The sequence below is a fragment of the Curvivirga sp. genome (assembly GCF_965219885.1).
In the GTDB taxonomy this organism is placed as follows: Bacteria; Pseudomonadota; Alphaproteobacteria; order UBA8366; family Aestuariispiraceae; genus Curvivirga.
On record NZ_CBDCOT010000009.1, the window covers coordinates 2,388,014 to 2,503,356 of the forward strand.

Here is a 115,343-nt window from a genome sequence, read left to right on the forward strand (position 1 = left end):
ACAGATGGTACAATTAAATTTAAATATGAGTGATCAGATTCTCTCTATTGCAGAGAAAATTGATAATGAACGTATGGCTGCTTGAAAAGAGTAAGTCGTATTATCGCAATTAGAACAGCAGTTTGATTAACAAACTGCTGTTCTTAATTGTAATAAAAATATTATTTTAATTTTTCGTCTATTTCGATAAACATTGAATTAAATTTCGTTTGTAAGGAATAAAACAATGTTTTATCAGCCAAAAGATGGGCATAATTTACCTCATAATCCGTTTAATGCGTTAGTAACACCAAGGCCTATTGGTTGGATTTCTTCGGTTAGTCAGGCTGGTAAGGTAAATTTAGCGCCATATTCTTTTTTTAACGCTGTTGCGTATTTTCCACCTCAGGTCATGTTTTCCTCAACTGGACATCATCAGCAAGGTGGCTTGAAGGATAGCGTGAGTAATATTCGAGAAACGGGTGAGTTTGTTGTAAATATTGCTACATATGATTTGCGCGAAGCGCTTAATAAAACTTCAGCACCTGCTCCACATGATGTCGATGAATTTGATTATGCTGAGCTTGAAAAAGCTGAGTCGCACATCGTTTCGGTTCCACGTGTCGCTGAAAGCCCTGCGCATTTAGAATGTAAATTAACTCAGATTGTCGATCTGCCGTATGAAGATCAACACGGACCAAATTTAGCTGTTTTTGGAGAGGTCGTTGGGATTCATATCGATGAATCGATTCTAGTTGATGGTCTTGTGGATGCAAAAAAAATGGCACCAATTTCTAGAATGGGCTATCAAGATTTCTCTGCATTAGGAGATTTATTCACAATGAAGCGACCGACATGGAAGTGAATATCTCTTTAAGTAAATATAAATCTTTAAAACTGCTCTCATTTATTTGCGTGATCTGTTGTGTGTTGATGGTCGGTTTTTTTATAGGGCTTGGATATTACATTGAATATCAGTCACAAGCTAAAGCAAATCAGATCTTTGATGAACTGAATGAAAAAGCCAAATATCAAAGCCTGAGTGAGAAAGAGAAGCTGATAACACTTGCAAAAGATGTGTTTGAGAGATTCGAAATAGATGGTTCGCAAAGCAATATTTTATTACGGCTTCGTCCTTATCTGACGGCACCTTTTTTACCCGATTTTATAAGGGTTAGGGATGGGGCAATTGATTTGTATGTGCAAGAAGGAATTTGCGACAATTCTGCGCGTATATTGGAATATTTATTGGCGCAGGAAGGTTACGAAAGCCGCCAATGGGATATGGTAACAAGCCGATCTGCACATTCTGCCTTGGCTATTTCATTAAAAGATGGGCGTGAAATCCTGATGGACACTTTCTTCGGTGTCTATCCGGAAATTAATGGAGAACTTGTATCTGCACATAAAGCAAAAATCGCATTGGATAGAGGGGGCAATATTGACGATATATTTATACCTTTGAATGAAAATGGGGATAGCGATTTTTATACTCATCTTTCCGCAACTAGCATGGCAGGTGATGGAGACGCATTTAAGATCGTTTCAACCATACCAGAAATCAAGGGACAGAAACTATCATTAGGGCAGGTTGATGGTTCTTATCAGGATGTAGCTAATGAGAGCCTGTTGTTAGATATGACCCCGTATTGGCACTATATGGGCAGCCGATACAATCGCAACTGGGTAAGGGTGTTACATGCCTCTGAGGATGTTCGAGTTACGATTGAAATGGTTGATGACATTGATATGGGAGTCGTTACAGCAAAGCCAGCCCCGCAAATATTGGAAAAGAAACTTATTTGGAACTTAAAACAGGGGGACCAAATCATTTTTGTTGATGGTGATGCTGAGCGTTCCTGGACAAGAATGAATAGTTACCAATCCGTTGATAGATTTTTGTTTGAAAAAATCAATTAAAATAAAGATTTAATATCATTAAAGCTTTTGCAAATATAAGTTGGATGAATTTTATCTAGATCTCCATGCGTATAGCCATAAGTCAATAGTATGGTTTGTATATTTGCCGCTTGACCAGCCTCTATGTCGTAAATGCTATCGCCGACCATTATGCAATTTTCAAGAGATATATTTGTTTGCTCAATTGTTTTTAGCAATGGTAATGGGGATGGTTTGCGTTGATCATAACTGTCTCCACCTGTAACGATTTGAAAAAACTGTGCTAGATTTAATTCATCTAAGATCGCTAAGGTTGGTTTTAGTGGTTTGTTTGTGCAAAGAGACAATACATGACCCTTTAGTGAGAGGTAATCCAGAACCTCAATGACATATGGATAAATCTTTGTATTTGTAGTCAGATTATCCATATAGTGCGCGACAAAACGTTCAGAAAGCATCTCTAATTCGCTATCCGAATCTGGCTTTTTGTTAAAATGGTCAAAAGCCCTCTCAACCAGCTTTTTGGATCCATTTCCAACAAAACTGGTTGTTTGGTTTAAGGTAAGAGAAGGTAAGCCTTCTTCTTGCAGCAGAATATTAATATTGTGATGTATATCTGGGACGCTATCAATCAAAGTACCGTCTAAATCAAAAATAAAATGCATCTTTAACCATTTGAAAAAAATAAGATTATATACGAATAGGTCACAAAGATAGAATGGTTAATGTGATTCTTCTAGCTTGAAAAATTATATTAGGGTAAAATTTCCGCTAAGGCAGGACATTTCTAGTAATTTTGATGGGGAAGGAATGATGGCTGGTTTTGAAGAAACATGTCTTCCACAAGTGAAGGACGGTTTGACAGAAGTTTTTGGTGCTGATTTAGCGGAAAGCCTTGTTTCTGCAGCGCTTGGTACTGGTGATACTGCTGTTAATAGGCAATTGCTAATTAACGACGGGTTGAATTCAATTACGCCTGAACAACGTGCCAAGGCTTTGGAATTGCTTGATATTTATTCATCTACAATGTCTTGAGCATTCTAATTATTACAATTTGTAATTTTCTGAAAAAAACTGTAATAGCTTTTGATTGGTTTTTTCTGTGAGAATCCCTTAGCTTCCAGACGAAACTAAGGCAAATTCTATTGATTTTTCAGGTTACATGATGACATCTGCTGCTAAACAATTCCCTGCTGCTGCGATAATCCTTGGGGCAGGCAAGGGAACTCGTATGAAGTCCAAGCATCCAAAGGTGATGCATAAAGTGGCTTCCCTATCCATGATTGGCCATGTGATAAAAGCCGTGACACAAATCAACGCAGATAAAGCTGTTGTGGTTGTCGGCCCCAATATGGAAATGGTCGAATCAGAAGTTTCGCCTCATCAAACAGTCATTCAACATAATCAAGCAGGAACTGGAGATGCTGTTAAAGCAGCGTTACCATTGATGAAAGATTTTAAACAGGGAACTGTTTTAATTTTGTTTGGTGATACGCCCTTTATCCAACCTGAAACGCTTCAATCAATGATTTCCTTACGTGAAGAAGGTAACGCCGTTGTTGTGCTTGGTTTTGAAGCTGATAACCCAACAGGTTATGGGCGTTTGATCTCAAATGCGGAAGGTAAGTTAACCGCAATTGTTGAACAGAAAGACGCATCACCTGAAGAATTGAAAGTGAATGTCTGTAATTCAGGTGTGATGGCTATCGATGCGGAACATCTTGAAGAGTTATTACTGGCAATTGATAACAATAATGCTTCTGGTGAATATTATTTGACTGACGTTGTGAAGTTGGCACGTGATCGCGGTTTGGATTGCGCAGTTATTACCACAGACGAAGATCAAGTAATGGGGGTTAATTCACGTGCTAACTTGGCGCATGCAGAGAAAGTATGGCAAGAAAAACGCCGTCGTTTAGCGATGGATGAAGGTGTAACTTTGATTGATCCAAATACTGTTTTCTTTGCCCATGATACTGTGATTGGTCGTGATGTTGTTATTGGTCCCAATGTGTTTTTCGGACCTAAGGTGATTGTGGCAGATGATGTTGAAATTAAAGCTTTCAGTCATTTGGAAGGTGCAACTGTTGGAATGGCTGCACAGATAGGGCCTTATGCACGTTTACGCCCGGGGGCAGAGCTTCAGGAAGCTGCATTTGTGGGTAACTTTGTCGAAGTGAAAAATACTGTGATGGGTAAGGGGGCTAAAGCGAGCCATTTAACCTATCTTGGTGATTCAGAAATTGGCGCAGGCAGTAACATTGGTGCTGGTACAATCACTTGTAACTATGACGGGTTTAATAAAGCAAAGACCATATTGGGTGAAAATGTATTTATTGGATCAAACAGTGCGCTTGTGGCGCCTGTAACAATTGAAAAAGATGCGATGGTAAGTGCGGGATCCGTGATTACCAAAGATGTTTCGGCGGAATCTATGGCCTTCGCACGTAGTCCTCAGAAGGAAAAAGAGGGTATGGCAACGAAATTCCGTGAATTGGCGAAAAAGAAAAAAGAAGCTGCCAAAGCAGCCCAGAAGAAGGACTAAACTTATGTGTGGTATTATTGGTATCCTAGGTAAACAAGACGCTGTTCCTCATTTGGTAGACGGTTTACGTCGTTTGGAATATCGCGGTTATGATTCAGCGGGTATTGCTGTATTAAATGATCATGCGATTGAACGTCGCCGTGCAAAAGGGAAGCTGGATAATCTGGCAGCTGAAGTTGATCAACGTCCGATTTCAGGTCATGTCGGGATCGGCCATACACGTTGGGCGACCCATGGTGTGCCATCTGAAAATAACGCGCATCCGCATATGACGGATAAGGTTGCTATCGTTCACAATGGGATTATTGAAAACTATTTGGATTTACGTGAAGAGCTTTCCGAAAAGACAAATGGTTCCGTGGAATTTACCAGCGACACTGACACAGAAGTTGTGGCTCATATGGTTGGCTATTACCTTGATCAAGGTATGTGCCCGAAAGAAGCTGTGACTGAAGTTCTTCCGCGCCTTGAAGGGGCGTTTGGTTTTGTTATGATCTTCCATGGTCATGAAAATTTGATGGTTGGTGCACGTCAGGGAAGTCCATTGGCTATTGGGTACGGTGAAGGCGAGATGTTCTTTGGATCAGATGCATTGGCATTGGCTCCTTTAACCCGTCGTATCTGTTATTTGAAAGAAGGTGACTGGGCCGTAATCACACCAGAAGGTGCTGATATTATGGATCTTCAAGGCAATCCGGTTGAACGTGAAATTGTACAAACAGCTGTATCTGGTGCGACCATCGGTAAAGGCAATTATCGCCATTTCATGTTAAAAGAAATTTACGAACAACCAACTGTGATTGGAGATACGTTAACAACTGTTTTAAACCCGGCCAGTCAAACGATTACGATGCCGCCATTACCCGTGAATGCGAAAAACATCACCAAAGTGACAGCGACAGCCTGTGGTACAGCTTATTATGCTTGCATGGTTGCGAAATACTGGGTTGAGCAATTGGCGCGTATCCCGATGGAGACAGACATCGGGTCTGAACTTCGTTACCGTGGGACACCATTACCGGAAGATGGGTTGGCTCTGTTCGTTTCCCAATCTGGTGAAACTATGGATACTTTAGAATCTTTACGTTATGCACGCCAGGAGAAACAAAATATTCTCTCCGTTGTAAACGTACCTGAAAGCACTGTTGCGCGTGAATCAGATGCGGTCCTTCTGACACAAGCGGGTCCGGAAATCGGGGTTGCTTCAACCAAAGCCTTCACAACGCAGTTAACTATTCTGGCATGTATGGCGATTGGTTTAGCGAAAGAACGTGGCACATTGGATGCGAAGCGTGAAGCGGAACTTGCATCGGCTTTGGCAGAAGTACCAGGTCGTGCCGCAGAAGTTCTTAATCATGATGAACATATTGCTGAAATCGCCAAAACAATTTCCGAAGCACGCGATATTTTCTATATGGGGCGTGGGACTGCCTTCCCGATTGCGCTGGAAGGGGCGTTGAAGCTTAAAGAAATCTCCTACATTCATGCAGAAGGTTATGCGGCAGGTGAAATGAAGCATGGCCCATTGGCCTTGATCGAAGATGATGTGCCAATCATCATGATTGCCCCAAGCGATGATCTATTTGATAAAACAGCTTCTAACGTACAGGAAATGGTGGCTCGTGGTGGTCGTGTGATCTTTATCTCAGATAAGAAGGGGATCGCAAAAATGAAACGTATGGCGGAACCAGCAGCCTGCATTGAAATGCCGGATGTGGATCCATTCGTTGCACCAATCTTATATTCCATTCCAATTCAGTTACTTGCCTATCATGTGGCTGTCCTGAAAGGCACAGATGTGGACCAGCCAAGAAACTTGGCGAAGTCTGTTACGGTGGAATAGGTCATTTTACGGTATTTCATACCTAATAATAAATATGTAATTATAAGAGATTACGTCACATTTTATATGTTGTAATGTATGGTTATTTTGCCAAAACTGTATATCTCAGACTGTACTTGGAGGTCCATAAAGCAATCTGACTTTTATTGAGCATTTATATTTTGGTCCACCATATTGTTGATACACCATTTTGACCATCGACCGTTAGAGGTTTCTCTGCATACAGATTTGCTACATCTATTAACTCATCCACAGCTTTTATGACGCCAGGATGGCAATGCAAAAAATTGGGATAAATAGAATCGATATGATCTTGATCTTTGTATCGGTTTATCAAATTTTGTGTTTCAAAAGTGACTCTACCTTCACAATCATGGCCAGCTAGAATACCTCCGGGTTTCAAAAGAGAAATAGTTGACCTAATATCTGATACAGTTGCTTCATAACGATGATCTCCATCTATAAATATGAAGTCATACTTATTTTTCTCAAGAAGAGGGCAAACATCTTGAGAAGTGCCTCGGATTGGTTTGATTTTATCTCCGAAATGTGAAGTATTGTGTAGGAAGCGGTTAAACACGTCTATTGTTTTTACAATTTCTCGGTGCTCGTCGTTTTCATTTCCTTGCCAATGATCAACACATACCAATTCTTTACAAAAATTTCCTATGATCTGAGTTGAGCCTGCTCCAAACCAGGACCCTATCTCTAAGCAGGTCAAATTATCTCGATTAAATGATTGCAACAATTCTTTTAAGGCAAACATGTCGAAGGGTGACATTCGATTTTCTTGATAAGAGTTAGGTTGTGTATCAGCGGTATTTTGGGACATGTGAAACCTTAAAATTATATCTAACCCATTTTGAATTATCTAATATCTCATAGCGAAGATCATTGGAAAACTCAATATCTTTCAAGTACTAAGAGTTTTTTGAATGCCTAAAAAAACAATGGTCGCGCATGTTCCTATGGGCTTCAAGATTTTTCGAAAAATTGGCCTGCAAGGCGTTTCTATGAGAATTTAGGTTTTAACTCTGTTGAGTTTACAGACGGATCACGAAATGAAGAAAAGCTATCAGATATGCGATACAAATGGGCGAAGTGAGTTTTTTGTGAAGATAGTTCAAACATTTAAATTTATCCCCTAAAGGTATTATTTAAATAGTTTTGCCGCCTCAGGTAGCAGGGGTAGAATATCTTCAGAGATTGTTCTTGATAGAGTATTTAGCTCAATTGCAATTTCCCAAATTTTAGTTTTTGTCTCTTTATCTAAGTCTAGATTTTCAACGTTACATTCAAACAACGCAACGGCGAGATCACCTTTATAATATTCCGTTTCAATTAGAATATCTTGTTCTAGAATTTCTACCGCAATTGGAATTAGGTATTTCAGACCAATTTTTTGAGAAATAAGAAGACGAATTTCACTTGCAGATAAATCTTTGATTTTCTTTCTCTTAGCGTCATCACATTTTCTTGCTAGGTCGGAAGAGAAAACAACTTTTTCAGTATCAAGACCGAGTATATGGTTTAATGAAAGTTCTGTAATATTCATTGATTTGGATAAGAAATTACTTGTTGAAATACTCAAAAGACCAATGGTCGCGCATGCCGCCGCGGGTTTCCAGATTTTCTGTAAAAGATCCCGTACAGGTGAAGCCTACTTTTTCAAGCACACGGCGTGAAGCAGGGTTTGTTTGAAAAGTGGCAGCTGTGATTTTTGTGATTTCAGGGCGAGACAAGGCTTCGTCCAATAGAAGTTTTGCAGTCATTGTTGCGATCCCACGCCCTGCAAAATCGGGATGAATAAAATAGCCTAGATTGCAGGTAGGGGCACCATTCCATAGACCACCAAAACCGACAAGTTCACCTGTTTTTTCCAAGATTACAAGACGTGTATCTTCGCGACGATTATCGGAATCTAACCATTCATTGATATTCGTTTCGTCAGGTTTGGTCGGCAAAGAACCTGTTTGCATAACACCATCGTCATAAAAAACAGGAAGTATCAATTCTGCCGCGTCAGGGCCTGCAGGGACCAAAGTAATCATCGCTATTTATCCGCAAATATGTTTGTTATTTAGATGCGATTAAATAGATTAAGTAATAAAATTACAAATATTATCTGAGTTATTTTGGCCCTGCTGAGATTGTTTACAGATATTATCTGTTTTGGGCTTCTGCTTCTAAACGCTGTCTTAAGTCTTCTGGTAAAAGTAAGGCGTCAGCAAGGCGATCAAGATATCTGCGTTCTTCATCTGAATCCACATCAACGGCTAAGGCAGATGCCATGAAAATCTCTGCGGCTTGTTCTGGGCCTGTTGAAAGGCGAGCAATGGAAATAGGATCGCTGGTTGCATTTAATTGTTCCACAAGAAATTGTTGTTCTTCTTGTCCAATTTGCATCGCGGTAATTTGCTCTTCGATACGGGCACGTTCTTCTGTATCGATATGACCATCTGCTTTGGCTGCGCTGATCATGGCGCGGATCAGGATTAAACGGATATCGGTATCGGGAGAAGTTGTTTGTTGTTCAGCAAGATCAAAAATACTGCCAGCTGGCGGCGGAGAAATTTGAGCGCTTGTAGGTGCTGGACTAGGTGCTTGCGCAGATGCTGTTTGAGGTTGGGATTGTGCGGATTTATGATCACTCCAAGCTTTATAGGCTAAGCCACCGACAGCGGCTAAGCCGCCATAAGTAAGGGCTTTTTTACCCATTTTACGGGCTTTTTTGTTACTCAATAATAAGGCTGCCAAACCGCCAACTGCGGCGCCACTAACCAGGCCAGTCCCCATGCCACCGGATTTTGTGCTTTCAACAGCTTTATTGATGCCGCTACCCGCAGTTCCCATAACGTTACTTAGAATTGAGTTCACATCCATCTTTGACCATCCTTATATCTTTTAACAATCTCAGTAATTGATATAGGGGCAAAAATTTCGTTTTCCAGAGGTAACGTTACAGGTTGTATTGCAGGTTCGTTTTAATCGTATCTGAGTTCCGTCGCTTTACCATGGAAGATATAATAGGAAAGGGCCGTATACCCTAACAGGATTGGTAAAACGATTAGGGCGCCAAATAACATGATCATCAAAGAATCTGGTGCTGCTGCTGCTTCTACAATGGTCATCTTTTCAGGGACAATATAAGGGAAGAAGCTGTAAGCTAAACCGATGAAGCTTAAGGTAAAGATACCCACTGTAAATAGGATTGGTACCCAACAATAACGGTCATTTGCTAATGGCAATATTCTCAAGAATAAGAACAAGCATAGAATTAAGATACCTGTTGCAATGGGGATTGGGGCCAAAGCAAATAATGTTGGGAAATCAAACCATTTCTCATAAATACGATTGCTGACCAACGGTGTGGTAATAGATACAGTTGTAAGACCTATGATCGAGGCAATGAGATGAAGTTTTGCCCATCTTATAGCTTTTAACTGCAAATCCCCTTCGGTTTTCATGATTAACCAACAGGCCCCAATCAAACAATAGGCAGAGGTGACTGCGAGTGCGATTAAGCAAGAGAATAAAATACCACCCAAACCTTGATCAAAACCAATAATGTAAGATCCCAGCATATAGCCTTGGGCAAGGGCAGTCAGAAGGGAGCCATAAAAGAAGTTCCTATTCCAACGGCCTTTTTGTTTTTGTGGTACTTTGGCGCGGAAGTCGAACGCAACGCCCCGGAAAATAAGACCGAAGATCATGACCGCAACAGGGATGTATAATTCAGTTAAGATAATTCCATGTGCTGCCGGGAAGGCGACAAGCAATAATCCTACACCAAGAATAAGCCATGTTTCATTGGCATCCCAGAACGGACCAATCGACGCAATCATTCGATCTTTTTCTTCTTGAGTTGCTGAATGAATGAGTATGCCGACACCTAAATCATATCCATCTAAAATGGCATAAATCAGCATGGATAAGCCCATCAGAAAGGCGAAGGTTAATGGAAGCCAACTGCCATCTTGAATTACATTTTCTAGCATAACGTTCTCCTTTCTTTATTCTGCGGGTGTCATAGCCGTGTGGCGTTCACTAGCGGACATGGTTTGTTTTTCAGGATCGCGATTTGATCCATCTCCGGCCTTTCGGGCCAGATAGAAGAGGGTCGTGACATAAGCCACAGTTAGAAAGGCATATACAGCCAGGTACATAATCAACGTTGAAAGAACCATCCCACCGCTGACGGAACCAAGAGCATCTTTGGTGCTAAGTACACCTTGCACCAACCATGGTTGACGACCAATCTCTGTGACATACCATCCAGCGATTGTGGCCACGGTGCCGGAAAAAGTCATTCCAACCAAGCCGTATAGGTAATGTTTTGGCATGTTCTTTTTACGCGCTAGAAAATAGGAACCAGCCCAAGCAAATAGAAGCATCAACATGCCGACACCGATCATAATCCTAAAACCAAAGAAAAGTGGTTTAACAGGCGGATGTTGTTCAAATTCTTTTAATCCTTTGATTTCGCCATCCAGACTATGAGTTACGATTAAGCTTGCCAAATAAGGAATTTCGATAGAAAAGTCATTTCGCTGTTCGTCCTCATTCGGCAGGCCAAATAGAACAAGCGGTGCGCCTTGATGTGTTTCCCACGCGCCTTCAATAGCAGCTAATTTTGCAGGTTGATATTCTTTAGTATTGATACCATGTTCATGCCCGGCAAAGATTTGAAGAGGAATTAGAATAGTAGCTGCAATGATCGCTGTTTTTAACGACTTGCGAACGGAAGCAGCCTGATCACCTTTTAATAAACGGTAGGCTGATAAACCGGCGATTAAAAAGGAAGCGGTTAGACCAGATGCTAATAACATATGACTTAAACGATATGGCATTGATGGGTTAAAGATAACCTCCCACCAGCTTGTCACATGGGCTTGTAGTAGTCCTGCTTCATTTGGAATCATCTCAAATCCCGTGGGTGTATGCATCCAGCTGTTTAAAACAAGAATCCAGAAAGCAGATATGGTTGTCCCACCTGCCACCAACACTGTTGCTGTCGTATGTAACCATGAGGGGACTTTTCGGAAGCCAAACAACATGATCCCAAGGAAGGTAGCTTCCAGAAAAAAGGCTGTTAGAACTTCATAGGCTAGTAGAGGGCCAGCAATATTGCCGACAGTTTCCATAAAGCCCGGCCAGTTGGTGCCGAACTGGAATGACATAGTTACACCACTTACCACACCAATAGCAAAGCTTAGGGCAAATACCTTGGTGAAGAAGAAGTAGGATTGCATCCAAGCTTCATTTTTCGTGGCGTTATAACGCAGTTTAAAGAATAGCAGGAACCAACCAAGCGCAATTGTTATGGATGGAAACATTATATGAAAGGTTATATTTGCCGCGAATTGAATGCGCGACAGCATAAAGGGGTCAAGTTCTACCATTTCGATCTCTCACACGTCAGAGGGGTTATGAGATTATTTTTAATTTGTCCTTAAATTGGTAGAGGTTATAAATTTTTGCTCCCATTTTCAGGAGGTTAACAAGGCGTTCGGTATCGATCTTGTTCATTTCCTCATACCAATCAGTTAGCATTTCGATCAGGTCATGCATTTCCTGCATTTTTTCCTGAGCATGCTTTTCTTCTTCGGATGAAGGCTTCTCCATAATCACGGATCGTAACATGGTGAGTGTAGGCTCAATCTCTCTACGTCTGCGTTCCTCAACCAGATTACGTACGATATCCCAAATATCATCATGGGTACCGTAGTAATCTTTGCGGTCTGCTGGAATATGCTTGAGCATTACCAGATTCATACTTGCCAGTTCTTTTAAACCCATCGCAACATTTGAACGCGAAAAACCAAGTGCATCTACAATTTGATCGGCATTCAAAGGTTGTTCAGACAAATAGAGAAGTGCATAGATTTGACCTACGGTGCGGTTAATACCCCACCGTGATCCCATCTCACCGAAGTGAAGCACAAATGTCTGTATGACAGGTGGTAAGTTCATAATCTGTCCTTAAATCCATTTTAGAATTATTTTATTTTTCGTATTTTCAGTATATACTGAAAATTCAGAATTAAGGAAAGTGTTTTCTGCCTCCAAGTTAAAAAAAATTTATAAATAAAAGAAAACCCCGCCGTTTAAGGCAGGGTTTTCAAAGAGAAAAATATAAAGTTTTTTATTTTTCCAACAGACCAGGCCAGTTTTTGTTGGCTGTTTCAATGAAGCCTGGGATGTCTTTGTTCCAACGTTCTTGAACGCTGTCGTTGTTGTTCAGGTATAATTTGCCATCCACAATCTTCCAGATTTTTGGATCGCCTTCATAGCCTTCATTTACTTCAGCCACAGCCCATGCACAATAACCACCATATTGTGGCGCATATTTTGCCGGGTCAGCTTCGAATAGGGCTTTGTTTTCCGCAGAGGAAAATAACCAGGTCGCACCATTCCAGGTGACTTTGTGATCTTTGGACCCTTTAACAGGTTCGCCGTTGGTGAAATAGGATACAGTATCGTATCCACCAACAGCTTGATCACTTAACCAGCCGGTGTAAATTGGTTCAATCGCAAATGCTTTGCCAATCATAAATGTAGAAAAAGCAAGTGCAGCTAGTAGGATTTTAACAGGGGTTTTCATCGTTTGACTCCTTAATAAATCAAATCATCATTCAGTATGTGGATAATCTGCAACGAGGCGTTTTTCTTCCTGCCAAGCTTTGGTTAAGCCCCAAAGAGAAGCAGGTTTAAAGCCGCGTTTCCTGTTTTTTGCCCCAATGCGATACAGGGTCGCATATTGTTCAAACAAGGTTTTGTATGCTTCACGAAGGGTGATTTTACGATCCCAAATATGGGTCGCTTCACCACCAGCACCGTTAACTTCTACAATCTTGAAATTCTTACCTTGTTGTAAGTCTTCGACATTCGTAAAACGTACATCGAAACGGCCGAAATAAAATTCCGGAATATCTTTTGCAATTTTATCAAACGCTTCGGTCATTGCTTCGGTGACATAGGGGCGTCCATCTCTGAAAATGGTGCCACGACTATGAGAACCTGCAAAAGCAAGACGATAAGGTTGCCCGGCAGGAATGATTTCATCAAGGCGGCTTTCGTGACGTTTCAAATAAACATGTGCAATTTGACCCGCACGTTCGTCTTCTTCAATGAGTTGGCGCAAATTGCGTGTACCATCCCCAATTACATATGGGAAATACTTCAACGTAACTGAGAAAATACGGCCCTTTTCCTGATCCGGTTCACGAATATAAAATACACCAGCCTCAGCTTCATAAGGGACAAGTTCCTGTAGCAAGATACTTGCGTCATCCGGGAAGCTATCAATATAGGTTTTCAACTCCTCGCTAGAACGAGCAATTTGCACACCTACACCGCGGCAACCCATATCTGGTTTTGCAACCAAGGGGAAGGTAAGGCCTGCTTCTGACATGCGTTTTTCTGCTAATGAAATGATATCATCGCTTTCACCTTTGGTGATTTGAGTGAAAGGAGAGATATATTCTTTTGCAGTTTCACCAGCGAGGGAGAGGACAATCTTTTTAGACTCACCAACTAACCCCCCCATTGGGAAATGCGGATTTGCAGAAGTTGGTAAAGTTGGACCCATATGACGTAGACTTAGCCAAATGGTTTGTAAGACGATTGGGATGTAAAAGACACGAGGCGACCAAAACTCAAAATGAGATAGGGCAGGACCATCCATTTCCAGCGGTGGCATGCCTTGATGCATTAGTTTGCCGGCGCTGGTAGGGTTGATCGCATTTTCGATACTCAGGTCACTCATGCTTTTTTCCATTAGTTATTTGTCATGGCTTTTTGCTTTGTCACAAAGGCCATATTTTTTGTTAATTTTTTTAAAAGGCGCGGTAGGAAGATCGTTGCCACAACCAATCCAATACCAATTGCCCAACGCCATTCACCGAGTTGCATCACAACAAATTCACCAGCTAAATAGCTTACCGCGAAGAGCGCACTGGTCCAGAAAAAGACAGCAATACCTGTTGTTAGTGCAAACTTGGTGAAAGAAAGTCGGAACAGGCCACAGGCTGTATAAGTCGGAAGACGCATGCCTGGGGCAAATCTAGCACCAATGATGGCTTGAACCATCCATCCGTCTAACCAATTGCTTGTGGCCACCATACCTTTACGTTTTAGAAAATCTCTAACCCGCCAATATTTACTGGAAAGACGGCCTAAACCATATAAACCAAGGTCACCCACGAAAATACCAATATAAAGTGCAATGAGGGCGAGATAGGGATCAATTAAACCTTCAACGGCAACCAAGGCGGCTCCCACAGTGGCAGGGTCTTCCAAAATGAATGTCGCGATAATGATCAATCCCATGATGATAAAAGGATTGCCAGCTTGCGCTTGCAGAAGGTTTATAAAATTTCCTAAATCCCACTCCATATTATTGTCTCGCTTCAGTATGGGATTTCATCATTGCGATAGCCTCATGTAATTCTTCCAGTGAGTTCCACGGTAGGAAGTGATTCTGATCTTGGATTAGTGTCACATGAATGAGGCTATTTTGTGGGAACATCTTTTCCATGTAATCCACATTTGCAACAGGTACTAAGTCATCCTTGGTACCATGAACAATGATTGTAGGGATTTTTAATTCTTTTAAACGCGGGGCTAAAACTTCTAGATCTGCTTTTAAGCTAAACAATTCTTCATTGGCGTTTTTGATTGCACGTGGCAATAACGATGATATAGGCCAAGTATCCCCCACATATTGCATGAAATGTGTTTCTTCAAGTGTAGGATCTAACGCACCTGCAGCCACGATAATACCAGCAAATGCATCTGGATAGTCCAGAGCTGCTTGGACTACAACAGGACCACCATAGGAATGACCGACCAGAATCGGCTTCTTACCTGATGGATGATTAAATAATGGCATTAGGGCACTAGCGTGAAGTGAGATATCTGTTACAGATCCCTTAGGTCCACTTTGACCAAATCCTGGACGGTCAATCGCAATATACTCATATCCCGGTTGCACATCACTTATCATATCTGCCCATACTGTTGTGCTGCCTGGGGTTCCATGAACCAAAATAACAGGTTGTCCATTTGGGTCGCCTGCTTTGATATAATTGATGTGATTTGCGGGGTGATTGGGAAGAAGGGCAGTATGGTTTTCCATCGCGGCAATTTCAGCTTCACTGGTCGCGGACTTAGGAGGGCCAAAACAAGCAGTCAGAGCAAAACTTATGCATAACAAGCCAGCATAGCGAAAAGAAGAAATTTCGCTCAGATCTTTTCTGCGTCTAAGTTGATGTACTGTTTGTCTCATTCCTAAGGCTCTTATTCCTGAAAAATCTTATATTCCAGAAATACGATTATTTGCCTTCACTGACAAATGTCATTCGGTCACATTTTCGCGAGGAACAGGTTATTTATCCTGTTGTGATATAGTCTCGCATGGCATTGGCTTCAAATTCAAGTTCGTTGATGCGGTTCTTAACAACATCACCAATAGAAATAATACCTACCATATTCCCGTTATCCATCACGGGTAAATGACGAAAACGTCCTTCGGTCATTTGAGCCATGATTTTGGCAACAGCGTCAGAAGGACTGCAGGTTTGCACATCTTTTGTCATGATATCGCCAATTGATTTGTTAAGAACGGATGCCCCTTGGTTTCCAATTTCACGTACAATATCACGTTCCGATAAGATGCCGACCAGCTTGCCTGCATTATCAAGGACGACAGTCGCCCCGATTTTTTTCTCAGCCAAAATAGTCACGGCACTTTCGATTGTGTCGTTCTCATTTAGACCAAGTACATTACTTCCTTTTCCTTTAAGTATTCCTTCCACGTTCATTTTCATCTCTCCATGAAATAATTTGATATCCAATTATTCCGCAGAAAGATGAAAACTCAAAGTAAATAATGACTTGCTAATGAAATAAGATGTGGTTTTTGAATAGATGAATGTAAAAAATCTTGTTCCTAAAAATTCATTTACATTTCTTTAAAGCAAAGTCACTTTGTTCAAAATATATTGGTTTAAAGGCTAAAACTATGCTCGGTATCGAAGACGGATATCTCTTTATTTTAACAGCTTGCGGGATATTCCTACTAGCTGGCTCTATAAAAGGGGCGATTGGTATTGGTTTACCAACAACTGCAATGTCGTTGATGTTGCTTGTTTTCGAACCAGCGATTGCATTGGGATTAGTGATCTTACCAATTGTGATTACCAATGGTCAGCAATATTTCACGACACCTAATAAACGAGAAACCGCGAAGAAATATTTACCTTTTGCGGCTTGGTCGATGCTTTCCATCTTTTTGGTGTCATTTTTCGCGCTGGAATATAGCGTGGATTATTTACGTTTGATTATTGCGATCACGATTTTACTTTTCTGTCTTAGCCAGTTTTTTAAAATTCGCCTACATTTTGTCGAGACCCATGATCGCCTGTCTCAGGCAATCTTTGGGATTATTGCAGGTATCTGCGGTGGATTGACATCTATTTGGGCACCTCCAATTATGATTTACACTTTGTCTAAAGGTGTCACAAAGGAAGAGTTTATAGCGGCTGCAGGTTTCCTTATTTTTGTAACCAGTTGGCCTTTGCTTGGTGGGTTAACATCGGCTGGTATTATGAATGGTGGCGTATTCTGGATTTCTCTGATCTGTGTTGGTGCTTGTACGATCGGGTTTATGTTAGGGGCGAGGATCCGAAAATACATTAATGAGAAGACATTTAGATATATTCTGTTAACCTTCTTCACTATTGCAGGTTTGCGACTATTCATTACTGAAATTATGCGATTAACAGCATAACAAAATATATAAATTGATCAGGGAGAGACGAGTATGGGCGAGGGTAAGGTTCCAAACTTTAAACCAATTTCCGGAAGCGATTTACCACGTTTTGCAGGCATTCCAACTTTTATGCGATTACCGCATGTGGAGCCGCAATCTGATTTGGCTAAATCACATGTAGATGTGGGGATTATTGGTATTCCTTGGGATGGAGGCACAACAAACCGTGCTGGCGCGCGTCATGGGCCACGCCAGATGCGCGATATGTCCACCTTGATGCGCAATGTCCATCATGTTTCAGGTATTCAACCTTTTGAACTCATCAAATGTGCTGATATGGGCGATAGTCCCGTTAATCCAATTCAAATTGAAGATACTTTAGATCGCGTTGAAACATTTGTCAGAAGCTTGGTTGAGGACGGCATCACACCAGTAACTGCTGGTGGTGATCATCTGGTGTCATTACCAATTATGCGCGCAATTAAAGACAAGCTTTGTGGCGGTAAACCTATGGGGATGGTACATTTTGATGCACATACAGATACATGGGATCGCTACTTTGGTGGCTCAATGTATACCCATGGAACACCATTTCGTCGTGCTATCGAAGAAGGCTTGCTTGATCCAAAACGTACAGTGCAAATTGGTATCCGTGGTTCTCTTTATACACCAGAGGACAAAGACTGGGGCCTAGAACAAGGTATTCGTGTTATTGAAATCGAAGAATATTTTGATCTTGGCGTCGAAGGTGTGATTAAAGAAGCACGTCGCGTGATTGGAGATGATCCAACCTATGTAAGTTTTGATGTGGATTGTTTGGATCCAGTATATGCACCGGGAACAGGCACACCAGAAATCGGTGGTATGACTACCCATGAAGCACAACAAATTGTAAGGGGCTTACGCGGGGCTGATATCATTTCTGCGGATGTAGTGGAAGTTTCCCCTCCCTTTGATCAATCTGGTGCAACAGCCTTGGTTGGTGTTACCATTATGTGGGAAATCTTATGTTTGCTTGCTGAAAATATGCAGAAAAAAGGCTTGGTGAAATAATATTTTAAAAATAAGGGAGGCAGACAAGCCTCCCTTTTGAGTTTTGCATAAAGTAGGCGTGGGTAGGTATGGCCTACTTTGTTTGCAAGGAGCTCTTTTGCTTTCCGTCTGCATCAAAATTGTCAGAAGAAAGCCAAGCTTCAAAACCAGATTTTGCCTTGTCCCATTCACTATCAAGAATAGAAAACCAAGCTGTGTCCCGATTGTGTCCTTTGACTACGCTCATCTGGCGAAAAACACCTTCGAAACTGAAACCTAATCTTTCAGCAGCTTTCTTGGATGGTTCATTCAAATTATTACATTTCCATTCATAACGACGGTGCCCTAGATCTTCGAAAGCATGTTTCATCATCATATACATGCATTCTGTAGATGCAGGTGTACGTTGCATCAAAGGGGAAAAATGAATATGCCCGACTTCAATTGATCCCATCGTCGGGTCAATTCTAAGGTAACTTGCCATTCCAAGGATTAGATCATCTGATTTACGGCGGATAACATAGAAAAATGGATCTGGGTTAACACAGCCAATCTCTAGCCATCCTCTAAAATCAGCTTCTGTTTCAAAAGGCCCTACAGGTAAATAGGTCCAGTTGGAACCATTTTCATTTTTACTGAAGGCTTCAAACAAACCATTACAATGTGCATCAACATCCAATTTTTCCATATAGCAATATTGACCATGAAGAGGGCGGCCATCCGGTGCTAATGCACCTTTCCAGTTGGGAACTGGTACGCCAAGAATTTGACCTATCTCATTATAGTTAACGTTAGACATATTATTCACCTTTAACTTTGTTGTTAAAGATTGAATAAATAAAATGGCCCTATTCATCTAGGGCCATTCTTAACTAAATGACAGTGCCATTTATTAGGAAACTTCTTTCACTTCTTCATCGGTCAGCGGGCGACTAATCACCCAACAATAACCATCAGGATCAATCAGATAGCATTCGCGTAGTCCATGTGGTTTGTTCAGGCTACCCGCAAAAACGATATGATCATGCTGACGCGCTCGATTTTCGGCTTCATCTGGATCTAGATCGTAAAGATGGAATTCTGCACCTGCACCACGCCCTTCCTGGGATTGGGCGATGCCGAGATAAGCATTGTCGCTATAACTGTGGTCCGCATGCAACATCCATTCGGCATTTCCTTGGCGAATAATCGCGATATCCTCATTCCAATAGACAACATGAGCTAGCAAAATGTCTTCGGCAAATTTCTTGGATGTTTCGACATCAGCTACCAGCAAATTAATACCGAATCCTTTTAAGCTTCGTCCATAATCTGTTGGAGATACTGACCATGGTTTTTTTGTGCTTTTAGATGACATATCCTTGATCCTTTTATGTTTTCATATTGTTAGATCAAAATATAAGAGGGCTGAATAGAGCCATTTTTAGTCAAAAATTTTGAAAGATGGCTCAGGCGGTTGCTGGCGGCTGTTGTAATGCGAAGAACTTGATTTCTCTTTGACGTCCTTTAACAGCAACACTATGGGATTTACTTTCAGGTAAAGTAATACCTGCGGTTTTTGCAGCACGTTCACTAATGATAAACGGCGATTGATATTCTTTACACAAACTCTCCAGTCGTGCAGCGATATTCACATTATCACCAATCGCTGTTATCAATTGATTATTTGGCGGCCCCATAGCGCCAACAATTGCTTCGCCATAATGGATGCCGATACCGATTTGCATAGGTTCTTTAAGTTCACTTTCTAACTGTACATTCAGTTCATCTAGTCTTCGGAACATCTCGGTTGCACCTTTAACGGCTTGTTCAGCATGATTTTTAGCATTTCCGCCATTGAGGCCATAGATCGCCATTAAACCATCACCGTTGAACTGCGCATAATGACCTTTTGTTGCATTAAGGGATGACGTCATTTCTGCAAAAAACTGATTTAAAATGAATAAGACATCGTAAGGGAGCTTTTCTTCGCCTAATTTTGTTGATCCGCGTAAGTCTACAAACATAACGGCGACTTGCATTTCCATCCCGTCAAGGCCACCCGGCCGACGCCCATCTTTTGCGTTGGCATCTGCCGGCATCAGCGGCATAACAGTAATGTCGGATGTTGGACGGATTTGACATGCTAAGCGCACAGAAGGGATTGCTTCAATTCTTTCTAAAGCTTCTTCTTCCACTTTTTTCGGTTCATGTAGGTTTTCTATACCTTCTGTTACGCGTACACGGCATGTCGTACATCTGCCGCGTCCTCCACAAACAGAAGCCAGCGGTATCTTGTTTGATCGCATAGTTTCTAAGGCTGTTGCGCCATCTAAGATACGATAAGATTTCCCGTTGGGAAATTTTAGGCGGGGCTGTTTTTTAAGCTTCTGTAATGCGAAACGTAAAGATCGCGCAATAAAGGGCGTAAGGGAGACAACACCAAAGAAGATAAGTGTATTCATTGTCGCTACTTGAAGCCAGTTATAGCTTTCAGGGGTAACATTGCTTGCCATTCTGACGCCAGACATGAACATTCTGTCTGATTCCAACATCATAACTTGATAACCAGCGGAGATATACCCTGCTAACGCAAGTGTCGGAATAACGACTGCAAACTGTGCCATAAGCCATCGGATACGGGCATAAAATGCTTTCGTTTTCAACCAGTAATGAATACCGATACATCCATGTATCCAGACAATTATTACCGCAAATCCATGTATGATGCCGGATTCAAAATTCGATAGCCAATAATTTACTAAGACTTGCGGATAATAGATCTGGGTATCATAGAATTCTTCAACGATGCCTGTGGCAATGACGTGGTTTGCCACTAAGAAAGGAATGGATAAACCAAAGAATAACTGGATCAGTTCCCATTTTTTAAGTTTTAGGCTACGTCTTTGGTAGATAACCCATAATGCCATAGCAATATGGGTGATCGCGGCAAGGGTCAGAACAACTGTGCCAATTTCAGTTTTCCAGACAGCAAGAAAATAAGGGCGTGCTTCTTCCATGATGAGGATGGAAGTTAAGCCGAGTGCATGGTTGAGGTAATGCGTTAAAACAAATACAAATAAAATCAAACCACTGATTAGGCGAAGGCGTTGACCCATTGAGTATACGATCCGTTTATAAGTTATAGCTGATATCTAACTTAAAGGGATTTGCCAGAGATAAAAATTAAAAATTGCTAAAATAGCTGTGATTTAGCTTTATAAGTAAAGAAGTAGAAAATGAAAAACGCTCAAAGATTTCTCTCTGAGCGTTAATTCATTAGGTTGTTCAAAGAAGCGAAATCGCTTGTCTGAACGAAAGTGCTCGACCCTCGAACACTGAAAGTTTTAATTTAAAATTAGAAACCTTCGCGTTCGATACGCTTGCGCAGAAGTTTGCGGTGGCGACGGACTGCTTCAGCCTTTTCACGAGCCTTCTTTTGGGATGGCTTTTCGAAATGGCGACGCAACTTCATTTCACGGAAGATGCCCTCGCGTTGCATTTTCTTCTTCAGCGCACGCAGTGCTTGATCAACGTTATTATCACGAACGATAACTTGCACTTTGCTCACCGTCCTTTCGGATAAAGAGTATATATCTCTAAGAGCTCTTCCCTTAGAGTTGGCGGCTTATAACATATGTATATTTGAATGTGAAGCCCTATGGGTTGGAAAGTTAACAGTTTTCCGGCTTTATAGGCTTTTTTCTTCTGCTTTCAGCTTTTATTATATTCATTCATAAAGTTTTTTGAACAGGATTGCAAAATGGCTATTCAACCAGTTACCAAGATGGGACACCCTGCCTTACGACAAAAATCAATGGCTATCCGTTTTGATGATCTGACTGATGATGACCGAGTTGCATTGGAAGAATTGGTAACAGACCTTGTTGACACCATGCATGATGCAGGTGGTACAGGTATTGCTGCGCCCCAGATTGGTGTAGTGCGTCAGACGGTGATTTATTTTGTGACGAAGGGCCGTGGTTTTGAGCCTGTGGAAGAAGATGTTCCTCTAACCGTGATGTTTAATCCGAAAATAGAGCCGATCGATGAAGAGCAGTTTTATGATTGGGAGGGGTGTCTCTCTGTACCAGCTTTAACTGGACTGGTACCACGATATAAGAATATCTTACTTACTTATCAGGATATCACTGGGAAAATACATGAAGAAACCCTATCTGGATATCATGCACGTGTTGTTCAACATGAGGTAGATCATTTATTGGGTATTTTATATCCGCAAAGGATGGATGATATCTCTTTGCTTATGTATAGTGACCAACTGGAACATGGTTTGCCGCAAAAGGCGCGTGAGATATTGATCGCCCAAGGTAATATGTGAAGAATTATTGAGTGAGTTTGAAAATGACTGATGCACAACTGGCGCTGGAAGAAAAACGTGATCAATTAATTGAGGCGATGTTGCCGCATGTTCCTTTTGATGGTTGGACGCGTGCTGCTCTTTATATGGGCGCAGAAGATATTAATCTAACCCGTAAAGACGCTGATCGTATCTTACCCGGTGGACCTGTTGATTTGATCTTGCAATTCTATCATTTGAATACAGTGAAAATGAATCAGGAACTGGCAACACTGGATTTACCATCCATGAAAATTCGCGAACGTATCGCAACTGCCGTTAAAACGCGTATCCTGTTAAATAAAGACCAAAAAGATGCTGTGCGTAAAGCTATGTCTGTTATGGCGATGCCACAAAATGCGATCCATTCGACCAAGGCAATGTTTAATGCAGTTGATGCCATGTGGTATGCCGCAGGTGACAATGCAACTGATTGGAATTATTACTCAAAACGTGGCTTGTTAAGCGGTGTATATTCATCAACCTTACTTTACTGGTTGGATGATAAATCCGACGATAATCAGGCAACATGGGAATTTTTAGATCGTCGTATCGGTGATGTGATGAAAATCCCTCAACTCAAGGCCAAAGCGACAGGCTTTCTTAATAAACTTTCCGGATTGCCAAAATTACGCAGAAGCGCAATCAACCGCATGAAAGTGAAAGCGTAATCGCTTTTAACTAAAATATGTCAGGGATTTTTCGAAATTTTCTGGAACTAGAGCTTCATGAAATAGAGGCAGCGGACCCTCGTATGAAAAAGCGAGGACAATCTCGACTCGTTTTAATATTTTCTGCAATTCCGATTGTGCCATTTAGTGTGTTACTGCTGATAGTTACATTGCTGAGTTGGGATGCGGCGGCCCAGTTTGACAAAGATATTTGGACTATTGTCTTGTTGCATCCATTCTTGGCTTGCTTATGCTTAATGATCGCTATGGCCATGCATAAGCAAGCGCAATATATGTTAGCCATCATTCTGGGCGCTGGACCTCAAATAGGCTCATTTTTATACTTTTGGTATATATATTTAAGTTGGGCAGTAAGTTAGGTCGCTTGCTTAGTCTTTAAACAAGCGATTCACATGTCCCATCTTACGTCCCGGTTTTGCTTCGGCTTTGCCATATAGATGTAAATGAGCACCCGGTTCTGCCAAAATTGTAGGCCAGTTATTGATATCATTTCCCAGTAAATTTTTCATTTCTGCACGTCCCAAACGTTCCACTGAACCAAGTGGTAAACCACAGACAGCGCGAACAAGTTGTTCAAACTGGGAAGTTACACAGGCATCTTGCGTCCAATGACCAGAGTTATGCGGACGTGGTGCAACTTCATTTACAAGAATTTTTCCATCAGTTGTTACAAACATTTCAACTGCCAGAAGGCCGATTAGTTCTAATCCTTCAACAGCTTTGATGGCATAATCCATAGCCGTTTTTGCTTGTTCATCTGTGATGGATGCTGGCACAGTTGTTGTGTCCAGAATATGGTTCTTATGGCTGTTCTCAACAGGCTCATAAGTTTTTGTTTCACCTGTTGCGCTTCGCGCAACAATCACAGAGATTTCTTTGGTGAAGCTGACAAAGCCTTCAAGTACACAGCGAACCTTGTTCAAATCTTTCCAGGCCGCAATCACGTCCATGCCTTCGGTGATCTTAATCTGACCTTTACCATCATAACCAAAGCGGGCAGTTTTCAAAACGGATGGTCGGCCAAGTTTTTCTACAGCCATTTCCATTTCTTCTGCTGTTTCGACTTTGGCCCAAGGCGCGGTTGGGATGCCACAGTTATTCAAGAAAGATTTTTCGACAATGCGATCTTGTGAAAGTTCTAATGCTTTTGGCCCAGGGCGCATTGGCTTATAGGATTCAAGGATTTGTAATGTTTTTACAGGAACATTTTCAAATTCCAATGTGATAACATCTACTTTTGAGACAAAACGAAGTAAATCTGCTTCGTTGTCATAGCTACCTGCAATATGACCATTAGAAACCTGAGAGGCAGGACATCCTCTTTGTGGTTCAAAGATTTCACATTTATAACCAAGATTAGCAGCAGCTAAGGCGGTCATACGGCCTAATTGTCCACCGCCCAAAATACCAATTGTGGAACCGGGTGCAATAACACGTGGGGAAGGGGATGTTGGGCGCATTCTCTAGCTTTCCTTAGGGGAAGAGTTAAAACTGTATCAAGTTTATATATTGATTAATCTACTGGTTCTTCTGCTACAGCGTCTGTTTGTGCTGCGCGGAAGTCATCAAGCGCCTTAGCTACATTTTCATCATGTAAGGCGATGACAGAAGCAGCTAGTAAACCTGCATTAATTGCGCCAGCTTTACCAATAGCAAGTGTGCCAACAGGTACACCGCCTGGCATCTGTACGATAGACAGAAGGCTATCTTGACCACTTAATGCTTTTGATTGAATAGGAACACCAAAAACAGGTAACGGCGTCATTGAAGCTGCCATGCCTGGTAAATGTGCAGCCCCACCAGCCCCACCAATAATTACGTGTAAGCCGCGTTCCTTTGCCGTTTTGGCATATTCAACAAGACGGTCAGGGGTGCGATGTGCAGAGACGATTTTTACTTCATGAGGCACGCCTAGCTTTTCTAAAATTTCAGCTGCATGTGTCATTGTAGGCCAGTCGGATTGGCTACCCATAATGATACCAACTTTTGCTGCTTCACTCATTTTTATCGATCCGTCTTAGTAGGTTGAATTTGGTGGGGAGTATAGGCGGATTGCCTTTGAATTCAAGTCCCCAAAGTACAGGCAATATTAACAATCTGAAAAATTATAACTTTACTAAGCAATAATATCTGGGATGAGTTGATTTTCTAAATTAATCAATTCATCTTTGATCGCGAGTTTTCTTTTTTTAAGACGTTGGACCTGTAATTGGTCAAAAGGAATCGCCTCAGAAATACGGTCGATAACATCATCTAGATCCCTATGCTCTGTGCGTAATTCTTCAACACGATGGCGTAGGGCCGCAACTTCAAGTTCGTCCATGACTATATCTTTACCAATATCTATTTATATTCGTTAAAAATTCAGATATGAAATCTTAGCGCTATTTTAACATGAGATTTTATTCAGAACCATCCGTAAAAGGGCTGTTATGCAAAATAAAGACGAAAAACAAGGAAATCCGTTATGGGAATTTTCACTGAAGGCATATAGCAAGGATAAACTGGCTCAAAATTGCTTACTTTTACAAGATGATTATCATTTGGATGTGAACCTGATTCTCTTATTTGTCTGGACTGGACTATCTGGTGCTAAGTTAACAGATGAATCTACCGAAACATTAATCCGTCACGCGAAAGCTTGGCGTGAAACTGCAGTTGAACCATTACGAAATATTCGCCGTGGTTTGAAAAGTGATGTGGGCGCAGTCACCAAGACAATGAGCAATCATCTGCGAGAAGATGTTAAGGCACTAGAATTAGCGGCTGAAAAGATACAGCAAGATATGTTGATGGATGTCGTCGTTAAATTACCAGCAGTGAATGCACGCGAAGGGGATCGTAAATCAGTGGCCCGTCGAAATCTTCTGACTTATATTCAGCAACAAAACATTAGAGTTGATGCACGGATCAAGGAAAGTTTTGAAGATATCTTATCTATCTCTGAGCAAACTTTCTTGTCATTACAGTTAGGTGAAAATGAGAATGAGGAAGCTTAAAACTTCCTCATGATATTCTTTAATCTTTGATCAGATTAAAACCTTCATCAATCCATCCTGTAATTCCACCTGGCATGGTTTTGACGGCACGTCCCAGTTTTGCAAGACGGATAGCGGCACGCATGGCACCGTTGCAATGAGGGCCTGCACAGTAAACGATAAATAAAGTATCATCAGGCCATTCTTTCATTTTACGCTCTATGATTTTACCATGTGGTAAGTTTAAAGCACCATTAATATGTCCTTGCTCATAAAGGGCGGGGCCACGTACATCTAATAAAATGAAATCTTGTTTGTCGTTGTTGAGAGCATCATGGACATCCCAACAATCTGTTTCAAAGGACATCATTTTTTTAAAGTAATTAAGTGCTTGTTCCGATGGCGCAGCTTTAATTTCACTAACGGCTGATTTCATTTTTCTTCTCCTTAAATGATTGTGGTTAGAAAGAATGTAGAAAAACTGTTTTATTTTGTGAATTGGCGTAATTGACAATTATCGTTAAAAAAGTGACAATTTAGATATGAAAGAAACAAATCCACTCGTATGCGTCTTAATTAGTGAGACTGTGCATCTATTTGAATTAGGCATTGCTGCCGAAGTTTTTGGCTTGGCTCGTCCTGAGTTTGATCATTGGTATGATTTTAAAATAATTGCCACGAATGATGATGTTCAAAAAGCGATGGGAAGTTTGGTTCTTAAGGCTGAATATAATTTGGATGCCCTTAAGCAAGCCTCGTTAATACTTATTCCTGGATGGTCTAGTGAAGACCCAACAATTTCAGAAGACCTTAGACAATTACTTATTAAGATTGCAGGTAATGGCTGTCGGTTTGCATCTATCTGTTCTGGCGTATTTTTATTGGCAGAACTAGGGTTTTTAAATGGCAAATCAGCCACAACGCATTGGCGATATACCCATGAGCTTCAATACAAATACCCCTCAATAAATGTGGATCCCAATGTATTATATGTAGATGAAGGGCAGTTTTTGACTTCAGCTGGTTCTGCGGCAGGGATTGATCTTTGCTTACATATAGTCCGACATGACTTTGGGCATGAGAAGGCAAATATTGTTGCAAGGCGTTTGGTTTTACCTGCGCATAGAGATGGAGGGCAGGCTCAGTTTATTCCTCGTCCTATTCCAAAGGAAAGAGCTGGACATATATCACCACTCCTTGATGAAATACGTTTAAAACTTAATCAAGATTGGTCCGTTGAAACAATGGCCAAAAGAGCTGGGCTATCGAAACGTACTTTGCTGCGCCGGTTTAAGGAGACTGTTGGCGAAAAGCCACATAGCTGGTTGATATCTGAACGTATCGAACGTGCCAAAGAATTATTGGAGGTAACAGAGTTATCCATATCAGAAATAGCGGAGGTCTCCGGTTTAGTAACACCAGAAACATTACGCCATCATTTTCGTCGAAAGGTGGGGGTTAGTCCCACCCATTATCGACAAGAATTCCATAGAAAAATTTGAATATTAAAAGAACTTATTCTGCAATAGGATCGTTAAGTTCTTGGAACTGATTAGAATCTCCCCCAGTTTCCACTGGAAGGATTTTTCCTACATCATCAGGACTATAGCTGTCATTTTCCATTCTTTTACGTGTTTGACGATAAGCACTACGCATGGTCGCGTATAAATCCAAAGAGGACTCTTTTAACTGGTCAAAACGCTCAATGTTTGCTGCACGGAAATCAAGAATGAATAAGCCTGTATGGATATATCCCCATTTTTCATGCCCATCCATTTGTTCCCACTGGTTAACTGGGTTTACAGCAAAATATTCAAGAGCATCGCCTGTTGCGTGACGTACATTATAAGAACCAAGCAAAGGAACAACAACATAAGGGCCTTCTGGTACGCCCCATTTCGCAAATGTTTGTCCAAGATCAGCAGAACGATTTGGGATCCCAGCTTCAGTGGCAGCGTCGTTAAAACCAAGCGTAATGGTATTTAACAAGAAGCGCCCTGTTGTATCGCCCGCATATTCAAATTCGCCTTGGAGGATTTGCGCAATGAAAGTCATTGGTAAACGTAAATAATCCAATAAATTGGAAATGCCGTTACGGATGAATTCTGGCACAACAGCAACGTAACCTTTTGCCACAGGGCCTAAGAATACGTCGTCGATGAATAAGTTAAAATCGAAAATAACCCGGTTCATTGGTTCCAATGGGTCGTTGATTTCTTCATAACGAGCACGCTCTTCCGGGTCAGATGGAGGTGTTGCACAACCAACCAGAACCGCTGAGAGAACAACGATACCAAAAAGCTGAAATAGCTTATTTTTCAATTTAATAAGTGCCATTTTTCGATCCATTAGGCTTAGTATTTAGAATCCCCTTTTAACGGTTCTCTCTAAAGGACTCAAGATTCAAATGATTAAATAATTTTAATATTTTAGGAACATTCCAATCATGTTGGCAAATTTTTATTGATTTAATCTCTCTTATAGACAGGGTAATTGATTGTTTCAGCACAATTTTCTGGCTTTTTGAGTGAAAAACTTTCATAATAAGAAAAGTAAGAATAATAACCCAATCACAAATGGTTGAAGTCACATGTCTTCGGAGACACCGACACCAAATCAAGAATCTCCTCAAGAGAATACAGAATCGAAAAAGACAGATAAGTTAGAAAGCACATCTTTCTGGCGAAGGAAAACAATTTTGGATTGGTTGTTTTATCTTCGTGAAGCTTCTCAGCATGAGATGATCATTATCGGTTTTCTTGCGATTTTTGTTGGTTTCCTTGGTGGTGGGGCGGCGATTGCCTTTCGCGAAGCCATTGATTCTATTCAATACCTTTTTTACGGTATTAGAAGTGAAGAGGTGAATGACTGGATGAGGAATTTGCCGTGGTGGCACATCCTGTTAGCGCCAACGATTGGCGGGGCTATTGTTGGTTTATTCGTTAAATATATGATCCCGGAAAGACGTGCATATGGTGTGGCGGATGTTATCGAAGTAACCGCTTTACATGGTGGTCGTATGTCTATTCGCCGTGGCTTAAGTACGTTTTTTGTCAATGCAGTTACATTGGGATGCGGTGGTTCAGCCGGTCGAGAGGGCCCCGTTGTCCATTTTGCGGCAATGCTGGCAGATAATTTCTCTCGACGCTTACATTTAGGGCGACCGTTGGGGCGTACATTACTTGGATGTGGTGTGGCAAGTGGTGTCGCGGCTTCTTTTAATGCGCCATTTGCGGGTATCTTCTTTGCGATGGAAGTGGTGACGGGTAATTATGCATTATCAAGTATTACGCCTGTCGTGATTTCGGCTGTTTCAGGCACATTAATTCATCGTGCGTATTACGGTGATATGACGGCTTTCGTCATTCCTGAACATGCGATCGCTTCTATGTTGGAATTTCCTGCTTTTGCCTTGTTAGGTTTGGTATCTGCTATAATGGCAATCTCCTTGGTTTGGTCGATTGGTGTCGCTCAATCGATTATGACGCGTTTCCCGATTCCCCGTTGGACACGCCCTATGGCAGGGGGATTCGCAATTGGTATTATTGCTTTAGCTTTTCCGCAAATTTTGGGGGTTGGGTATGAGACAACTGACCAGGCATTAAGAGAAGAGCTAACATTATCAATGCTATTGGTTTTGATTGTGGTAAAAACCGCAGCGACATCCATCACTCTTGGATCCGGTTTTGGTGGTGGTATTTTCTCACCGTCATTATTTCTTGGAGCGATGGTTGGTGGGGCTTTTGGATTGATCGCCACAGAGGTCTTTCCCGATCTTTCTTCTGGTCATGGTGCTTATACAATTGTTGGTATGGGGGCTGTCGCCGGCGCCGTATTAGGGGCGCCAATGTCAACAATTCTAATGATTTTTGAACTGACAGGGGATTATGCCTTAACGGTGGCTGTGATGATTTCAACTGTGATTGCATCCCAGATTATGGTGCAAGTCTTTGGTCATAGTTTCTTCTCTTGGCAATTAATGCAACGAGGGATCAATGTATCTGGTGGACGCGAAAGTACATTGTTGCGAAATAAACGTGTTAAAGAAGTCATGAGGGACGATTTTATCACAATTCAACCTGATGCAGGGATGCAGGAAATTCGAGAGAAACTTCAAGCATGCCCATATGGTGAGCTGTTCATGGTGGATGAGAATGGTGTCTTGCGCGGGACTATTATGCTTCAGAATTTGGCAGAGGGTGCTTTTGATAAATGTCATGACAAAGAATGGAATGCACAGGTTGTCGCACGTAAGAAACCACCTGCCATTACCGAAGACCGTGATTTGGAACAAGCAATCAGTTTTATGGAAGGTTGCGGTGAAGAACATGTTGCCGTGGTGGATAGTAAAGAATCAGGCAGGCTGATTGGTGTATTACATGAACGTCATGTGATGGCTGAATATCATCATGCAGTGCTGGATGCGCGTGATACACATAGGAAAGATTACCGATCCTAGGTATCAATTCCTCATCTACATTAAAATATTTCAAAAAGAGTCAATATAGCTGGATTTCATGCTGGAAGTTTTGGGGCAGGCAAGTATATTCAGCCTATGTCTGATCCACTTGATTTCGATGATGAAGACGATCTCGGCTTCCCTTCCGTAGCTGGACGTCCCGCACCACCTCCGCCACCTTCCCGTTTTGCGGTTGAGGCACCACCTCCTGCTTGGCTGGATGGATTAAATGATGCGCAACGCACAGCCGTTGATGCAATGGATGGCCCTGTTTTGGTTCTTGCCGGGGCAGGAACAGGTAAAACACGTGTCTTGACCACACGTTTGGCAAATATCCTCCATACACAACGGGCGCGTCCTTATCAGATGTTAGTCGTAACCTTTACCAATAAGGCTGCGAAAGAGATGAAGGAACGTGTGACACAGCTTGTAGGTCCTTCTGCTGAAGGCATGTGGCTTGGTACCTTCCATGCTCTAGCAACAAAGATGTTACGTCGTCATGCAGAAATGGTGGGACTTGAAAGTAATTTCACTATTTTAGATACAGATGATCAAATTCGTTTGTTGAAACAGATTTTAACCGCGGAACATGTGGATGAAAAACGCTGGCCGGCGCGCATGCTCATTCATGTTATTCAGCGCTGGAAAGATAAAGGGTGGACACCTGACAAAGTTGGACGTGGTGAGGCCGGTGATATTGCAAATGGCAAAGCTGTTGAAATTTATCGACAATACCAAGAGCGTTTGAAAACCCTAAATGCCGCTGACTTTGGTGATCTACTTTTACATTGCCTGACATTGTTTACTGAGAATCCAGAAATTTTGGAACGTTTTCAAAATCTATTCCAATATATTCTGGTGGATGAATATCAAGACACCAACGTAAGTCAGTATTTATGGCTTCGTCTACTTGCGCAGAAAAACAAGAATATTTGCTGTGTGGGGGATGATGATCAATCAATTTATGGATGGCGTGGGGCCGAAGTTGGTAATATCCTGAAATTCGAGAAAGATTTCCCGGGAGCAACAGTTGTTCGACTGGAACGTAACTATCGGTCCACTGATCATATTCTTGGTGCTGCAGCCGGTATCATCCAGCAAAATGAAGGACGTCTAGGCAAAACACTCTATACCGATGAAGAAGGTGGAGAAAAAGTTTCCATTCATGGTGTATGGGATGGCGAAGAAGAAGCACGTAATGTTTGTGATGAAATAGAAAATCAGCAACGTAAAGGCTTTTCTTTAAATGAGATGGCTGTATTGGTACGTGCAGGCTTCCAAACCCGTGAATTTGAGGAACGCTTGATAACTCTGGGCATTCCTTATCGTGTGATCGGTGGTGCACGTTTCTATGAACGTGAAGAAATTCGTGATGCGCTGGCTTATTTACGTGTGGTCCATCAACCGAATGATGACTTGGCGTTAGAACGTATTATTAACAAGCCTGCACGTGGTATTGGTAAGACAACGTTACAAGCCATGCATCAAGTATCGCGTCTGGAAAATATATCCTTATACCGTGCGGGACTTCAGTTATTGGAAACGGATGAGTTGAAACCTGCAGGTCGTCGTGCATTGAGTAAGATACTAGATGATTTTAATCGATGGAGCAGTTTAGCCGCAGGCGTTGATCATATTGAATTGACGGAAACCATTTTAGATGAGTCAGGGTATACGGATTTTTGGAAACAATCAAAGAAACCAGAAGCACCGGGTAAGCTTGAAAACTTGAAAGAGATGGTTGTTGCGCTGGATGACTTTGAAAATCTAGCGGAATATCTCGAACATGTTGCCCTTGTGATGGAAAATGAAGAAAAATCAGGTGAGAATGATGAGAAAGTCAGCCTGATGACCTTGCATGCGGCAAAAGGTCTGGAATTTGATGTTGTATTCTTACCGGGCTGGGAAGAAGGATTGTTCCCAAGTCAACGAACCATGGATGAAAATGGTCTGGCAGGTTTGGAGGAAGAACGTCGACTGGCTTATGTGGGGATTACGCGTGCGCGTAAAATTTTACATATTATGTTTGCAGCTAATCGTCGTATCCATGGCCAATGGCAATCTGCTATTCCATCTAGATTTATTGATGAGTTACCGCAAGAACATTTAAATGTGGATGTGGATCGTGGTTTATATTCCGGTTCCGGTGGCGGCCGTGCGGAAGATCGATCTCAATTCAGTTTTGATGGATATGGTGGTGGATCATCTTTTGATAACTATTCAACACCGCGTCCAGGTGGCCCGGGTTGGCAACGGATGCAAGCGCAACAGGTTTCTCAAGGGCGTCAATTCACGACAGCTGCCTCTAGATATAAGGGACAAGGGAAGAAAAACTCTTCGGCGAAATCTGGACATGGATATAAAGAAGGGGATCGCGTCTTCCATCAAAAATTTGGTATGGGAAATGTCAAAGCTGTTGATGGTGATCATTTATCCATTGAGTTTGATCACGCGGGCGTTAAGAAAGTCGTAGCTGCATTTGTAGAGCAACCGTAGTAATAAAATAAAAAAATAATCTAAGGAGACCGGGCATGACGGCAATTGCCTCTCAGCCGATTTATAAGTTGGAACTTTTTGTTGATACGGAAGATGCAGCCGAAATCTTTGCAACTGCTTTAGAAAACTTCGTATTTGCAGCCGCCGCATTTGAGGTGCTTCCTGATATTGGACCGTGGCGTTATGAGGGGTATATTGATGGATTACCTGATCATGACTCTCTTGTCTCAACGATCGCTTTGGCAAGTATTCAGGCAGGTGTGAAAGAACCTGATTTCACGTGCTTACCATTACCGGATAAAGATTGGGTTGCAGAGAATCAGAAAAGCTTTAATGAAATTGAAGCTGGGCGTTTCTTTATTTATCCTTCTGTTTATGAAGGCATTGTACCATCTGGTAGCTGGCCTCTTAAAATTGATGCTGCAACTGCATTTGGTACAGGTGAACATGCGACCACTAAGGGCTGTTTAATGGCTATTAGTGACTTAAGTAAATATTTTAAACCTGAAAATCCATTGGATTTGGGATGTGGTACTGGAATTTTGGCAATGGGAATGGCCAAAGCATGGCGTATTCCTGTATTTGCCAGTGATATTGATCCAGAAGCAGTGCGTGTGACTAACTATAATGCGCGTCTTAACCAGTTGCAGGATTATGTGACTGCAGTGACATCAGCAGGTTTCCGTCAACGCGCACTTTCTGATAGAGCGCCCTATGATTTGATCGTAGCCAATATCTTGGCAAATCCACTTCGTAAAATGTCTAAGGATTTAGCATCCCGGGTTGAGACGGGTGGATATATTATTCTATCAGGTTTGCTAAACAGTCAGGAAACAGCTGTTTTACGCGCTTATCGTCAACAGAATGTGACACTGGAGAAGCGATATCGCATTGATGGTTGGTCTGCTTTGTTATTGCGGAAATAGTGATAGCAACATTTTGAAATTAAGACAGGTGGAGATTTGAATTTCTACCTGTTTTTCTTAATCAGTATATAAATGCGACCCGTCACTGGGGGGAGGTGCGTAACGGGCCGCTGTCCTATAAGGACAGAGCCGCATGTCTTGGGAGGGCGACTCATAGGGCTATATATGTCCCAAAACATTGAGTAGTTCAATACCCCATCGTTAACGAAAAATTAATTTTTTAAACTGTTCTAAAAACTGAAATGTTGATTAATTTTGATTAAGTCTTTTATTACAGCACACTAAACATTAAATTCTAAAATTAGTATGAATAATTAATATATTAGATTTTTCTTATTTTATATCTGTTGGAGATAAAAATGTCCTTAAATGCCATGGCCGGATTTGATGAATTAGAGTGCAAATTGAACGAATCTGAAGTCTTACAGATATTACGCGGTGTCATCGCTGCACCTGATGGATATGATGAAAGCTGGATGGATATGATCCAAATGGATCGAAGTGATGCTTTATCCAATATGCTAAAAGCTGCAAAAATAGAGCTGGAAGAAAGTAATGATGCTGGTTTCACCGATGGACCTGCACCAGAAATACGTGTGTCACAGTTACGTGAAGCGATGAAAGAAGAGGGTGTTTCAGCATTTCTTGTCCCACGTACAGATGAATATCTAGGTGAATATGTCCCAACAAAAGCTGATCGCCTTTGGTGGTTAACTGGTTTTGCAGGTTCTGCGGGAATGGCAATTATAGGTCTGAAGAAAGCTGCGATCTTCGTGGATGGTCGTTATACTATTCAAGTCACTCAACAGGTGTCAGAAGAAGTGTTTGACTATCTTCACTTAATTTCTGATCCATATACTGATTGGCTCGTTGAAAATTTTGGAGCAGGCGATGTTGTTGCCTTTGATCCATGGATTCATAGCCATAATAGCGCTCAAGCTTTGCGTCGTGCGGCTGAAAGAGGTGGATTTGAGCTGCGAAGCGTTGAGACGAACCTTATCGATAAGATTTGGGAACAACAACCTGCGGCCCCTTTATCTGCTATTCAACAACACCCTGTAGAATTAGCCGGAGAAACAGCAGAAAGTAAAACCGTGCGCCTTGGGGATGATTTGAGTCGCAAAGATATTGATGCGGCGGTAATAGCCGCACCTGATTGTATCGCCTGGCTTTTGAATATTCGTGGACAAGATGTTGCAAATTGCCCTTTACCTTTAAGCTTTTCTATCCTGTTTAAAGACGGCACCGTCGATCTTTTTGTGGATGAACGTAAGATGTTACCCGCAACGCGTCAGCATCTAGGAAATAACGTTTCGATCAAAGATATTGCTGAATTTTCAAAATCGTTACAACAATTAGGTCAATCAGGGCAGGTGGTGCAAGCTGATCCGGCAACTGTGGCATCTGCCATATTCGAGAATTTGAAAAAAGGCGGGGCGAATATAAAACAAGCTGCCGATCCTGTCTTGATTCCACGTGCCGTAAAAAATGAGGTGGAACTAAATGGGACACGTGCATGTCATATTCGCGATGGTGCCGCAATTGCACGTTTCCTGAGCTGGTTACCTGATGCCTCTAATGACGGCACGATGACTGAACTGGACGCAGTTTATAAGCTAGAAGAATTCCGTCGTATGGACCCAACTTTCCGCGATAGTAGTTTTGATACGATTTCTGGCGCTGGACCTAATGGCGCAATTTGCCATTATCGAGTAACAGAGAAAACGAATCTAGTAGCGGAAAAAGGTACTCTCTTACTTGTGGATTCCGGTGCACAATACCCGGATGGTACGACAGATATTACACGTACCATGCCTGTTGGTGAACCAACACAGGAAATGAAAGATCGGTTTACTCTGGTCTTAAAAGGGCATATCGCAATTGCCCAAGCTCAATTTCCAGAGGGTATCACCGGAGCACGTCTTGATACGCTGGCCCGTGCACCTTTGTGGCAGTATGGTTTAGACTTTGATCATGGGACAGGCCATGGCGTTGGGAGTTATCTAAATGTTCATGAAGGCCCTCAACGTATCGCCACATCCGGCTCACAACCTTTACTACCAGGCATGATCCTGAGTAATGAACCTGGATACTACAAAGATAGCGAATATGGTATTCGCATTGAAAACTTGGTGATTGTGGTCGAAAAGGGTATGAGCGAAGACGGCAAGAAGAAGCTTCTAGGTTTTGAAACGATTACCTTTGCGCCAATTAATCTTGATCTTGTGAATAAAGAAATTCTATCCAGTTCAGAAGTTGCATGGTTGAATGAATACCATCAGCAAGTATGGGATAAAGTGAGCTCTCAACTAGATGAAGACAATGTTAAAGCGTGGTTAAAAGAAGCAACGCGCTCAATTTAAAATCTAACAATATTGGTTGGGGAAGCTATTTAGCTACAACTTGGTTTGATACGAACCAAACCCCAGCCATAGGTTATGTCCTTACCAGATTTACCCAAATCCTTACTGTATCGTTGCATGCTTTTGCGAAGCTCTTCGACATTGCCTTTGAAGCCCATTTGGTGATGAAGAGCCACAATGCCTGTGATATAAGGAGTCGCGAAGGAAGTGCCAGTTTGAGATTTCGGTCCCTGTGGTGTTAAAGTTTTGATACCAACACCGGGTGCTGCAAAATCGATGTATTTTCCCTGATTTGCATATTTATAAACACCAAGACGATGGTCAATCGCAGTGATAGCCAGAACGCTTGGATCCGCTGCAGGCCAAACTGGGGCTGCTTTTGAGCCATTATTACCTGCCGCAGCAACAATAATGATCCCTTTCTTTTCGATCTTCTTCAAGGCAAGCTTCATGATTTTGTTGATACCGCCAGCAATAGACATATTCACAACTTTAACTTTGTTTTGTGCAAACCAATCAAGGGAACGAAGCATCGCAGCCAAATTACCTTTAACCATGCCTGCACGTTCTTCAAATATGTTCGCCGCATAAAGTTTAGCCCCGGGCAAGATACCGCCCACGTTATTGTCTACACCTGGTTCACCAACCAACATAATCGCAACTGCCGTCCCATGTTCATATGCTGCCGCCTTTCGATCTTTTTTGATGAAACTTTTATATGAAAGACGTTGATTTTTCAGAGCTGGATGTTTCACATCAACCGCGCCATCGACCATGCCAATTTTTAAGCCAAATCCACATTGTGGGTCTACAAGCCCCCAACCTACAGTCTTTCGGTCATATGGAAGTTCTATATCCTCTGCAGATGCTTTGGCAGATAAATCCATAAGATCATTTGTATCAATGATAGAGTTTGGGAAGGCGGCAATGAGTTCTTTTAGGGCATCGGCGAGATTTTTATCTTCCGGTGTTTTCACCACGATAATTTCCATATCAAGGGTGCTTAGACGATGTTTACCTGATATTTCGTACCCCATTTGACGCAGTTTGGTTTTTGTCCCAAAGGGCGGATCGGCAATCATAATTTCACCAGATTCAGTGATTTTTTGTTGGCGTCTTTTTGTTTGAGATTCCTGTTTTTCGGTTTCAGCTTCAACAGGGTCAACACAGTTTCTACCGCTTTGCGGCGTACCATCGCTATCATATGTAATGATTGTCCAGCAAGATGTACTTTGGGCAAATGCGGGGGAAGGGCTTATATAGGTAAACAGCCCTAACAAAATTGCGGAAATAAAGCCAAGTTTTATACCAAATCTCATCTCAACCATTCATCCACCCCCGGTTAAAATTATTAGCTAAATAAATCCTTCTGACCTTGGTCATCAGAATTTTGACTAGAAGCACTATTGTAATTATTTTCTGTTTCTAGTGTGCTTTCTGGGTCTTCGTTATTTGTTGCTCCGGATATCAAAGCAATCCATTCCTCTTCTGACAAGATATTTAAGCCAAGGTCCCGTGCTTTTTTTTCTTTAGAGCCTGCATCTGCGCCGACAACCACATAATCGGTTTTTTTCGAAACAGAGCCAGATACTTTTGCGCCTAATTCTTCGGCACGTGCTTTCGCTTCACTTCTAGTCATTTCTACTAATGTACCTGTAAAGACAACGGTTTGTCCAGTAACAGGGGATGACGTTTCTTTTACTTCGTATTCTTTGATAACAATTAAAGACGCAAGATCATCTAGCAAAGCTTGGTTATTATCATCGGTAAAGAAGTCTATTAAATCCTGAATCATTGATGGGCCAATTTGATCAATATTCTTCAAATTTGCGAATGCATCACTTTCTTCGTCTTTGGCCATTTCAATATTTTGACGCAGATTTTCGAGGGACAGGTAGTTTTTAGCTAATAGCTTTGCTGTCGCTTGACCAATTTGTCTTATACCCAAGCCATAGATAAATCGATTGAGTTCAACTTCTTGGCGATTGGCAATGGCATCAAAAAGTTTCTTTACAGATTGGGCACCCCAGCCTTCGCGATCACGAAGTTCCTGTTTCTTTTCTTCCAAGCGGAAAATATCCGCTGGGGATTTGATGAGGCCATCTTTCCAGAATGCTTCCACATTTTTGGCACCCAAGCCATCAATATCCAAGGCATCACGGGAAATAAAATGTTTTAAACGCTCTACAATTTGGGCCGGACAGATTAACCCACCTGTACAACGACGAACAGCTTCACCTTCAGGGCGTTCTGCATGGGATCCACATTCCGGACAAGTATGCGGGAATTCATAAGCAACGCTATCTGCCGGACGTTTTTCAAGGTTAACCCGCACAACTTGCGGAATAACATCCCCTGCACGTTGAATGATAACATGATCACCAACACGGATATCTTTTCGGCCTAGTTCATCTTCATTATGCAGTGTCGCACGGCTTACGACCACACCACCAACCGTAATAGGTTCCAATTCTGCTACAGGGGTGAGGGCACCTGTACGTCCGACTTGGATTGTAATTTCGCGTAAGATGGTTTCTGCTTGTTCTGCCGGGAACTTATGGGCAATTGCCCAACGTGGTGCACGGCTCACCATACCAAGACGGTCTTGCCAATCAACGCGATTTACCTTGTAAACCACGCCATCAATATCGAAAGGAAGGTCTGCACGGGTTTCACCAATTAATTTATAATGATCCAGTATCTCTTGCTCATTGCGGCATAACTTTGCTGGCTGGTTTAGCTGGAATCCCCAGCTTTGAAAACGTTCACGCATAGCAGAAACGGATGGTGCGATTTGTTCCGACGTATCCCCAAGCGCATAACCAAAGAAGCGCAGAGGGCGGTTGGCTGTAATTTTACTATCCAATTGGCGCAGACTACCTGCAGCGGCATTACGTGGGTTAGCGAATATTTTTTCGCCTTTTTCTTCTTGGGACTTATTGAGAGAAAAGAAATCTTCACGTGCCATGTAAACTTCGCCACGAATTTCCACCACATCTGGTGCATCATCAGGTAAAGTTTTAGGAATATCGTCCAAAGTCATAAGGTTCTGGGTGATATCTTCGCCAACAGCTCCATCCCCACGGGTAGCTCCTCGAACAAATTTCCGATTTTCATATCTAAGACTTGCAGATAAGCCATCAATTTTGGGTTCTGCCATAACTTCAACAGGTTCACTATCTGTTAAGCCGAGGAAACGACGTACACGGTCTAAAAAGTCAGTAACATCTTCATCTGCAAAAGCATTTCCCAAGGATAGCATTGGACGAGCATGAGTAACTTTTGAAAAGCCGGAAACGGGTGTTGCACCAACGTTTTTCGAAGGGCTGTTTTCCAAAATCAATTCTGGAAAGTGTTCTTCAACGGCTTCGTTGCGTTTACGCAGGGCATCATATTCGCCGTCTGAAATAACAGGTGCGTCATTCCCATGATATAATTTATCATGCAGGGAGATTTCTTGTGCTAAAAATAGCAGTTCCTGTTTGGCCTGTTCAGAAGATAAATCCTCAACAGCCAAAGATGCGAAAGGAGATGCACTCATTTTATTTATTGCTTTCCAGTAATTTTGCCGCGGCTGCCCGCGCTTCGTTGGTTATCTCAGCTCCCGATAGCATCCGGGCAACTTCTTCCAATCGTTGGTCTTCGGTTAATTGTGACACTGCGGTCACCATGGCTTCGCCACGCATGGATTTAGCGACTTGTAAATGTGCTAATCCACGTGCAGCCACTTGTGGCGAGTGGGTCACAACAAGAATTTGGACGCGTTGTGCAAGCTTATGAAGTCTTTCACCGATTGCAGCTGCAGTAGCACCGCCAACACCAGCGTCAACTTCGTCGAAGACAAGAGAAGGTGTTGCACCGGTTTCAGCCAAGCTGACCTTCAACGCTAAAAGAAAACGGCTTAATTCACCACCGGACGCCACCTTATTTAACGGGCCAGCAGGGGCGCCAGGATTCGTTGCGATTTGAAAGGCAATTTTATCCTTACCAAAGGCAGTCCATTCTTTTTCTTCCAGCTCAATAATAGTTGTTTCAAAACGCGCTTTTTCCAATTTTAATGGCGGTAGCTCACTGTTGACAGCGTCGTTTAGTTCCGCGGCTTTCTTAACCCGTGTTTCGGTCAATAAATTTGCAATCTTAAGATAACGCGCTTTTGAAGCTGCAACCTTTTCTTCAAGAGCCTGCATATTATTCGCGGTATCATCAATCAGGGCTAGGCTTTGGCGTAAACGTTCTAATACTGATGGTAACTCATGCGGTTGAACATTATGTTTTCTTGCAAGATCGCGTAATTCGAATAAACGCTCTTCCACATCATTTAGGCGCATGTCATTTGATGTGACATCATGGCCAACCTGATTGAGGATATTAATCGCTTCCATCATCTCTGCATTAGCACGGTCCAATGTTGCGATCGCTTCATCTAATTTACCATCGGCTTTATCAGCAATACGATCTAAAGATTTTTGCGCATCACGAAGTTTGTCATCCGCCCCACCTTTATGATCCAGACTTGCAAGAGCTGAACGGATGGCATCGGTTAACTTTTCGGCATTTTGTAAAAAAGAGCGCTCTTTATCTAATTCTTCTTCTTCCCCATCAACCGGGGCGAAACGTTCCATTTCATCTAGGGTATGACGCAGATATGCCTCGTCTTCGCGCGCTTTTTCTGCATCTTCACGTGCTTGTTTTAAGGCTTTGGACGCTTTTTTCCATTCACTATAGGCGCTCGCGCAATCAAGGCGCTTTTGCAAGGTTGCTGCAAAACTATCCAACACATCAATATGCGTGGTTGAATCCATAAGACCATGTTGATCAAATTGTCCTTGAACTTCGACTAAGGTGTCACCCAGTTGTCTCAAAAGCCCAACGCTAACGGGCTGATCATTGGCATAGGCGCGACTACGACCATCGGCGGATAACATACGACGCAAAATCAGTTGACCGTCACAATCGATACCATGTTCAGCCATAATACTATAAGCAGGATGAAGATCAGGTAGATCAAAGCTCGCGGTTACCACAGCTTGTTCACAACCATGTCTCACAAGACGTGCTTCCGCTCTTGCGCCCAAGGCCAAACCAAGAGAGTCGAGTAAGATAGATTTACCTGCGCCAGTTTCACCTGTTAATACAGACAGGCTTTTATGAAAGCTAAGATCCAGCTTATCAATAAGTACCACATCACGTATTGAAAGGTCGGTTAGCATGGTTCTATGACTTCTCTATCTCTTTCTACAATTTTTCAGATTAAAATACCCAATTCCAAACTTCTTCATACCAAGATTCGTTAATCTCAGGACTTATACCTTGAACCAAAGCATAGCTTTTTTCATACCATTTGCTGGCAGGGAAGTTATGTCCCAATACTGCAGCAGCTTGTTCTGCTTCGTAATTAATGCCTAAGGAAAGGTATGATTCAACAAGACGATGTAACGCTTCTTGAATATGGGTGGTTGTTTGATAATCTTTTACCACGTTTTTAAAACGGTTAATTGCAGCTGCATATTCGCGACGTTCCAGATAATAACGACCAATCGCCATTTCCTTGCCAGCTAAATGATCACGGGTTAGATCGATTTTCAATTTAGTGTCACGGGCATATGCGGTGTCAGGATAACGACGTAATACGTCTTGTAGGGCTTGCATAGCAAGAAGTGTAATACGCTGATCCCGGTCAATGTCCACAATTTGCTCATAATACACGATGGCACGAAGATAATATGCGTAAGGCGTGTCTTTGTTACCTGGATGTAGTTCAATGAAGCGATCAATTGCCAAGATGGATTCATCATAATCATCGCGTAGATAATATACGTAGGCTGTCATCAATTGAGCTTTTGTTGCCCAAATAGAATAAGGATGTTGGCGATCAACTTCGTTAAAAGCAGCAATAGAGAGTTTATACTCACCTTCGGCCAGCAAATTCATCGCATCGTTGTATAGCTCTTCAACTGGACGTTCTACATAAGGTTCTTCTTCAGAACCACCGCAGCCAGCAAGTAAAAGGCTAGTAACCATAGCAACGGCGAGGAATAGTTTACGAGGCAAATCCCACATTGATCTTTTATCTCATCCTTGGATACCAACAGAATTACGTTGGTGTGTATTTTCGAAGTGAAGTTTCTATATAGGCAAATTTAGCAGAGGATACTATCAGATTCTGAAGATTGGGAGTCTCTGCGGGCATATTTTTATGTTTTTAGGTAAAATAAAACCTGATCAATGACATTTGATCAGGTTCATAATAAACTGAAGTCGTTTTAAGACGTTTAATCAGCAGCTTGTAACAATGCAGGGGCAGGAGTGAACTCAGCCGCGTTTACAAGTTCCCAGTTATTTTCATCTGCGAATAGTTCACGCAATAGAGCGTTATTCAAAGCGTGACCACCTTTATAGCCAATGAATTGGCCCATCAATGTCGCACCAGCCAAAGATAGATCACCGATGCAATCTAAAATTTTGTGACGTACAAATTCATCATCAAAACGAAGGCCTTCTTCATTCATTACACGGTCACCATCAAGGCCAACGGCGTTATCTAAACTTGCACCACGTGCCAAACCCATTTGTCGTAGCATTTCAACATCTTGGACAGAGCCAAATGTACGTGCACGGGAAATATCATTCTTAAAGCTTGCTGCAGAAACACTGATATATTTTTCTTGTTTACCAATCGCTTTACTTTCAAAATCGATTGCTAGGCTGATTGTGTAATCATCAGCTGGTTTTAAAGAAGCAACAGAATCACCATTTTGAACAGATACTTCTTTCTTAACAACCACCACTTGACGTGCAGCATGTTGATCTAACAAGCCCGCGCATTCAATTAAGAATACGAAAGGTTCAGAACTACCATCCATTACAGGAACTTCAGGGCCATCTAATTCAATATCAACGTTATCTAAGCCACAACCAGCTACTGCTGCCATTAAATGTTCAACAGTGCCAACCGATACATCATATTCATTGGTAATTTTTGTACAAAGACGTGTGTCAGATACAAGATCGTAACGTGCTTTGATTTCGCCTTTACCTTCTTCAACGTCTGTACGGATGAAGGTAACACCGGAATTCGCAGCAGCAGGTTTCATTGTTAATGTGATGTTAGCACCAGAATGCAGACCAACACCATTGCAATGAATGGTATTCTTCAGCGTCGTTTGGTTTAAGCGCAATGTAGATTTGCGGTTTCCAAACCCAGCTTCAGAATTATTTGTTGTGTTCATTCCGTCGAGCATGTCTGCTGCCTTCCAATATTCTTTTTAATAATGAGACTATGAACGGATTAGGTTCTTTTCTCATTTGGGAAAACATCCCTTTCTTTTGATGGTCCCTTTCTAGCAAGTGTTCTGTCCAGAAACAAATCACTTACTGTTACGAATTGTTGCAGTGCAATTATGGTATTAAGGTATTGAATATAAATAAAAAAGGAAGATGTATGACTACATCTTCCTTTTTAAACTGGCATAACCTCACATGGAGGAGGGGCGATCGCCCAAGCTTAATTTGCTTGGCGTCGCAAGAAGGACGGGATTTCCAATAGCTCTTCTTCTGCTTTGGATAAACCATTTCCTGCTTCCGTTTTAGACTGAACAGGTTGCGATGTCGCCTGTTGAGGTCTGCCCGCGGTCGTCGGATGGCTTAAAATATCAGCCTGCTCTTCTTGTTTGAAGAATAAGCTGCGCAAGCGACCACGTGGTTTTGCTTTCTCGGCTTTTGGAGGTTCCTTACCGGCATTCTCCATCGCAGCTTCAGCGAAAGGGTCTAGATTGTCATCCTCTGCCTCTTGTACGCGTGCAGAAAAGTCATGTGCCTTTGCAGGTTCACCCGGAATGAAACTATCACGAGGTGCCGCTGTCATCGGGTTGCGTCGCAACGGGCGTGTTTCTTTTGCTTCATCTTGTGGGAGAGGGCGTAAGATAGGCGCCATTTCAGCCTGTGTTGGCTGTTTTTCCGCAATATGTGTTTCTTCCGTAAGTGGCGCAGATACAGATGATTGTGTTGGTTCAACTTCTGCGTGGAAGTCAATCTCTTCATCTTCATCCACAATCATGTCTTCACTATCTAGTTGAAAGACATCCTGTGTCGCTAAGTCATCTGCTGTAATCTCATCAGTTACATCTTCAGTAACAGCGCCTAAAGCTTCGGTAATTGCTGCGTCAACTGCAGCTGTTGTTTCTTCTGCTTCTTCAGAAGGTGCTGGTTCGGAAGAAATCTGACCCAATACATCTTCTAAAGGATTTGTTGTTGCCGCTGCAGATACTGCCACTTCTTCTTTGTTAACTTCTGGTTCGGAAGGAAGTTCAGTTGTGGAACGTGCAGAATAAGTCGGCATTGTTGGACGTAATGTGATGTCTGAAGCTTCTGCATCAATACCTGTTGCAACAACAGATACACGCATCTTGCCAGACAAGTTTTCATCGAATGTGGAACCAAAGATGATATTTGCTTCTGGATCAACTTCGTTACGAATACGATTTGCAGCTTCGTCAACTTCGAACAAGGTCATGTCAGACCCGCCAGTGATGTTGATTAGAATGCCGCGTGCGCCTGCCATAGAGACATCTTCCAATAAAGGATTGGAAATCGCAGCTTCGGCAGCTGTAATCGCACGGTTTTCACCCTCTGCTTCGCCTGTGCCCATCATGGCTTTGCCCATCTCGCTCATAACTGTGCGGATGTCAGAGAAGTCGAGGTTAATCAAACCAGGCATTACCATCAAATCGGTTACGCCACGTACACCAGAATATAGCACGTCATCTGCCATGTTAAAGGCATCTGCAAATGTTGTTTTTTCATTTGCAACACGGAATAAATTTTGGTTCGGAATGATAATAAGTGTGTCTACATATTGTTGAAGATCGTCAATACCGTCTTCTGCAAGACGCATGCGACGGGAGCCTTCAAACTGGAATGGTTTTGTTACTACGCCGACAGTTAAAATACCGGAACGGCGTGCGGCCTCAGCAATAACAGGTGCGGCACCTGTACCTGTGCCACCGCCCATGCCTGCGGTAATGAAAACCATGTTCGCGCCTTCAAGGTCGCTCATTAGTTCTTCAATTGCTTCTTCTGCGGCTGCACGGCCTACATGTGGTTGTGCGCCTGCGCCAAGACCTTGGGTTAATTCTGTACCCAATTGAACTTTGCGTTCTGCCAGAGAAAATTCCAATGCCTGAGCATCAGTATTTGCAACGATAAATTCAACACCTTCCAGATTTGACTGGATCATGTTGTTAACGGCGTTTCCGCCTGCGCCCCCAACGCCGACTACCACGATGCGTGGTTTTAGTTCTGTAATCGGCGGCGGTGTGGTCAATTTCAAAGCCATTTTAGCCTCCTAGATGCGTGTGTGTTACTCTTGCCAGTTTTATTTGGATTTATTTCATGAATATTTACGAATACTTCGTTTGATTCACGAATCATCCAGTTCTATGGATAAGGTGCTTCGCGTGAATCGCAAAGGACTTTATTCCATTTTTTACAAAAAAGTTTCTTTTACCCAATGTCCGATTCGGTCAAGGACTCCTCCGGAGTCGCGGGTTTTACTTTTTTCAATGTGGCGGGCATCCCCGCGGTTGTCGACAGCATAAGATAATAATCCCGCTGCGCAGGAAAAAGCAGGACCGGATGTGGCTTCTGCTAATCCTGTAATTCCAATGGGTTTCGCTACACGTACCTGACGATTTAAAATGCGTGCAGCAAGCTCTGGTAAACCGGGTAATTGACAGGCACCACCGGTTATTGCGACTTGCGGGCCCGCATAACCAGCAACACCTGATGCTTCTAATCGGTCACGTACTAATTCAAGTGTTTCTTCAATACGTGGTGAAATAATTGATACAAGATAACTTCTCGGAATTGTATTGGGCACATCATGACTTTCGCCAAGATGAGGGACTTCCAGAATTTCGCGATCGTCATCTGTAGTCGGCATTGCAGATCCATGACGACATTTTAACTTTTCAGCTTCATCCAATGGGGTGGACAATCCACGCGCAATATCATTTGTTACGTGAATACCGCCTACAGGTATGGAATCTGTATGAAGTAAGGCGCCTTCGTAAAATACTGCAAAGGAAGTCGTACCACCGCCAAAATCAATGAGAAGTGTACCTAGGTCGCGTTCTTCCTCTGTTAAGCAAGACAAGCCGGCCGCATAGGCACCGGCCACCAAATCTTTTACACCAAGATGGCATCTATTCACACTATGGGCGATATTACGGACAATGGTATTGCGCACATTTACATGATGCATTTTAACGGCAAGTTTCTCACCATGCATGCCGCGGGGATCTTTTATACTAGCAGTATCATCCACCATAAAACCAACTGGGATAGCGTGGATCATTTCATGATCGCGTGTTTGACCTTGGGTTCTTGCCTCATGAAGCAATCGTTTGACATCCTGATCACGCACGGCGCCACCACCGATTGACATATCTTTCATGGAAAGATGACTTTCAGGACGGGCGCCTGCCAAACTAACCACAACATCAGTAATGGTCATGCCAGCAATTTGTTCAGCGGAATGGACCGCAGACATAATGGAGTTATAGGCGGCTTCCATATCAACAATAGCACCGTTTTTTACACCGGCACTTGCTTGATGGCTCATGCCTGTGACACGTAAACGTCCATTATTTTCAGTCACAGCAATGAAACAGCACATTTTTGAACTGCCGATATCTAATGCTGCGATTGTTTTTTCTGCCGCCAAGGTTCTCTCCACTTTGTTTTTAAACGATTGCGACGTTTGTAATTACATTAATTAGGCGTTTTCTTCACTGCCTAATAATCTCTTTGCGCCAGATCCTGTCATCCGAATGATTGTGCGATCCGGCTGGCGGAGATCAATTAATTCAATATCTCGGCTTAACAAATCATGATCTTGAATCATGATAGCTAACTTACGCCATGCTTGATGCGGATTTTCTGCAGGTAAACGAACTGATACTTTATTATCAAGATGCAATGTCCAACGACGATCCCCAACCCAGGCTGCGCCAACAACGCGTTTTTGCAGGTCAGGTGTCTGGTCAATGATTCTAAGAAGGTCTAATGTATGCTGGGGGGCATCTTCACCTGTTAGAACTTTTAGATGAGTATATCGTCCAACATCGCCAGTACTAATTTCAGCACCAGATTTATCAACTAATACATACCGATCACCGGATTGCCAAATTGCAACGGGAATACGTTCTGTGAGACGAACAACAATATTATTAGGCAGTTTCCGTTGAACGGATGCTTTTTCAACCCAGCCTAAAGATTCCACACGCTCACGCGCTGCCTCAGGATCAAAGTTAATCAAAGGTTGTCCACGTTCGACGGCAAGCGCATCAAGGATGTCGGCACCAGCGGTTTCTTTACGCCCATGAACGAAAACTTCATCAAGCACGAATCCTGCTTGCATGGAAGCATGTAAACTTGCTTTTTCCGCACGTTCAATGTGGTTTTGGATAATGCCTTGAGACCAAAGATAAGCTGTTCCCCCAGCTGGAAGGCCCAATAAAGCAGCCGCCGTCAGGCCTATAAAGACAGGCTTTTTCCAACTTGGCTGTTTTTTACGGCGCGATGCAGCTTTTTTACGTGGTGTCGTTTTTTTAGCTGCTGCTTTCTTTGTGGGTTTTAGGGATCGCATGCGGCTGCCTCCACCATCCAACTAACCAGTGCAGGGAAATCTGTCCCCATTTCATTGGCTTGTTCCGGGACAAGGGAAAGGGCGGTCATGCCCGGTTGGGTATTTGTTTCCATAACGATCAATTGATCTGTTGCTGGATTATAACGGAAATCAGTACGTGTTACGCCACGACAACCCAATACATTATGTGCTTGAACCGCATGTTCTTTCATTCTGTCAGCAAGTGAACTATCAACTTCAGCTGGGCAAATATGTGTGGTTTTGCCGTCTGTATATTTTGCCTCATAAGAATAAAAGCCTTCATGCGGGCATAATTCTGTAACAGTCAGCGCTTTGCCATCCATCACGGCAACGGTTAGTTCTTTACCATCCACAAATTCTTCAATGAGTGCATCACCAAATGTCCATTCGCTTAGATCAGGCGCAGCTTCATTCTCACCAACGATGTAAACGCCAACACTGGACCCTTCACAGGCTGGTTTAACCACAAAAGGGCGTGGAATTTCGTTTTTACTCTGCCAGTCCCCACTCACAATATGAGCCTCGGGAATTACATTGCCTTTGGCAACGGGAATGCCAACAGACTTAAACAATTCTAATGAAGCTGGTTTGTCCATGGCTGTGGAAGATGCTTTTACGCCAGAATGGGTATATGGCACGTTTAGGATGTTCAGAACGCCTTGAATGTTACCGTCCTCACCATAACGTCCATGTAAAGCATTAAAGACCACATCCGGCTTTACGGCTTCGATTAAATTAATCAATGCAGATAGATTGGGTTGGAGGTCATGATAGGTGACTTGATAACCTGCTTGTTCTAATGCCTCACCACAAGCTTCACCTGATGTTAGGGAGACTTCACGTTCCGCAGACCATCCTCCCATAAGGACAAGGACATGTTTTTTATTTTCAGTCATTTACTCATCCTTTCCTGAGGTGAAAGAAGTTATTTCTTGATCGCCAATTCGTTTGATTTCCCACTGGAGCTCGACATTAGAATGATTCTTCACCAATTGGCGAACTTCTTCTCCAAGATTTTCTAAATCTTTTGCTGTGGCTGTTCCGGTGTTGATCATAAAGTTACAATGTTGATTGGACATTTGTGCACCGCCAATGGTTAGGCCACGTCCACCAGCTTCATCAATAAGCTTCCAGCTGCTATGGCCTTCGGGGTTTTTGAAGGTAGAACCGCCTGTACGGCTTTTGATTGGCTGTGTTTCAGCACGTTTTGTTTGGATATCTTCCATGCGGTCGCGAATTTCTTGCTCTTGACCAGGGCGACCCTCAAATTCCGCTTTTACAAAAATCCAGTCAGACGGAATTATAGATTTACGATAACTGAAACCCATATCCGAAACGCTTAGCTCTTTTAAATCACCTTCTGGCGTAACAGCCCAGGCGTGTTTTAGAATGTCCTTGGTTTCGCCACCATAAGCACCTGCATTCATGCGTAAAGCCCCACCAATTGTGCCTGGAATACCACTAAGGAATTCAAGACCTTCTACATGGGCACGTGCTGCAGTCCTTGCCACATTTAAATCAAGTGCTGCCGCGCCTGCTGTTATCGTGGTGTCTTCTGCCGTAACTTCGGCGAATGCCCCACCAAGGCGAATAACAACACCGCGTACACCGCCGTCGCGAACCAAAAGATTTGAGCCAACACCAAGAACGATTACAGGTATATCTTTAGGTTTATTTCTTAAGAAATCTTGTAAATCTTCAAGATCTGCAGGTTTGTATAATACATCCGCCGGGCCGCCAACTTGAAACCATGTAACACGGGATAGAAGCGCATTCTCACTATAGCGACCCCGAACTTTCGGTAATCGATCTAGTAATGAGTTTTGAGTTTCTAGCGCTTCGCTCATTTTTTATCTTACTTTCCGTTTAATCGTTCATTTAACTGATCGGGTAGGGCATGCGCCCATTGCGTAATGGAACCAGCTCCAAGGCAGACAACTAAGTCGCCTTCTTCTGCTTTATCAGCAATAATACCTGCTAAAGAATCCGGACCTTCCATAGGAACTACGTCACGATGTCCGCGGGTTTTAAGACCCTGAACCATATGAGTTTTATCAGCGCCTTCAATCGGTTGCTCTCCCGCTTCAAAAACATCAGCTACGATCACGCTATCTGCATCGTTGAAGCAGGCGCAGAAATCTTCAAACAAGTCTTTGAGCCTAGAGTAGCGGTGAGGCTGTACCACGGCGATAACGTTACGTTTGGTTGCTGAACGTGCCGCTTTTAATACTGCGGTAATTTCAACTGGATGATGGGCGTAATCATCAATAACTGTGATGCCATTTGTTTCACCCGTTTTAGTGAAGCGACGTTTTACACCACTGAAGGCTGCAAGGCCTTCTTTAACTTTCTCATCCGAGATTTCCATTTCCAAACCAACAGCGATCGCAGCAAGTGAATTTTGAACATTATGTTCTCCATGCATTGGAAGGAAAACGTCTTCGATAATGCGCTCGTCTTGGCCACGTAGTTTAACTTTGACATCAAAGTGCACACCGTCGGTACCGGCTTTCATATTGGTTGCTTGGATATCTGCTTGTGGATTGAAGCCATATGTAATCATGCGACGGTCAGAAACTTTACCTACCAAAGCTTGCACTTCGGGATGGTCAATGCAGACAGTTGCAAATCCATAGAACGGGATATTTTCTACATAGGTTTTGAATGCGGCACGCAAGGTGTCAAAGTCACCATAGAAATCCATATGTTCAGGATCAATATTTGTTACGACGGCGATTGTTGCTGGTAATTTGATAAAAGTGCCATCACTTTCATCGGCCTCAACAACCATCCAATCACCATTGCCTAAGCGTGCATTTGTACCATAAGCGTTAATGATGCCACCATTGATGACTGTGGGGTCACGATCAGCACTATCTAAAACTTGTGAGATGAGCGACGTAGTAGTCGTTTTTCCATGTGTGCCGCCAACAGCAACCGACCATTTAAGACGCATGAGTTCTGCTAGCATCTCGGCGCGGCGTACCACAGGAATTAAGCTTTCACGTGCAGCATTCATTTCCGGGTTATCCGGTTTGATCGCAGTCGATACAACGACAACGGCAGCGCCTTCTACATTTTCCGCTTTATGACCGACAAAAACTTCAATGCCAAGATTACGAAGGCGCGCAACATTTGCATTATCGCTCATATCGGAACCGGAGATTTTGTATCCCAAAGTATGTAATACTTCGGCAATGCCGGACATGCCGATGCCGCCGATACCAACAAAATGAATACGTCCGATATTGAGTGGGATCTGCATCATTCTTGCAATTCCTTTACCTTCTTGGCAGGTCGTTGTTCGCCGCCATTTTTGAGTTGTTCTGAATCAGATTTACCTTCAACCAGATTCATGACCACATCGGCAAGCCTGTGATCAGCTTCCGGCTGTCCAACCTTTTTTGCTGCTTTTGCCGCATGGGTTAACATAACTGGATTTGCAATCAGACTTTGGAGGCGATCAGCTAGCATATCCGCATTAAAATCTTGTTGAGGAATCATCCATGCACCACCCGCATCACATATACGCGCACCATTGGCTGTTTGGTGATCATCAATGGCATGCATATAAGGTACAAGAATGGATGGGCGACCAGCTGCTGCTAGTTCAGAGATTGTGGAGGCGCCAGCGCGACAAATAACCAAATGAGCTTTTTCAAGCTGGTTAGGCATATCGCTGATAAATGATTTTAAAGTAGGGGACATACCGATGCTGGCGTATTTGTTATGTACGTCGTTTAGTTGTTCTTCCCGTACCTGTTGAGTGATGTTGATTTTATGGCGTAATTCTTCTGGTAAAGCTGCGATGGCTGCAGGAATTACGTCCCCAAATATTGCAGCACCCTGACTTCCGCCCACAATCAGGATGTTAATCTTTCCATCGTTGATAGCTTGATAGGGTTTTTCATTTAAAGCTGCCATCTCCGGTCGAACAGGATTACCGGTCCAGCTTGCTTTGGGAATATCGGTATCTTTCATCATTGCTGTTGCCTCAAAGGAGGCTGCAATTTTATCTACGGATGAAGCTAAAAGACGATTAGCACGCCCTAAAACAGCATTTTGTTCATGTATTACGGTTTTAAAACCAAGGCGTGTCGCCGCAACCATCGTCGGGATAGAAGGGTAGCCGCCAAAACCAACAACTGCATCAGGTCTTAATTGTTTTAAGATGCAGCGCGCTTGGAAATAGCCTTTTATCAATTTGATGACGGCTTTTATTTTTCCAAGTTTACCTCTACCGGATACCGCGCTGGCACTTACTGTATGAGTTTCTAAATTGCCAAGAGTACCGCTATAGGCATCCCCGCGACGATCAGTGATCAGTACAAGTTTATAGCCATTTGCTTGTAAACGTTCGGACAAAGCTTGTGCAGGAAAGACATGTCCACCTGTACCACCTGTCGCCAAAACGACGAGCTTTTGGGGGGCTTGGCTCATTTAATGAAGCTCCCATTACTGGATTGATAATTTCCCGGACGGTTTCGGGTAAGGGCAAGAACCATTCCCATACCAATGGCCATCGCAATTAGTGAGGATCCGCCATAAGAAACGAAAGGCAAGGTCATGCCTTTTGTTGGGATCAAGGTCAAGGTCGAACTCATGTTGATCATTGCCTGCAGGCCAAATTGCAATAAAAGACCTGTTACAGCCAAGATAACGAACATATTGTTGCGAGAGAAAATCAAACTAAAGCCACGCAATACGACAAAGCCATACATGAATAAAATCACCAAGCAGGCTATCAAACCATATTCTTCACCGGCAACGGCTAAAATAAAATCAGCATGTCCGTCAGGTAATACATTTTTTGCGGTCCCATTACCCGGGCCCATACCTAAAACACCACCATTGCTAAAGGCTTCCATAGCACGATCCACTTGATAGGTATCACCTGATGCAGGATCAAGAAAACGATCAATCCGGCTTTGAACATGTGGGAAAAAGAAATAAGCAGACGCAATGCCAACAACCATCATAATTAAAAGGCTTAAGACGATAACTAATGGGAGACCAGCCAAAAAGAATTGAACACCCCAAATCGCAGAGACAATGACGGTTTGGCCGAAGTCAGGCTGTGCCATTAAGAGCGCGACCATGAATAAATACAGACCTGATGCCATCCAGAAACCAGGTACTTTTTCACCCATGCGCTGGGCACTAAACATAGTCGCAGCAACTACGGCAAAGGCGGGCTTTAAAAATTCACTCGGTTGTAAATTGATACCTGCGACACGGATCCAACGGGTTGCCCCTTTAATTTCTGAGCCAAAAGCAAGTGTGGCAAACATCATAACAATGGAAAAGAGCAGCAGAATACCAGCCAAACGCTTGATGTTTTTAAGGTCTAGTAGGGAGATTGTCAGCATTAACATCACCGCAGGAACAACCATAACGGCTTGCTTGCGGATAAAGAACATACTGTCTGCGCCAATACGTTCTGCAACGCTAGGACTGGCAGAGGCGGTTAGCACCAAACCAAAGCCTGCTAAAACGATAAAGCAGAACAAAGTCCAACGATCAACTTCCCACCACCAGCGGCCTAAAATTGAGGTATCATTGCGTGCGATATTCATTAGGCTGTCTCCTCAATCAGGATCTGGCGTGATGAAGCTGGTAAAGCTTTAACAATGTCGCAAAAAGCTTCGCCTCTGGTTTCGAAATTTGTGAATTGATCAAAGGAGGCGCATGCGGGACTAAGTAACACTACTGCACCTTTTTCTTGATCCGCTTTTGCTTGTGCAAAAGCTGCTTTGACAGCGTTTTCCATATCACCGGAATTTTCACAATTGAATTTATCTGCAAAAGTATTGTTTAAGTTTTTAGCGGCTTCACCGATGAAATAACCTGTTTGGATTTGACCAAGGTAGGGTTCAAGCAAGTCATATCCGCCATCTTTTTCAACACCACCAGCAATCCAGTAAATCTTCGGATAGCAGGCTAATGCTTTGGCTGTTGCTTCGGCATTAGTAGCTTTGCTGTCATTCACAAAGGCCACATTATCCAAAATTGCAGCCATTTGCTGACGATGAGGCAAACCTGGATAGTTACAGATTGCATCGCAAATGCTTTTTGCATCCAAACCTAAACGGCGACAGATTGCATAGGATACGGCTGCGTTCTGATGATTGTGATTACCCGGTAATGTGGTTGCGACAGAGAGGTCCAATACTTTCTGTGGTTCTTCACCAATCGCATCAAAAAGATTATTGTCTTTGACGTAAATTGCGGTGTTTTCATCTGCATGACTACTAACAGGTAATAATGTTGCATCTTGATTGAAAAGTGATGCCGCTAAACCTTGCATTCGATCGTCATCAACGGCAATGATCGCTGTGTGATCTTTATTTTGCCCGTCAAACAAGCCAAGCTTTGCCTGAACATAGCCATCCATACCGCCGTGACGGTCCAGATGATCTGGTGAGATGTTAAGTAAAACAGCAATGTTAAATGGAAGCGATGGCGTAAGTTCGATTTGGTAGGAAGACATTTCCAATACATAAACACCGTCATTGCCCAAAGGTTCCAAATCAAGAACCGGGATGCCCAAATTGCCACCGATTTGTACCTTTGCACCACATGTTTTCAGGATATGGCCAACCAAAGCGGTGGTCGTAGACTTTCCGTTTGTACCTGTAATACCAATGAAGGTAGCTAAAGGGCAGGCATCTTTCAAAAGGCTAATGTCGCTAATTAAAGGAATATTATTAGCCTTTGCCAATTCTGCCACAGGATGCGGTTGCGGCAGAGTATGTGGGATACCGGGACTCCAGACGCAAACCACGATTTCTTGCCAGAGTGGCGCGTCTGTTAATTTTTTACATGTGGCACCTAAATCTTCAGCTTTTTGGCGCAACTCTTGCTTTTCATCCCAGCAGATCACATTGGCACCGCCGCGGCACAAAGCTGCGACGGCGCTTAGGCCTGAGCGACCCAAGCCCATAACGGCAACAGTTTGACCTGTATATTTGGTAACGGTAATTGCCATGATGAAAAGCTTTCTATCCTTAAGTTCTTTTTCTTAACGTAATTTCAAAGTTGCCAAACCGATCAAGGCCAAGATGGCTGCAATGATCCAGAAGCGAATAACAATTGTAGATTCTTCCCAACCCTTTTTCTCAAAGTGATGATGAAGTGGCGCCATGGCAAAGACACGCTTACCTGTCGTTTTGAAGGAGATGACTTGAACGATTACAGAGACTGTTTCCAAAACAAATAAGCCACCAATAATTGCCAAAACAATCTCATGTTTTGTGACAACACTTAATGCACCTAATGCACCGCCAAGGCTAAGAGAGCCCGTGTCACCCATAAACACCATTGCAGGTGGTGCGTTAAACCATAAGAAACCAAGGCCAGCTCCAAAAATTGCACCACAGAATACGGCTAATTCACCACTTCCTGGAACAGAATGCAGCTGTAGATATTCTGAATAACCAGCGTGACCAACAAAATAGGCAATGAGACCAAAGCAAATTGCAGCGATCATAACTGGCACAATTGCCAAGCCGTCTAGGCCATCCGTAAGATTTACGGAATTTGAGGCACCTACCATCACAAACATTGCAAATGGAATAAAGAACCAGCCAAGATCTAATAGGAAATCTTTTACGAATGGGAAGGCCAGGCCTGTGCTAACACTATCTGCGGTAATGGATTGGTACCAATAAGCTGCTGTTCCGGAAATTAGGATTTGGAATAAAAGCTTTAATTTTCCCGGTAATCCTTTGGAATTCTTCTTTGAAACTTTTAGATAGTCATCGGCAAAACCAATGCCACCAAAACCCATTGTTACAAGCAACACGATCCAGACATAGCCATTACGTAAGTCAGCCCAAAGGATTGTGCTGAAGGACAAGGCGAATAGAATCAAGAAACCACCCATGGAAGGTGTGCCCGCTTTTTTCAAATGTCCTTCGGGTGTGTCTTCACGCACGTTGCTTGCGCCATGTTGTTTTACACGAAGCCAATTGATGATCTTTGGGCCAAAGATAAAGCTGAGGATCAAGGCCGTCATGATGGCGCCCCCGGTCCGGAATGTCAGATACCGGAACAAGTTGAAGATCTGATAATCTTCAGCAAGTGGGAAGAGCAGGTTATACAACATGGCTATGAACCTCTTTTGGTTTCAAATTCATCGCGCCGGTTGGCGTTTTTATTGGTGTTTTATCCTGAGATGCAGCATCAGATAAGGCGATAAAGGCGTCGGCCACTGGCACCATTTTACTGCCAAGCGAACCTTTGATGAGTAGGATGTCGCCATCTTCCAAATCTGAGAGAACTGCGTCGAATAATGTTGAACTGTCTTTTGCATGAAGGCGTTGCATGGATGTTGGCAGAGCTTTGTACATTTCGCCCATCAACGGACCGCAACAATAGACCGCATCAATGTGACGTGATTCCAACTCTTTTGCCAATGCAATATGTAGGGAGGAGCCCGTTTCACCTAATTCCAGCATGTCACCTAAAATTGCAATGCGTTTTCCGTGCTTTATGGGCATGTCTGCCAAGACTTTAAAGGCAGCTTTCATTGCTGGTGGGCTGGCATTGTAGCTTTCGTCAACCAAGATAGCTGTACCGTTGTCTTCAAGCGGGATGATATGTCGTTGGCCGCGACCTTTACTTGGCTTCCAATTTTTAAGGCCGTTTAAGGCTTTGGTGACATCTTCGCCCAGAATATCAACCGCCCCTAAGATACATAGACTGTTAGTTGCCCAGTGATCACCCGGCATTTGGATGGAAAAACTCTCACAGTGTTTTTTATAAAGACATGTTACATCGGTGGAGGTTGTCTTGAATTCTGTATCTATTTGTCGATAAGTTGCATCTTCATGCTTTCCAAAACTTAAAACGTTTTCAAATGCCACGCCTGTATCACGTGCACGTGCACGCAGGTGATGGAATAGCGCGTGTTCACGAGGTAACAGGCAAATACCATCTTCACCTAATCCGTCAAAAATTTCTGCTTTGGCATCTGCAATACCTTGAATTCCATGGAAGAATTCAAGGTGCACTGGTGCAACCGTTGTAATGATTGCTAGGTCTGGTTTTGCGAGCTTCGATAAAGGGCGAATTTCTTCGGCATGGTTCATGCCGATTTCTAGTATGGCAAAATCTGTGTCTGCTGGCATACGGCTCATAGTTAGAGGTAAGCCATATTCGTTGTTTAAATTGCCTTCTGTCGCATGAGTTTTTCCAAGTGCGGAAAAGGCGCAACGTAGACCTTCTTTGGTTCCTGTTTTACCGACGGAACCTGTAATTGCGATAACTTTTGCCTTTGTACGGAAACGTGCGCCGGCGGCTAGATCGTAAAGCGCTTGCGTTGTATCTGTTACAATTAGCAAGGGAAGGGTGCAGTCTTTGAAATCACCGATTTTGCTTTCGGCGATTACAGCGGCTGCCGCACCTTTTTCTTGTGCCATTGAGATGTAATCATGGCCATCATTATTTGGGCCTTGGATCGCAATGAATAGTCCATTTTTTTCGACTTTGCGGCTGTCAATTGAGACACTGTGTGCTTCCCACTGGGCGGTATTTTTCCCAGAAGTAAACGTTTCTGCTTCGCTGGATGTCCATAGTGGGATATTCATAGACTTTCCTCCGCCAGTTTGATCGCTTTTCGCACTTCGTCTGCGTCGTCGAATGGCAATGTTTTATCGCCAACAATTTGTCCTTGTTCATGACCTTTTCCTGCGACAATTAGAATGTCGCCTTGTTTGAGTGATTTGACTGCCATTTGAATTGCGGTTGCACGTCCACCGATTTCTACCACGTCAGGGCATTCAGCTGTAACATCAGCACGGATATCCGCTGGATCTTCGCTACGCGGATTATCGTCGGTAAGAATAGCTATATCTGCATTTTCCAAGCATGCTTTACCCATCAAAGGGCGTTTTTTACGATCACGATCCCCACCACAACCAAAAACAACATGGAGATTGTTTTCTGTATGTGGACGGATTGTATTCAATACTGTTTTAAGAGCATCTGGAGTATGGGCAAAATCTACAAAGATATCGGCTCCATTAAAGGATCCAATCTTTTCCAAACGTCCACGAACGCCTTGTAAATTGGCAAGTAGAGGCGCAACCTTTTTAGCTTCTATACCAGTTGCCATGATCATGCCGAGGGCGCAAAGTGCATTTTCAATTTGGAATTTCCCGGGTAATGGGAAAGCAATCTCAAATCGTTCCCCCATAATGTCTAAAATGAGGTCATACCCTGTTCCGGTGGCTTTTACATCCTGACAACGGATTTGCCCATGGTTGATGCCATAAGCTAAGATCTTAAACCCACGTTCCTGTCCGATATTCTGAATGGCGTCATATTCGGTAGCTGCCGTATTAACAACCGCAGTACCACCTTTTTCCAGCAATTCATCGAATAGACGTAATTTGCTAGCGCGATAAATTTCCATGGAACCATGATAATCGAGGTGATCTTGGCTAAGGTTTGTGAAGGCCGCGACTTTAAAGCTCAACCCGTCAAGACGATACATATCTAATCCGTGGCTGGACGCTTCCATCGCCACATGATTTACGCCTTCCTGTTGCAATTCATGCAACGCTTTATGCAAATCGACTGGATCGGGAGTTGTTAGCCCATATCCACCGTCATGTCCGGGTGCAACAACACCCAAGGTCCCAATGCTTGCAGCTGGCTTATCTAACATCATCCATAATTGACGTGTGAAATCAGCAACGGAGCTTTTACCATTCGTTCCAGTAACCGCAACAGCTGTGGAAGGTTGTGGTTGATAGAATTCTGCAGCTAGTTTTGCCAGTCGGCGGCGTGGGTTGGAATCTGTTATGATCGCAATTTCTTCTGGAAGTTGACTGTCATCTAGATCATGAGGGCCTAAAATAGCAGTGGCACCTTTATCTAAGGCGCTTGGAATGAAATCACGACCATCCAATTGTGTACCTGGGATAGCAGCAAATAAATAACCTGGTTTGATCGCACGACTATCGGCGGTCATGCCTGCCAGATTTAACTTTGAGATGTCGTCCATTCGAACCATTTTCATACTTTCTGTATCTTTAATGTCGCGTTTCTTGCTCTTAAATTAATTTCCTAAGTGTGACTATCCTGTGGCAGCTTGAGGGCAAGTTCACGATTTACTTCTTCTGAAGCTGGATCAATCGGTGTAACGCCAAGAATAGGGGCTGCACGTGTCACAATTTGCTTAATGATAGGGGCGGCAACCCAACCACCTGTGGCATAACCAAAAGTTTTCTTATTTCCCTTTGGCTCATCCAACATCACATAGACCACATATTTCGGGTCATGCATTGGGAAAGCGGCCACATATGAGGAGATGCGTGCACGATCTGCATAGCCACCCGTTGCTTTCACTTTATCTGCTGTACCTGTCTTGCCACCGACAAAATAGCCGATCGCATTTGATTTCTTGCCGGAGCCAGCAATGTTATTCGCGCGCATTAACTTGCGGATTGCTTTGGAACTGCGTGCAGAAATCACACGTGTGCCTTTCGGCTTTGTATCCTGCATGATTAAAGATGGTTGATAATGTGTGCCGCCATTAACCATGGAAGCAACGCCTGCTGCCACATGCATTGGACTAACAGCAATACCATGACCGTAAGAGATGGTTACCATGTTAATCGGGCGCCATGTTTTTGGATATTGAGGACGGCCAACTTCTGGCAATTCAACAGGAGAAGGCGAGAGCATACCGATCTTTTGAAGGAAATCTTTTTGGTAACCCGCCCCAAAAGCTTCTGCCATTTTTGCAGATCCAATATTGGAACTGTAAATAAATACTTCTGGTAAAGACAGTACGCGATTTTTTCCGTGATAATCATTAATGGTAAAGCGCGCAATACGTATTGGCTTAGACGCATCGTAACTGCTGCTCATATTTGCAGTTCCGGATTCCAATGCCATGGCGGAATTGAAGATTTTGAATGTGGAGCCTAACTCATAAACACCCAATGTGGTGCGGTTGAAGTGTGATTCCACAGATGCTTTACCCGGTTGGTTAGGATCGAAATCAGGCAAAGATACCATAGATACGACCTGACCATTATTGGCATCAAGGACGATAGCGCTACCACCAATAGCCTGAAATTCAGCCATTGCTTTTTGGACTTCATCGCGCACGATATGTTGTACACGGCCATCAATGCTTAAACGTAGAGCTTCGCCTTGGGATGTCAGCGTTTCTTCAAAGCTTTTCTCAAGACCGGAAATTCCTTTATTATCTACATTTGTATAACCCAAAACATGGGCCATCAAGTTGCCTTGCGGATAAACGCGACTTTCCTGTGTACGGAACTCTAACCCTGGAATGCCCAAAGCATTGATTTTCTGTTGTTGTGTTGGCGTAATACGACGATCAACCCAAACGAATTTAGCTTTACGGCTCAACATCTTATAGAGTTTTGCCACCGGAATATCCGTCAAAATCTGGCCAAGCTTTTCGGCAGAATCTTGAGGGTCCATAATTTTACGTGGATCAGCAGCCAAAGAGACTGTTTTAACGGTGGTTGCAACTAACATACCCGTACGATCAACAATCGGCGCACGATCAAAGGTAAGATTTTGTGATTGAGAGATATTCCGTGTTTTGGGTTCGCTTACATTGCTTAACGCCATCACGTCAATCATGCGAAAACCAATGCCTGTAAACGCAAGCGCCATTAGGGCGCCTGTAATCATCAGGCGTGTGCGGCCTGTTTCTAATGCTTCTGTTTGTTGTCCTTGCAGGGTCGCCTGACGTTTCAGATCACTCAAAGTCATCCGTTTGACAGGTTTGGTAGTATAACCCAGCTTTTTCCAATGTGACAGAATCATTCAGCACCTCCATTATGAGAAATGGTGGTTGCTTGAGTGGTATTTGTAACTGTATCGCTGGATGGTGTTACTTTTTCATCTTCAATACGGAAGGGCAAAGTTTGAAAAGATACAAATTGGCGCGCCTCAACAGGTTGCATTTGAGGCAATAAGTTTTCCGTCAATTTTTGAAGACGATCTGGGCGGTTGAAATAACTCCATTCCGCTTGCAACATATGAATGTTTTCTTGTTCCTTGATAATCTGACGGTTCAGGTTCACCAATTTATCTTCTAATGCCTCTACTTGAAGAGTGACATAGAAAAGACCTGATGCAGCAATGATAAATCCAATAACCCAGCAAACGATAATGGTCATTCTCATTTGATTTCTCCCCATGCGTCAGCGTCGGTACGGATAGCCGCACGTAGCTTGGAAGAACGTGAGCGCGGATTTTCTTTGATTTCGTCATCTTGCGGAGGTAGGGCACGTTTGGTTAAAACATTAAAGCTTGGTTGTTTTAACTTGCTTTCATCAATAGGTAGATAACGGTTGGTGCCACTACCACTTACCTTATTGCGATCACGTAGAAATTGTTTTACACGGCGGTCTTCAAGACTGTGGAAGGACACAACAACCAGACGACCGTTTGGTGCCAATAATGCTTCTGCAGCTAACAGGGCGCGATCCAATTCACCTAATTCGTCATTCACTTCGATGCGAAGGCCTTGGAAAGTACGTGTGGCAGGGTCGATGCCATCATTTGCTTTACGCACAACGGATCGTACGATATCTGCGAGTTGGAGGGTTGTTTCGATAGGGCTGTCTTGGCGTGCCTTTTCAATGGCACGGGCTACGCGACCTGCATGACGCTCTTCACCATAATCGCTGAAAATGCGCGCCATTTCACGCCATTCCCATGTGTTTACAATATCTGCTGCTGTTGGCCCTGTATCACCCATACGCATATCAAGTGGACCATCTTCACGGAAAGAAAAACCGCGCTCCGCTACGTCTAGCTGCGGGGAAGATACTCCTAAATCCAACACGATACCGTCTAGCTGTTTAATTCCTTTTTCCGCAAGCAAGTCTTGCATGTCGCCAAAACAGCCAAGTAACATTTTTAAGCGACCATCAAATTCTTTAACGATCGGCTCTGCACGTTTATGGGCAGTCGGATCACGGTCCACCGCATAAAGTGTGCAATCAGCGGTTTCTAGAATTGCGCGACTGTAACCGCCCGCTCCAAACGTACCATCCAGATATACCTCACCTGCTTTAGGCTCCATATATTGAACCACTTCACGCAACATCACAGGGTAATGAACTTGTTGTACAGACATTAGCGGTCCCCTCTTGGTTTTAGCTTGAGGGTCATGCCTTTTGCACGTTGTTTCTTAATTGGCGCACGTTCGGCGTAATTATCTGGATGCCAGATTTGAAAGCGTTGGAACATACCAACGAATGTCGCGCGCCCTTCAATCTCCGCATAATCGCGAAATTCAGCAGGAAGAACAAAACGACCCGTGCTGTCGAAGGAAACACGACGGGCTTCTGAGGCGATATATGTCAAACCGTCTTCTTCTTCAGAAAACATATCTGCTTGTTCTTCGATGCTTTCTTCCACGCGCTGCATGAAACGATCGTCACAAGCTTCTAGACAGTCAAGATTAGGGGAGGGGAAGACATAAAAGCTGACCTCATCTTGGCGTTTCAGAACGTCACGGAAATCTGCCGGTAAGGAGGCACGCCCCTTATCGTCTACTTTCCCTTCAAATGTCCCTGTAAAACGGGCCATTACACTCTTCCCAGTTCTGTTTAGCCAATTCCTTGTTGGAAGTCATAGGACTTCTACCCATATATCATGGGAATATAATCAATATCATGGGAATCTATGGGATGTCAATGGGAAAGCTAGGATTTCTGCGGGTTTCAGATATATATGTTTTAAGGAAAAATATATCTATATGTTGTGTTTTTGATGGTGATTTTGTCTGTATATAGTGTTTTTGGGGTGGTTGTGTAAGTTTGCCCATAACTTCCCATGAATTTTTCAATGGGAAGGCGTGGGAAGTCGTGATTGAAGGAGGATAGGAATTTAATCAGATGGAAAATGGACATAAAAAAACACCCTCAACTTGTGAGCTGAGGGTGTTTTAAAAATCGAATATTTTAAGATTTAGCCGGGTTCAACATCATATCCGCGTTGCGCCCAACCAAGAATGCCTTCTTCCATATGGACGACATTCTCGTATCCTACCTGAAGGAAAAGGCCGAAATAATCTGTGGTACGTTTCCCGCTGCGACAATGGAATATCGCTGTTTTTCCTTCCGCTGGTGGAAAAGTGCTGTCAGCGAAACGGGTGAGGGGTGCATGTATGGCACCGGGTATTTTCCCTGCTGCCCATTCTTCGTCTTCGCGTACATCAATCAGAAAACCACGGCCTTCATCAATAAGAATTTTGGCTTCTTCTGGATTAATTCCAATCACTTCAACGTCGATACTCATATTCTTAAATCCTGTTCAATTTTTATAAGGCAAATTTATAGCTCTGAAAGAGCGTTACTAATATCTTGAATGAGATCGTCTGCGTTTTCCAGTCCAATGGAAATGCGTACCATACCATCAGTAATACCCATACCTGCGCGTTCCTCATCACTTAGGCGTTGATGTGTTGTCGTAGTTGGATGCGTTGCCAGGCTTTTTGAATCTCCAAGGTTGTTGGAGATCGAGATAATTTGAAGGGCGTTTAGGAATTTAAAAGCTTCCTTTTTGCCGCCTTTCAAATCCAAAGTGACAACACTACCGCCATGCCCCATTTGGGATTGAGCGAGCGCTTTTTGCGGGTGGCTGTCCAACAAAGGATAAAGAACGCGATTTAGTTTCTCATGACCTTCTAGTGTTTCGGATACTTTGAGGGCAGAACCGCTCATCCGTTCAACACGTAATGGCAACGTTTCCAGGCCTTTAAGGAGTAACCATGCGTTAAACGGGCTGATACATGGGCCAGTATGGCGAATAAATGGTGTTACTTTTTCTTTCAAGAACTCTTCGGTGCCTAAAATTGCACCACCTAAGCAACGGCCTTGTCCATCGATATGCTTGGTTGCGGAATAAACAACCACATCCGCACCTAGCTCCAACGGTTTTTGGTTGCCAGGTGTGGCAAAGACATTATCAACAATGACAATTGCGCCTGCCTTATGGGCAAGTTCTGAAACTTTAGGAAGATCGATTACTTCCAGTGTTGGATTGGATGGTGTTTCAAGGAATACGACTTTGGCTGGTTTGCTTAAAGCTTCTTCCCATTGGCTAAGATCCGTACCATCAACAAAATCTGTATGAACACCACCGCGTGGTAAAAGCTCAGATAGAATAAACTGACAAGAACCGAACAAGGCTTTGGAGGCCACAATGCGATCGCCTTGTTGTACGGAGGCAATCAAGGCGTTGTATACGGCAGACATGCCACTTGCTGTGGCGAAGCAACCTTCAGCGCCTTCAAGTTTTGCAAGGCGACTTTGGAAAGTGGCAACAGTTGGATTAGCATATCGGCTGTAAACGAAACGGGTGCCATCGGACTTGAAGGCATGTTCTGCTTCTTCTGCTGATTCATAGACATACCCGGATGTCATAACGATGGATTCAGCTGTCTCCATAAATTGAGAGCGATTAATGCCTTCGTGAATAAGAGCTGTTTCCGGGTGCCATTCGTATGAATCTGCCATTGGTTTAATCCTGAATTATTTTGTATCAAATATGGATCGTACAATATAAAGAACATGCGTTCTGTCAATCGAATTTTATGTTGCGATATGCTTTTTTTTGTGCTTTATATCGAACGTCAAAAAGATAGAGGCATCATATCAGATGCAAAAAATCAGGAAAGTCCCTATGTCTGAAGAAAATGAAATTCCGAAAATTGGCCGTAAAGTCTTACGTTTACGTCAAGCTTATAAAATGAGTTTGGATGATCTTGCTAATAAATCCGGTGTTTCTAAATCTGTTCTCTCCCAAATTGAACGAGATCAAAATAACCCGACACTGTCTACGATTCATCGTATTTGTGTTGCTTTAAATGTCACTGTTGAAGAATTGCTTCGTAAAGAGGCGAGCCCACGTGTTTTTGATGTAGTTGCTGATAATGCAACCCCTGTTATTCACAGTGAGGACGGTAAATGCTCTTTACGCATTTTAGGACCTATTCATACAGTGAACTGGTTGCAATGGTATCACGTAACTGTAGAACCTGGGGGGCGTTTGTTTTCCGAAGCCCATGATCTTGGAACATTGGAAAACGTGACTGTGTTGGATGGATGCCTAAAGATTGAAACAGGCGAAGATTCCCATCTGGTTTATGCTGGTGAAACCATCAGATATCCGGCGGATAAAGATCATGTTGTTATTAATGATAGTGATATTGTTGCGACTGGATTGATGGTTGTTGTATTAGGGCGGCCAATGTAGCCCATTAATTTGTTTTGAAAGAAGCTTTGATACCTTGTTGTTTCGTCGCTTTCTTGCAAATCTTGTCCCAATCACTGTAATATATCCACAATATATATTCAGACGTTATTCCAAATGAGCAGGGGATTCTCATGGAAGTAAAAGAAAAGCTGGCCGATCAAGCCTATCGGAAGCTTGAAGAAATGATTGTGACACTCAAATTACGTCCTGGTAGTATTTTGAGTGAACCGGATTTATGTGACCGATTAGAGATCGGCCGCACGCCTGTGCGTGAAGCTTTGCAAAGATTATCAACTGATCGCTTGATTTCAATTCAACCGCGTAGGGCCATGATCGTAAGTGAGGTAAGTGCGTCTGAGATGTTACGTGTTTTAGAAGTACGTAGGCCGCTTGAATTGTTAATCGGTGAGTTGGCTGCCAATCGGGCCGATGAACAAGAACGTGCTGCCTTGGAGAGAGTCGCGGCTGAAATTGCTAAAGCAGCCGAAGATCATGATGTAGATGAATTTATGCGTGCAGATAAGCGTTTTGATATAATTCTAGGAGAAGCCTCTAGAAACCATTATGCATTTAAATCATGCATGCCACTTCAAAGTATGAGCCGTCGTTTCTGGTATTATTATCAAGGACAATCAGAATTAAATACATCTGCAGAAATGCATCGTGCAATGATGTTGGCGATTGCGTCTGGGCAAGTCGATAAAGTGAGAAATACCATAACCGAGTTTATGGACTATCTTGAAACTGCAGTTCGCAAAGTTCTTTAAAAAAAGCCGCTCATATGAGCGGCTTTTTTCTTAGTTTGATTGTCGAATATTCCCAAGGAAGTTTTCAACATTATCGTTAAGGGCTTGGCTTTCCTCATCAACCTGACCGACACCATCCAATACTTGTTGCATTGAATTACTTACATTGCTCAGGTCTTGCGTAATTTCCTGAACGCGATTGGCGATCTCGGAACAATGTTCTGCGCTTTGTGTTACGGTTCCGTTTATTTCATGTGTGGCAGAGCCTTGCTCTTCAACCGCGGTTGTGATTTCAGCAGAGATTGCATCGATCTGTTTGATAACATGGTCAAAGCCTTCTGCAGTTGCTGCAGCGCCTTTCACCTCAACTTGAATATTAGCAATCAATGTGTTGATTTCTTCTGTAGCGCTTGTGGTTTGGTTCGCAAGAGACTTCACCTCATTTGCAACCACAGCAAAGCCTTTGCCTGCTTCGCCTGCACGTGCGGCCTCAATGGTTGCATTCAATGCCAATAAATTTGTTTGTTCAGCGATAGAGCTGATGAGTTCTGTCACTTCTTCAATCTTCTTGGAAGCTCCTTCCAATCGACCTACATTACCATTCATCTCTTCGGCACGTTTAACAGCTTCCTGAGAAACAGTAGCATTTCGTTCAACTTGGTGGCCGATTGCAGATACCGATGCGGATAATTCTTCTACGGCGCTAGCAACTGATGCAATATCATTTGCCATCACATTGGTCGCTTGGTTGACTTCATTTGCTTCATCTTGAGTGCGTGCAGAAAGTTTTTGCATCTCAACTGCGCGTCCACGCATGTCGCCAACATTGCTGGAAAGAACAGAAATACTTTGTCCCACAGAAGAATCAAAATCATCAGCCATTCTCAAGGCAGCTTGACGTTTTTCTTCTTCATTACGTTGTTTTTCCGTCTCTTGTGCAGATTTCAAATTTTCTGCCTCGCGAGACACATTGCGTAATACAGCTAAGGCATGCCCCATTTTTGCTAACTCATCATTGCCTTCACGATAAATGCTGGCATTTAAATCGCCTTCAGCCAGCTTCTGCATAGACTCTAGAAGCATATGAATACGGTTAATAATGCTGCGACCTACATATAACCAGCCAATAGCAATCGCGATGATCAATGAAATTACTGCAATCACAATAAGGGTAGTTAAGGTTGTCGCGGCGAGTGCATCAGCATTTTTTGCAGCCGTTTCAGTATTAGTTTCTACATCTTCGACAAAGGATTGAACTTTTAGTGACAGGTTTTCTGCAATCATATTATTTGCAGCCAGAATCTCTTGTGCTTCACTCAGGGTCGCGAGTTCTGCTTTTCTAATCGTATATACTTGGGTTGTTTCGTCACCTCTAACACCCATAGTCAATAGTTCTTTAAAAATTTCCTGAAGTTTTGGTGCTTCCTCAATTCCTTCAATTACTGATAACGGGGTTGCCATAACAGATAGATTTTGGGCGAAGACGTTTTCCAATTCAGCAAGTAGTTCTGGATTAGTGGTTTGTGCACTTTCCGCAATCACGCCAATAAGGAACTGGCCTGTTGAACGAAATTCAAATATCGATCTTTGTGTATTTAAGATTTTGAGGCCTGCAGCTTCTTGATCGGAAACAGAAACATCTGCTTCTTCACCGGCTTTAACTTGTTCCGCAACATCGTCTAGGGCTTCTTTCCAATCATCAACCAAATCAAAATATTGAATGCGTAAAGGAAGTAGGAAAGGATTGGTATCTGTGTCGATACTTGTGCGCAATTTAGCAAGTTTCTCTGTAATCGTATCCACATGACCTTGAAGAGTGTGCCTTGTGCCAACAAGTTCAGCTAGTTTTTGGATGTTTGGTTCAAATACCGCTAAATCCTCTGCAATGCTTTGAAGTGTTTCATTGTCTGGATTGTTTTCCAATAGTTGATCTAAAAGATCTTGAGCTTCATCAACTGTTGCTTGGATTTGTGCGAGGCTTGCTTCTTTTTCTTCTAGGTTAGTTGCTGTATTTAATTGTGGTGTTGCGGCCGCTAAAGAAGTAGTCGCATTAGATAAATTCAGCGCCTGTGTGATAGCAGGTACATTTGTCTTGATTAAATCATTTTGTGCGTCAGTTAGATTATTAATACTAACCCAGCTTACAGCGCTAATAACGATAGTTAAGCCAGCTACTAATGAAAATGCAGCAATTAGTCGCTTTCCAATTCCAAATTTGGAGAATGCTGTTTCAACCCCATCGTTGAATTCTTTATTACCCATAACCCGTTCCCTTGAGGAGCCTTGAAGTTAACAAGTGCTCAATAATGTATACTTTATTAGATTCAGGTATAAGTTTTTGACGTCTTATGTCAAGTTGATGACGCAAAAATAATGTTTAAAGTTTACGAATTTTTAATTTCGCCTCGTTTTGCAGCTCTTACATTAATCATATTCCCGCATAAGGTTACAAAAGCACCTATAAATAACCAAACGTCAACGGATTCATTATAAACCAGATAACCAACAGCGGTGACGAGTGGAAGGCGCATGAAATCCATTGGAACGACAACGGTCGCATCAGCATGTCTAAAAGCATGTGCGAGGCAGTAGTGAGCAGAAAGAGCTGTGCTCCCGAGAATGACCAGCCAGAACCACGTGTATAATGAAGGCCAAACCCAGTTATCCAAAGCTGGAAAGAAACTGATGGGAAGCTGAATAGCAATCATGTAAAAAATAATGCAAAGAGGACTATCATATGCGGTCAAATGTTTAGTCATGGAATGGGCGATGGCATAACCAATGGCACTGATCAAAACAGCGAGGGACGCATAATTTATAATCTCCGCACCCGGTTTAATTATGATTAGAATACCTGCGAAACCAAGTGTGATAGCAATGATTTTAGAAGGGGTTAGTTTTTCTCCAAGAAACATAACAGCCATAACAGCAATCCAGATTGGTGTCGTAAATTCAATCGCAAATACTTCTGCCAAGGGAATAACAGCAATACCAAAGAACCAACCATATTGCCCTACATAATGGGCAAGATTACGGAATATATGTAGTTTTAACTTTGTGGTGCGAATTTGCTCCCACCCAAAATAACTGAGAAGAGCAGAGACAATGATAAAACCCACAATGCTTCGAAAAAACAGAATCTGGAAGGTATTTAATTCTGTTGCTGCTTCACGACCACCAACAGCCATTATCATGAAAGAAATCAAGGCTCCGGCTGTCCATAATGCTGCAATATAGACATTTTGATTTTGAGGCATGGGATTTTCTTTCATTTTAACTTTTTTAGGTATCGATTTTTCGCATAGTATAGAACTGAAGTTAATCGATTTTTCGACGAAAGAATTGTGACGAAACTACACAAAAATCTACTTTACCAATACTAATATATCAGTAATATATCAAAATATATTTTAAATAAAGTTAAATGCTGATGAAGGATAGAAAATGGCAAGACATGTTTTCGAATGTATTGACGGCCACACTTGCGGAAATCCTGTTCGTGTAGTGAAAACAGGTGGCCCAGATCTTCAAGGGAATACGATGTCAGAACGTCGTCAGCATTTTCTGGCCGAATATGATTGGATCCGTACAGGATTAATGTTTGAACCGCGCGGTCATGATATGATGTCAGGTTCAATCCTTTATCCACCTTGTCGTGAAGATTGCGATGTCGGCATTCTATTTATTGAAACAAGTGGTTGTTTACCCATGTGTGGTCACGGTACGATTGGTACGGTGACGATTGCGTTAGAGCATGGATTAGTCACACCAAAGGAACCTGGTGTATTACGATTGGATACACCGGCGGGTCTGGTTATTGCCGATTATGACATGAATGAAGACGGATTGGTTGAATGGGTGCGTATTCGAAATGTGGCAAGTTTCCTGCATTCCGAAGGTTTGGACATTGAATGCCCTGAACTAGGCCCTTTGAAAGTTGATGTTTCTTATGGCGGGAATTTTTACGCTATTGTTGGACCTCAAGACAACTTTAGGGATATGGCTGATTACTCAGGCGGAGATTTGATCCGTATGAGTTTGAAATTGCGTAATTTACTTAACGAGAAATATGAGTTTGTTCATCCAGAAAACCCGACAATTAAGGGGCTTTCTCATATGCAATGGACCGGTGCTCCGACCCGGCCGGAATCACATGCTCGAAATGCTGTTTTTTATGGCGATAAAGCAATTGATCGTTCCCCATGTGGGACTGGTACATCGGCGCGAATGGCACAAAGATATGCGCAAGGCATGTTAAATGTTGGTGATGAATTTGTGCATGAAAGCATTATTGGCAGCATGTTTGTTGGTCGCGTGGAAGATACTGCAATGGTTGGTGATTATAAGGCAATCATCCCATCTATTCGAGGTTGGGCGCGTGTGCATGGCTTAAACACAATCTATATAGATGATCGTGACCCTTATGCGCATGGGTTTCAGGTTGTGTAATCTCCAATAAGTTTTCTATTAAAAATTTGATCAAATTTGATATAATATCCATCTGATAAGTATTGATTATCAGGATACCGTGATATAGTTTCCGGGCTTCTGTCGATACCAGAGAATTAAGGATATTTGAGAATGCGCTGCCTTGTAGGCTCCCTTCAGGATTTAGAAAATGAAGGGCATAAAAAATTATACGCCTATTGGGATGAAAAGCGCGGGGAGCGTAAAGCACCCACGCGCAAGGATATTGATCCAATCGAATTGCGTGACCTATTGCCGCATATGTTTATGTTTGACGTTATGCGTAATCCCATAGATTTTAAAATGCGCCTGCATGGCACTCATCTTGTTGATGTGATGGGACGTGATAATACAGGTGATTATTTTAGCAAAATGTATCGTGGAACGGAAGCCGATGAACTCTGGGATATCTATTGCGAAGTTGCCAATGATTTTTCTGTAATTTATTCCAAACAATCTGCGTCTTGGATGTCAAAAGATTTTGTTCATTATGAACGCCTTCTGTTACCTTTATCCGAAGATGGTAATGAAGTGAATATTCTTTTGGGGTTGTCTTATTTTATCGCTGCCTAAAACTTATAAACGCTTCTTGATTTTTGCAGTTGCTTGATGGGACATGGGGTCATCAGGCCAAGGATGTTTTGGGTATTTACCTTTCATTTCAGCTTTTACCGCATGGTAGCTATCAGACCAAAAACTGACTAAATTTTGCGTGACCTGTAGAGGTCGTTGCGCTGGGCTTAACAAATGCAATGTGAGAGGAAGTTTACCATTCCCAACCACAGGTGTTTCAGTGGCGCCAAACATTTCCTGTAACTTCACCGCAAGGATAGGGGCTTCCATATTTTCATAATCAATACGAATGCGTGAACCACTTGGTACTTGCCAATGACTTGGAATGAATTTGTCCAACTCTTGTTGTTGTGACCAATCCAGTAAGCTCACCAGAATCGTCTTTAAATCCAAAGGCGCTAAATCTTCTAGTTTTCTTACAGAATTTAATAAAGGAGACAAATAAGGAGATAACCATTCTTCTAGCGAAGAAAGAAGTGTTTGATCACTTACATCAGGCCAGTTCTGTTGATCAAGGAAATGCGCGCAGCGCATGCGCGCGTGTAAGCTTTTACTTTCTTTATCCCATGGTAAAACTCGTAAGCCCAAATCTCTGATGCCAACATAAATAGCTGCCTCTATTTGATCATTCGGCAGATCATTGCTTGCTTCATCTGACAGAATTAACTTGCCAAGGCGTGTTTGTTTGCGAGCCATGATGGATCGCGTTCTTTTATCCCAGGTGGCAAAAGATCCTTCTTCCAAGCTATCTCCGTAGAACTCTTTTAAGCTTTCAGGGTTAATCGGGGCAGCCATACGGATTTTACTATCGCGCCCGTCGCCAGATAAATCCGCAATGCATAAACAAATACTACCATGCAGCTTATCAGTTTCTTCAAGGCTTGCTCCGCGTCCATTCGCCATCTGGTATCGAGTGCCTTTTGATTTACGCAGTAACGCAATACGGTCAGGATAGGCAAGTGATATCAGCAAGCCAATCTGGCTATCGAAGTCTTCAATTAGAACAGAGGATTTAGTTTTTGTATGCTTTGAAATTCTTGTGAGCCAATATTTGGATAAAGCTTTGATGCGTTTGGATTTTGGGTTATTCGATAAAGCCTTAACCCTATCTATCAAACTCGTGTTTTGACGATCGTTTAAGAAATCTCTTTCACTTAAAATAGCGGCTAGATCACATGCTTCTTTTCCCAATCCATATTGGTTTGCAATTAAGATCATATGACCAAGACGGGGATGCATTGGCATACGGGCAACTTGTTTACCATGTTTCGTAATCCGTAAATCTTGATCTAAAATCCCAAGATTGACCAAAAGGTCTCTAGCTTGTTGAAGTAACGCTTTGTTGGGAATGTCGAGCCATTTCAGTTCCGTTGGCTCTTTTATGCCCCAATTTGCTAGATCAATTGCGAGGTCACTTAAATCCGTTTCGAGAATTTCCGGTGCATCAAAACTTTCCATGCTGCCTTCGGCTCTTTGATCCCAAAGACGATAGCAAACACCAGCTTCTACACGGCCCGCGCGACCTTGACGTTGCGTTGCGGAGGCTATTGAAATTTGTTTGGTTTCAAGGCGTGTTAGACCATTATTGGGATTATATTTGGCGATACGTCTATAACCACTATCAATAACGACACGAATACCGTTAATCGTTAAGCTTGTTTCTGCGATATTGGTAGATAATACAATCTTTCGTTGGTCGGCTGATGTCGGGCGGATTGCTTTATCTTGTTCAGCAAGTGGCATGGCGCCAAATAAAGGGGCAATAAAGCAATTTTGAGGCAATTTTAATTGTTTTAATTCTGCTTCAACTTTTCGAATTTCACCTTCTCCGGGAAGGAAGGTAAGAATACTGCCTGTTTCCTCTTTTAACGCTTGCTTGATTGCATTGACAGTTGCTGAAACGATATCAGTTTGTCCCCATCGATTGGTTTCTGGTTTACCAAGATATTTGGTTTCGACAGGAAAGGCGCGACCTTCACTTGTTATAATCGGGGCATCGTCTAATAAAGTAGAGATGCTTTCGCCATCCAAAGTTGCAGACATAACAATGATTTTTAAATCATCGTGCAAGCCTTCCTGACAGTCGATGGAAAGGGCTAGTCCCAAATCAGCCTGTAAGCTTCTTTCGTGAAATTCATCAAAGATAATTGCAGAAACACCAGTCAATTCAGGGTCACTTTGAAGGCGTCGTGTCAGAATACCCTCTGTCAGAATTTCCAAACGCGTTCCGTCCCCGACGCAATTGTCCATCTGAACACGATAGCCAACAGTTTCTCCAACTTTTTCTCCTAATATGCTCGCCATATGTCGTGCGGCGCTTTTTGCCGCTAACCGACGAGGTTCCAACATCAGGATTTTCCCACCTTTAGCCCATTCTTCTTTTAATAAGGTAAGTGGAATCGTAGTGGTTTTACCTGCACCCGGCGGGGCTTGTACCACTATGCGGTTCGTATCTTTCAGAGATGAAAGGAGTTCTGGTAAAACATCGTTGATTGGAAGGTTTGAGGCAATATCATTCATGGCGCGCAGTTTATAAGTCTCTGTTTAGAAATAAAACCCAAAATATTGTTATTTGAGCGACTTGTCGGAGTGCCGAATCTTGCGCAAATAGATCGTAGTTAATTTATTGATTTCTTATGGAGACTATTTCATGGCAGTACAGCCTCTTACCACACGTTTGGCAAAAGAGTTAGAAGTACGAGAAGCTCAAATTGCTTCTGTGATGGAACTTTTGGACGGTGGGGCGACAGTGCCGTTTATTGCGCGTTATCGTAAAGAGGTAACTGGTGGTTTAGACGATACACAACTTCGTAAACTGGAAGAACGTCTGGGATATATGCGTGAGTTAGATAGTCGTCGCGAGACCATTCTTAAGTCCATTGATGAGCAAGGGAAGCTCACAGATGAATTACGCAAATCTATAGAATTTGCTGACAGTAAGTCTGTGATAGAGGATTTATACTTACCTTATAAACCAAAACGTCGTACCAAAGCTCAAATCGCCCGTGAAGCAGGTTTGGAACCATTGGCAAATGACTTGTTTGATACGCCGACTTTGGATCCTGAAGTCGAGGCTGCAAAATATGTAGATGCCGAAAAAGGTATTGTTGATGTGAAGGCGGCTCTTGATGGTGCACGCCAAATCTTGGTGGAGCGTTTTGCAGAAGATGCCGCGCTTGTTGGTAAATTGCGTGATTACATTTGGACTGAAGGTAAGCTAACCTCCAAATTAGTCGAGGGCAAGGCTAAGGAAGGCGAAAAATTTGCTGATTACTTTGACTATGAAGAACCTGTGAATAAAGTACCTTCGCATCGCGCATTAGCGATCTTCCGTGGTCGTAAAGAGGAAATCCTTCAAGCTTCTATCGTCGTAGGTGACCCAGAAGACCGCACAACACCCCATCCTTGTGAGATGAAAGTTGCCACACATTTTGGGTTAAGTAATGAGGGGCGTGCGGCTGATAAATGGTTGCAAGATACAGCGCGTTGGGCATGGCGTATTAAGTTATCGCTTTATATTGAGATGGAATTGATGCGTCGCCTTTGGGAAGAAGCTGAAGAGGAAGCAATTCTTGTCTTTGCAAAGAATTTGCGCGACTTGTTGCTGGCTGCGCCGGCAGGTAGTCGCCCGACATTAGCGCTTGACCCGGGATTTAGAACGGGTGTGAAAGTTGCGGTTGTAGATGCTACAGGAAAGTTGATGGAAACGACCACAATTTATCCTCATCAACCACAACAGCAATGGGATCAATCCCTAGCAGTATTAGCTGCACTTTGTTTGCGGTTTAATGTTGATCTAGTTGCGATTGGTAATGGAACTGCGTCACGAGAGACTGAACAATTAGCAAATGAGCTAAAGAAAAAACATCCAGAATTGAAAATCACACCTGTGATGGTTTCTGAAGCTGGTGCTTCTGTGTATTCGGCATCTGAATTCGCCAGCCGTGAATTGCCGGATGTGGATGTATCTTTGCGTGGAGCAGCATCAATTGGCCGCCGTTTACAAGATCCATTGGCGGAACTGGTGAAAATTGATCCTAAATCTATTGGTGTTGGACAGTATCAACATGATGTAAGTGAATTTAAGTTAAACCGTATGCTGGATACAGTTGTTGAAGATTGTGTGAACGCAGTTGGTGTTGATTTGAATACGGCTTCGGCCCCTCTTTTAGCGCGTGTTGCAGGTGTTGGCCCTGCCTTGGCGGAAAGCATTGTGGCCTATCGGGAAGCAAATGGTGCTTTTGCAAATCGTGAAGGTTTAAAAGCGGTGCCTCGCCTTGGTGATAAGGCATTTGAACAATGTGCCGGCTTCTTGAAGGTGATGGAAGGTGATAATCCTCTGGATCGTTCTTCTGTTCATCCAGAAGCATATCCAGTGGTAGAAAAAATTCTGACCGCGACAAATAGTAACATCAAAAATCTTATGAGTGATGCATCTATTATCCGTAAGTTAGTGGCGAATGATTTTACTACCGATAAATTCGGAGAGCCGACTGTTAAGGATATTTTCCAAGAATTGGAGAAACCGGGACGTGACCCGCGCCCTGAATTCAAGACAGCAACTTTCCAAGACGGAGTGGAAGAAGTTAAAGATCTAAAAGTGGGGATGCGTCTAGAAGGTGTGGTGACCAATGTAGCAAACTTTGGTGCTTTTGTTGATGTTGGTGTGCATCAAGATGGTTTGGTTCATGTATCTGCACTGGCCGATCGTTTTGTAAGTGATCCTCGTGAAGTCGTTAAGCCAGGTGACATCGTCCAGGTTAAAGTGATGGAAGTAGACATTGCACGTAAACGTATCTCTTTATCTATGCGGATGGGCGATACGCCAGAAGCAGGAAATGTGAAGAAAGAAGTTAAATCACAAGGTCAAAATCGTTCTGCAGGAAATCGTGGGAGCGGAAAAAACTCAGGAAAAGGACGAGGGCAATCTGGGCCAAGCTCATCTTCTATGCAAAATAATGCGTTTGCAGCTGCTTTTGCGAAGGCACAATCCAAGAAAAAGTGAAGTTAAATATAAACGGGAAATGTATTGGATTATTTCCCGTTTTGATTTTTGCATTGCCTTTTTTTCTAGCTCGGTTAAGCTCGTATAAATTCAATTATTTCTAAGGTGTCACGTGGTAGGTCATAAAGCACATGTCATTTTATACGGGAATGAAAAGGGTGGTTCAGGCAAAACTACAGCGGCTTTTCATTCAACGATTGGATTGTTACGTCTTGGGTTTACAGTTGCGACAATTGATTTGGATGTAAACCAGCGAAGTTTAACCCGTTATCTGGAAAATCGACGGAAATATTGTGAGAAGACTGGGATATGGCTGCCTATGCCAACTCATGTCTGTATGGAAAATAGTGTTTTCGATAGTATGGAAGAAGCGCGTCAGGATATGACAAAGCAGCTGGAAGAGCAGATCGCTGCTTTTCGAAATGGATATGATTTTGTCGTTATTGATACACCTGGTGCGGATGTTCATATTTCGCGTATAGGTCATACATTTGCCGATAGCCTGATTACACCAATTAACGACAGTTTTGTTGATCTGGATTTATTGGTTGAAATTGATGATGGGCCTGTAGATCAATGTAAGCCGAGCCACTATGCAAGAATTGTTATGACACAGCGTCAAAAGCGATTTGAACGGGACCGTGCTGGTATGGATTGGATTATTTTACGTAATCGTCTTGGGAACTTACGTTCAAAAAATACGGATCGTATTTTGGAAAGCTTAAAAACGTTATCCGGGAAAATGGGGTTTCGTGTGGCTCCTGGAATTTCAGAACGTGCCATTTATCGGGAATTGTTTCCAACAGGACGTACAGTTTTAGATATGCTGGATTCAAAGTTACCGGGTGAAAGAATTTCTATGTCACATATTGCGGCACGTCAGGAAATAAGAGAAATTTTACACACTCTATGGTTGCCAAGAATTACGAAAAGACTTCAGCAGGAAGATGTGTAAAAGGTTAATTTTTTTTATGAATTTTGCGTGAAATTCATGTGAAAAATATCCTAATCCCTTGTTTTTATGAATTATTACCTTGACGTTAAATAAAATTATGTACAAAATTTAACTATCGCACTAAAGTGTGTAGGAATTAAAAATTCCCTTAAAGGTTTGGTAGGGATTGGATCAAACTTTTAAGCAATAACAAAAATAATGATGGATCGAACCACGGAAAGCAGGGCTATGGAAGGTACCCAAATATCAATTTCTGAAACTGAGTGTGATATTTCTCTGCCTACTATTCTTGATTTAGGGCAAACAGAAAATCTGATTGATAATCTTGCCCAAGCAATTGATAAAAATTTAGATGTACGAATTCACGCAGGACAGGTGGAACGCTTAACCACGGCGCCTTGTCAGGCGTTACTTGCTGCTGCACGTTCTGTTGAAAGTGGAAAAGCGTCTTTTGAAATCTCAAATTATAGTGAGGCTTTTAAATCCGGTCTTGAAGATCTGGGTTTATGGTCGGTTTTTTCGAAATGGAGTAAAGCGTAATGGGACTAAAAGTTCTTGCTGTTGATGATTCTAAAACCATGCGCGACATGGTTTCTTTCACTTTACGTAATGCTGGCCATGAAGTGATTGAAGGCAACGATGGTCAACATGCTTTGTCAGTTTTAGGTGGTCAAAATGTTGATCTGATTATCACTGATGTGAATATGCCAAATATGGATGGATTGACCTTAATACGTGAATTAAGAGGAATGCCTGCATATAAGTCTATACCCATTTTAGTGCTGACGACTGAAGCTGATGGTGCAAAGAAAAATGAAGGTAGAGCTGCAGGCGCAACGGGTTGGATCGTGAAGCCATTTAATCCGGATAAATTGTTACAGGTTGTCGCGAAAGTTTGTCCATAAATTTGTTTTCGGGGGAAGGGGTTTTGACCTTTGCCTATAGTCTTTCAAGCGTTTGTCATGATTTTTGAGGGTGACAATGCATAAACGATAAGGGAGAAAGCTGTGTCCGATTTAGGCGATTTTAACCTTGATCAATTCAAGGCGACCTACTTCGAAGAGTGCAATGAGCTTTTGGCAGATGCTGAAACTCGCTTGATGTCATTGCAGCAAAACCCCGATAGTGCTGAGCCTGAAGATTTGCATGCGATCTTCCGTGCTGTTCATTCTGTAAAAGGTGGCGGAGGTGCTTTCAATTTTGATCAATTGGTTCATTTTGCGCATATTTACGAAGCGTTGCTTGATAGTATGCGTGAAGGCAAGGTTGCCGTAACAGAAGAAGTTGTTGATCTTCTACTATCTGCAAATGATGTATTAAATAATTTGATTCAGGCGGCTCAAGATGGAGAAGAATTACCCGAAGAGGCTTGGGCTGATGTTGCTGTTGAACTGGAAGCGCTTCAAAGTGGCGCTTCTGTTGAAGATGACGAAGACGGTGATGACGACGAAGAAGAAATTGTGGACCTTACAGGCGATGATCCCTCCGATGCTATTGAGAGCGAAGATGATGCTGAAGGATCAGACACAAAGTCAGGAAAAATCTGGAAAATCGAGTTCACGCCAGAACCCCATCTTTTACAATATGCAAATGAACCGTTGCTTTTGATACGTGAACTTAAAACTTTGGGAACTTTAAATACTTTTGTATTCACGGACAAGTTGCCCATGTTCGGTGATTTGAAGCATGATGATATCTATTTCTCTTGGATATTCTTTTTACGTACTGATAAAGACCGCGACGCTATTGAAGAAGTTTTTGAATTTGTTGAATTTGACTGCACGTTGACGGTAACTGAAGCACAAGAAGGCGATTTCGAGCGTCTTGTGGAAGCTTTAGGAGGGACGGCCTCTAATGCAGGTTCAATAGAAGCTGAGGAAGGTGTGTCTTGGGGGCTCTTTATTGATGAAAAATCAAAAGATGAAATAGAGTCTGATCAAGGTTGGGGATTGTTTGATGAGGAAGATTCATCAGATGTAGCAGAAAAATCTAAAGACGAAATTGAATCCGAGCAAGGTTGGGGGCTATTTGACGATGAAGTCGAAGAAGAAGCTTCTAAAAGTCCTTCTTCTAAGAAAGAGGATAAAAATACTAAAGAAGCAAAATCGTCTGTGCCAGCCAAAGCAAAATCTACGGCACCCACAGCAGCTAAAAAAGCACCTGGCGCGAAGCCTGCTGCAGGTGGTGGTGCTGCAAAAATTTCTTCAATTCGGGTTGATCTGGACCGTGTTGATCGTCTTGTGAATATGGTTGGGGAATTGGTGATTACCCAAGCAATGCTTCAGCAGCAATCTAGTGGTATGCCAATTGAATATGCCCAAATGATGAAGCAAGGTTTTGATGACTTAGCTATGCATACACGTGAATTGCAAGACAGTGTCATGGCGATCCGTATGCAACCAGTGAAATCTGTTTTCGCCCGGATGCCACGTTTGGTACGTGAATTATCAGGCAAACTCGGTAAGAAAGTTGATCTGGTGACTTCTGGGGAAAATACAGAGGTAGATAAAACCGTTGTTGAGCTTTTAGCGGATCCTCTTACCCATATGATCCGAAATTCTCTAGATCATGGCATTGAAACTGAGGATGAGCGACTTGACGTTGGAAAAACACCACGTGCAACCGTTCATCTTTCTGCGGAACATAGAGGTGGTCGTATTCAAATCGATATTGCTGATGACGGGCGTGGCATAAACAGAGAGCGCGTGCTTGGAAAGGCGATAGAAAAAGGTCTGGTTCCTGAAAATCACCAGTTAAGCCCTGAAGAGGTAGATGAGTTAATCTTCATGCCGGGTTTCTCAACTGCGGAAGAAGTGACAGATGTCTCTGGACGTGGTGTTGGTATGGATGTGGTACGTCGAAATATCTCTAATCTAGGGGGGCGTATTTCAGTATCTTCGGTACCGGGTAAGGGGACTAAGTTCAACATGTCCTTGCCACTCACCCTTGCTGTACTTGATGGCATGGTGACGGCAGTCGCGGATGAGAAATATGTTATTCCGTTAACGGCAATTGTAGAAAGTATTCGTCCAGAAAAAGAAGACATTCATCGTCTGGCGACGGGTGGTGAAGTTGTCTTTGTGCGTGGTGAATATATTCGCCTGATTTATTTGCATGATGTTTTCGGCATCAAAGGGGCAATTACGGATCCAAGTGAGGCGCTTGTTGTCTTGGTAGAACTTGATGGCGGTGGCCATGCCGGCATTGTTGTAGATGACTTACTTGGTCAGCAACAAGTGGTGATTAAAAGTCTGGAAGATAACTATGATCCTGTACCAGGTGTGTCCGCTGCGACCATTCTTGGAAATGGACTTGTTGCCTTGATTTTAGATGTAGATGGATTGACGGAGATGACGCATGGACGTGGTGCAAGTCGTCGAAATGTACAATCCGAAAAAGATTTGTTGGTTCAATCGGAGCAAAAATATGGCTGATACAAACCAAAATTCTCTCGCGGTCGCTAATGGAGCCGTAGAAATACACGGTGAAGATGGAGCGGGGAATACTGAATATTTACAATTTGTGACTTTCACCATTGGGGCGGAAGAATACGGCGTGGATATCATGTCGGTGAGGGAGATTAAGGGATGGTCAGAAACGACCATGCTGCCGAACACACCTGAATATATGCGTGGCGTTTTAAATCTGCGTGGATTGATTGTCCCCATTTTTGATCTTCGTTGTCGATTTGGTGGCGGATTTACTGAGGTCAGCAATTTGCATGTGGTGATTATTATAACCGTTGGGGAACGGTTTGTGGGCATTCTTGTTGATGCCGTGTCTGACATTCTAACTATAGAAGCAGGCGAGGTACGAGGTGTTCCGAAAATGGAGCGTCGCGTAGACAATGAATTTTTATCGGGATTGGTTACTGTAGAAGAGAGGATGGTCGCATTGCTAGACGCAGCGAAACTTTTCAACAGTAAAGATATTGATCAAGGACAGGAAGCCGGGAAGGCGCTTCAATAGAGTGAGAGGATGTAGAAATGACTGAAAGTAAGGTTGAAAATCCTAAAAGTTCTACAATGCTGGGCCGAATGAAAATTGGACCCAAAATTAGTATCTCCCTGGGGGTGCCGATTGTTGGATTGCTGATCTTAGCGACGCTTTTAATTTCAGAACAAGCGACGATTTACAACAATATGAAACGTATTGAAAATCTATCAAAGCTGACACCATATCTAAGTGCAGTTGTTCATGAATTACAAAAAGAACGCGGCGCAACTGCAGGCTTCATTGGTTCTGGCGGTGATGCTGGTTTTAAAAATCGGGTGATACAACAACGAAGTATCGCAGATACACAGATTGATGACTATATAGATCATGTGGAAGATTTTGATTTCTCCGATTATCCGGAATCCTTGAAAGATCATGTAGATGACACAGTTGATAAATTAGACTTATTGAGAGCTCACCGTCAGTCTGTGGACGCTTTAACGCTTTCTGTTGGCGATGCTACTGGATTTTACACACGCTTTAACAAACTTGCTTTATATACGGTTGCTGATTTGATTCAAATTAGTGACAACGCCTCTTTGAACAAAGATATGACAGCTTATCTCGCGTTATTAAATGCGAAAGAAAAAGCTGGTATCGAACGTGCGATTGGTACCGGGGCGTTTTCTGCTGGCGAGTTTACACCTGAAAGCTATACGAAATTCGTGAGTTTGATAGCGGAACAAAGAAGTTATATTCAAGTTTTTGTTGATAAAGCATCTGATAAGTTTGAAGACGTATTTAATGATTATGTAAAAGGACCGGATATCGACGCTGTTGAACGTATGCGCCAAGTGGCTTTATCCAGTTTGCAAACGGGAAGTCTTGAAAATATTACCGGTGCCGATTGGTTCGCTGCACAAACAGCTAAAATCAATCTTATGAAAGAAGCTGAGGATCGCCTAGCTGAACTAGTGACCGAAAAAGCAATTGATATTGAAGAAGAAGCAGGTACAGCATTAATTTTTGATCTAGTTGGTGCTGCTGCACTGACAGCTTTTTCTTTGATCTTTGGTTTCTTCACCTTACGCGGGGTAACAAGACCTCTAGGTCAGTTAATGGTCGCTTTGGGTGATAAGAAAATTAAAGAAATTCCAGGAACCGAGCGTTCTGATGAATTGGGAGAATTATCTCAAACATTACAGTTGTTTTCGGATAATGCATCCGCAGCGATCTTAACCAGTACAGCTCTTGATAATTGTCAGGCGAATGTCATGGTTGCAAATGTGGATCTGGATATCATTTATATGAATGATGCCATGGTTGCGATGCTCAAGAATGCTGAACGAGATATTCGGAAAGAATTGTCAAATTTTGACAGTGATAAACTTATTGGAACAAATATTGATAGTTTCCATAAAGATCCATCCCATCAACGTGGTTTGCTTTCCAAATTAACTACTGCTTACAAGACCAGTATCGAGGTTGGCGGACGTTCATTTAATTTGATCGCAAGTCCAATTTTTGATGATGGTGAACGGGTTGGAACCGTTGTTGAGTGGCGCGACGTAACTGCAGAGCTAGCGATCCAACGTGAGGTTGATGAGGTTGTATCTTCTGTTGCAGCTGGTGATTTTACAAAATCACTAACTGTCGATGGCAAAGAAGGCTTCATGCTTGATCTTAGCCAATCCATCAATTCATTAAGCGATACAGTTGAGGATGTTTTAAACAATATTGCGACATCTGTGTCGGCATTAGCGCGTGGTGATTTAACCACACGTATTACAGCAGATTATCAAGGTATGTTCGAAACTGTGAAACAGGATATGAACCAGACCAGCGATCGTCTAAGTGGAATTGTGACTGATATTCTGACCACATCTGATGAAATTGGAAGTGCATCAAGTGAGGTAGCCGCAGGCAGTGTGGATCTTTCTAGTCGCACAGAGCAACAAGCATCTAATTTGGAAGAAACCGCTGCGTCTATGGAAGAAATGGCAACAACGGTGAAACAAAATGCCGATAATGCTCAGCAGGCGAACCAGTTATCTATTAACGCACGTCAAACAGCTGAGACTGGTGGAAATGTTGTAAATCGTGCTGTTGATGCCATGTCCAAAATTGAAGATGCCTCTCAGAAAGTGACAGATATCATTGGTGTGATCGATGAAATCGCTTTCCAAACCAACTTGTTAGCATTGAACGCGGCCGTGGAAGCTGCACGCGCTGGTGAAGCTGGTAAAGGTTTTGCTGTGGTGGCATCTGAAGTACGTACGCTAGCTCAACGGTCTTCAGAAGCCGCGAAGGATATTAAGGCATTGATTTCCGATAGTGGTACACAAGTGAAAGAAGGTGTAGAACTCGTAAATGAAACTGGCTCTTCACTATCCGAAATTATGGATTCTATTAAACGTGTGGCAGATATCATTTCTGAGATTGCAGCGGCAAGTCGTGAACAATCCTCTGGAGTGGAAGAGATCAATTCAGCAATTGCAAGCATGGATGAAATGACACAACAAAATGCAGCGCTGGTTGAAGAAAGTTCTGCATCTGCACGTTCTATGGAAGAGCAAGCAGAAACCTTAGTGGAATTGATTAACTTCTTCAAAATTGATGATAGTAATCGTCCTCAAAAACCTAAGAAAGCAAAGCCTGCGCCTTCAAATAAAGTGCCGGAAGTGAAGGTTGTGTCTTCAACTCCTGCATCGGCACCTTCTCAAGCTTCATCAGGTGATGATGATGAGTGGGAAGAATTCTAGGGATATCCTATTAGAGGGAGATTTTATCTCCCTCTAGGGTAATTTTAACATTTAATGTGTTTCAAGACTGGAAATTGAATGTCCGTAGCAATGGAAAGAGAGCAAGAATTTCAATTTGGGCAAGCTGATTTTGCCAAATTGCAATCTCTCGTTTACGAGAAAACCGGTATTGTTCTTAAAGATCAAAAAAAGAACATGGTTTATGGACGTTTGGCTCGCCGACTTCGCACATTAAAGTTATCTGCATTTAGTGATTATATTAACTTTATTGAAACACCTGCGGGTGCAGATGAAATGGGTAATTTAATCAATGCAATTACAACAAATCTGACCAAGTTTTTCCGGGAAGATCATCATTTTGAGCATTTCCGTTCGGTTGCCATGAAGGAAAGTTTTGACGCCTTACGATCAGGTAAGCAAAAACGTATCCGTGTTTGGTCTGCAGGATGTTCTTCTGGGGAGGAGCCATATTCAATTGCGATGTCTATGGTGTCGGCTATTCCAAAGATCGAAAAATTAGACGCAAAGATTCTCGCAACTGATCTGGATACGAATATGTTAGATACTGGTCGGGCAGGGCTTTATAAGTCAAACTGCCTTGATACCATTTCAAAAGAATATACCAAAAGATTTACAAAAATAGTGGATGATGGGTATGTGCAAATTTCGCCCAAGTTGCGTCAGTTTATTGCATTTAAGCAGTTAAACTTGTTGCATAACTGGCCGATGAAAGGTCCGTTTGATGTTATTTTTTGTCGAAATGTAATGATTTATTTTGATAATCCCACAAAGCAAAGATTAGTTGATGGATTTGCATCAATGTTACGCCCCGGTGGATGGTTGTATATTGGTCATTCGGAATCTTTATTAAACCAAAGTGGTCCATTTAAATTGCATGGACGAACCACATATAGGAAGGAGTTATAAAGATGCCTCCTGATATGGTAAGTGAATCTTCAGTTGAGTGGTCCGGCGGTACATTACGTCCTCATAAATTCTATGATCCAAAATTCAAACGTATGAGTATCAAGGTTCAGCCAGGTACTCATTACGTAACAAAGAATCCAGGTGAGATGATCACAACCACGCTGGGATCCTGCATAGCTGTTTGCATTCGCGATACGACAAATGGTGTCGGGGGGATGAACCATTTCATGTTACCTGAAAGCGATAGTGGCAAATGGGGAGGGGCGAATGCCAGTATGCGTTTTGGCAACCATGCGATGGAAGTTTTACTGAATGATCTTCTTAAAATGGGTGCTGCACGAAATCGCTTAGAGTTTAAAGTGTTTGGCGGTGCTCACGTCATCAGTTCCAATAATGCTGTTGGTGATAAAAATATTTCATTCATAGAACGTTTTTTGAAGAATGAGCATATGGCCGTTGCTGCGCAACATGTTGGCGGAGATCGGGGAAGACGCATTGCTTATTTTCCTGACTCTGGAAAAGTGAAGATGAAGTTATTGGAGAAAACAGAAGTTGCTTCTGTTGCTAAAGAAGAACAAATGCTTAAGAAACAATTGGATACAAGTGAAGTGGAAGGCAGTGTTGAACTGTTTTGATCCGAAAGAAGGTATTGGCTGGGAATGAATAAAATTCGTGCTTTGATCGTTGATGATTCTGCTTTGATTCGACAATTATTGAGTTCGCTGTTGCAAAAAGCAGAGGATATAGAAGTGGTTGGCACTGCAAGCGATCCATTGAATGCACGCCAAATGATAAAAGAGCTAAATCCGGATGTGGTGACATTGGATATAGAAATGCCAAAGATGGATGGTTTAACCTTCTTGGAAAAGATTATGACTTTGCGTCCTATGCCAGTTGTGATGGTGTCCTCATTGACACAAAATGGAGCGGAAGCCACTTTGAAGGCATTGGAAATAGGCGCCGTTGATTATTTTGGTAAGCCAACAATTGATTTGGAGCATGGCATTATGGAGCGCGCTGAGGAACTGATTGTAAAAGTCAGGAATGCAGCTGTTGCAAATGTAAAACCTTTGCCTAGGGCAATTAAAGATCCTTCCGAAGTTCAACGCATTCAAAAGATTAAATTTAGTTCCACTGAGAAAATTATTACGATTGGGGCGTCAACGGGTGGTGTTGAAGCCTTAAAAGACGTGATTACAACTTTACCAGCCAATGCACCGGCGGTTTTAGTAACGCAGCATATGCCCGCACAATTCACAAAAACATTTGCCCAACGTTTAGATGGCATGTCTGTTGTGAAAGTGAAAGAAGCGGAAGCTGGGGAGCGTGTTCTTCCAGGGCATGTTTATATTGCGCCTGGCGATCGACATCTAACGGTTGGTAAATCTGGCGGAAATTATGTTTGTAAGTTAGACGATGGTCCGGAGGTTAGTGGTCACAAACCTTCCGTTGATGTCTTGTTTGATTCTGCTGCGGAAACATGCGGTGAAAATTGTATCAGCGTGATTTTAACAGGTATGGGGCGTGATGGTGCTAAGGGTATGTTAGCGCAACGTGAAGCCGGTGCTGCTACGATAGGACAAGATGAGGCAAGCTGTGTTGTATATGGTATGCCAAAAGCAGCTTATGAATTAGGGGCAGTTGAGCGCCAGATTACGTTAAAACGGGTCGCTGAAGTTGTTTTGAAACTTTGTTCGGAACGCGGTGGCGGGGACATACGTGTATAAGTGAGTATGATCCAAATGAAAATGGAACAAGAAGAACAGTATTTAAAAGAATTATTACAACTCTGGTCCAGTTTATCAGATGCACAACGTGCTGCTTTTCGTGCCTTAACTGGTGAGGTAGATATCGCTACAAACCTTATGGAGGCAGGCGTTAGTGCTTTGTCTAGCCAATTTCAATCTTTGGCGAATAGTGCAACGAAATTATCAAGCGATATGTATGATGTTTTACAGGATGCGGATAAAGTGCCCATCAATGGTGAATTGGTACCATTGGAAGATACGATTTTACAAATGGAACATGCGATTGATGAGCTTGTTTCGGAAATTGCCAAGCTGTCTGATCAAAATTCTGGCGAGAAGATTGATAAAACTCAAATTATGGTTTCGCTGGGATTGACGGAATCATTGAAAGCTGTTGATCATTTAGGTCAATTAAAAACTGGTTTAGAGGACCGGCATGCACGCTTTTTGGAAGCAGTTACAATTAGTTTGAAAGATTCACGTGGCGTGGCAGAAGATATTACTAAACTGACGACGACAATACAATTTCAGGATAGAACTTCTCAACGATTACAACATATTAAAGATTCTCTTGAAGTCATTGGGGAAATGCTTCAAAAAATAGATAGCGAGACAACAAATGTAACTTCTGGTATAAAAGAGCGTATCACGAAGGAAGAGTTATTGTCACAATTGATTGCAGGGTTTAACCTCGCAGAAGTTAAGGAACGATTCATTCGTGCGGCTTTGAGAGGGGAAACGATTGATGATGAGATATCTAAAGCAGAGCATCTGGAATCGTCTGATGATATTGATCTTTTTTAACTTGGGGTGTGATGTATGAAATATGAAATTAACAGAGATGGCTCTAATGCCCTTTGTGTATTGTCTGGTGAATTGACTTTTAATGACCATGATTTGTTTCGTCGTATGTTAGACGAAGCGTTAGTTGGTGGTATGACGCAAGTTACACTGGATTTAAGTAAATTGGATTTTATTGATTCTGCTGGCATGGGTATGTTGCTTGTTGGACAAGACAAATCTGGCTCTGAAGGGTGGTCATTTGAATTGAAGAAGCCTCAAGGCCAAGTGAAGAAAATGCTTGAGCTAGCAAAATTGTCTCAAGTTATTAATATTCATTCATAATTTCCTAGCTCAATTCCCGTTGCTGTATTAAGCTTGCTCTAATATTGGACGAGCTAAATCATGGTTATGACAACAGTGAAAAATGAATTATCAAGTTTTGACCCAGTTCCCTTTGAGGAACTGGTGAAATTACCGATCCTGATTGTGGATGATGTTCATTTACTGCGTCAGCTGTTACTAAATTTTTTAGGTAAAGAAGGCTTTGAAAATATTCACATCGCAGTAGATGGCCGTGATGCTTTGCAAAAAATCGAAGAAATTCAACCTGCTTTGGTGATTTTAGACATTTTAATGCCTGAGATGGATGGATTTGAGGTCTGTCAAATTCTTCGACGAAATTCCAAATATGATAATATACCAATTATCATTCAAACAGCGATGGAAGAGACCGGCGAGCGTCTTCGTATCTTCAAGGAAGGTGCGAATGATTTGCTCATTAAACCTGTGAATGGCGCGGAACTCGTGGCACGCGTAAAAGTGCATTTACAAAATAGTCTTCTTCAGGGACGTATGCGTGAATACCAAGAGCGCACATCAAAAGAATTAGAAGCAGCATTACAGATTCAAGCTGCGCTTATGCCGGATGCATCAAAAATAAAAAGAATGGAAGATGGTAGTGGTTTAACCCTTGGGGCTCTCTTTTCTCCTTCTTCGGAGTTAAGTGGGGATTTTTGGGGTGCTGAGAGATTGGAAGATGGAAGTTTAGCTGTATATTCCGTTGATTTTACAGGACATGGTGTTGCATCTGCATTAAACACTTTCAGATTGCATAGCTTTCTTTCTGATGGGAACTGGAATTGGAATAACCCTTCTGAATGGCTACAAAAGTTAAACAAGCGATTATGTAAGGTACTAAATGTTGGTCAATTTGCCACTTTGTTTTATGCCGTGATTAACCCAGAAAAGAAAACTTTGAAATATGCTTCGGCTGGAGCGCCGCCCGTTGTTTATAAGGCATCAAAAGAACAGGATGCGGAATTATTAGAAACGGCAGGTTTACCTATTGGTATCATGGCTTCCGCAGAGTATCCGACCTCTGAACTCTCTTTTGAGGATGGGACTGAATTGATTATTTATAGCGACGCATTTATTGAAACTAGCAGTGCAAATGAAGATGTCTTGAATGATGAGGATCTTCGTCGCCTAGCCTCTGAGATACAGTCTATGCAAAGTGGTTCGGAAAAAATTGATCATTTGATGAAGGCTTTTCCTGGGCGGCATCTCGATCGTTTACCGGATGACCTCACCCTTATAACGGTTTCAAACTAGCAAGTTAGTCTAGTTTCATTGTAACGGTTACTGAATTACCTTTTTCATTATATCGCATATCATTGAAAACAGTCTCTTTAGCCAAGGCAATGCCTCGTCCGTGTTTCATAGTTAGACGTTCACGTGAGAAACTAATATATGGATGCCAATCAAAACCGTTTCCTTCATCAGTAATTGTAATCATGACTTCTTTGTCATTACGTTCATATGTCACAATAACTTTACGATCTTTGAATTCTGTTTTCCGCGCACGTTTTTCAACTTCCTGACGCCATGTGCCAGTTTCAAGAAGTTCAGTTTTTAGATCAAAATTGATTTCAAGATTTCCATGTTCAACGGCATTTATCAGGAGTTCTGAGAGACCAAGCGCTATTAAGCGTGGCTTTGGACAAGCTGCAGATAGAAAACTGGTTAAACTATTTGCTTCGTCCAGGGTTTTTAGTTCAAAAACAGCCTTTGACATCAGATGAATGACACGTTGATTGTTTTCTAAATCTTCCAACAAACTATTAATGCGTTGAAATTCCGATACAGTGGAAGCAAGTAAGGCACGGATTTGAGCTTTGGCCTCTTGTAAAGTCAAAGATTGGAAGAGAATGCCATTTCTTAACACAGATAAAGTTTGCGGATCTACATGTCCAATAACCATGAGAGGCAGAAGCTGATCCTTCTCAACTTTTGTAATTTCTTGTGAGAGAGCATCTAAAATATCTATATCAATATTTTGAGGGATAACGATCGCAGAAACCTGATTATGGTTTTCACGAAAAAGATCAACGAGTGAGATATCTAAATCACTTAATAGCACATTCACATTAGACCCATCGGAATTTTTCATATCACTGATATGGTCCAATAGATCAGGGACCGCTAATAACACGGTATTGGGCGCTGTGACTTTCTTTATCTGTCCCATATGCTAACTCCCAAATTTGATCTTCTGATCAAATGCCAAATCTATTTTAGGGTGTTTTAATGTTTTTGCCAAGCACTCATAGATTGCGGTTCATATATCAACTTTATCAGAATTGCTGAAGCAAACGAAACAGTGCCATAGGGAAATCCCCAGATTGATTTATAATATCAACTTTTTCAGGAATGTCAGCTAAATCCGGATGATTTGCTTCCAGATTTGAAATTAGAATGATTTTAATATCTTTGATAGCATGCATATTACTAAGGGCTCTAGTCAGGTCAGGCCCGGAAATGCCGGTAAGTACTGTCGAAACAATAATGATATCCGGCTTCATATTCATTGCTAGTGCAAGTGCTTCGGTTCCGTTTCTGGATGCCGTTACACGATGCTTCAAGCTTTCACATACTTTACGGGTTATGGCAGAAATAGTTTTGGATGGAGAAACAATTAAAACTTCTTTACCTTGGGCAAGGTTTAAGTCTGCATTTTCGGAATCCTGATTTAACTTATATTCAGTGCTATTGGGTAGTGCTCTAACAATTGCAAGTGATTCTGCTTCATTTGGTTCAGATGCAAGTTCAGAAACACGACGCATTTCATCAATAAATTTTAAAAGTGTTTCTCGATATTGAAGGTCGGTTAAATCAATGGAGGTTGCAGACATAAAATCTTCCATACGATGGGAGATAGTTGCAACTGTACTGAAACCAAAGGCACTACCTGAACCTTTAATATTATGCGCCATACGCATTAACCGAACAGTCGTACTATCCTGCTCAGAACTAACAAATGTATCAGATGTCCCTTCATCGATACATTGTTCCATAGCGGTAAGTTCAGTGTCTATCCAGTCAATGAACTCAGCACGCAAGGTGTTATAAGTCTCATCAGAAAGGCCATTATTTACCGACATTTATTATTCTTAAATCCTAAAACTTTTTTTTATTGAACAATCGCATCTAAATTGTAAGTGATAATTTTAAAAGAATAAAGACCACATGCATATCATTTATAATTTTCTGCTTGACCTTCCAGTTACTGGAACCTCTATCTAGAGGTAAATATAAAACTGGAAATAGTAAGATGAATAAGCAAATGCCACATATTGAACAGACCGAAACGTTTCGATTTGATATAGCGGGGATGACTTGCGCGGGATGTGCAGGAAGATTGCAACGTGTATTGGGGGAAAACCCGGATATTGTTACAGCACAGGTGAATTTCGCCTTAAGTTCCGGAGTTGTTTCCGCGGAGAAAGGAACGCTTACCCAATCGGGTATTTTTGCTGCAGTGGAGGAAGCAGGTTTCGAAGCACGGGAACCTCAAAAAAATAAATTACTTGATGATGGAAAGTTACTGCAACAATTACATATTCATCTGATATTTTCAGGGATATTTACCTTCCCATTAGTATTGCCAATGTTGTTATATCCTTTTGGAATTCATTGGCATCTGGATGCATTTACCCAGTTACTATTAGCAACACCTGTGCAGTTTTATATAGGTGCTCGTTTTTATAGAGGCGCATGGGTTGCCTTAAAACATGCGCGTGGGACAATGGATCTACTGGTTGCTTTAGGAACGTCTACTGCTTTTGCATTCAGTGTAATGGTTACCTTCTGGCCTGAAGTGATCGGAACAAACGATCTATACTTTGAAACCTCTGCGGTGGTCATCACTCTGATCTTATTTGGACGTATGTTGGAAGAAAAAGCGAAACGTGGTACCGCTAAAGCACTTGAATCGCTTATGTCTTTGGTCCCCGAAGAGGCGCTCCTTTTAAGAGATAACAAGGAAATCCTTGTTGCTATTGATAGCCTGAAAGTTGGAGATAAGCTTGTTGTAAAACCAGGACAAACTATCCCTGTCGATGGAATAATAACTGAAGGATTAGGCGAAATTTCTGAAGCGATGCTTACGGGAGAGCCAATGCCTGTATTAAAGCGTGTAGGGGATAACGTGACCGGAGGCACGATTAATAATACGGCTCGTCTGGTTATTGAAGTTAGCCAAAAATCAACCTCAGGGCGTCTTGCCCAAATTATTGAATTGGTCAGAAACGCTCAATCAGGTCAAGCACCCGTGCAGAAATTGGTGGATAAAGTTTCATCCATTTTTGTACCTGTAGTTTTGGTGATTGCTGCAATGACATTCTTTGCATGGTGGTGGGGGAGTGGCGATATAGAGCAGGCAATGTTAAGTGCTGTTTCTGTTTTGGTAATTGCATGCCCGTGTGCACTTGGATTAGCAACGCCGACCGCGATATTAGCTGGAACAGGTGCGGCCGCGCGAACAGGAATTTTATTTCGCGACGTTGATGCGTTGCAAAAAATGACAAAAGTTAATCATCTCGTTTTCGATAAAACTGGAACTTTGACTAATGGTAGACCTAAAATTTCTTCTGCAGTTGTTTGGGGAGAATATTCGGAAAGTTTGTTACTAACCTATGCAGCCTCCTTACAAAAAGGGAGCGAGCATCCGATCGCTCAAGCTTTTTTGGAAGCTGCAAACGAAATGAAATTACATACGACTAAGGAAATCAAAGCAGTTCCTGGGCGAGGCGTGGAAGGGTTTGTTGAGAATAAAAAAGTTTTGCTTGGAAATGCAAAATTTTTACATGAGGCAGGCATTGATATTCCCTCAGATGGCAAAATAGATGTTGTTGGTAGCTATTCTTTTATTGCGATTGATGGGCAGTGTGAAGCCTTGTTTATTCTGGAAGATACTCTTCGTGAGGAAACACCCGAAGCTGTTTCTATGCTCAAAGCATTAGGTGTTCAAACTGATTTAGTATCAGGCGATCATCCAGATATGGTGGCACATGTTGGACAAGCTTTGCAACTGGATCATGTGGTCGGTGAAATGACTCCTGAAGGGAAACTAGGCTATATTGATGATATCAAACGCCAAGATGGTTTTGTCGCTATGGTCGGTGATGGTATCAATGATGCGCCTGCTCTTGCTAAAGCAGATGTCGGCATTGCCATGGGGCAGGGGACTGATATTGCCAAGGAAGCCGCGGCTGTGACTTTGTTACGTCCTGATTTACGTTTGATTTATTGGGCCAAGAAACTTTCTGAAGCCACAATGCGCAATATTAAACAAAATTTGTTCTGGGCCTTTTTCTTTAATGGTTTAGGTATTCCATTAGCTGCTATGGGGTATCTCAGTCCTATGGTTGCCGGCGGAGCCATGGCTTTATCCAGCGTTTTCGTTGTCAGTAATGCCTGGTTGTTAAGTCGCTGGCATGTAAAGCGATAGGAGAGTGGATGATGATTATAGGTGAAGCGGCAAAATTGTCTGGTATGTCCGCAAAAACAATTCGTTATTATGAAGATATTGGTCTGGTGACACCAACACGTGATCCCCAATCTGGTTATCGGGATTATTCGGAAAATGATGTGCATGTATTGAAGTTTTTGCATCGGGCACGTGATCTGGGTTTTTCAGTAAAGCAATGTCGGGAGTTATTATCTCTTTATGAAGATCGGGATCGGGCCAGTTCAGATGTGAAGGCAATAGCCAAATCACATTTGGAAGATATCCGGCGTAAAATTGAAGAATTACAAGAAATGGAAAATACTTTGAAACATTTAGTAAGCTGTTGTCATGGAGATGATCGGCCTGATTGTCCCATTCTATCAGGCCTTGCAGGTAAGGATAGCTGATAATGAGCCGTAATTTACCTGTCTTAATCGCAATCGTAGCTGTTATTGGATTGCTATCAGTTTATTTCAATTCCCTGTCTGATCAGGAAGAACAATTTACGATAAATTATAAGGATCGTGAAGCGGTGCGTGCGGGCCGTGTGCTATATGCAGATAATTGTGCCAGCTGTCACGGCAAACGTTTAGAAGGGGAGCCAAATTGGCGCAGCCGCAATGCAGATGGCTCCTTGCCAGCGCCACCTCATACTGAAGAAGGACATACATGGCATCATCCGGATTTCGCTTTGTTTCAAACAGTAAAATATGGTGGACAATCTGATTCTTCTATAGGCTTTGTCAGCAATATGCCTGCTTATGAAGAAATCTTAACGGATAAGGAAATTCATGATATCTTGGCCTTTATAAAAGGTAATTGGCCAGCAAATATTCAAGCAGGACATGATGCGATGAATAAACGCATTATGGAGCAATAAAATTTACGGGGAACTTAAGTAATGAAACGCGGTGTGGAGCTTCTGTTAAAAGAGGCAAATGAAGTTATTGAAACGATGTCGGCTGAAGATGTAAAGGCGGTTATGGCCGATGAGAATATTCAATTAATCGATATCCGTGATATCCGTGAATTATGGAGAGAAGGTAAAATACCTGGGGCTTATCATGCGCCACGCGGTATGTTGGAATTCTGGGTTGATCCTGATAGCCCTTATTTCAAAGAAATATTTGGGAGTGGAAAAAAGCTGATTTTCTACTGTGCAGCCGGGGCTAGATCCGCATTAAGCACACATACGTTGCAGACGATGGGGCTCGAACCCATAGCTCATTTAGGCGGAGGATTTGGAGGCTGGAAACAAGCAGGGTATCCAATTGAGGAAGTTGAGCAAAAATGATGTTTGAAAAGGAGTTCGAGTGAGCTCCTTTTTTTATGGCTGACGGGAGCATGTAGACAAACTTAGATATTTAAATTTATATATTTATATCGATAAAATCTCATGATTATTTTGTTTTAATAGATTTTGTCGATTACTGAAATGAAGATAACTCGTTTCACCAAATTAAATTTTGGAGCTATGTTTTTCTCAAGACAATGAGGTGACAATCACCAAAATGAAAATCCAGTCAAGGAGATAGACCAATGAGAAACCAAGTATCCGTAGCTTCTAAAATCGCAAATCGCAATGAAACTTTCTATTTTGCGCGTGCTTCTCGTTAAGAAGGCAAATTTATAAGTTAACGATCTAACAGGAGATTAAAGATGAGAAATACAGTTCCAGAAGTGACTTTCAAAACACGTGTTCGTAATGAAGCTTTGGGTGGGGAGAACCCGTTTGAATGGCGCGATCTAACTTCAAGTGAAATCTTTACAAACAAAAATGTTGTTTTGTTTGCCTTGCCGGGAGCTTTCACCCCAACATGTTCTTCAACTCACTTACCACGTTACGAAGAGCTTTACGAGGAATTGAAAGCGCAAGGTGTGGATGAGGTAATTTGTTTATCCGTTAATGATGCCTTTGTAATGTATCAATGGGGATTAAAATTAGGCCGTAAAAACGTATTTATGTTACCAGATGGGAACGGTGAATTCTCTCGTAAAATGGGTATGTTAGTCGATAAATCAAACCTTGGCTTTGGTATGCGTAGCTGGCGTTATTCCATGTATGTGGAAAACGGTGAAATCAAGCAATTGTTTAGTGAACCAGAATATGGTGACAACTGCCCAATCGATCCGTTTGACGTATCTGATGCAGATACAATGTTGAATTACTTGAAGAACCGTTAAGGTTAAAATACGGGAAGAGAAAATATGTCATTCTTTTCCCGTTTCTTTCAAAGTAATGAGGTTCTTTCCTAAACTGGAGATATAAGATGACGACACGTAAGGTTGATGTCGCAATAATCGGTGCAGGCACAGCAGGAATGGGTGCCTATCGTGAAGTGATTAAAGTAACGGATAGCGTAGTTTTGATTGAAGGTGGCGAATATGGAACAACCTGCGCCCGGGTTGGATGTATGCCATCTAAACTTCTTATTGCTGCGGCGGAAGCTGCACATTTCGGGCAGCATACGTCTGAATTTGGTGTGTCTTATGAGAAACCAAAGATTGATGGAAAGGTCGTGATGGCACGGATCAAATCTGAACGTGATCGTTTTGTTGGTTTTGTTGAGGAAGCAATCGATGGATGGAAGGAAGAACATCGTATTCGTGCCTATGCAAAGTTTAAAGATCCACATACTCTTGAATTAAGTGATGGGACTTATGTGGAAGCGAAACGCATTGTTATCGCAACAGGTTCCAGCACCTTCGTACCGCCCCCCTTTAAAGCCTTCGGTGACCGGTTAATAGTGAATGATGATGTTTTTGATTGGGAGGACCTACCAGAATCAGTTGTTGTATTTGGCGCTGGTGTGATTGGTCTTGAGTTGGGGCAATCTCTTGCACGTCTTGGTGTTAGAACATCTTTATTTGGTCGTGATTATCTGGTTGGTCCAGTCAGCGATGATATTATCAAGCAATCCGCACGTGAGATCTTTGAGGATGAATTTGATTTCCATCCGCATGGCGAGGTGACACGGATGGAAAATATCGGTGATGGTGTTGAGATTGATTATCTGGAAAATGGTGAAGCCAAGACGGTACAATATGAGTATGCATTGATTGCCACAGGCCGCCGTCCAAATGTAGACCAGCTTGGATTGGAAAACTTAAGTATTGAACTGGATGATCGTGGTGTGCCGAAATATGTATTGGCAACAGGTCAAACAAGTATCGGTCATATTTTTATCGCAGGTGATGCAGGAAATTATATTCCATTACTTCATGAGGCCGCAGATGAAGGAAGAACTTCTGGATACAATGCTGCGCGATATCCAGATATAAGGGCTTTTTCGAAATCATCACCAATTGCCGTCATGTTTTCAGACCCTCAAATTATGATGGTGGGGGAAAGTTTCAAAAAGTTAACAGATCGAGATGCAAGCTTTGCCATTGGCACTGTTGATTTTAAAGGGCAGGGGCGAAGCCGTGTAATGCTTAAAAACAAAGGTATTTTACGTGTTTATGGTGAGCATGGCACTGGACGTTTTCTTGGGGCAGAGATGATTGGCCCAGCTGCTGAGCATATCGCCCATTTATTAGCTTGGGCACATCAATCTAGATTAACGGTTTCTGAGATGCTGGATCGACCATTCTATCATCCAGTTATTGAAGAAGGGGTTCGAACTGCATTACGGAACTTGAATGTAGAGCTCAATATGGGCCCTAAAATGCCAGCCCGCTGTATGGATTGTGGTGTCGGTGCATAATTTAAAAAAGAGCTTCCATATGGGAGCTCTTTTATTTCTTAGGCCATCTTTTATGGACCCAGAACCATTGTCCGGGATTCTCTCTAATCCAACCTTCCATTGTTTTATTGATCTCTGTTAGTAAGGTCAGAGTGTCGGCTTTGATGTTACCTGTATCAGGTTTCTTCATCGGGGGGTTGATGATCACTTTAAAACGTGATCCCGGAAGACGGATCAACTGGGTGGGGATGATCGGGCAATCAAACCTTAAAGCAAGTTCTGCAGGGGCGGTGGCTGTCATACAATCTTCACCAAAGAAAGGCACAGGAACACCTTCATTTAGTTTTTGATCAACCAACATTCCCAATGGTGCGCCTTTTTTGAAATGGATAAATAACTGCTTAGCACCTTTACGACCTTTCGGGATTAGCGTACCTGTGAATTTACCTCGGATTTTGCGGATAAGTTTATCCACATAGGGATTGGATGCATGGCGATAAACATTGGTTAAATACACATCATGAAGAGCTGCTACGATCGTCGCTACTTCCCAGTTTGCCATATGAGCAGAAAATATAATAAAACGTTCACCACTATCACGTGCCGCAATTAAGTGTTCTGCGCCTTCAATTATAATGCGTGGATTTTCACCTTTATCTGTAAAGGTATCCACTTGCATATATTCACCAGCACCACGACCCAGATTATCCCAAACTTCACGCGCTATTTTTTCGCGCTCTTTATGGTTTTTTTCAGGAAAGGCCATCTCGAGATTTTTAAGAGCTGTTTTATGAGCGCTCATATGAGGCCCAATGAGGCGAAAGATAAAGGCGCCAAAGGCAGCTGCAACTGTGACAGGTATAAAGCGCAAAAGATAATAAAAGGCATAGACGAACACGGCTTGAACCGGATAGATCAGCCATTTTTTAATCTGTCTATGTCTTTCGCTTGTCTGGGCCATAAGGCTTTTAAATCTTTGTTAGTTTTGCTTTTAGATAGGTTTTGACGTCTTCAGGCCTATCCCACTGAAGCGTAATGGGCAAGCATTGAATGCGTTCTTGCCACATTTTAGGTAGTTTTACCCAATCTTTTTCAGTGGTAATTAAAGGTGTCTTCAGTTGTTTTGCTTTCTCACCCAACATATTTAACTCACCTTCGGAATAGGGATGGTGATCGGGATATTCGATAAGCTCGACTACTTCAATTTCTAGTTTAGTAAGGGTATCTTTGAATTTTTCCGGGCGTCCGATACCGCAAAATGCAATCACTTTTTCTGGTTTATGATCTAACTGTGGTTGAATATTTGCCTGAAATTGATGTTTTATTTGTTTAAGGGCTGCAAGATCATATTTGGGTTTGCCGATCATTACCAATGCATTTGTGCGAAGTAGCGCACGATCCAATGGCTCACGTAAAGGGCCTGCCGGAAAGACTTTTTGATTTCCAAGCATCACACCGCCATCTACGACAACGAAAGAGACATCTTTTTTCAATGTAGGATTTTGAAAACCATCATCCATAAGGATAAGATTATAACCTTTTTTGGCAATATAATTTGCCCCTGTTTTCCGATCACGACAAACAACTACTGGAATATGATGAGCCATCATAAATGGTTCATCACCAACTTGTTGAGGCGTGTCATTCCTGACATCAACTAATTTCGGACCATCTATCATTCCACCGTAACCACGAGTTAACACGCATGGTTTGAACCCCATTTCGATCGATAAATGATAGAGACTTTGTGTCAACGGCGTTTTACCTGCGCCGCCCATCGTATAATTTCCGATACAGATTACTGTTAAAGGAGCGTTGAACGGCGTGGTCGATATCATCCGATATCCTGTGATTGCACTATAGAGCTTAGCAACTGGCGTCAAAGCCTTTGCAATCATATTGGGTTTTGAATGGTTCCAGAAGGCAGGTGCTTTCATTTTAAACTGTCTCTTCGTAATCAGGTAAATGATTCAACACCATATTCTTTACACGCTTTAGAATAGATTTGCTCTGACTACCTGCCCATTTATTCGCATTTTCTTTCAGAGAGGATTCACGATTAGACTTTATGAGCAATTTAGAAATTGTATTGGTTAAGTCTTCATCGTTTTTTATCTGCTTGATTGCTTTGTCTTCCAGCATAGTCTTGGTAATCGATGCAAAATTACTCATATCTGGACCCACAACGATCGCAGTGTCCAAAAGGGCTGGTTCAATTGGGTTATGTCCGCCAACTTTCCCAGAAAAGCTACCTCCCATAATTACGATATCAGAGAGTGCATAAAATAAACCTAACTCACCTAGTGTATCAGCAAGATAAACTTCGGTGGATAACTCAATGTCTTCGTTCTTACTGCGACAAGCAGCAATGAAGCCACTAGCAGTAATAATATTAAAGACTTCTGCACCACGTTGAGGGTGACGTGGCACTATAATGAGCAGAGGTTTTTGCTCAAGGGTAGAAGCATAACTTTTATAACAACTCAGAAAACGTTCTTCTTCCGAAGGATGTGTACTGGCCGCGACAATCACCTTACGTTTACCTATTTTTTTTCGCAGAGATTTATATTCAATTTGATCATAACTGAGCGGTTGTGCTGCCAGTTTCATATTGCCCGGTAACAAGACTTCACGATCTTTCGCTAACTTAACCAGTTTATCTCTGTCTTTACTGCTTTGCGCGGACAGTGTTGTGAAACTGTTTAGCAAGTTTTGAATTGATTTAGGGTGCTCTGACCAACGTTTAAAACTTTTTTCGGACATACGTGCATTAAGCAAAATTGCTGGAATATGACGAGACTTGATTTGCCCGAGGTGATTAGGCCAAAATTCGGATTCTAACCATAACACTAAATCCGGTTTCCAGTGGTTCAGGAAACGATTTACAAAAACCGGGCTGTCCAGAGGTGCAAACTGATGAATAACATCTTGTGGTAACTTATTTTTGGCGATCTCTGCCGAAGTAACAGTCCCACTGGTCACCAATAGCGTAATGTCAGGATTTTCAGTGTTTAGTTTTTCTAAAAGGCTTAAGGCCGAAATAAGTTCCCCTACGCTTGCCGCATGAAGCCAAATAAGCTTCCCTGCTGGGCGTTCTTGACCTGCATGCCCGTATCTTTCTGACAGACGTTCTTTATCTTCTTTATCTTTCTTTATGCGTTTTTTGAGATAAAACGGGATCAGGGGAGTTAAAAGGTAACTCGCCAATTTATATGCAGGGAATGTAATCTGTGGAATATCGATCATAAAATGATTACCTGCGGGATTAAGAAGTGCGTTTCTTTTTCTTTGGAATTTCATTGGGATCTGCTGCCTCAATAGGTGCATGCCCCATCATGACATCCAGTTCATTTGTCGCTTTTGTTAACTCATCTTCCAAATATTGTTTATATGCGATTGTTTCTTCGTCAGTTGCATCTTTGGAAATGCCATCAAGTTCACGCCACATCAACACACCTTCATTGAATGGTTTTGGCAGAATGAAACGATCCCAAGTTTTAAGAACTTTTCTTTTTCTCACTGAATAAGCGAGCAAGGACATTGGTGCCCCTGTTTTTTTTGCAATAACAACTGGTCCATCTTTCATGCGCATGCGTGGACCACGTGGACCATCAGGGGTTAATCCAATGAAGATCCCCTTTTTTGCAGTTTTGATGCATTGCAATAAAGCTGCAGCACCGCCCTTGCTTGAAGAGCCGAAGATCGCACCCATGCCTAGATATCCAAGTGCCGAAGATACGAAACGTCCATCTGGATGACCGGAGACTAACAGTGAAATTGGATGTTTACGGGCATTCCAGCCAAAACCAACTAAACCAATGCGGTTATGCCATTGCATGACAATACCTGTGTCATTTCTTTTGGCAAATTCATCGCGTTCTTCAAACCCAATAAAAGTCCATTTCGTTGTCAGATAGACAAAGCGAATATAAAGGCTTATGAGCCAAGCAATAAATGCATGGCCAGCTTTCGAATAGATTATTGGTTTTGTTATAGTCGAAAGGCGCATAAGTTTTTCCAGATATTAAGCCGTTGCGTTTTCTAGTTCACGTTCCAAGGAAATGACATCTTCAGATGTTTTTTGCATTTCATGTAGTTTACTGTAAAGGCCATTTAACTTAAGTAATTCGCTGTGATTGCCTTCTTCAACAACACAACCTTTTTCTAACACATATATCTTATCAGCATTGACGATCGTTGATAGACGATGGGCGATTACTATAGTTGTTCTACCTTCCATCAAATGTTCAAGGGCTGACTGCACATTTCGCTCAGATTCTGTGTCCAAGGCGGAAGTCGCCTCATCAAGCAATAGAATAGGGGCATTCTTCAACATTGCACGTGCAATAGAAATACGCTGACGCTGGCCACCGGACAGTTTGATACCTAATTCACCCACCATGGTGTCATAACCATTAGGTAGGTTCAAAATGAAATCATGTGCTGAAGCTGCCTTTGCGGCTTCAAAAAGCTCGTCGTCTGACGCATCTGGTTTGCCATATAGAATATTGTTCTTGATTGTATCATTAAACAACCCAGTTTCTTGAGATACTAAGCCAAGTTTGTCTCTTAAACTCTGAAGCGTAAGTTTCTTTACATCTTGACCATGCACTAGGACTTGTCCTGATTGTGCATCATAAAAACGAGGTATAAGATTTAAAACTGTGGACTTACCCGCGCCACTTGGTCCAACAAGCGCGATGGTTTGACCTGATTTTGCCGTCAGGCTTAGCTTCGACAAGATGCTTTCGTCTTCTGAAGAATAGCTGAAATCAACATCACATAGTTCGATATCACCTTCGCGGGTGGTTAACACCTTCGCATCTGGTGAATCAATGATGGATGGGTCATGATCAATCACTTCAAAGATACGCTCTGCAGCCCCCATACCAACCTGGATAGAAGACCAAAGATTGGTCAAACTACGGACAGGTTGATAAGCCAAAAGTGCCGCAGAAATAAAGGCCATAAACTCACCTTGTGTGAGTTCCTGAATAAAGACCATATAGGCCCCGATACCAATCACAACCGCAATCAAAATACCTGCCATTGAATCAACAATAGAAGTCGCCAAGACACGTGTTAAAATGGCTTTGTAGAAAAGCTTTTTGCTGCGTAGGAAAACAGTTTCCCCACGATCTTTTTCAAAACCTTCTCTCGTATATGCTTTAACTTGTCTTAAATTTTTAAAGCTATCGTCAAGAATGGAGGTGATTTCAGCTACTTCTTGTTGGTTTTGACGTGAAATTTTACGTAATCTTTTTCCAACTTTTTGTACAGGTAGAAGAACAGCAGGGAAGAAGATAAAGGCGAAGATTGCCAAGAACCAATTTGAATAGAACATAGCGCCAATCAAGCCAATAACTGTGAAAATATCTTTACCACCAATCATCACTTGCTCAATACCTTGGCGTAACGTAACTACGTCAGAAGTAAATTTGCTCAACTGCCGTGCGGTTCCCTGATTATGCAGAAACTGTAAATCAGATTTTAGTATGGAGGACAGCATGTTTTTCTGCATTTGATGAATACAAGACAGAGATGCAGAGGTTAAAAAATGGCTTTGAGCATATGAGGCAATGCCACGAATTACGAATACGCCTGCGAAAGCTGCCATAATGAATGGGATAAGTTCTTGGCGTTTATTCCCAAATAGCTCATCAAAAATTGGTTCCATTAGCAGAGCACTACCAGACGTACTGGCAGCGGTAAAAACGCTACAGATCAGAGCAAGAACTAATTTACCTTTATGATTGCTCAAATAATCTTGCCAAATTCGTCTATAAAGGCTTGGCTTTTTTGAATCCGTTTCTGTCACAGGAAATCTTCTAAATTGTGTATATAAAATCAAGGTTTAAACTCTTACCCCGTCAGGGAAAAATAAGCAATTCTTTACTGCTTGTTTCATAGAGGCTTTCAAAGGAATTTATATAGTTAGAAAGTGGAGAAACGAAAGGTGACGAGACAATATTTTTCAACCCTTGTTAAAAACGGCCCGATAATTGCTTAAGATATCCTTGATAAAAGAACTTTATGTTTCAGGGAAGAAATTTCCCTATGCCGATGTTATGTAAATGGACTATGTCGGGCCGGAGGAAAATATGCTTAAAAGCAGATTGAATATTAAAAAGCTGATGTCATCCAAACTAGTTGTGACAGCCTTGTTGGGTGTTGTGTTATCTGGATGTGTAACGGGGAACGCGTCACGCGAAGATAAAATGGCAAATGGTGCTGCATTTGGTGCGCTGGTCGGTGGTTTTACGATGTATAACATTGTTGGCAGTGGCGGCAATTATGTTTGGCTAATGACCTTACTTGGCGGGGCCGCTGGTGGTGGGGCAGGTTATCTTATCATGGATGAAGTAACAGCTCATGATCGTCAGGAAATGGAAGGTACAATTTATCGTGCTCTAACAGAAGGTGAAACTGGTCAAACAATGACCTGGCAGGCAGCTGATCAGGAAATGATGGGACATTTTACACCGGTTCGTACTTTTATGAACGGCACTGGACAAATTTGCCGAGACCTGATGGCAGAAACTATTGTTGATGGTGAGAAGAGATACGGCACACAAACAATGTGTAAAAATGGCGCAGGACATTGGGTCGCGACATAGTCTCTGTTGGAATATTCCAATAAAAAAGCCCGGAAGATTACTTCCGGGCTTTGTTGCTTGTGATTAATGTTTGTTATGCGCGTTCCAGACACATAGCAACGCCTTGGCCACCACCGATACAAAGTGTCGCAAGACCTTTCTTTGCATCACGTTTTTCCATTTCATGAAGCAAGGTTACCAAAATACGGCAACCAGATGCGCCAATTGGATGACCAATTGCAATTGCGCCACCATTCACGTTTACGATATCCGTGTTCCAACCCATACCTTTATTCACAGATAAGGATTGAGCGGCAAAAGCTTCGTTTGATTCAATGAGTTCAAGATCATCCACGGACCAACCCGCTTTTTCCATTGCCTTGGTGGAGGCTGGAATTGGGCCTGTGCCCATAATTGCCGGATCAACGCCTGCCGTTGCCCAACTTTTGATAGTTGCCAAAGGTTTTAAACCGCGCTTTTCAGCTTCTTCCTTGGACATTAACACCGTTACTGCAGCACCATCATTGATACCAGATGCATTACCAGCAGTAACTGTACCTTCTTTATCAAATGCAGGACGAAGGCCGGATAATTTTTCCGAAGTTACACCCGCTTTAGGATATTCATCAGTATCAAAGACAATATCGCCTTTACGGGATTTAATGGTCACCGGGGTGATTTCGTCTTTAAATTTGCCTTCATTTTGTGCTGCTTCCGCTTTGTTTTGGGAAGCAGCAGCAAAAGCATCTTGATCTTCGCGACTAATTTGGAATTTTTCAGCAATATTTTCAGCTGTATTGCCCATGTGATAGCCATTGAATGCACACCACAATCCATCTTTGATCATGGTGTCGATAAATTTCATATCACCCATTTTTTGACCATTGCGAAGATTTGCTGCATGGGCGGACATGCTCATATTTTCCTGACCACCTGCAACGACGATATTACTGTCACCTGCTTTAATCGCCTGATACCCTAATGCAAGAGTGCGTAGACCAGAACCACATACCTGATTAATCACATAAGCTGTGCTTTCTTCTGGAATACCAGCTTCCATCGCGGCAATACGTGCCGGATTTTGTCCTTGTGCAGCTGTCAGAATTTGCCCCATGATGACTTCATCAACATCAGCCGGATCAACTTTAGCACGGTTTAATGCTTCTTTGATAACAGTTGCTCCAAGTGTGGAGGCAGGCACATTCGCCAAAGTTCCACCGAAAGATCCCACTGGTGTACGTGTCGCGGATACGATAACTACTTCAGTCATTCTTAACTCCAAGATAGTGACTTAATCGTCTTGTTATTATGTTAGAAAATTACATAATTGCTGCAATGCAATATATGCATAATATAGTTATCTATTTGTTACAGAACAACAGGATTTCGAAAAAATCGTATAGGAGATTATTTTGGTAACGCTTTTAAGAATTCAATAATTGGATCCCATACGAGCTTTTCTGCGCGATTGCCACTCATCATGCCTATATGACCTAAGGATGGTTTTAATGTAATATTAAGGGGAAGAATATCTGCCAATGCTAGGGCGGACTCAGGAGGGACGATACGATCTGTCATTGGGATGATAGAAAGGCTAGGTCGGTTAAAATGTTGCGGTTGCACAATTTTACCATTGATCAACCAGTTTCCCTTTGCCGGTGTGTTTTCTTGATACCAATCGTGTAAACATTCTTTGGCAGTCGGACCTGCAAGAGGGACGCCGTCATTTAACCAATCTTCCAGAGCAACAAAACTTAAAGCTTGATCACTCTGTTCGTCTAGTTGCGAAAATTTAGTGAATTTTTTAAGAGATAACATTGGATCAAGCAGACCAAAACATAATTGTAAAGTGTCGGTTGGTAGTTGTCCAAATGCATGAATTTGCTGTTCCATAAGAGGAAAGGCGGGGGATAACATGGCTTTTTGTTTGCCGCCATCTGCTTCGAAATCCCAAGGTGTTGCAAGTGCTATAAGCGAATGGACTAATTCAGGAAATGTAGAGGTGAGACCCGTTGCCAAAGTTCCTCCCATACAATAGCCAAGGATAGTAGGTACTTTTCCTGTGTTCTGAATTAAACACTGGCAAATTTGAGCGAGGCGTAGAATATAATTTTCTAAGTTAAATTTTTTTTCATCCTCATCCGGAGTATTCCAGTTAACTAGAAAAACCGGATAACCATGTTGCACCAGATATCTGGCAAAGCTTCTTTTTTCTTCTAAATCAAAAATATACCCACGATTGATTAAGGAAGGGATAAGCAAAATAGGATGTTCATTTTCTGATACTTCATTCAATGAAGTATAGTCATGTAAACATGTATTTCCCTCTCGCCAAATGATTGGTAAATCATCGATTTTTCTAGTGTATGGATGTGAACGGTAAGCTTCGATACCTGATAGATAGGTGTTGAACTGCTTATTGGTTTCAGAATTTAGCTCTGAAAATAAAGCTGGTACATCTTGCTGATTATAATTTGCCTGGAAATCAGCGGCTAAGTTTTCAGCTTTTTCTCTCAGTATTGGATGAAATAGTGTTTGCCTCATATTTGGCGATTTGGCCAGCAAGCTCGTTAATGCGGCGGGTGAGCTCATCAACCATTGTAGCGTGCTGCTCAGATGAAAGTTCATCGGACGAGGGCCTAGACGTTTCTTCGGCCCCGGCGGCAGGTGTAGTCGCTGTTTCTGCTTTGGGGGTTGGTTTTGCATCTTGTCTTGCGGCATCTGGTACAGGCATCCCCATTGCTTTAAACATAGCTTCCCCATATCCCAGCGTTTCAGCGTCTTGAGACATTAAACTCATTTGTTCTTGCCAAAGAGCCAGTAATCGGCGGGTGATGGATTGCATGTTATCTTCTGTTTTCATATGAACAAGTATAGGTATATTTAGCTGGTTTTCTACTTATTTTGTCACGATTAAATTTTATGCATAAAGCTATATGGGGTAAAAAACATCTTTAATCTAAAATAAATGTTGGACAGTTGTTAGGCTATGCAGCAAAATATTAAGCACGCGCACCATAAAACATGTTGCGTCGCGGGAAAATAACAAAGAATAACTCTTTAATAGTATGTTTATCAAAGAGTTCTAATAAAAAGACAAAAGGGAACGTTATGGGTGCACAGCAAAAAGGTGATAGCCCAATCATCATAAAAAAATATGCAAACCGCCGTTTGTATAATACTGCTACCAGTAGTTATGTGACATTAGAGCATCTTTGCGAAATGGTGAAGCAAGGTGTTGAATTTACTGTCCATGATGCGAAATCAGGTGACGATATTACACGATCTGTTTTGACGCAGATTATCGTAGAAGAAGAATCAAAGGGGGGGCAAAATTTGTTGCCTATCCGTTTCTTGCGCCAGCTTATTTCCTATTATGGGGAAGGAATTCCTCAATCTGTATTGCCAAACTATCTTGAAATGGCGATGGAAAATTACGCTCAAAATCAAGAGAAGATGCAAAATTATCTAGCGGAAAATATGAATAATGTTTTTCCATTTGGTAATTTTGAAGAAATCGGACGTCAAAATATGGCGATGTTTGAGCAAGCGATGAATATGTTTACTTCTTTCTCTGGAAATGAACAAAACACCGCCTCTGCGAAATCGGAACCTGTGAAAGAACCTGAAGTTTCCAAGTCGGATGCAGGTGAAACAGAGAATCCAGTGGATATGTTGAACGATTTGCAAAAACAACTTCTGGAAATGCAGGAAAAACTTGCAAATATTGAAAAGAAATAAAATCTTCTTTAGTTTCTGAATGATGAAATATCTTCTTGATCTGGTCTTTTTGGCATTGATTGAGAAGATATTCTTTTTTAAACGCTATTTTTTAAGATTTTTATGCAGGCATATTAAATGAGTGACATGGCGCAAACAGATGCAACATCTGAAGAAGACAAAGCCCTTATTATCGTTGTCGGGAATGAAAAAGGCGGTTCGGGGAAGTCCACGACCGTAATGCATCTTATTGCTGCGATGATGCGCGGTGGTTACACAGTCGCTGCACTGGATTTAGACGCACGCCAAGGGACGTTACATCGCTATTTGGAAAACCGGAAGGCAACAATGGCACGTAAAGGTGTATTGCTGCCGATGCCCGAAGTTGATGCGATTTTGCCAAGTAAAAATCCTTCAGTAGAGATGGCCAAGGCTGAAGATGAAGCAGCTGTGCATGCTGCGGTTGAGCGCTTGAGTGCTGAAAACGATGTGTTAATTATTGATACACCGGGAAGTGATAGTTTTTTGAGTCGTGCTGGGCACTCTTATGCTGATGTTTTGATTACACCTTTGAATGATAGTTTTGTAGATTTGGATGTGCTTGCACATGTTGATCCAGAAACATTGCAGATATCAGAATTAAGCCAATATGCTCAAATGGTGTTTGAGCAAAAAATGGAACGTGCAAAACGAACAGGATCAAATAAAACCTTTAAATGGGTCGTTTTGCGTAACCGTTTGGGACAGCTTGATTCTCGTAACCAGAAAGCGATGGATAAGGCGATCACAGGATTGGCGAAGCGTGTTGGGTTTGATCTTGTGCCAGGATTTTCCGAACGTGTTATTTTTCGTGAATTGTTCCTTGAAGGATTAACTTTACTTGATCTTCGGGGCAGTGGTTTGCAACGTCGTATGAGTATGACACATATTGCAGCCCGTCAGGAAGTTCGCAATATGATACAAGCAATTGGTTTACCCGTCTGGAAAGACGATAAATAAGATTAATATGTAAGGCTTATAAATGTTTTATCTGATTTTGGGTACTGTGATTTTAGCAGCAATATTGATATTGCTGAACACGTTTGCCCATAGTCAGCCTGCTAATATTTTACGCGCGGGACGTATTTTATTTGTGGTGATTATTTTAGCATTGGCCGGTTTCTTCGTCATGCGGGGTGGGCTGCAATTTCTATGGTTAGCTGCCTTGGCTATTATTCCATGGATCAATCGCTTGAAAATGGTCATTGCCCTTAGCCGTCTATATCGTCATTATCGGCGAAAACGTAAGAATGGAAGCACCTCAAACGGTAATTCGAACATAATGACACGCAAAGATGCTTTGAAAATTCTTGATCTTGAGGAAGGGGCAGACGAAGAAGAGATTAAAAAAGCACATCGTCGCCTGATGCAAAAGCATCATCCTGATCAAGGCGGGGATCCGAAGAAAGCATCTTTAATTAATCAAGCTAAAGATATTCTTCTAGACAAATAAATTCTATTTAAAGCTTTTAGGGAAACGGCTTTTTATGAAAGCATGAAGCACGCGGGTCGCTCTGCTTTTGTTAAAGGTTTTGGGGTGCAGGAATGCCTCAACCCAGAAACCTTCTACCATTGCATAAATACCTGATGCACTATCCCTTGCATATTCGAGATTTTCGCCCTGCGACTCTGCTAAATTGAGGCATAGATTATTTAACATAGCTGTATATTGTTTGTCTCTTGTCCCACAAAGTTCCAAATATTCAGGATGACTATTGGCTTCCGCACGAAAAGCATACCAAACCGAAAGCATGTCTGACTTTAAAACCTGATTACTAAGATCATTTTTCAGAACAGACATTAATTGTGAAGCAGGTTTTGATCCACCTTTGATCAATGCTGCACGCCAGAAAGTCTCATAATTATTAGCCAAACGAGTAAGCGCAGCCTGAAAAAGAACTTCCTTTGAGCTGAAATGCAAATTTATCATCCCACGAGAGAGGCCCGATATAGCTTGGATAGTGCTGACCGTAGTACCAGCATATCCATGTTCAGCGATTGATTTGATAGTTGCATCAATCAAAAGATCACGATGATGCGCTTTCTTTTTATCGCGCACACCAGTTTGCTTTGCTGGTTTTGCACGTGTCTTTTTAGTTTTTACTTTTTTTGCATCTGCTGCGGTCATTCTAAAATCTTCTGTTTTTAACGGGTTGTAGATTGATAAGTTACCTCTATTCATCCAATTTTCAACAATTAAAAAATGAACGTACATACATTTTTATTGCATTTTAAAATTTACTCCTGTAGGTCTAGAGGGAGCAGGGGGATAGAAAAGGGCTATTCCAAAGAGAAAAGTAAGTAAGATTAGAGGATATTGATTATGGTTCGTGTAGATAAGGAAAATGAAGCGCGTCGAAATCGTCGTGGTGGCGGTGGTCGTTCTGCTCGTTTAGCGATGCGTGAAGCTGGGCCTGCACAAAGACCTGTACGCGCTGGCTTGCCCGGCGGGCGTTACAAACCGCTAACAGATCAAGATTTGGATATGATTAATGAGGCCGCTTTAGATATCCTGGAAAGCTTGGGTATTGGTGAACCAACAGAAGAAGCAATTGAAATTGCTTTGGCAAATGGGGCGCATTTGAATGAACATAAAAGAATTTGCTTTCCAAGAAATATCGTTAAAGATGCTCTGAAGAAATCTGCAAGTTCATACATTGTCCATAGTCGTAATCCGCAACATGATAATCTGATCGTGGGACATAACCATGTGAATTATGTTACGAGTGGTGAGGCCGTTACAGTTTATAACGCAAAAGAAAAGAACTTTCGCCCTTCTACGTTAAAAGATTTATATGATTTTTGTCGCGTGACGGACACGCTGGAAAATATTCATGGCTTTGGGCAGACAGTCGTTCCCACAGAGCTGGATGATCCATATGAGCATGATATCAATGTGGCTTATGCTATTGTATCTGGGACGCAAAAGCCTGCGGAAATGACCTTTGTTGATGTGAAAAATATCGATGCAGTGGTTGAAATGTTTGATATGGTTGCTGGTGGTGTCGGTAAATTTAAAGAAAAACCATTCGTGACCTTTGGTGGCTGTCCGATCGTTTCCCCTTTACGTTTTGGAGAAGATAATCTGGAGGTTTTGATTGCCAGCTCTAAACGCGATCTCATCAGTGATATTGCGATCGCACCACAAGCAGGGGCGACAGCACCTGCGCATCTTGCTGGCGCATTGGCGCAAGTAACTGCAGAGGGGCTGGCCTGCCTGTGCATGGTGAATATGATTTCACCGGGTACACCGATGTCTTTTGCGATCTGGCCGTTTGTTTCTGATTTACGTTCCGGATCATTTTCAGGCGGTAGCGGTGAAGAAGCTGTATTAATGGCAGCTGCGGCACAGATCGGGGGATATTATAATCTACCCGTTACCGTTGCAGCTTCCATGACAGATGCGAAAATGCCGGATGCACAAGCGGGGTATGAAAAAGGGATTGCGTCAGTATTGGCAGGCATGGCCGGGGCCAATCGTGTGTTGGAATCTGCGGGTATGCTGGGCAGTTTAATGGCGTGTAGTTTTGAGGCCCTGTTGATTGATAACGATATGTTGGGACAGGCCCAACGGGCCATTCGTGGAATTGAAGTGAACGAACAAACCCTGAGTGTCGAGACGATCAAAGAAGCTTGTTTAGGGGCTGGCCATTTTCTTGGACACCCCAAAACCTTGGAATGTATGGAAACAGAATATCTCTATCCAACCATTGCTGACCGTCAACCTTTTGGTCAATGGGTGGAAGAAGGGTCAAAATCAATTCTGGATGTTGCAATTGTGAGAGCTGATGAAGTACTGGCAACACATTTTCCATCACATATAAGCGAAGAACTTGATGACGCTATCCGTGCAAAATTTCCTATTAAATTGGATAGGTCAGACATGAAGCCAAAGGCATAAAATGAAAACACCTCACTAAACTTTTATGAGCCGACTTTATGTTGGCTCTTTTTCTTTTGGGAATGGTCTTGTTTCTGAACGTGTAAAAGCGGATAATGCTGCCGCTATGACCATTGTGATACCTGAAAGAGATAGAGAACGCTTCCGTAAAGTTGTCTTGGTGATGAAGACAGCAACGGTAGAAGGTGAAAAGGCGGCCGCAGAACAAGCGGCATTACGCCTTGCTAAACAATGGGATATGACCTTGGAAGAGGCAATCGCTGAAACCCATCCTGAACTGGATGATGGCAAGGTCAATATGTCTGAACAGGCAGCGCGTCGCCAATCTGCGGTTGATGCATGGGCATCTGGTACCTTGCGTATGATGCGTGGTAATGAAGCGCGTGAGAAATACGAGTTTCAGATGGCTGCACAAGCGGCACGTGAACGTGGCATGAAAGAAGAAATGCCAGTTAACCAACCAAAGACGGGTAATATTAAAATTACACGTACTTTCCACAGCAGTTATAAGCCAAGCAAAGCGGATCATGAAAGATTGATCGGGGCGTTGTTAAAGGAAGGCCATAATCTTCGTAAAACTGCGATTTTAGCAGACGCAACCAGCCAACAAGTTGCTGCGGTTTATCTTAAAATACGTGATGAAATTACAGCTGCACGTAAGCAAAATGCAATGAAGCAAAAACGAGCAGCTAATCGTCGTGGTGGTCGCCGCTAGGTAATTTGATCGTCTAGCGTGACTTTTTTTCCATCATTGATAAATCCAACTGCAATTTTTCTCCCATCCAAATTGGATGATCACGGTGATCTGCTAGTTCATCACCAGATTGTGGGTGTAAAAAGACAACTAAGTCTTTTCGATTAAACATCAACCATTTGGTAATATCTGCAAAATCTTTATGGTGAAATGCGACTTGAAAGCTCCATCTTGGATGTGGCCCAACATTTCGCTCCCAAAAGCGACCCATATCGATATCAGGCCAGTTTTTCTCGATCTGCTCACGAATAGACCAAGCAATATCTTTGGTAGCCTCATCAAAATAGATATGTGCATGATAATCATACATGGATGTATCGCGTAAAATTTTTACAGTATTGGCGTTATCTTCATTCATGATTGAATTTCCTATTGCTGTATCCGTGTCTCTAATTTTGCTAGGAAATGCTTTATTTACAAGTCAATCATCAGAAACTAATTGTTTCCGTTGCTTCTATTTGTTTTTTAAACTGTATTTAGGATGCCAATTACCAGGATCGATATTTGAAAACAAACCCGTCTTTACACCTGATAAAACTTCTATGGAAAGTTTGTTTATATAGGGAGCCTTTTGGAAGGGGTTAAAAAACAAATCTCTTAGTCGGGCTGCAATTAATGAGTCTGATTGGAAGAAGGGAGTGAGCCATCGGCTAGCCCATTGGTAGAAATGGACATGGTTTCTTCGATCTTTATCATAATTGATAATTGCGTCTTCAAGATTTGGAGTTGTATCCAGATGTTTCGAAAAGACAAGTGCATCAGCCAACCCTAGATTGGCACCTTGCCCAAGTTGTGGGCTGGTGTTATGGGCTGCATCCCCCATAAAAATAAGACGATCATTATAAAAACGTTTTAGAATAATATCGTGATAAATTGCTCTGTTTAAGTCTGAATGAACATTGAAATCTGCGGCGAGTTTTCCTGCCTCAGGCCATAGATTCGCAACATGTCTTTGCCACTTATCGAAGGGCTCGTTATACCACTGGTCAAAATTTTCATGTTTCAAGCTATAGAAAAAGGCATAGGAGTTTTTCTGATCGGTTTCTGAAGCCTTTCCCATAGGCATAACGCCAATCATTGTGTGTGCAAGATCATATCGTTGATGGAGATGTTGGTAATTGAAATCTTGATTGGCTGTTGAAATACCCCAAACCGCACCATAAGGATATTTTTTATTGAGCTTTATCTCGGCAAATTGATCACGAACTTTAGATTTCATGCCAGATGCATCTATAACCAAATCGAAGGAGTCGGTTATCTCACCAAGAGAATTTTGAATGATTGGGCTTTTGGTTTTGTGCTTAATAGAGATAGCTTCAAAATCTTTAACAAGCTTGATTTTGCGTTTAACCACTTCATCATACAACAAATGGAATAACGCTGATCGATGGATACCTAATCCAAATAAGCGAGGACTTAAATTTTCGTAGGCGACATCCATCACTTTCCAACCGTTGATGGTATGTCCTTTTAAATGCGAAATTGGGGCGCCAAGTCGAAGGGCCTTTTTATCAAGGCCGAGATTAGCAAGGCAAGCAAGTCCGGTCGGTTGTAGTAACAGGCCGGAACCAAGAGGTTTCGGCCTGTCAAACTTTTCAAACACGGTGACATCATGACCCGAACGGTCAAGATAAAGCGCAGAGGCCAATCCTGTTGTCCCTGCGCCTATTATCCCAATCTTATATCGTTTATCCCCCATGACTTCCTATCAGGATTAATGGGAAATCTTACGGTATTTAATACGATGTGGTTGATCCGCATCTGCACCTAGACGACGTTTGCGGTCAGCTTCGTAATCTTCATAGTTCCCTTCGAACCACACAACCTGACTATCGCCTTCGTAAGCCAAGATATGTGTCGCGATACGGTCAAGGAACCAGCGATCATGCGAGATAACCACAGCACAACCAGCAAAGTTTTCCAACGCTTCCTCTAGTGCGCGAAGTGTATCAACGTCCAAATCGTTCGTTGGCTCATCGAGTAGCAATACGTTGGATTCTGATTTAAGCATTTTTGCCAAATGTACACGGTTGCGCTCACCACCAGATAACATGCCAACTTTCTTTTGTTGATCGCCACCTTTGAAGTTGAAGCTACCAACATAGGCGCGGCTTTGCATCTTGCGTTTACCAAGTTCGATTACATCTAGGCCGTCAGAAATTTCTTCCCAAACTGTTTTAGTATCATCAAGACTGTCACGGGATTGATCCACGTAGCCAAGTTTTACTGTGTCACCAACTGTGAACTCGCCTTCATCTGGTGTTTCATTGCCTGTAATCATACGGAACAGGGTGGATTTACCCGCGCCGTTAGGACCAATGATACCAACAATACCACCACGCGGCAGATTGAATTCCATGCCTTCAAATAAAAGTTTATCGCCAAAAGCCTTCTTTACAGCATCAGCTTTGATTACGATATCGCCCAAACGTGGACCCGGTGGAATCTGGATTTGAGCCACGCCGACTTCTTTGTGGTTCTCTTGTTCCAATAGTTTTTCATATGCCTGGATACGCGCTTTGGATTTTGCCTGACGCGCTTTCGGGCTGGAAGACACCCATTCACGTTCGCGTGCCAATACTTTAGCACGTGCAGCATCTTCTTTGCCTTCTTGTTCCATACGTTTTTGTTTCTGTTCCAACCAAGCGGAATAGTTGCCTTCGTAAGGAATGCCTGTGCCACGGTCTAACTCAAGGATCCAACCTGTTACGTTATCAAGGAAGTAACGATCGTGAGTTACCATAACAACAGTACCTGTATAGTCCGCCAAGAAACGTTGTAACCATGCTACAGATTCTGCATCCAAATGGTTGGTTGGCTCATCAAGAAGGAGCATGTCAGGCTTGGAAAGCAATAAACGACAAAGGGCAACGCGACGTTTTTCACCACCAGAAAGCTTATCAACAGCCCAATCACCTGGAGGGCAACGAAGTGCGTCCATTGCAATATCAACAACGCGGTCCAAGTCCCAAGCGTCAGCTGCATCAATTTTTTCTTGCAACTCAGCCTGTTCACCGATCAATGTCATCATCTCATCATCATCGGTCACTTCGCCCAATTTCATGGATACTTCGTTGAAACGATCAAGAACGTCTTTGATTTCACCCATTGCATCCATAACGTTCTCATGAACTGTTTTGGATTCGTCCAGATGTGGTTCTTGTTCTAGGTAACCAATTTTCAAACCTTCAGCGGGTTCTGCGTCACCATTATAATCTTTATCGATACCGGCCATGATTTTTAAAAGGGTGGATTTACCCGCACCGTTGTAACCTAAAACACCGATTTTCGCGCCCGGTAGGAAAGACAGGGTAATACCTTTGAAAACTTCTTTGCCGCCTGAATAGGCTTTAGAGAGGTTGTGCATGCGGTAAACATATTGATTGGCAGCCATGGCTGGCAGTCTCCTCATAATTTTCTTGTATTGAAATATCTACTGCGGTTTCTAGCTTATCCCTGCGTTACTGTCCATGCTTTGTAAGCTTTTTCATCTAAGAAAAATTATAAACTTCGCTTGATCTATCTTGTATTGTTTTTATGATTATTTATATCCCTAGTAATCGGGGGATTGGATTTAATAAAGAAAAGAGTCAGACATGCGTCAAAGACAAGCAAAATTCGCCATCGGAGATTCTGTAGAACACAAAATTTATGGATTTCGCGGAGTTGTTTTTGATGTGGATCCAGAATTCGATAATACAG

Annotated in this window: 107 protein-coding genes and 1 pseudogene (2 of these 108 running past the window's edge); 46 read left to right on the forward strand and 62 right to left on the reverse strand. The window is 42.4% G+C overall.

What is annotated here, in order from left to right:
- From ACOQOA_RS16760 to ACOQOA_RS16770, 3 genes are all read left to right on the forward strand, one after another.
- Nucleotides 1–85: the 3' end of a hypothetical protein gene (locus ACOQOA_RS16760; RefSeq protein ID WP_420549744.1), read on the forward strand. 314 nt of this gene lie to the left of the window's left edge; only the last 85 of its 399 coding nucleotides appear in the window; its start codon lies beyond the left edge, outside the window; its stop codon occupies nt 83–85.
- Nucleotides 86–226: 141 nt separating this feature from the next.
- On the forward strand, nt 227–844 hold the full coding sequence (locus ACOQOA_RS16765) for a flavin reductase family protein (protein ID WP_420549745.1): 618 nt from the start codon (nt 227–229) through the stop codon (nt 842–844).
- Nucleotides 835–1,899 carry a hypothetical protein gene (locus ACOQOA_RS16770; protein WP_420549746.1) on the forward strand — a complete coding sequence of 355 codons (1,065 nt, stop codon included), beginning with the start codon at nt 835–837 and terminating at the stop codon, nt 1,897–1,899. The genes ACOQOA_RS16765 and ACOQOA_RS16770 overlap by 10 nt, the downstream gene beginning before the upstream one ends.
- On the opposite strand, the gene gph is transcribed toward ACOQOA_RS16770, so the two are convergent.
- Entirely contained in the window at nt 1,896–2,543 is a 648-nt protein-coding gene (gene gph / locus ACOQOA_RS16775) for a phosphoglycolate phosphatase (RefSeq protein WP_420549747.1), read from the reverse strand. The genes ACOQOA_RS16770 and gph overlap by 4 nt on opposite strands.
- Before the next feature lie 145 nt (nt 2,544–2,688).
- Here gph and ACOQOA_RS16780 point away from each other — a divergent pair, with 145 nt between their 5' ends.
- From ACOQOA_RS16780 to glmS, 3 genes are all read left to right on the forward strand, one after another.
- Nucleotides 2,689–2,913 carry a hypothetical protein gene (locus ACOQOA_RS16780; protein WP_420549748.1) on the forward strand — a complete coding sequence of 75 codons (225 nt, stop codon included), beginning with the start codon at nt 2,689–2,691 and terminating at the stop codon, nt 2,911–2,913.
- A gap of 127 nt (nt 2,914–3,040) precedes the next feature.
- Nucleotides 3,041–4,423 carry a bifunctional UDP-N-acetylglucosamine diphosphorylase/glucosamine-1-phosphate N-acetyltransferase GlmU gene (gene glmU, locus ACOQOA_RS16785; protein WP_420549749.1) on the forward strand — a complete coding sequence of 461 codons (1,383 nt, stop codon included), beginning with the start codon at nt 3,041–3,043 and terminating at the stop codon, nt 4,421–4,423.
- 4 nt (nt 4,424–4,427) lie between these two features.
- Complete coding sequence (glmS, locus tag ACOQOA_RS16790; protein ID WP_420549750.1) at nt 4,428–6,266, forward strand: glutamine--fructose-6-phosphate transaminase (isomerizing); 1,839 nt, start codon at nt 4,428–4,430, stop codon at nt 6,264–6,266.
- 154 nt (nt 6,267–6,420) lie between these two features.
- Here glmS and ACOQOA_RS16795 read toward each other — a convergent pair whose 3' ends face one another.
- The 12 genes from ACOQOA_RS16795 to ACOQOA_RS16850 form a co-directional block, all read right to left on the reverse strand.
- The gene (locus ACOQOA_RS16795; RefSeq protein ID WP_420549751.1) at nt 6,421–7,098 is read right to left on the reverse strand and encodes a class I SAM-dependent methyltransferase; all 678 of its coding nucleotides are present in this window, start codon (nt 7,096–7,098) and stop codon (nt 6,421–6,423) included.
- A 321-nt stretch (nt 7,099–7,419) separates the two neighbouring features.
- Complete coding sequence (locus ACOQOA_RS16800; protein ID WP_420549752.1) at nt 7,420–7,821, reverse strand: contact-dependent growth inhibition system immunity protein; 402 nt, start codon at nt 7,819–7,821, stop codon at nt 7,420–7,422.
- Nucleotides 7,822–7,837: 16 nt separating this feature from the next.
- Nucleotides 7,838–8,317, reverse strand: a complete 480-nt coding sequence (locus ACOQOA_RS16805; protein WP_420549753.1) for a GNAT family N-acetyltransferase — start codon at nt 8,315–8,317, stop codon at nt 7,838–7,840.
- Between the two features lie 112 nt (nt 8,318–8,429).
- Nucleotides 8,430–9,149 carry a tellurite resistance TerB family protein gene (locus tag ACOQOA_RS16810; protein WP_420549754.1) on the reverse strand — a complete coding sequence of 240 codons (720 nt, stop codon included), beginning with the start codon at nt 9,147–9,149 and terminating at the stop codon, nt 8,430–8,432.
- Nucleotides 9,150–9,250: 101 nt separating this feature from the next.
- The gene (locus ACOQOA_RS16815; RefSeq protein ID WP_420549755.1) at nt 9,251–10,264 is read right to left on the reverse strand and encodes a cytochrome d ubiquinol oxidase subunit II; all 1,014 of its coding nucleotides are present in this window, start codon (nt 10,262–10,264) and stop codon (nt 9,251–9,253) included.
- Between the two features lie 15 nt (nt 10,265–10,279).
- Nucleotides 10,280–11,668, reverse strand: a complete 1,389-nt coding sequence (locus tag ACOQOA_RS16820) for a cytochrome ubiquinol oxidase subunit I (protein WP_420549756.1) — start codon at nt 11,666–11,668, stop codon at nt 10,280–10,282.
- Nucleotides 11,669–11,693: 25 nt separating this feature from the next.
- Nucleotides 11,694–12,239 (reverse strand): GbsR/MarR family transcriptional regulator, encoded by a 546-nt coding sequence (locus tag ACOQOA_RS16825; RefSeq protein WP_420549757.1) that lies wholly within the window; start codon nt 12,237–12,239, stop codon nt 11,694–11,696.
- A 172-nt stretch (nt 12,240–12,411) separates the two neighbouring features.
- Nucleotides 12,412–12,870: a YHS domain-containing (seleno)protein gene (locus ACOQOA_RS16830; protein ID WP_420549758.1), complete on the reverse strand. Its 459-nt coding sequence runs from the start codon at nt 12,868–12,870 to the stop codon at nt 12,412–12,414.
- A gap of 27 nt (nt 12,871–12,897) precedes the next feature.
- The gene (locus tag ACOQOA_RS16835) at nt 12,898–14,034 is read right to left on the reverse strand and encodes a hypothetical protein (RefSeq protein ID WP_420549759.1); all 1,137 of its coding nucleotides are present in this window, start codon (nt 14,032–14,034) and stop codon (nt 12,898–12,900) included.
- A gap of 11 nt (nt 14,035–14,045) precedes the next feature.
- A complete protein-coding gene (locus ACOQOA_RS16840; protein ID WP_420549760.1) occupies nt 14,046–14,663 on the reverse strand; it encodes a DedA family protein in 618 nt (205 codons plus the stop codon).
- A gap of 1 nt (nt 14,664) precedes the next feature.
- Nucleotides 14,665–15,555, reverse strand: a complete 891-nt coding sequence (locus ACOQOA_RS16845; RefSeq protein ID WP_420549761.1) for an alpha/beta fold hydrolase — start codon at nt 15,553–15,555, stop codon at nt 14,665–14,667.
- 103 nt (nt 15,556–15,658) lie between these two features.
- Nucleotides 15,659–16,090, reverse strand: coding sequence for a CBS domain-containing protein (locus ACOQOA_RS16850; protein WP_420549762.1), 432 nt, complete (start codon nt 16,088–16,090; stop codon nt 15,659–15,661).
- A 200-nt stretch (nt 16,091–16,290) separates the two neighbouring features.
- On the opposite strand from ACOQOA_RS16850, the gene ACOQOA_RS16855 reads away from it, so the two are divergent.
- Nucleotides 16,291–17,058 carry a sulfite exporter TauE/SafE family protein gene (locus tag ACOQOA_RS16855; RefSeq protein ID WP_420549763.1) on the forward strand — a complete coding sequence of 256 codons (768 nt, stop codon included), beginning with the start codon at nt 16,291–16,293 and terminating at the stop codon, nt 17,056–17,058.
- 33 nt (nt 17,059–17,091) lie between these two features.
- Nucleotides 17,092–18,093: an agmatinase gene (gene speB, locus ACOQOA_RS16860; protein ID WP_420549764.1), complete on the forward strand. Its 1,002-nt coding sequence runs from the start codon at nt 17,092–17,094 to the stop codon at nt 18,091–18,093.
- Between the two features lie 73 nt (nt 18,094–18,166).
- Here speB and ACOQOA_RS16865 read toward each other — a convergent pair whose 3' ends face one another.
- The 4 genes from ACOQOA_RS16865 to rpsU form a co-directional block, all read right to left on the reverse strand.
- A complete protein-coding gene (locus ACOQOA_RS16865) occupies nt 18,167–18,871 on the reverse strand; it encodes a GNAT family N-acetyltransferase (protein ID WP_420549765.1) in 705 nt (234 codons plus the stop codon).
- Between the two features lie 93 nt (nt 18,872–18,964).
- Nucleotides 18,965–19,429, reverse strand: coding sequence for a hypothetical protein (locus ACOQOA_RS16870; protein ID WP_420549766.1), 465 nt, complete (start codon nt 19,427–19,429; stop codon nt 18,965–18,967).
- A gap of 91 nt (nt 19,430–19,520) precedes the next feature.
- Nucleotides 19,521–21,170, reverse strand: a complete 1,650-nt coding sequence (locus ACOQOA_RS16875) for an adenylate/guanylate cyclase domain-containing protein (protein WP_420549767.1) — start codon at nt 21,168–21,170, stop codon at nt 19,521–19,523.
- Nucleotides 21,171–21,409: 239 nt separating this feature from the next.
- A complete protein-coding gene (gene rpsU, locus ACOQOA_RS16880) occupies nt 21,410–21,613 on the reverse strand; it encodes a 30S ribosomal protein S21 (RefSeq protein WP_328597130.1) in 204 nt (67 codons plus the stop codon).
- Nucleotides 21,614–21,814: 201 nt separating this feature from the next.
- On the opposite strand from rpsU, the gene ACOQOA_RS16885 reads away from it, so the two are divergent.
- Together ACOQOA_RS16885 and ACOQOA_RS16890 are read left to right on the forward strand one after the other, a co-directional pair.
- Nucleotides 21,815–22,393, forward strand: coding sequence for a peptide deformylase (locus tag ACOQOA_RS16885; protein WP_420549768.1), 579 nt, complete (start codon nt 21,815–21,817; stop codon nt 22,391–22,393).
- A gap of 23 nt (nt 22,394–22,416) precedes the next feature.
- Complete coding sequence (locus ACOQOA_RS16890; RefSeq protein ID WP_420549769.1) at nt 22,417–23,082, forward strand: COQ9 family protein; 666 nt, start codon at nt 22,417–22,419, stop codon at nt 23,080–23,082.
- 389 nt (nt 23,083–23,471) lie between these two features.
- Here the strand turns inward: ACOQOA_RS16890 and ACOQOA_RS16895 are convergent, their stop codons facing one another.
- The 3 genes from ACOQOA_RS16895 to ACOQOA_RS16905 all read right to left on the reverse strand — a co-directional run bounded on the left by ACOQOA_RS16895 (nt 23,472) and on the right by ACOQOA_RS16905 (nt 25,426).
- Complete coding sequence (locus ACOQOA_RS16895; protein WP_420549770.1) at nt 23,472–24,563, reverse strand: 5-(carboxyamino)imidazole ribonucleotide synthase; 1,092 nt, start codon at nt 24,561–24,563, stop codon at nt 23,472–23,474.
- A gap of 53 nt (nt 24,564–24,616) precedes the next feature.
- Complete coding sequence (gene purE, locus ACOQOA_RS16900; RefSeq protein WP_420549771.1) at nt 24,617–25,105, reverse strand: 5-(carboxyamino)imidazole ribonucleotide mutase; 489 nt, start codon at nt 25,103–25,105, stop codon at nt 24,617–24,619.
- A 114-nt stretch (nt 25,106–25,219) separates the two neighbouring features.
- Entirely contained in the window at nt 25,220–25,426 is a 207-nt protein-coding gene (locus ACOQOA_RS16905; protein WP_155154192.1) for a YdcH family protein, read from the reverse strand.
- Between the two features lie 109 nt (nt 25,427–25,535).
- Between ACOQOA_RS16905 and ACOQOA_RS16910 the strand changes: the two genes are divergently transcribed.
- Entirely contained in the window at nt 25,536–26,102 is a 567-nt protein-coding gene (locus tag ACOQOA_RS16910; protein ID WP_420549772.1) for a TIGR02444 family protein, read from the forward strand.
- A 19-nt stretch (nt 26,103–26,121) separates the two neighbouring features.
- On the opposite strand, the gene ACOQOA_RS16915 is transcribed toward ACOQOA_RS16910, so the two are convergent.
- Entirely contained in the window at nt 26,122–26,517 is a 396-nt protein-coding gene (locus ACOQOA_RS16915; RefSeq protein ID WP_420549773.1) for a rhodanese-like domain-containing protein, read from the reverse strand.
- 106 nt (nt 26,518–26,623) lie between these two features.
- On the opposite strand from ACOQOA_RS16915, the gene ACOQOA_RS16920 reads away from it, so the two are divergent.
- Nucleotides 26,624–27,583 (forward strand): helix-turn-helix domain-containing protein, encoded by a 960-nt coding sequence (locus tag ACOQOA_RS16920; RefSeq protein ID WP_420549774.1) that lies wholly within the window; start codon nt 26,624–26,626, stop codon nt 27,581–27,583.
- 13 nt (nt 27,584–27,596) lie between these two features.
- On the opposite strand, the gene ACOQOA_RS16925 is transcribed toward ACOQOA_RS16920, so the two are convergent.
- Nucleotides 27,597–28,418 (reverse strand): VacJ family lipoprotein, encoded by an 822-nt coding sequence (locus ACOQOA_RS16925; protein ID WP_420549775.1) that lies wholly within the window; start codon nt 28,416–28,418, stop codon nt 27,597–27,599.
- Between the two features lie 253 nt (nt 28,419–28,671).
- On the opposite strand from ACOQOA_RS16925, the gene ACOQOA_RS16930 reads away from it, so the two are divergent.
- The 4 genes from ACOQOA_RS16930 (at nt 28,672) to ACOQOA_RS16945 (ending at nt 36,325) form a co-directional block, all read left to right on the forward strand.
- Nucleotides 28,672–30,540, forward strand: coding sequence for a chloride channel protein (locus ACOQOA_RS16930; protein ID WP_420549776.1), 1,869 nt, complete (start codon nt 28,672–28,674; stop codon nt 30,538–30,540).
- Nucleotides 30,541–30,636: 96 nt separating this feature from the next.
- Complete coding sequence (locus ACOQOA_RS16935) at nt 30,637–33,036, forward strand: ATP-dependent helicase (RefSeq protein WP_420549777.1); 2,400 nt, start codon at nt 30,637–30,639, stop codon at nt 33,034–33,036.
- 35 nt (nt 33,037–33,071) lie between these two features.
- Nucleotides 33,072–33,962, forward strand: coding sequence for a 50S ribosomal protein L11 methyltransferase (locus tag ACOQOA_RS16940; RefSeq protein WP_420549778.1), 891 nt, complete (start codon nt 33,072–33,074; stop codon nt 33,960–33,962).
- A gap of 359 nt (nt 33,963–34,321) precedes the next feature.
- Nucleotides 34,322–36,325 carry an aminopeptidase P family protein gene (locus ACOQOA_RS16945; protein ID WP_420549779.1) on the forward strand — a complete coding sequence of 668 codons (2,004 nt, stop codon included), beginning with the start codon at nt 34,322–34,324 and terminating at the stop codon, nt 36,323–36,325.
- A gap of 29 nt (nt 36,326–36,354) precedes the next feature.
- On the opposite strand, the gene ACOQOA_RS16950 is transcribed toward ACOQOA_RS16945, so the two are convergent.
- The 23 genes and pseudogenes from ACOQOA_RS16950 to metZ form a co-directional block, all read right to left on the reverse strand.
- Entirely contained in the window at nt 36,355–37,653 is a 1,299-nt protein-coding gene (locus ACOQOA_RS16950) for a S8 family serine peptidase (protein ID WP_420549780.1), read from the reverse strand.
- Between the two features lie 131 nt (nt 37,654–37,784).
- Nucleotides 37,785–39,866: pseudogene (ligA, locus tag ACOQOA_RS16955) on the reverse strand (NAD-dependent DNA ligase LigA); the annotation flags it as partial.
- Nucleotide 39,867: 1 nt separating this feature from the next.
- On the reverse strand, nt 39,868–41,535 hold the full coding sequence (gene recN, locus ACOQOA_RS16960; protein WP_420549781.1) for a DNA repair protein RecN: 1,668 nt from the start codon (nt 41,533–41,535) through the stop codon (nt 39,868–39,870).
- Nucleotides 41,536–41,575: 40 nt separating this feature from the next.
- Entirely contained in the window at nt 41,576–42,385 is an 810-nt protein-coding gene (locus ACOQOA_RS16965; RefSeq protein ID WP_420549782.1) for an outer membrane protein assembly factor BamD, read from the reverse strand.
- A 212-nt stretch (nt 42,386–42,597) separates the two neighbouring features.
- The gene (gene lpxC / locus ACOQOA_RS16970; RefSeq protein ID WP_420549783.1) at nt 42,598–43,566 is read right to left on the reverse strand and encodes a UDP-3-O-acyl-N-acetylglucosamine deacetylase; all 969 of its coding nucleotides are present in this window, start codon (nt 43,564–43,566) and stop codon (nt 42,598–42,600) included.
- Nucleotides 43,567–43,829: 263 nt separating this feature from the next.
- Nucleotides 43,830–45,659: a cell division protein FtsZ gene (gene ftsZ / locus ACOQOA_RS16975; protein WP_420549784.1), complete on the reverse strand. Its 1,830-nt coding sequence runs from the start codon at nt 45,657–45,659 to the stop codon at nt 43,830–43,832.
- A 150-nt stretch (nt 45,660–45,809) separates the two neighbouring features.
- Nucleotides 45,810–47,048, reverse strand: a complete 1,239-nt coding sequence (ftsA, locus tag ACOQOA_RS16980; RefSeq protein ID WP_420549785.1) for a cell division protein FtsA — start codon at nt 47,046–47,048, stop codon at nt 45,810–45,812.
- A gap of 51 nt (nt 47,049–47,099) precedes the next feature.
- Nucleotides 47,100–47,972, reverse strand: coding sequence for a cell division protein FtsQ/DivIB (locus ACOQOA_RS16985; protein ID WP_420549786.1), 873 nt, complete (start codon nt 47,970–47,972; stop codon nt 47,100–47,102).
- A complete protein-coding gene (locus ACOQOA_RS16990; protein ID WP_420549787.1) occupies nt 47,960–48,889 on the reverse strand; it encodes a D-alanine--D-alanine ligase in 930 nt (309 codons plus the stop codon). The genes ACOQOA_RS16985 and ACOQOA_RS16990 overlap by 13 nt, the downstream gene beginning before the upstream one ends.
- Complete coding sequence (murB, locus tag ACOQOA_RS16995; RefSeq protein WP_420549788.1) at nt 48,890–49,840, reverse strand: UDP-N-acetylmuramate dehydrogenase; 951 nt, start codon at nt 49,838–49,840, stop codon at nt 48,890–48,892.
- Between the two features lie 8 nt (nt 49,841–49,848).
- The gene (gene murC, locus ACOQOA_RS17000; RefSeq protein ID WP_420549789.1) at nt 49,849–51,261 is read right to left on the reverse strand and encodes a UDP-N-acetylmuramate--L-alanine ligase; all 1,413 of its coding nucleotides are present in this window, start codon (nt 51,259–51,261) and stop codon (nt 49,849–49,851) included.
- The gene (murG, locus tag ACOQOA_RS17005) at nt 51,258–52,433 is read right to left on the reverse strand and encodes an undecaprenyldiphospho-muramoylpentapeptide beta-N-acetylglucosaminyltransferase (RefSeq protein WP_420549790.1); all 1,176 of its coding nucleotides are present in this window, start codon (nt 52,431–52,433) and stop codon (nt 51,258–51,260) included. The genes murC and murG overlap by 4 nt, the downstream gene beginning before the upstream one ends.
- Nucleotides 52,430–53,569 carry an FtsW/RodA/SpoVE family cell cycle protein gene (locus ACOQOA_RS17010; RefSeq protein WP_155156007.1) on the reverse strand — a complete coding sequence of 380 codons (1,140 nt, stop codon included), beginning with the start codon at nt 53,567–53,569 and terminating at the stop codon, nt 52,430–52,432. Before ACOQOA_RS17010 ends, murG begins: the two co-directional genes overlap by 4 nt.
- Nucleotides 53,569–54,981 (reverse strand): UDP-N-acetylmuramoyl-L-alanine--D-glutamate ligase, encoded by a 1,413-nt coding sequence (gene murD, locus ACOQOA_RS17015; RefSeq protein ID WP_420549791.1) that lies wholly within the window; start codon nt 54,979–54,981, stop codon nt 53,569–53,571. The genes ACOQOA_RS17010 and murD overlap by 1 nt, the downstream gene beginning before the upstream one ends.
- A 33-nt stretch (nt 54,982–55,014) precedes the next feature.
- Complete coding sequence (gene mraY / locus ACOQOA_RS17020; RefSeq protein WP_420549792.1) at nt 55,015–56,100, reverse strand: phospho-N-acetylmuramoyl-pentapeptide-transferase; 1,086 nt, start codon at nt 56,098–56,100, stop codon at nt 55,015–55,017.
- On the reverse strand, nt 56,090–57,583 hold the full coding sequence (locus ACOQOA_RS17025) for a UDP-N-acetylmuramoyl-tripeptide--D-alanyl-D-alanine ligase (RefSeq protein ID WP_420549793.1): 1,494 nt from the start codon (nt 57,581–57,583) through the stop codon (nt 56,090–56,092). The genes mraY and ACOQOA_RS17025 overlap by 11 nt, the downstream gene beginning before the upstream one ends.
- On the reverse strand, nt 57,580–59,019 hold the full coding sequence (locus ACOQOA_RS17030) for a UDP-N-acetylmuramoyl-L-alanyl-D-glutamate--2,6-diaminopimelate ligase (RefSeq protein WP_420549794.1): 1,440 nt from the start codon (nt 59,017–59,019) through the stop codon (nt 57,580–57,582). Before ACOQOA_RS17030 ends, ACOQOA_RS17025 begins: the two co-directional genes overlap by 4 nt.
- A gap of 47 nt (nt 59,020–59,066) precedes the next feature.
- Nucleotides 59,067–60,809 carry a peptidoglycan D,D-transpeptidase FtsI family protein gene (locus tag ACOQOA_RS17035; protein ID WP_420549795.1) on the reverse strand — a complete coding sequence of 581 codons (1,743 nt, stop codon included), beginning with the start codon at nt 60,807–60,809 and terminating at the stop codon, nt 59,067–59,069.
- A complete protein-coding gene (ftsL, locus tag ACOQOA_RS17040; protein ID WP_420549796.1) occupies nt 60,806–61,171 on the reverse strand; it encodes a cell division protein FtsL in 366 nt (121 codons plus the stop codon). Before ftsL ends, ACOQOA_RS17035 begins: the two co-directional genes overlap by 4 nt.
- Complete coding sequence (gene rsmH, locus ACOQOA_RS17045) at nt 61,168–62,130, reverse strand: 16S rRNA (cytosine(1402)-N(4))-methyltransferase RsmH (protein ID WP_420549797.1); 963 nt, start codon at nt 62,128–62,130, stop codon at nt 61,168–61,170. Before rsmH ends, ftsL begins: the two co-directional genes overlap by 4 nt.
- Nucleotides 62,130–62,585 carry a division/cell wall cluster transcriptional repressor MraZ gene (locus ACOQOA_RS17050; RefSeq protein ID WP_420549798.1) on the reverse strand — a complete coding sequence of 152 codons (456 nt, stop codon included), beginning with the start codon at nt 62,583–62,585 and terminating at the stop codon, nt 62,130–62,132. The genes rsmH and ACOQOA_RS17050 overlap by 1 nt, the downstream gene beginning before the upstream one ends.
- A gap of 381 nt (nt 62,586–62,966) precedes the next feature.
- A complete protein-coding gene (locus ACOQOA_RS17055; RefSeq protein WP_420549799.1) occupies nt 62,967–63,296 on the reverse strand; it encodes a rhodanese-like domain-containing protein in 330 nt (109 codons plus the stop codon).
- 35 nt (nt 63,297–63,331) lie between these two features.
- A complete protein-coding gene (metZ, locus tag ACOQOA_RS17060) occupies nt 63,332–64,516 on the reverse strand; it encodes an O-succinylhomoserine sulfhydrylase (protein ID WP_420549800.1) in 1,185 nt (394 codons plus the stop codon).
- A 166-nt stretch (nt 64,517–64,682) separates the two neighbouring features.
- Here metZ and ACOQOA_RS17065 point away from each other — a divergent pair, with 166 nt between their 5' ends.
- On the forward strand, nt 64,683–65,255 hold the full coding sequence (locus ACOQOA_RS17065; RefSeq protein WP_420549801.1) for a helix-turn-helix domain-containing protein: 573 nt from the start codon (nt 64,683–64,685) through the stop codon (nt 65,253–65,255).
- A 131-nt stretch (nt 65,256–65,386) separates the two neighbouring features.
- Nucleotides 65,387–66,022: a GntR family transcriptional regulator gene (locus ACOQOA_RS17070; RefSeq protein WP_420549802.1), complete on the forward strand. Its 636-nt coding sequence runs from the start codon at nt 65,387–65,389 to the stop codon at nt 66,020–66,022.
- A 30-nt stretch (nt 66,023–66,052) separates the two neighbouring features.
- Here ACOQOA_RS17070 and ACOQOA_RS17075 read toward each other — a convergent pair whose 3' ends face one another.
- Nucleotides 66,053–68,263 carry a methyl-accepting chemotaxis protein gene (locus tag ACOQOA_RS17075; RefSeq protein ID WP_420549803.1) on the reverse strand — a complete coding sequence of 737 codons (2,211 nt, stop codon included), beginning with the start codon at nt 68,261–68,263 and terminating at the stop codon, nt 66,053–66,055.
- A 122-nt stretch (nt 68,264–68,385) separates the two neighbouring features.
- On the reverse strand, nt 68,386–69,258 hold the full coding sequence (locus tag ACOQOA_RS17080; protein ID WP_420549804.1) for a DMT family transporter: 873 nt from the start codon (nt 69,256–69,258) through the stop codon (nt 68,386–68,388).
- Nucleotides 69,259–69,445: 187 nt separating this feature from the next.
- Between ACOQOA_RS17080 and ACOQOA_RS17085 the strand changes: the two genes are divergently transcribed.
- Together ACOQOA_RS17085 and ACOQOA_RS17090 are read left to right on the forward strand one after the other, a co-directional pair.
- The gene (locus ACOQOA_RS17085) at nt 69,446–70,450 is read left to right on the forward strand and encodes a 4-hydroxyproline epimerase (protein WP_420549805.1); all 1,005 of its coding nucleotides are present in this window, start codon (nt 69,446–69,448) and stop codon (nt 70,448–70,450) included.
- 132 nt (nt 70,451–70,582) lie between these two features.
- Nucleotides 70,583–71,041, forward strand: a complete 459-nt coding sequence (locus ACOQOA_RS17090) for a PAS domain-containing protein (RefSeq protein ID WP_420549806.1) — start codon at nt 70,583–70,585, stop codon at nt 71,039–71,041.
- 3 nt (nt 71,042–71,044) lie between these two features.
- On the opposite strand, the gene hrpB is transcribed toward ACOQOA_RS17090, so the two are convergent.
- Nucleotides 71,045–73,561: an ATP-dependent helicase HrpB gene (gene hrpB, locus ACOQOA_RS17095; RefSeq protein ID WP_420549807.1), complete on the reverse strand. Its 2,517-nt coding sequence runs from the start codon at nt 73,559–73,561 to the stop codon at nt 71,045–71,047.
- A 130-nt stretch (nt 73,562–73,691) separates the two neighbouring features.
- Between hrpB and ACOQOA_RS17100 the strand changes: the two genes are divergently transcribed.
- The 13 genes from ACOQOA_RS17100 (at nt 73,692) to ACOQOA_RS17160 (ending at nt 88,768) form a co-directional block, all read left to right on the forward strand.
- Nucleotides 73,692–76,046, forward strand: coding sequence for a Tex family protein (locus ACOQOA_RS17100; RefSeq protein ID WP_420549808.1), 2,355 nt, complete (start codon nt 73,692–73,694; stop codon nt 76,044–76,046).
- A gap of 112 nt (nt 76,047–76,158) precedes the next feature.
- Entirely contained in the window at nt 76,159–77,001 is an 843-nt protein-coding gene (locus ACOQOA_RS17105; RefSeq protein ID WP_420549809.1) for a division plane positioning ATPase MipZ, read from the forward strand.
- Between the two features lie 228 nt (nt 77,002–77,229).
- Nucleotides 77,230–77,541, forward strand: a complete 312-nt coding sequence (locus tag ACOQOA_RS17110; RefSeq protein ID WP_420549810.1) for an STAS domain-containing protein — start codon at nt 77,230–77,232, stop codon at nt 77,539–77,541.
- On the forward strand, nt 77,541–77,906 hold the full coding sequence (locus ACOQOA_RS17115; protein WP_420549811.1) for a response regulator: 366 nt from the start codon (nt 77,541–77,543) through the stop codon (nt 77,904–77,906). The genes ACOQOA_RS17110 and ACOQOA_RS17115 overlap by 1 nt, the downstream gene beginning before the upstream one ends.
- A gap of 102 nt (nt 77,907–78,008) precedes the next feature.
- The gene (locus tag ACOQOA_RS17120; protein WP_420549812.1) at nt 78,009–80,435 is read left to right on the forward strand and encodes a chemotaxis protein CheA; all 2,427 of its coding nucleotides are present in this window, start codon (nt 78,009–78,011) and stop codon (nt 80,433–80,435) included.
- Complete coding sequence (locus tag ACOQOA_RS17125) at nt 80,428–80,970, forward strand: chemotaxis protein CheW (RefSeq protein ID WP_420549813.1); 543 nt, start codon at nt 80,428–80,430, stop codon at nt 80,968–80,970. The genes ACOQOA_RS17120 and ACOQOA_RS17125 overlap by 8 nt, the downstream gene beginning before the upstream one ends.
- A 17-nt stretch (nt 80,971–80,987) precedes the next feature.
- Complete coding sequence (locus ACOQOA_RS17130; protein WP_420549814.1) at nt 80,988–83,699, forward strand: nitrate- and nitrite sensing domain-containing protein; 2,712 nt, start codon at nt 80,988–80,990, stop codon at nt 83,697–83,699.
- Between the two features lie 78 nt (nt 83,700–83,777).
- Nucleotides 83,778–84,626, forward strand: coding sequence for a CheR family methyltransferase (locus ACOQOA_RS17135; protein WP_420549815.1), 849 nt, complete (start codon nt 83,778–83,780; stop codon nt 84,624–84,626).
- Between the two features lie 2 nt (nt 84,627–84,628).
- Nucleotides 84,629–85,261 (forward strand): hypothetical protein, encoded by a 633-nt coding sequence (locus ACOQOA_RS17140; RefSeq protein ID WP_420549816.1) that lies wholly within the window; start codon nt 84,629–84,631, stop codon nt 85,259–85,261.
- Nucleotides 85,262–85,285: 24 nt separating this feature from the next.
- Nucleotides 85,286–86,353, forward strand: coding sequence for a protein-glutamate methylesterase/protein-glutamine glutaminase (locus tag ACOQOA_RS17145; protein WP_420549817.1), 1,068 nt, complete (start codon nt 85,286–85,288; stop codon nt 86,351–86,353).
- Between the two features lie 15 nt (nt 86,354–86,368).
- Nucleotides 86,369–87,178, forward strand: a complete 810-nt coding sequence (locus ACOQOA_RS17150) for a hypothetical protein (protein WP_420549818.1) — start codon at nt 86,369–86,371, stop codon at nt 87,176–87,178.
- 15 nt (nt 87,179–87,193) lie between these two features.
- Entirely contained in the window at nt 87,194–87,499 is a 306-nt protein-coding gene (locus ACOQOA_RS17155) for an STAS domain-containing protein (RefSeq protein ID WP_420549819.1), read from the forward strand.
- A 60-nt stretch (nt 87,500–87,559) separates the two neighbouring features.
- Nucleotides 87,560–88,768, forward strand: coding sequence for a PP2C family protein-serine/threonine phosphatase (locus ACOQOA_RS17160; RefSeq protein WP_420549820.1), 1,209 nt, complete (start codon nt 87,560–87,562; stop codon nt 88,766–88,768).
- Nucleotides 88,769–88,772: 4 nt separating this feature from the next.
- Here the strand turns inward: ACOQOA_RS17160 and ACOQOA_RS17165 are convergent, their stop codons facing one another.
- Together ACOQOA_RS17165 and ACOQOA_RS17170 are read right to left on the reverse strand one after the other, a co-directional pair.
- Nucleotides 88,773–89,684: an ATP-binding protein gene (locus ACOQOA_RS17165; RefSeq protein ID WP_420549821.1), complete on the reverse strand. Its 912-nt coding sequence runs from the start codon at nt 89,682–89,684 to the stop codon at nt 88,773–88,775.
- A gap of 106 nt (nt 89,685–89,790) precedes the next feature.
- Complete coding sequence (locus ACOQOA_RS17170) at nt 89,791–90,597, reverse strand: response regulator (RefSeq protein WP_420549822.1); 807 nt, start codon at nt 90,595–90,597, stop codon at nt 89,791–89,793.
- 170 nt (nt 90,598–90,767) lie between these two features.
- Between ACOQOA_RS17170 and ACOQOA_RS17175 the strand changes: the two genes are divergently transcribed.
- From ACOQOA_RS17175 to ACOQOA_RS17200, 6 genes are all read left to right on the forward strand, one after another.
- A complete protein-coding gene (locus ACOQOA_RS17175) occupies nt 90,768–92,945 on the forward strand; it encodes a heavy metal translocating P-type ATPase (protein ID WP_420549823.1) in 2,178 nt (725 codons plus the stop codon).
- An 8-nt stretch (nt 92,946–92,953) separates the two neighbouring features.
- The gene (gene cueR / locus ACOQOA_RS17180) at nt 92,954–93,352 is read left to right on the forward strand and encodes a Cu(I)-responsive transcriptional regulator (RefSeq protein ID WP_420549824.1); all 399 of its coding nucleotides are present in this window, start codon (nt 92,954–92,956) and stop codon (nt 93,350–93,352) included.
- A gap of 2 nt (nt 93,353–93,354) precedes the next feature.
- A complete protein-coding gene (locus ACOQOA_RS17185; protein ID WP_420549825.1) occupies nt 93,355–93,825 on the forward strand; it encodes a c-type cytochrome in 471 nt (156 codons plus the stop codon).
- Nucleotides 93,826–93,846: 21 nt separating this feature from the next.
- Nucleotides 93,847–94,239 (forward strand): rhodanese-like domain-containing protein, encoded by a 393-nt coding sequence (locus tag ACOQOA_RS17190; RefSeq protein WP_420549826.1) that lies wholly within the window; start codon nt 93,847–93,849, stop codon nt 94,237–94,239.
- Between the two features lie 365 nt (nt 94,240–94,604).
- Entirely contained in the window at nt 94,605–95,129 is a 525-nt protein-coding gene (locus ACOQOA_RS17195) for a peroxiredoxin (RefSeq protein ID WP_420549827.1), read from the forward strand.
- An 86-nt stretch (nt 95,130–95,215) separates the two neighbouring features.
- On the forward strand, nt 95,216–96,652 hold the full coding sequence (locus tag ACOQOA_RS17200) for a dihydrolipoyl dehydrogenase (RefSeq protein WP_420549828.1): 1,437 nt from the start codon (nt 95,216–95,218) through the stop codon (nt 96,650–96,652).
- 31 nt (nt 96,653–96,683) lie between these two features.
- Here ACOQOA_RS17200 and ACOQOA_RS17205 read toward each other — a convergent pair whose 3' ends face one another.
- Genes ACOQOA_RS17205 through ACOQOA_RS17225 form a run of 5 tightly spaced genes read right to left on the reverse strand, consistent with a single transcriptional unit; the run spans nt 96,684 to nt 102,449 of the window.
- Nucleotides 96,684–97,592 (reverse strand): lysophospholipid acyltransferase family protein, encoded by a 909-nt coding sequence (locus tag ACOQOA_RS17205; protein WP_420549829.1) that lies wholly within the window; start codon nt 97,590–97,592, stop codon nt 96,684–96,686.
- Nucleotides 97,593–97,599: 7 nt separating this feature from the next.
- Nucleotides 97,600–98,568, reverse strand: a complete 969-nt coding sequence (gene lpxK, locus ACOQOA_RS17210) for a tetraacyldisaccharide 4'-kinase (protein WP_420549830.1) — start codon at nt 98,566–98,568, stop codon at nt 97,600–97,602.
- 1 nt (nt 98,569) lies between these two features.
- Complete coding sequence (locus ACOQOA_RS17215; protein WP_420549831.1) at nt 98,570–99,877, reverse strand: 3-deoxy-D-manno-octulosonic acid transferase; 1,308 nt, start codon at nt 99,875–99,877, stop codon at nt 98,570–98,572.
- A gap of 19 nt (nt 99,878–99,896) precedes the next feature.
- On the reverse strand, nt 99,897–100,640 hold the full coding sequence (locus tag ACOQOA_RS17220) for a lysophospholipid acyltransferase family protein (RefSeq protein ID WP_420549832.1): 744 nt from the start codon (nt 100,638–100,640) through the stop codon (nt 99,897–99,899).
- Between the two features lie 15 nt (nt 100,641–100,655).
- On the reverse strand, nt 100,656–102,449 hold the full coding sequence (locus ACOQOA_RS17225) for an ABC transporter ATP-binding protein (RefSeq protein WP_420549833.1): 1,794 nt from the start codon (nt 102,447–102,449) through the stop codon (nt 100,656–100,658).
- A gap of 283 nt (nt 102,450–102,732) precedes the next feature.
- Here ACOQOA_RS17225 and ACOQOA_RS17230 point away from each other — a divergent pair, with 283 nt between their 5' ends.
- A complete protein-coding gene (locus ACOQOA_RS17230) occupies nt 102,733–103,248 on the forward strand; it encodes a hypothetical protein (RefSeq protein WP_420549834.1) in 516 nt (171 codons plus the stop codon).
- A 73-nt stretch (nt 103,249–103,321) separates the two neighbouring features.
- On the opposite strand, the gene ACOQOA_RS17235 is transcribed toward ACOQOA_RS17230, so the two are convergent.
- The 3 genes from ACOQOA_RS17235 to ACOQOA_RS17245 form a co-directional block, all read right to left on the reverse strand.
- Nucleotides 103,322–104,497 (reverse strand): acetyl-CoA C-acetyltransferase, encoded by a 1,176-nt coding sequence (locus tag ACOQOA_RS17235; RefSeq protein ID WP_420549835.1) that lies wholly within the window; start codon nt 104,495–104,497, stop codon nt 103,322–103,324.
- 137 nt (nt 104,498–104,634) lie between these two features.
- A complete protein-coding gene (locus ACOQOA_RS17240; RefSeq protein ID WP_420550120.1) occupies nt 104,635–105,819 on the reverse strand; it encodes an alpha/beta fold hydrolase in 1,185 nt (394 codons plus the stop codon).
- Nucleotides 105,728–106,072 (reverse strand): hypothetical protein, encoded by a 345-nt coding sequence (locus ACOQOA_RS17245; protein ID WP_420549836.1) that lies wholly within the window; start codon nt 106,070–106,072, stop codon nt 105,728–105,730. The genes ACOQOA_RS17240 and ACOQOA_RS17245 overlap by 92 nt, the downstream gene beginning before the upstream one ends.
- A 266-nt stretch (nt 106,073–106,338) precedes the next feature.
- On the opposite strand from ACOQOA_RS17245, the gene phaR reads away from it, so the two are divergent.
- From phaR to ACOQOA_RS17260, 3 genes are all read left to right on the forward strand, one after another.
- Complete coding sequence (phaR, locus tag ACOQOA_RS17250) at nt 106,339–106,968, forward strand: polyhydroxyalkanoate synthesis repressor PhaR (protein ID WP_420549837.1); 630 nt, start codon at nt 106,339–106,341, stop codon at nt 106,966–106,968.
- A gap of 117 nt (nt 106,969–107,085) precedes the next feature.
- Complete coding sequence (locus ACOQOA_RS17255; protein WP_420549838.1) at nt 107,086–107,946, forward strand: division plane positioning ATPase MipZ; 861 nt, start codon at nt 107,086–107,088, stop codon at nt 107,944–107,946.
- 22 nt (nt 107,947–107,968) lie between these two features.
- Nucleotides 107,969–108,439 carry a DnaJ domain-containing protein gene (locus ACOQOA_RS17260; RefSeq protein WP_420549839.1) on the forward strand — a complete coding sequence of 157 codons (471 nt, stop codon included), beginning with the start codon at nt 107,969–107,971 and terminating at the stop codon, nt 108,437–108,439.
- A gap of 3 nt (nt 108,440–108,442) precedes the next feature.
- Here the strand turns inward: ACOQOA_RS17260 and ACOQOA_RS17265 are convergent, their stop codons facing one another.
- Nucleotides 108,443–109,114, reverse strand: coding sequence for a TetR family transcriptional regulator C-terminal domain-containing protein (locus tag ACOQOA_RS17265; protein WP_420549840.1), 672 nt, complete (start codon nt 109,112–109,114; stop codon nt 108,443–108,445).
- Nucleotides 109,115–109,309: 195 nt separating this feature from the next.
- On the opposite strand from ACOQOA_RS17265, the gene ACOQOA_RS17270 reads away from it, so the two are divergent.
- Both ACOQOA_RS17270 and ACOQOA_RS17275 read left to right on the forward strand, forming a co-directional pair.
- Nucleotides 109,310–110,887 (forward strand): trimethylamine methyltransferase family protein, encoded by a 1,578-nt coding sequence (locus ACOQOA_RS17270; protein WP_420549841.1) that lies wholly within the window; start codon nt 109,310–109,312, stop codon nt 110,885–110,887.
- A gap of 25 nt (nt 110,888–110,912) precedes the next feature.
- Nucleotides 110,913–111,602, forward strand: a complete 690-nt coding sequence (locus ACOQOA_RS17275; RefSeq protein WP_420549842.1) for a hypothetical protein — start codon at nt 110,913–110,915, stop codon at nt 111,600–111,602.
- A gap of 13 nt (nt 111,603–111,615) precedes the next feature.
- Here the strand turns inward: ACOQOA_RS17275 and ACOQOA_RS17280 are convergent, their stop codons facing one another.
- The 3 genes from ACOQOA_RS17280 to ettA form a co-directional block, all read right to left on the reverse strand.
- On the reverse strand, nt 111,616–111,999 hold the full coding sequence (locus ACOQOA_RS17280) for a DOPA 4,5-dioxygenase family protein (protein WP_420549843.1): 384 nt from the start codon (nt 111,997–111,999) through the stop codon (nt 111,616–111,618).
- 96 nt (nt 112,000–112,095) lie between these two features.
- Nucleotides 112,096–113,340 carry an FAD-dependent oxidoreductase gene (locus tag ACOQOA_RS17285; RefSeq protein WP_420549844.1) on the reverse strand — a complete coding sequence of 415 codons (1,245 nt, stop codon included), beginning with the start codon at nt 113,338–113,340 and terminating at the stop codon, nt 112,096–112,098.
- Between the two features lie 15 nt (nt 113,341–113,355).
- Nucleotides 113,356–115,035, reverse strand: coding sequence for an energy-dependent translational throttle protein EttA (ettA, locus tag ACOQOA_RS17290; protein ID WP_420549845.1), 1,680 nt, complete (start codon nt 115,033–115,035; stop codon nt 113,356–113,358).
- 202 nt (nt 115,036–115,237) lie between these two features.
- Here ettA and hspQ point away from each other — a divergent pair, with 202 nt between their 5' ends.
- Nucleotides 115,238–115,343, forward strand: the 5' portion of a protein-coding gene (hspQ, locus tag ACOQOA_RS17295; RefSeq protein WP_420549846.1) for a heat shock protein HspQ. 233 nt of this gene lie beyond the right edge of the window; 106 of the gene's 339 nt are visible here — the first part of the coding sequence; it begins with the start codon at nt 115,238–115,240; its stop codon lies beyond the right edge, outside the window.

Bases quoted from the DNA above. Each gene is read 5' to 3' on its own strand.
- ACOQOA_RS16765 (WP_420549745.1), top strand. From the start codon at position 227: ATGTTTTATCAGCCAAAAGATGGGCATAATTTACCTCATAATCCGTTT.
- ACOQOA_RS16770 (WP_420549746.1), top strand. From the start codon at position 835: ATGGAAGTGAATATCTCTTTAAGTAAATATAAATCTTTAAAACTGCTC.
- gph (WP_420549747.1), bottom strand. From the start codon at position 2,543: ATGCATTTTATTTTTGATTTAGACGGTACTTTGATTGATAGCGTCCCA.
- ACOQOA_RS16780 (WP_420549748.1), top strand. From the start codon at position 2,689: ATGATGGCTGGTTTTGAAGAAACATGTCTTCCACAAGTGAAGGACGGT.
- glmU (WP_420549749.1), top strand. From the start codon at position 3,041: ATGATGACATCTGCTGCTAAACAATTCCCTGCTGCTGCGATAATCCTT.
- glmS (WP_420549750.1), top strand. From the start codon at position 4,428: ATGTGTGGTATTATTGGTATCCTAGGTAAACAAGACGCTGTTCCTCAT.
- ACOQOA_RS16795 (WP_420549751.1), bottom strand. From the start codon at position 7,098: ATGTCCCAAAATACCGCTGATACACAACCTAACTCTTATCAAGAAAAT.
- ACOQOA_RS16800 (WP_420549752.1), bottom strand. From the start codon at position 7,821: ATGAATATTACAGAACTTTCATTAAACCATATACTCGGTCTTGATACT.
- ACOQOA_RS16805 (WP_420549753.1), bottom strand. From the start codon at position 8,317: ATGATTACTTTGGTCCCTGCAGGCCCTGACGCGGCAGAATTGATACTT.
- ACOQOA_RS16810 (WP_420549754.1), bottom strand. From the start codon at position 9,149: ATGGATGTGAACTCAATTCTAAGTAACGTTATGGGAACTGCGGGTAGC.
- ACOQOA_RS16815 (WP_420549755.1), bottom strand. From the start codon at position 10,264: ATGCTAGAAAATGTAATTCAAGATGGCAGTTGGCTTCCATTAACCTTC.
- ACOQOA_RS16820 (WP_420549756.1), bottom strand. From the start codon at position 11,668: ATGGTAGAACTTGACCCCTTTATGCTGTCGCGCATTCAATTCGCGGCA.
- ACOQOA_RS16825 (WP_420549757.1), bottom strand. From the start codon at position 12,239: ATGAACTTACCACCTGTCATACAGACATTTGTGCTTCACTTCGGTGAG.
- ACOQOA_RS16830 (WP_420549758.1), bottom strand. From the start codon at position 12,870: ATGAAAACCCCTGTTAAAATCCTACTAGCTGCACTTGCTTTTTCTACA.
- ACOQOA_RS16835 (WP_420549759.1), bottom strand. From the start codon at position 14,034: ATGAGTGACCTGAGTATCGAAAATGCGATCAACCCTACCAGCGCCGGC.
- ACOQOA_RS16840 (WP_420549760.1), bottom strand. From the start codon at position 14,663: ATGGAGTGGGATTTAGGAAATTTTATAAACCTTCTGCAAGCGCAAGCT.
- ACOQOA_RS16845 (WP_420549761.1), bottom strand. From the start codon at position 15,555: ATGAGACAAACAGTACATCAACTTAGACGCAGAAAAGATCTGAGCGAA.
- ACOQOA_RS16850 (WP_420549762.1), bottom strand. From the start codon at position 16,090: ATGAACGTGGAAGGAATACTTAAAGGAAAAGGAAGTAATGTACTTGGT.
- ACOQOA_RS16855 (WP_420549763.1), top strand. From the start codon at position 16,291: ATGCTCGGTATCGAAGACGGATATCTCTTTATTTTAACAGCTTGCGGG.
- speB (WP_420549764.1), top strand. From the start codon at position 17,092: ATGGGCGAGGGTAAGGTTCCAAACTTTAAACCAATTTCCGGAAGCGAT.
- ACOQOA_RS16865 (WP_420549765.1), bottom strand. From the start codon at position 18,871: ATGTCTAACGTTAACTATAATGAGATAGGTCAAATTCTTGGCGTACCA.
- ACOQOA_RS16870 (WP_420549766.1), bottom strand. From the start codon at position 19,429: ATGTCATCTAAAAGCACAAAAAAACCATGGTCAGTATCTCCAACAGAT.
- ACOQOA_RS16875 (WP_420549767.1), bottom strand. From the start codon at position 21,170: ATGGGTCAACGCCTTCGCCTAATCAGTGGTTTGATTTTATTTGTATTT.
- ACOQOA_RS16885 (WP_420549768.1), top strand. From the start codon at position 21,815: ATGGCTATTCAACCAGTTACCAAGATGGGACACCCTGCCTTACGACAA.
- ACOQOA_RS16890 (WP_420549769.1), top strand. From the start codon at position 22,417: ATGACTGATGCACAACTGGCGCTGGAAGAAAAACGTGATCAATTAATT.
- ACOQOA_RS16895 (WP_420549770.1), bottom strand. From the start codon at position 24,563: ATGCGCCCAACATCCCCTTCCCCACGTGTTATTGCACCCGGTTCCACA.
- purE (WP_420549771.1), bottom strand. From the start codon at position 25,105: ATGAGTGAAGCAGCAAAAGTTGGTATCATTATGGGTAGCCAATCCGAC.
- ACOQOA_RS16905 (WP_155154192.1), bottom strand. From the start codon at position 25,426: ATGGACGAACTTGAAGTTGCGGCCCTACGCCATCGTGTTGAAGAATTA.
- ACOQOA_RS16910 (WP_420549772.1), top strand. From the start codon at position 25,536: ATGCAAAATAAAGACGAAAAACAAGGAAATCCGTTATGGGAATTTTCA.
- ACOQOA_RS16915 (WP_420549773.1), bottom strand. From the start codon at position 26,517: ATGAAATCAGCCGTTAGTGAAATTAAAGCTGCGCCATCGGAACAAGCA.
- ACOQOA_RS16920 (WP_420549774.1), top strand. From the start codon at position 26,624: ATGAAAGAAACAAATCCACTCGTATGCGTCTTAATTAGTGAGACTGTG.
- ACOQOA_RS16925 (WP_420549775.1), bottom strand. From the start codon at position 28,418: ATGGCACTTATTAAATTGAAAAATAAGCTATTTCAGCTTTTTGGTATC.
- ACOQOA_RS16930 (WP_420549776.1), top strand. From the start codon at position 28,672: ATGTCTTCGGAGACACCGACACCAAATCAAGAATCTCCTCAAGAGAAT.
- ACOQOA_RS16935 (WP_420549777.1), top strand. From the start codon at position 30,637: ATGTCTGATCCACTTGATTTCGATGATGAAGACGATCTCGGCTTCCCT.
- ACOQOA_RS16940 (WP_420549778.1), top strand. From the start codon at position 33,072: ATGACGGCAATTGCCTCTCAGCCGATTTATAAGTTGGAACTTTTTGTT.
- ACOQOA_RS16945 (WP_420549779.1), top strand. From the start codon at position 34,322: ATGTCCTTAAATGCCATGGCCGGATTTGATGAATTAGAGTGCAAATTG.
- ACOQOA_RS16950 (WP_420549780.1), bottom strand. From the start codon at position 37,653: ATGGTTGAGATGAGATTTGGTATAAAACTTGGCTTTATTTCCGCAATT.
- recN (WP_420549781.1), bottom strand. From the start codon at position 41,535: ATGCTAACCGACCTTTCAATACGTGATGTGGTACTTATTGATAAGCTG.
- ACOQOA_RS16965 (WP_420549782.1), bottom strand. From the start codon at position 42,385: ATGTGGGATTTGCCTCGTAAACTATTCCTCGCCGTTGCTATGGTTACT.
- lpxC (WP_420549783.1), bottom strand. From the start codon at position 43,566: ATGCTCGACGGAATGAACACAACAAATAATTCTGAAGCTGGGTTTGGA.
- ftsZ (WP_420549784.1), bottom strand. From the start codon at position 45,659: ATGGCTTTGAAATTGACCACACCGCCGCCGATTACAGAACTAAAACCA.
- ACOQOA_RS16985 (WP_420549786.1), bottom strand. From the start codon at position 47,972: ATGCGATCCCTAAAACCCACAAAGAAAGCAGCAGCTAAAAAAACGACA.
- ACOQOA_RS16990 (WP_420549787.1), bottom strand. From the start codon at position 48,889: ATGACTGAAAATAAAAAACATGTCCTTGTCCTTATGGGAGGATGGTCT.
- murB (WP_420549788.1), bottom strand. From the start codon at position 49,840: ATGAGCGAAGCGCTAGAAACTCAAAACTCATTACTAGATCGATTACCG.
- murC (WP_420549789.1), bottom strand. From the start codon at position 51,261: ATGATGCAGATCCCACTCAATATCGGACGTATTCATTTTGTTGGTATC.
- murG (WP_420549790.1), bottom strand. From the start codon at position 52,433: ATGAGCCAAGCCCCCCAAAAGCTCGTCGTTTTGGCGACAGGTGGTACA.
- ACOQOA_RS17010 (WP_155156007.1), bottom strand. From the start codon at position 53,569: ATGAATATCGCACGCAATGATACCTCAATTTTAGGCCGCTGGTGGTGG.
- murD (WP_420549791.1), bottom strand. From the start codon at position 54,981: ATGGCAATTACCGTTACCAAATATACAGGTCAAACTGTTGCCGTTATG.
- mraY (WP_420549792.1), bottom strand. From the start codon at position 56,100: ATGTTGTATAACCTGCTCTTCCCACTTGCTGAAGATTATCAGATCTTC.
- ACOQOA_RS17025 (WP_420549793.1), bottom strand. From the start codon at position 57,583: ATGAATATCCCACTATGGACATCCAGCGAAGCAGAAACGTTTACTTCT.
- ACOQOA_RS17030 (WP_420549794.1), bottom strand. From the start codon at position 59,019: ATGAAAATGGTTCGAATGGACGACATCTCAAAGTTAAATCTGGCAGGC.
- ACOQOA_RS17035 (WP_420549795.1), bottom strand. From the start codon at position 60,809: ATGATTCTGTCACATTGGAAAAAGCTGGGTTATACTACCAAACCTGTC.
- ftsL (WP_420549796.1), bottom strand. From the start codon at position 61,171: ATGAGAATGACCATTATCGTTTGCTGGGTTATTGGATTTATCATTGCT.
- rsmH (WP_420549797.1), bottom strand. From the start codon at position 62,130: ATGTCTGTACAACAAGTTCATTACCCTGTGATGTTGCGTGAAGTGGTT.
- ACOQOA_RS17050 (WP_420549798.1), bottom strand. From the start codon at position 62,585: ATGGCCCGTTTTACAGGGACATTTGAAGGGAAAGTAGACGATAAGGGG.
- ACOQOA_RS17055 (WP_420549799.1), bottom strand. From the start codon at position 63,296: ATGAGTATCGACGTTGAAGTGATTGGAATTAATCCAGAAGAAGCCAAA.
- metZ (WP_420549800.1), bottom strand. From the start codon at position 64,516: ATGGCAGATTCATACGAATGGCACCCGGAAACAGCTCTTATTCACGAA.
- ACOQOA_RS17065 (WP_420549801.1), top strand. From the start codon at position 64,683: ATGTCTGAAGAAAATGAAATTCCGAAAATTGGCCGTAAAGTCTTACGT.
- ACOQOA_RS17070 (WP_420549802.1), top strand. From the start codon at position 65,387: ATGGAAGTAAAAGAAAAGCTGGCCGATCAAGCCTATCGGAAGCTTGAA.
- ACOQOA_RS17075 (WP_420549803.1), bottom strand. From the start codon at position 68,263: ATGGGTAATAAAGAATTCAACGATGGGGTTGAAACAGCATTCTCCAAA.
- ACOQOA_RS17080 (WP_420549804.1), bottom strand. From the start codon at position 69,258: ATGCCTCAAAATCAAAATGTCTATATTGCAGCATTATGGACAGCCGGA.
- ACOQOA_RS17085 (WP_420549805.1), top strand. From the start codon at position 69,446: ATGGCAAGACATGTTTTCGAATGTATTGACGGCCACACTTGCGGAAAT.
- ACOQOA_RS17090 (WP_420549806.1), top strand. From the start codon at position 70,583: ATGCGCTGCCTTGTAGGCTCCCTTCAGGATTTAGAAAATGAAGGGCAT.
- hrpB (WP_420549807.1), bottom strand. From the start codon at position 73,561: ATGAATGATATTGCCTCAAACCTTCCAATCAACGATGTTTTACCAGAA.
- ACOQOA_RS17100 (WP_420549808.1), top strand. From the start codon at position 73,692: ATGGCAGTACAGCCTCTTACCACACGTTTGGCAAAAGAGTTAGAAGTA.
- ACOQOA_RS17110 (WP_420549810.1), top strand. From the start codon at position 77,230: ATGGAAGGTACCCAAATATCAATTTCTGAAACTGAGTGTGATATTTCT.
- ACOQOA_RS17115 (WP_420549811.1), top strand. From the start codon at position 77,541: ATGGGACTAAAAGTTCTTGCTGTTGATGATTCTAAAACCATGCGCGAC.
- ACOQOA_RS17125 (WP_420549813.1), top strand. From the start codon at position 80,428: ATGGCTGATACAAACCAAAATTCTCTCGCGGTCGCTAATGGAGCCGTA.
- ACOQOA_RS17130 (WP_420549814.1), top strand. From the start codon at position 80,988: ATGACTGAAAGTAAGGTTGAAAATCCTAAAAGTTCTACAATGCTGGGC.
- ACOQOA_RS17135 (WP_420549815.1), top strand. From the start codon at position 83,778: ATGTCCGTAGCAATGGAAAGAGAGCAAGAATTTCAATTTGGGCAAGCT.
- ACOQOA_RS17140 (WP_420549816.1), top strand. From the start codon at position 84,629: ATGCCTCCTGATATGGTAAGTGAATCTTCAGTTGAGTGGTCCGGCGGT.
- ACOQOA_RS17145 (WP_420549817.1), top strand. From the start codon at position 85,286: ATGAATAAAATTCGTGCTTTGATCGTTGATGATTCTGCTTTGATTCGA.
- ACOQOA_RS17150 (WP_420549818.1), top strand. From the start codon at position 86,369: ATGAAAATGGAACAAGAAGAACAGTATTTAAAAGAATTATTACAACTC.
- ACOQOA_RS17155 (WP_420549819.1), top strand. From the start codon at position 87,194: ATGAAATATGAAATTAACAGAGATGGCTCTAATGCCCTTTGTGTATTG.
- ACOQOA_RS17160 (WP_420549820.1), top strand. From the start codon at position 87,560: ATGGTTATGACAACAGTGAAAAATGAATTATCAAGTTTTGACCCAGTT.
- ACOQOA_RS17165 (WP_420549821.1), bottom strand. From the start codon at position 89,684: ATGGGACAGATAAAGAAAGTCACAGCGCCCAATACCGTGTTATTAGCG.
- ACOQOA_RS17170 (WP_420549822.1), bottom strand. From the start codon at position 90,597: ATGTCGGTAAATAATGGCCTTTCTGATGAGACTTATAACACCTTGCGT.
- ACOQOA_RS17175 (WP_420549823.1), top strand. From the start codon at position 90,768: ATGAATAAGCAAATGCCACATATTGAACAGACCGAAACGTTTCGATTT.
- cueR (WP_420549824.1), top strand. From the start codon at position 92,954: ATGATGATTATAGGTGAAGCGGCAAAATTGTCTGGTATGTCCGCAAAA.
- ACOQOA_RS17185 (WP_420549825.1), top strand. From the start codon at position 93,355: ATGAGCCGTAATTTACCTGTCTTAATCGCAATCGTAGCTGTTATTGGA.
- ACOQOA_RS17190 (WP_420549826.1), top strand. From the start codon at position 93,847: ATGAAACGCGGTGTGGAGCTTCTGTTAAAAGAGGCAAATGAAGTTATT.
- ACOQOA_RS17195 (WP_420549827.1), top strand. From the start codon at position 94,605: ATGAGAAATACAGTTCCAGAAGTGACTTTCAAAACACGTGTTCGTAAT.
- ACOQOA_RS17200 (WP_420549828.1), top strand. From the start codon at position 95,216: ATGACGACACGTAAGGTTGATGTCGCAATAATCGGTGCAGGCACAGCA.
- ACOQOA_RS17205 (WP_420549829.1), bottom strand. From the start codon at position 97,592: ATGGCCCAGACAAGCGAAAGACATAGACAGATTAAAAAATGGCTGATC.
- lpxK (WP_420549830.1), bottom strand. From the start codon at position 98,568: ATGAAAGCACCTGCCTTCTGGAACCATTCAAAACCCAATATGATTGCA.
- ACOQOA_RS17215 (WP_420549831.1), bottom strand. From the start codon at position 99,877: ATGATCGATATTCCACAGATTACATTCCCTGCATATAAATTGGCGAGT.
- ACOQOA_RS17220 (WP_420549832.1), bottom strand. From the start codon at position 100,640: ATGCGCCTTTCGACTATAACAAAACCAATAATCTATTCGAAAGCTGGC.
- ACOQOA_RS17230 (WP_420549834.1), top strand. From the start codon at position 102,733: ATGCTTAAAAGCAGATTGAATATTAAAAAGCTGATGTCATCCAAACTA.
- ACOQOA_RS17235 (WP_420549835.1), bottom strand. From the start codon at position 104,497: ATGACTGAAGTAGTTATCGTATCCGCGACACGTACACCAGTGGGATCT.
- ACOQOA_RS17240 (WP_420550120.1), bottom strand. From the start codon at position 105,819: ATGAGCTCACCCGCCGCATTAACGAGCTTGCTGGCCAAATCGCCAAAT.
- ACOQOA_RS17245 (WP_420549836.1), bottom strand. From the start codon at position 106,072: ATGCAATCCATCACCCGCCGATTACTGGCTCTTTGGCAAGAACAAATG.
- phaR (WP_420549837.1), top strand. From the start codon at position 106,339: ATGGGTGCACAGCAAAAAGGTGATAGCCCAATCATCATAAAAAAATAT.
- ACOQOA_RS17255 (WP_420549838.1), top strand. From the start codon at position 107,086: ATGAGTGACATGGCGCAAACAGATGCAACATCTGAAGAAGACAAAGCC.
- ACOQOA_RS17260 (WP_420549839.1), top strand. From the start codon at position 107,969: ATGTTTTATCTGATTTTGGGTACTGTGATTTTAGCAGCAATATTGATA.
- ACOQOA_RS17265 (WP_420549840.1), bottom strand. From the start codon at position 109,114: ATGACCGCAGCAGATGCAAAAAAAGTAAAAACTAAAAAGACACGTGCA.
- ACOQOA_RS17270 (WP_420549841.1), top strand. From the start codon at position 109,310: ATGGTTCGTGTAGATAAGGAAAATGAAGCGCGTCGAAATCGTCGTGGT.
- ACOQOA_RS17275 (WP_420549842.1), top strand. From the start codon at position 110,913: ATGAGCCGACTTTATGTTGGCTCTTTTTCTTTTGGGAATGGTCTTGTT.
- ACOQOA_RS17280 (WP_420549843.1), bottom strand. From the start codon at position 111,999: ATGAATGAAGATAACGCCAATACTGTAAAAATTTTACGCGATACATCC.
- ACOQOA_RS17285 (WP_420549844.1), bottom strand. From the start codon at position 113,340: ATGGGGGATAAACGATATAAGATTGGGATAATAGGCGCAGGGACAACA.
- ettA (WP_420549845.1), bottom strand. From the start codon at position 115,035: ATGGCTGCCAATCAATATGTTTACCGCATGCACAACCTCTCTAAAGCC.